This is a genomic window from Chromobacterium vaccinii (genome assembly GCF_001855275.1).
In the GTDB taxonomy this organism is placed as follows: Bacteria; Pseudomonadota; Gammaproteobacteria; order Burkholderiales; family Chromobacteriaceae; genus Chromobacterium; species Chromobacterium vaccinii.
On sequence record NZ_CP017707.1, the window covers coordinates 4,035,285 to 4,148,748 of the forward strand.

102 protein-coding genes and 2 tRNA genes (2 of these 104 only partly in view) are annotated in these 113,464 nt (G+C 64.4%); 54 read left to right on the forward strand and 50 right to left on the reverse strand.

All coding sequences use genetic code 11. The annotated features are described in order from the left end of the window. On the reverse strand, positions 1-73 hold the 5' portion of the coding sequence (locus BKX93_RS24835) for a hypothetical protein (RefSeq protein ID WP_145929337.1). The gene continues 158 nt to the left of window position 1, outside the view; only the first 73 of its 231 coding nucleotides appear in the window; its start codon is at positions 71-73; its stop codon lies beyond the left edge, outside the window. Here BKX93_RS24835 and adhE point away from each other — a divergent pair. Together adhE and BKX93_RS18795 are read left to right on the forward strand one after the other, a co-directional pair. Beyond that, positions 60-2,723 carry a bifunctional acetaldehyde-CoA/alcohol dehydrogenase gene (gene adhE, locus BKX93_RS18790; RefSeq protein ID WP_046166861.1) on the forward strand — a complete coding sequence of 888 codons (2,664 nt, stop codon included), beginning with the start codon at positions 60-62 and terminating at the stop codon, positions 2,721-2,723. The two genes, BKX93_RS24835 and adhE, sit on opposite strands and share 14 nt — an antisense overlap. 336 nt (positions 2,724-3,059) lie before the next feature. After that, positions 3,060-4,451 (forward strand): amino acid permease, encoded by a 1,392-nt coding sequence (locus BKX93_RS18795; RefSeq protein WP_046157552.1) that lies wholly within the window; start codon positions 3,060-3,062, stop codon positions 4,449-4,451. A gap of 44 nt (positions 4,452-4,495) precedes the next feature. Here the strand turns inward: BKX93_RS18795 and BKX93_RS18800 are convergent, their stop codons facing one another. Next, a complete protein-coding gene (locus BKX93_RS18800) occupies positions 4,496-5,401 on the reverse strand; it encodes a LysR family transcriptional regulator (RefSeq protein WP_070980856.1) in 906 nt (301 codons plus the stop codon). Between the two features lie 99 nt (positions 5,402-5,500). On the opposite strand from BKX93_RS18800, the gene BKX93_RS18805 reads away from it, so the two are divergent. Next, positions 5,501-6,490: an aldo/keto reductase gene (locus tag BKX93_RS18805; protein ID WP_046166863.1), complete on the forward strand. Its 990-nt coding sequence runs from the start codon at positions 5,501-5,503 to the stop codon at positions 6,488-6,490. Positions 6,491-6,500: 10 nt separating this feature from the next. Here the strand turns inward: BKX93_RS18805 and BKX93_RS18810 are convergent, their stop codons facing one another. Further along, complete coding sequence (locus BKX93_RS18810; protein WP_046166864.1) at positions 6,501-6,950, reverse strand: hypothetical protein; 450 nt, start codon at positions 6,948-6,950, stop codon at positions 6,501-6,503. A 340-nt stretch (positions 6,951-7,290) separates the two neighbouring features. On the opposite strand from BKX93_RS18810, the gene BKX93_RS18815 reads away from it, so the two are divergent. Next, positions 7,291-8,490 (forward strand): GGDEF domain-containing protein, encoded by a 1,200-nt coding sequence (locus BKX93_RS18815; protein WP_160300412.1) that lies wholly within the window; start codon positions 7,291-7,293, stop codon positions 8,488-8,490. Positions 8,491-8,496: 6 nt separating this feature from the next. Here BKX93_RS18815 and BKX93_RS18820 read toward each other — a convergent pair whose 3' ends face one another. The 3 genes from BKX93_RS18820 to mfd all read right to left on the reverse strand — a co-directional run bounded on the left by BKX93_RS18820 (position 8,497) and on the right by mfd (position 13,722). Then, entirely contained in the window at positions 8,497-9,012 is a 516-nt protein-coding gene (locus BKX93_RS18820; protein WP_070980857.1) for a DinB family protein, read from the reverse strand. A gap of 69 nt (positions 9,013-9,081) precedes the next feature. Continuing rightward, a complete protein-coding gene (locus tag BKX93_RS18825; RefSeq protein WP_070980859.1) occupies positions 9,082-9,702 on the reverse strand; it encodes a Clp protease ClpP in 621 nt (206 codons plus the stop codon). Positions 9,703-10,329: 627 nt separating this feature from the next. Further along, positions 10,330-13,722 (reverse strand): transcription-repair coupling factor, encoded by a 3,393-nt coding sequence (gene mfd, locus BKX93_RS18830; RefSeq protein WP_070980861.1) that lies wholly within the window; start codon positions 13,720-13,722, stop codon positions 10,330-10,332. Positions 13,723-14,004: 282 nt separating this feature from the next. Between mfd and BKX93_RS18835 the strand changes: the two genes are divergently transcribed. Both BKX93_RS18835 and rlmB read left to right on the forward strand, forming a co-directional pair. Next, positions 14,005-17,259 (forward strand): sensor domain-containing protein, encoded by a 3,255-nt coding sequence (locus tag BKX93_RS18835; protein WP_244887197.1) that lies wholly within the window; start codon positions 14,005-14,007, stop codon positions 17,257-17,259. Between the two features lie 78 nt (positions 17,260-17,337). Continuing rightward, a complete protein-coding gene (gene rlmB, locus BKX93_RS18840; RefSeq protein WP_046157559.1) occupies positions 17,338-18,087 on the forward strand; it encodes a 23S rRNA (guanosine(2251)-2'-O)-methyltransferase RlmB in 750 nt (249 codons plus the stop codon). Between the two features lie 35 nt (positions 18,088-18,122). Here rlmB and BKX93_RS18845 read toward each other — a convergent pair whose 3' ends face one another. Further along, positions 18,123-19,013 carry a LysR family transcriptional regulator gene (locus BKX93_RS18845; RefSeq protein WP_046157560.1) on the reverse strand — a complete coding sequence of 297 codons (891 nt, stop codon included), beginning with the start codon at positions 19,011-19,013 and terminating at the stop codon, positions 18,123-18,125. 102 nt (positions 19,014-19,115) lie between these two features. Between BKX93_RS18845 and BKX93_RS18850 the strand changes: the two genes are divergently transcribed. Together BKX93_RS18850 and BKX93_RS18855 are read left to right on the forward strand one after the other, a co-directional pair. Then, positions 19,116-19,556 (forward strand): CidA/LrgA family protein, encoded by a 441-nt coding sequence (locus tag BKX93_RS18850; RefSeq protein ID WP_070980862.1) that lies wholly within the window; start codon positions 19,116-19,118, stop codon positions 19,554-19,556. Continuing rightward, positions 19,546-20,229, forward strand: a complete 684-nt coding sequence (locus BKX93_RS18855; RefSeq protein WP_046157562.1) for an LrgB family protein — start codon at positions 19,546-19,548, stop codon at positions 20,227-20,229. Before BKX93_RS18850 ends, BKX93_RS18855 begins: the two co-directional genes overlap by 11 nt. 73 nt (positions 20,230-20,302) lie before the next feature. Here the strand turns inward: BKX93_RS18855 and BKX93_RS18860 are convergent, their stop codons facing one another. After that, on the reverse strand, positions 20,303-20,809 hold the full coding sequence (locus BKX93_RS18860; RefSeq protein ID WP_046157563.1) for a Cd(II)/Pb(II)-responsive transcriptional regulator: 507 nt from the start codon (positions 20,807-20,809) through the stop codon (positions 20,303-20,305). An 80-nt stretch (positions 20,810-20,889) separates the two neighbouring features. Between BKX93_RS18860 and BKX93_RS18865 the strand changes: the two genes are divergently transcribed. Continuing rightward, positions 20,890-23,283: a heavy metal translocating P-type ATPase gene (locus BKX93_RS18865; RefSeq protein ID WP_244887198.1), complete on the forward strand. Its 2,394-nt coding sequence runs from the start codon at positions 20,890-20,892 to the stop codon at positions 23,281-23,283. A 124-nt stretch (positions 23,284-23,407) separates the two neighbouring features. Here BKX93_RS18865 and BKX93_RS18870 read toward each other — a convergent pair whose 3' ends face one another. After that, positions 23,408-24,121 carry a putative metalloprotease CJM1_0395 family protein gene (locus tag BKX93_RS18870; protein WP_070980864.1) on the reverse strand — a complete coding sequence of 238 codons (714 nt, stop codon included), beginning with the start codon at positions 24,119-24,121 and terminating at the stop codon, positions 23,408-23,410. Positions 24,122-24,217: 96 nt separating this feature from the next. On the opposite strand from BKX93_RS18870, the gene BKX93_RS18875 reads away from it, so the two are divergent. Beyond that, positions 24,218-24,694 (forward strand): acyl-CoA thioesterase, encoded by a 477-nt coding sequence (locus tag BKX93_RS18875; RefSeq protein WP_021478145.1) that lies wholly within the window; start codon positions 24,218-24,220, stop codon positions 24,692-24,694. Positions 24,695-24,721: 27 nt separating this feature from the next. On the opposite strand, the gene BKX93_RS18880 is transcribed toward BKX93_RS18875, so the two are convergent. Then, positions 24,722-25,195, reverse strand: a complete 474-nt coding sequence (locus BKX93_RS18880) for a pilin (RefSeq protein ID WP_160300414.1) — start codon at positions 25,193-25,195, stop codon at positions 24,722-24,724. 199 nt (positions 25,196-25,394) lie between these two features. Between BKX93_RS18880 and BKX93_RS18885 the strand changes: the two genes are divergently transcribed. Further along, positions 25,395-26,069 carry a TIGR01621 family pseudouridine synthase gene (locus tag BKX93_RS18885; RefSeq protein WP_070980866.1) on the forward strand — a complete coding sequence of 225 codons (675 nt, stop codon included), beginning with the start codon at positions 25,395-25,397 and terminating at the stop codon, positions 26,067-26,069. 12 nt (positions 26,070-26,081) lie between these two features. Here the strand turns inward: BKX93_RS18885 and BKX93_RS18890 are convergent, their stop codons facing one another. The 5 genes from BKX93_RS18890 to BKX93_RS18910 form a co-directional block, all read right to left on the reverse strand. Beyond that, the gene (locus tag BKX93_RS18890; RefSeq protein WP_070980868.1) at positions 26,082-26,894 is read right to left on the reverse strand and encodes a ChbG/HpnK family deacetylase; all 813 of its coding nucleotides are present in this window, start codon (positions 26,892-26,894) and stop codon (positions 26,082-26,084) included. A 54-nt stretch (positions 26,895-26,948) separates the two neighbouring features. Next, positions 26,949-27,338, reverse strand: coding sequence for a GtrA family protein (locus tag BKX93_RS18895; protein WP_070980870.1), 390 nt, complete (start codon positions 27,336-27,338; stop codon positions 26,949-26,951). Next, entirely contained in the window at positions 27,335-28,342 is a 1,008-nt protein-coding gene (locus BKX93_RS18900) for a glycosyltransferase family 2 protein (protein ID WP_070981901.1), read from the reverse strand. Before BKX93_RS18900 ends, BKX93_RS18895 begins: the two co-directional genes overlap by 4 nt. Before the next feature lie 14 nt (positions 28,343-28,356). After that, positions 28,357-29,826: an ArnT family glycosyltransferase gene (locus tag BKX93_RS18905; RefSeq protein WP_070980872.1), complete on the reverse strand. Its 1,470-nt coding sequence runs from the start codon at positions 29,824-29,826 to the stop codon at positions 28,357-28,359. Positions 29,827-29,958: 132 nt separating this feature from the next. Then, positions 29,959-31,332, reverse strand: a complete 1,374-nt coding sequence (locus BKX93_RS18910) for a peptide MFS transporter (RefSeq protein WP_083340602.1) — start codon at positions 31,330-31,332, stop codon at positions 29,959-29,961. 582 nt (positions 31,333-31,914) lie between these two features. Between BKX93_RS18910 and BKX93_RS18915 the strand changes: the two genes are divergently transcribed. Next, the gene (locus BKX93_RS18915; protein ID WP_070980875.1) at positions 31,915-33,300 is read left to right on the forward strand and encodes a tryptophanase; all 1,386 of its coding nucleotides are present in this window, start codon (positions 31,915-31,917) and stop codon (positions 33,298-33,300) included. Between the two features lie 51 nt (positions 33,301-33,351). Here BKX93_RS18915 and BKX93_RS18920 read toward each other — a convergent pair whose 3' ends face one another. Both BKX93_RS18920 and BKX93_RS18925 read right to left on the reverse strand, forming a co-directional pair. Further along, positions 33,352-33,972, reverse strand: a complete 621-nt coding sequence (locus tag BKX93_RS18920; protein WP_046157571.1) for a glutathione S-transferase family protein — start codon at positions 33,970-33,972, stop codon at positions 33,352-33,354. A 174-nt stretch (positions 33,973-34,146) separates the two neighbouring features. Then, positions 34,147-34,722, reverse strand: a complete 576-nt coding sequence (locus BKX93_RS18925) for a class I SAM-dependent methyltransferase (RefSeq protein ID WP_070980877.1) — start codon at positions 34,720-34,722, stop codon at positions 34,147-34,149. A gap of 137 nt (positions 34,723-34,859) precedes the next feature. Here BKX93_RS18925 and BKX93_RS18930 point away from each other — a divergent pair, with 137 nt between their 5' ends. Together BKX93_RS18930 and BKX93_RS18935 are read left to right on the forward strand one after the other, a co-directional pair. Then, positions 34,860-35,336 carry a YbaK/prolyl-tRNA synthetase associated domain-containing protein gene (locus tag BKX93_RS18930; protein WP_046157582.1) on the forward strand — a complete coding sequence of 159 codons (477 nt, stop codon included), beginning with the start codon at positions 34,860-34,862 and terminating at the stop codon, positions 35,334-35,336. Then, on the forward strand, positions 35,336-35,680 hold the full coding sequence (locus BKX93_RS18935; RefSeq protein ID WP_070980878.1) for a hypothetical protein: 345 nt from the start codon (positions 35,336-35,338) through the stop codon (positions 35,678-35,680). The genes BKX93_RS18930 and BKX93_RS18935 overlap by 1 nt, the downstream gene beginning before the upstream one ends. Before the next feature lie 91 nt (positions 35,681-35,771). Here BKX93_RS18935 and BKX93_RS18940 read toward each other — a convergent pair whose 3' ends face one another. The 6 genes from BKX93_RS18940 to ccoN all read right to left on the reverse strand — a co-directional run bounded on the left by BKX93_RS18940 (position 35,772) and on the right by ccoN (position 41,037). After that, positions 35,772-36,305: a FixH family protein gene (locus BKX93_RS18940; protein WP_070980880.1), complete on the reverse strand. Its 534-nt coding sequence runs from the start codon at positions 36,303-36,305 to the stop codon at positions 35,772-35,774. 1 nt (position 36,306) lies between these two features. After that, positions 36,307-37,740, reverse strand: a complete 1,434-nt coding sequence (ccoG, locus tag BKX93_RS18945; RefSeq protein WP_070980882.1) for a cytochrome c oxidase accessory protein CcoG — start codon at positions 37,738-37,740, stop codon at positions 36,307-36,309. 121 nt (positions 37,741-37,861) lie between these two features. Then, positions 37,862-38,791 (reverse strand): cytochrome-c oxidase, cbb3-type subunit III, encoded by a 930-nt coding sequence (gene ccoP / locus BKX93_RS18950; RefSeq protein ID WP_021478127.1) that lies wholly within the window; start codon positions 38,789-38,791, stop codon positions 37,862-37,864. Beyond that, the gene (locus BKX93_RS18955; protein WP_046157333.1) at positions 38,788-38,979 is read right to left on the reverse strand and encodes a cbb3-type cytochrome oxidase subunit 3; all 192 of its coding nucleotides are present in this window, start codon (positions 38,977-38,979) and stop codon (positions 38,788-38,790) included. The genes ccoP and BKX93_RS18955 overlap by 4 nt, the downstream gene beginning before the upstream one ends. 3 nt (positions 38,980-38,982) lie before the next feature. Continuing rightward, on the reverse strand, positions 38,983-39,597 hold the full coding sequence (ccoO, locus tag BKX93_RS18960) for a cytochrome-c oxidase, cbb3-type subunit II (protein WP_046157332.1): 615 nt from the start codon (positions 39,595-39,597) through the stop codon (positions 38,983-38,985). Between the two features lie 15 nt (positions 39,598-39,612). Continuing rightward, positions 39,613-41,037, reverse strand: coding sequence for a cytochrome-c oxidase, cbb3-type subunit I (gene ccoN / locus BKX93_RS18965; RefSeq protein ID WP_021478124.1), 1,425 nt, complete (start codon positions 41,035-41,037; stop codon positions 39,613-39,615). 458 nt (positions 41,038-41,495) lie between these two features. Between ccoN and BKX93_RS18970 the strand changes: the two genes are divergently transcribed. Both BKX93_RS18970 and pepN read left to right on the forward strand, forming a co-directional pair. Further along, positions 41,496-43,289 carry a M61 family metallopeptidase gene (locus tag BKX93_RS18970; RefSeq protein WP_070980884.1) on the forward strand — a complete coding sequence of 598 codons (1,794 nt, stop codon included), beginning with the start codon at positions 41,496-41,498 and terminating at the stop codon, positions 43,287-43,289. A 94-nt stretch (positions 43,290-43,383) separates the two neighbouring features. After that, entirely contained in the window at positions 43,384-46,002 is a 2,619-nt protein-coding gene (gene pepN / locus BKX93_RS18975) for an aminopeptidase N (protein ID WP_046157330.1), read from the forward strand. A gap of 72 nt (positions 46,003-46,074) precedes the next feature. Here the strand turns inward: pepN and BKX93_RS18980 are convergent, their stop codons facing one another. Together BKX93_RS18980 and BKX93_RS18985 are read right to left on the reverse strand one after the other, a co-directional pair. Further along, complete coding sequence (locus tag BKX93_RS18980) at positions 46,075-46,500, reverse strand: Hsp20/alpha crystallin family protein (protein WP_046157329.1); 426 nt, start codon at positions 46,498-46,500, stop codon at positions 46,075-46,077. Positions 46,501-46,616: 116 nt separating this feature from the next. Further along, the gene (locus BKX93_RS18985; RefSeq protein WP_070980886.1) at positions 46,617-48,275 is read right to left on the reverse strand and encodes an ABC transporter substrate-binding protein; all 1,659 of its coding nucleotides are present in this window, start codon (positions 48,273-48,275) and stop codon (positions 46,617-46,619) included. A gap of 122 nt (positions 48,276-48,397) precedes the next feature. Here BKX93_RS18985 and BKX93_RS18990 point away from each other — a divergent pair, with 122 nt between their 5' ends. The 4 genes from BKX93_RS18990 (at position 48,398) to BKX93_RS19005 (ending at position 53,359) form a co-directional block, all read left to right on the forward strand. Further along, positions 48,398-49,606, forward strand: a complete 1,209-nt coding sequence (locus tag BKX93_RS18990; RefSeq protein ID WP_046157327.1) for an MFS transporter — start codon at positions 48,398-48,400, stop codon at positions 49,604-49,606. Positions 49,607-49,664: 58 nt separating this feature from the next. After that, entirely contained in the window at positions 49,665-50,585 is a 921-nt protein-coding gene (locus BKX93_RS18995; protein WP_070981903.1) for an alpha/beta fold hydrolase, read from the forward strand. 668 nt (positions 50,586-51,253) lie between these two features. Further along, the gene (locus BKX93_RS19000) at positions 51,254-52,522 is read left to right on the forward strand and encodes a RidA family protein (protein ID WP_070980887.1); all 1,269 of its coding nucleotides are present in this window, start codon (positions 51,254-51,256) and stop codon (positions 52,520-52,522) included. Positions 52,523-52,729: 207 nt separating this feature from the next. After that, positions 52,730-53,359, forward strand: a complete 630-nt coding sequence (locus BKX93_RS19005) for a 2OG-Fe(II) oxygenase (protein ID WP_070980889.1) — start codon at positions 52,730-52,732, stop codon at positions 53,357-53,359. Between the two features lie 355 nt (positions 53,360-53,714). Here BKX93_RS19005 and eutC read toward each other — a convergent pair whose 3' ends face one another. From eutC to eat, 3 genes are read right to left on the reverse strand one after another with little or no spacing between them, the layout of a single operon-like run. Beyond that, positions 53,715-54,515: an ethanolamine ammonia-lyase subunit EutC gene (gene eutC / locus BKX93_RS19010; protein ID WP_070980891.1), complete on the reverse strand. Its 801-nt coding sequence runs from the start codon at positions 54,513-54,515 to the stop codon at positions 53,715-53,717. Then, positions 54,512-55,894, reverse strand: coding sequence for an ethanolamine ammonia-lyase subunit EutB (locus BKX93_RS19015; RefSeq protein WP_070980893.1), 1,383 nt, complete (start codon positions 55,892-55,894; stop codon positions 54,512-54,514). The genes eutC and BKX93_RS19015 overlap by 4 nt, the downstream gene beginning before the upstream one ends. After that, entirely contained in the window at positions 55,891-57,312 is a 1,422-nt protein-coding gene (gene eat / locus BKX93_RS19020) for an ethanolamine permease (RefSeq protein WP_070980895.1), read from the reverse strand. The genes BKX93_RS19015 and eat overlap by 4 nt, the downstream gene beginning before the upstream one ends. A 182-nt stretch (positions 57,313-57,494) precedes the next feature. Between eat and aroC the strand changes: the two genes are divergently transcribed. Both aroC and BKX93_RS19030 read left to right on the forward strand, forming a co-directional pair. Further along, positions 57,495-58,595, forward strand: coding sequence for a chorismate synthase (aroC, locus tag BKX93_RS19025; RefSeq protein ID WP_070980897.1), 1,101 nt, complete (start codon positions 57,495-57,497; stop codon positions 58,593-58,595). 55 nt (positions 58,596-58,650) lie between these two features. Continuing rightward, positions 58,651-60,075, forward strand: coding sequence for an EAL and HDOD domain-containing protein (locus BKX93_RS19030; RefSeq protein ID WP_070981904.1), 1,425 nt, complete (start codon positions 58,651-58,653; stop codon positions 60,073-60,075). A gap of 87 nt (positions 60,076-60,162) precedes the next feature. Here the strand turns inward: BKX93_RS19030 and BKX93_RS19035 are convergent, their stop codons facing one another. Next, positions 60,163-61,182 carry an HD domain-containing phosphohydrolase gene (locus tag BKX93_RS19035; RefSeq protein ID WP_046166886.1) on the reverse strand — a complete coding sequence of 340 codons (1,020 nt, stop codon included), beginning with the start codon at positions 61,180-61,182 and terminating at the stop codon, positions 60,163-60,165. Between the two features lie 3 nt (positions 61,183-61,185). Further along, positions 61,186-65,340 carry a response regulator gene (locus BKX93_RS19040; RefSeq protein WP_186009446.1) on the reverse strand — a complete coding sequence of 1,385 codons (4,155 nt, stop codon included), beginning with the start codon at positions 65,338-65,340 and terminating at the stop codon, positions 61,186-61,188. Positions 65,341-66,203: 863 nt separating this feature from the next. Between BKX93_RS19040 and BKX93_RS19045 the strand changes: the two genes are divergently transcribed. The 6 genes from BKX93_RS19045 to BKX93_RS25810 all read left to right on the forward strand — a co-directional run bounded on the left by BKX93_RS19045 (position 66,204) and on the right by BKX93_RS25810 (position 70,474). Then, entirely contained in the window at positions 66,204-66,920 is a 717-nt protein-coding gene (locus BKX93_RS19045; protein ID WP_070980900.1) for an ABC transporter permease, read from the forward strand. 24 nt (positions 66,921-66,944) lie between these two features. Continuing rightward, positions 66,945-67,874, forward strand: a complete 930-nt coding sequence (locus BKX93_RS19050) for a glycine betaine ABC transporter substrate-binding protein (protein WP_145929339.1) — start codon at positions 66,945-66,947, stop codon at positions 67,872-67,874. An 11-nt stretch (positions 67,875-67,885) separates the two neighbouring features. Beyond that, the gene (locus tag BKX93_RS19055; protein ID WP_046166900.1) at positions 67,886-68,533 is read left to right on the forward strand and encodes an ABC transporter permease; all 648 of its coding nucleotides are present in this window, start codon (positions 67,886-67,888) and stop codon (positions 68,531-68,533) included. After that, complete coding sequence (locus BKX93_RS19060; RefSeq protein ID WP_046157317.1) at positions 68,533-69,678, forward strand: osmoprotectant ABC transporter ATP-binding protein OsmV; 1,146 nt, start codon at positions 68,533-68,535, stop codon at positions 69,676-69,678. Before BKX93_RS19055 ends, BKX93_RS19060 begins: the two co-directional genes overlap by 1 nt. Positions 69,679-70,079: 401 nt before the next feature. Further along, a complete protein-coding gene (locus BKX93_RS25805) occupies positions 70,080-70,271 on the forward strand; it encodes a hypothetical protein (RefSeq protein WP_425304951.1) in 192 nt (63 codons plus the stop codon). An 11-nt stretch (positions 70,272-70,282) separates the two neighbouring features. Further along, complete coding sequence (locus BKX93_RS25810) at positions 70,283-70,474, forward strand: hypothetical protein (RefSeq protein ID WP_070980903.1); 192 nt, start codon at positions 70,283-70,285, stop codon at positions 70,472-70,474. A 52-nt stretch (positions 70,475-70,526) separates the two neighbouring features. Here BKX93_RS25810 and BKX93_RS19070 read toward each other — a convergent pair whose 3' ends face one another. After that, complete coding sequence (locus BKX93_RS19070) at positions 70,527-71,249, reverse strand: Crp/Fnr family transcriptional regulator (protein WP_186009447.1); 723 nt, start codon at positions 71,247-71,249, stop codon at positions 70,527-70,529. 253 nt (positions 71,250-71,502) lie between these two features. On the opposite strand from BKX93_RS19070, the gene BKX93_RS19075 reads away from it, so the two are divergent. Next, positions 71,503-72,414, forward strand: a complete 912-nt coding sequence (locus tag BKX93_RS19075; RefSeq protein ID WP_083340603.1) for a slipin family protein — start codon at positions 71,503-71,505, stop codon at positions 72,412-72,414. 38 nt (positions 72,415-72,452) lie between these two features. Then, positions 72,453-73,616 carry a DesA family fatty acid desaturase gene (locus tag BKX93_RS19080; protein ID WP_070980904.1) on the forward strand — a complete coding sequence of 388 codons (1,164 nt, stop codon included), beginning with the start codon at positions 72,453-72,455 and terminating at the stop codon, positions 73,614-73,616. A 115-nt stretch (positions 73,617-73,731) separates the two neighbouring features. On the opposite strand, the gene BKX93_RS19085 is transcribed toward BKX93_RS19080, so the two are convergent. Next, positions 73,732-74,664 carry an IS5 family transposase gene (locus BKX93_RS19085; RefSeq protein ID WP_070980906.1) on the reverse strand — a complete coding sequence of 311 codons (933 nt, stop codon included), beginning with the start codon at positions 74,662-74,664 and terminating at the stop codon, positions 73,732-73,734. 594 nt (positions 74,665-75,258) lie between these two features. Between BKX93_RS19085 and BKX93_RS24840 the strand changes: the two genes are divergently transcribed. After that, positions 75,259-75,480 (forward strand): hypothetical protein, encoded by a 222-nt coding sequence (locus BKX93_RS24840; protein ID WP_144408787.1) that lies wholly within the window; start codon positions 75,259-75,261, stop codon positions 75,478-75,480. Between the two features lie 278 nt (positions 75,481-75,758). Here BKX93_RS24840 and BKX93_RS19090 read toward each other — a convergent pair. The 7 genes from BKX93_RS19090 to apbC form a co-directional block, all read right to left on the reverse strand. Continuing rightward, positions 75,759-76,858, reverse strand: a protein-coding gene (locus BKX93_RS19090) for an IS3 family transposase (RefSeq protein WP_145929340.1) whose coding sequence is annotated in 2 segments (ribosomal slippage) — positions 75,759-76,597 and positions 76,597-76,858 — 1,101 coding nt in all. Because the reading frame shifts where the segments join, the coding sequence is not laid out codon by codon here. A 244-nt stretch (positions 76,859-77,102) separates the two neighbouring features. Next, a tRNA-Ser gene (locus tag BKX93_RS19100) sits at positions 77,103-77,192 on the reverse strand. Between the two features lie 121 nt (positions 77,193-77,313). Next, positions 77,314-78,549, reverse strand: coding sequence for a dicarboxylate/amino acid:cation symporter (locus BKX93_RS19105; protein WP_070980908.1), 1,236 nt, complete (start codon positions 78,547-78,549; stop codon positions 77,314-77,316). 395 nt (positions 78,550-78,944) lie between these two features. Continuing rightward, complete coding sequence (locus tag BKX93_RS19110) at positions 78,945-79,223, reverse strand: barstar family protein (protein ID WP_046157309.1); 279 nt, start codon at positions 79,221-79,223, stop codon at positions 78,945-78,947. Beyond that, positions 79,214-79,657: a ribonuclease domain-containing protein gene (locus BKX93_RS19115; RefSeq protein WP_070980910.1), complete on the reverse strand. Its 444-nt coding sequence runs from the start codon at positions 79,655-79,657 to the stop codon at positions 79,214-79,216. Before BKX93_RS19115 ends, BKX93_RS19110 begins: the two co-directional genes overlap by 10 nt. Before the next feature lie 64 nt (positions 79,658-79,721). Beyond that, a complete protein-coding gene (murI, locus tag BKX93_RS19120) occupies positions 79,722-80,501 on the reverse strand; it encodes a glutamate racemase (protein ID WP_070980912.1) in 780 nt (259 codons plus the stop codon). Between the two features lie 8 nt (positions 80,502-80,509). Further along, entirely contained in the window at positions 80,510-81,598 is a 1,089-nt protein-coding gene (gene apbC / locus BKX93_RS19125; RefSeq protein WP_070981907.1) for an iron-sulfur cluster carrier protein ApbC, read from the reverse strand. A 335-nt stretch (positions 81,599-81,933) separates the two neighbouring features. Here apbC and BKX93_RS19130 point away from each other — a divergent pair, with 335 nt between their 5' ends. The 7 genes from BKX93_RS19130 to BKX93_RS19160 all read left to right on the forward strand — a co-directional run bounded on the left by BKX93_RS19130 (position 81,934) and on the right by BKX93_RS19160 (position 88,449). Then, the gene (locus BKX93_RS19130; protein ID WP_046157307.1) at positions 81,934-83,193 is read left to right on the forward strand and encodes an MFS transporter; all 1,260 of its coding nucleotides are present in this window, start codon (positions 81,934-81,936) and stop codon (positions 83,191-83,193) included. 154 nt (positions 83,194-83,347) lie between these two features. After that, positions 83,348-85,408: a methionine--tRNA ligase gene (gene metG, locus BKX93_RS19135; RefSeq protein WP_070980914.1), complete on the forward strand. Its 2,061-nt coding sequence runs from the start codon at positions 83,348-83,350 to the stop codon at positions 85,406-85,408. A gap of 433 nt (positions 85,409-85,841) precedes the next feature. After that, positions 85,842-86,027: a hypothetical protein gene (locus tag BKX93_RS19140; protein ID WP_021476952.1), complete on the forward strand. Its 186-nt coding sequence runs from the start codon at positions 85,842-85,844 to the stop codon at positions 86,025-86,027. A 153-nt stretch (positions 86,028-86,180) separates the two neighbouring features. Then, entirely contained in the window at positions 86,181-86,807 is a 627-nt protein-coding gene (locus BKX93_RS19145; protein WP_046167474.1) for a VC0807 family protein, read from the forward strand. 436 nt (positions 86,808-87,243) lie between these two features. Then, positions 87,244-87,320, forward strand: a tRNA-Met gene (locus BKX93_RS19150). A 133-nt stretch (positions 87,321-87,453) separates the two neighbouring features. After that, positions 87,454-87,963, forward strand: coding sequence for a methyl-accepting chemotaxis protein (locus BKX93_RS25910; RefSeq protein WP_483294890.1), 510 nt, complete (start codon positions 87,454-87,456; stop codon positions 87,961-87,963). Between the two features lie 282 nt (positions 87,964-88,245). Continuing rightward, on the forward strand, positions 88,246-88,449 hold the full coding sequence (locus tag BKX93_RS19160; RefSeq protein ID WP_021476955.1) for a cold-shock protein: 204 nt from the start codon (positions 88,246-88,248) through the stop codon (positions 88,447-88,449). A 104-nt stretch (positions 88,450-88,553) separates the two neighbouring features. On the opposite strand, the gene BKX93_RS19165 is transcribed toward BKX93_RS19160, so the two are convergent. Both BKX93_RS19165 and yaaA read right to left on the reverse strand, forming a co-directional pair. Continuing rightward, entirely contained in the window at positions 88,554-89,033 is a 480-nt protein-coding gene (locus tag BKX93_RS19165) for a GNAT family N-acetyltransferase (RefSeq protein ID WP_070980918.1), read from the reverse strand. Positions 89,034-89,090: 57 nt separating this feature from the next. Continuing rightward, on the reverse strand, positions 89,091-89,864 hold the full coding sequence (gene yaaA / locus BKX93_RS19170) for a peroxide stress protein YaaA (protein ID WP_070980920.1): 774 nt from the start codon (positions 89,862-89,864) through the stop codon (positions 89,091-89,093). A 110-nt stretch (positions 89,865-89,974) separates the two neighbouring features. Here yaaA and dtd point away from each other — a divergent pair, with 110 nt between their 5' ends. Next, a complete protein-coding gene (dtd, locus tag BKX93_RS19175) occupies positions 89,975-90,427 on the forward strand; it encodes a D-aminoacyl-tRNA deacylase (RefSeq protein WP_046167470.1) in 453 nt (150 codons plus the stop codon). 4 nt (positions 90,428-90,431) lie between these two features. Beyond that, complete coding sequence (locus BKX93_RS19180; protein ID WP_052729276.1) at positions 90,432-91,493, forward strand: FUSC family protein; 1,062 nt, start codon at positions 90,432-90,434, stop codon at positions 91,491-91,493. 68 nt (positions 91,494-91,561) lie between these two features. On the opposite strand, the gene BKX93_RS19185 is transcribed toward BKX93_RS19180, so the two are convergent. Both BKX93_RS19185 and gloB read right to left on the reverse strand, forming a co-directional pair. Beyond that, positions 91,562-93,391: a lytic transglycosylase gene (locus BKX93_RS19185; protein ID WP_070980921.1), complete on the reverse strand. Its 1,830-nt coding sequence runs from the start codon at positions 93,389-93,391 to the stop codon at positions 91,562-91,564. A 169-nt stretch (positions 93,392-93,560) separates the two neighbouring features. Further along, the gene (gene gloB / locus BKX93_RS19190) at positions 93,561-94,328 is read right to left on the reverse strand and encodes a hydroxyacylglutathione hydrolase (protein ID WP_070980923.1); all 768 of its coding nucleotides are present in this window, start codon (positions 94,326-94,328) and stop codon (positions 93,561-93,563) included. 13 nt (positions 94,329-94,341) lie between these two features. On the opposite strand from gloB, the gene BKX93_RS19195 reads away from it, so the two are divergent. The 11 genes from BKX93_RS19195 (at position 94,342) to BKX93_RS26015 (ending at position 102,405) form a co-directional block, all read left to right on the forward strand. Then, a complete protein-coding gene (locus BKX93_RS19195) occupies positions 94,342-95,106 on the forward strand; it encodes a class I SAM-dependent methyltransferase (RefSeq protein ID WP_021476962.1) in 765 nt (254 codons plus the stop codon). Positions 95,107-95,116: 10 nt separating this feature from the next. Continuing rightward, entirely contained in the window at positions 95,117-95,560 is a 444-nt protein-coding gene (gene rnhA, locus BKX93_RS19200) for a ribonuclease HI (RefSeq protein WP_046157298.1), read from the forward strand. 52 nt (positions 95,561-95,612) lie between these two features. Then, the gene (dnaQ, locus tag BKX93_RS19205; RefSeq protein WP_021476964.1) at positions 95,613-96,329 is read left to right on the forward strand and encodes a DNA polymerase III subunit epsilon; all 717 of its coding nucleotides are present in this window, start codon (positions 95,613-95,615) and stop codon (positions 96,327-96,329) included. A 4-nt stretch (positions 96,330-96,333) separates the two neighbouring features. After that, on the forward strand, positions 96,334-97,020 hold the full coding sequence (ispD, locus tag BKX93_RS19210) for a 2-C-methyl-D-erythritol 4-phosphate cytidylyltransferase (RefSeq protein ID WP_046157297.1): 687 nt from the start codon (positions 96,334-96,336) through the stop codon (positions 97,018-97,020). 15 nt (positions 97,021-97,035) lie between these two features. Continuing rightward, positions 97,036-97,512, forward strand: a complete 477-nt coding sequence (ispF, locus tag BKX93_RS19215) for a 2-C-methyl-D-erythritol 2,4-cyclodiphosphate synthase (RefSeq protein WP_070980925.1) — start codon at positions 97,036-97,038, stop codon at positions 97,510-97,512. Positions 97,513-97,719: 207 nt separating this feature from the next. Further along, the gene (rpiA, locus tag BKX93_RS19220; protein WP_021476967.1) at positions 97,720-98,379 is read left to right on the forward strand and encodes a ribose-5-phosphate isomerase RpiA; all 660 of its coding nucleotides are present in this window, start codon (positions 97,720-97,722) and stop codon (positions 98,377-98,379) included. A 115-nt stretch (positions 98,380-98,494) separates the two neighbouring features. Further along, the gene (phoU, locus tag BKX93_RS19225; protein WP_021476968.1) at positions 98,495-99,199 is read left to right on the forward strand and encodes a phosphate signaling complex protein PhoU; all 705 of its coding nucleotides are present in this window, start codon (positions 98,495-98,497) and stop codon (positions 99,197-99,199) included. Between the two features lie 141 nt (positions 99,200-99,340). Beyond that, positions 99,341-100,834, forward strand: coding sequence for an exopolyphosphatase (ppx, locus tag BKX93_RS19230; protein WP_244887280.1), 1,494 nt, complete (start codon positions 99,341-99,343; stop codon positions 100,832-100,834). A 7-nt stretch (positions 100,835-100,841) separates the two neighbouring features. Then, positions 100,842-101,906, forward strand: coding sequence for a magnesium/cobalt transporter CorA (gene corA / locus BKX93_RS19235; protein WP_070980927.1), 1,065 nt, complete (start codon positions 100,842-100,844; stop codon positions 101,904-101,906). Between the two features lie 78 nt (positions 101,907-101,984). After that, complete coding sequence (locus BKX93_RS19240; RefSeq protein ID WP_070980929.1) at positions 101,985-102,218, forward strand: DUF1902 domain-containing protein; 234 nt, start codon at positions 101,985-101,987, stop codon at positions 102,216-102,218. Further along, positions 102,211-102,405: a type II toxin-antitoxin system HicA family toxin gene (locus BKX93_RS26015; RefSeq protein ID WP_083340606.1), complete on the forward strand. Its 195-nt coding sequence runs from the start codon at positions 102,211-102,213 to the stop codon at positions 102,403-102,405. Before BKX93_RS19240 ends, BKX93_RS26015 begins: the two co-directional genes overlap by 8 nt. Positions 102,406-102,451: 46 nt before the next feature. Here BKX93_RS26015 and pncA read toward each other — a convergent pair whose 3' ends face one another. Further along, entirely contained in the window at positions 102,452-103,084 is a 633-nt protein-coding gene (pncA, locus tag BKX93_RS19245; RefSeq protein WP_046167466.1) for a bifunctional nicotinamidase/pyrazinamidase, read from the reverse strand. Positions 103,085-103,211: 127 nt separating this feature from the next. Between pncA and BKX93_RS19250 the strand changes: the two genes are divergently transcribed. After that, the gene (locus BKX93_RS19250; protein ID WP_046157293.1) at positions 103,212-105,557 is read left to right on the forward strand and encodes a heavy metal translocating P-type ATPase; all 2,346 of its coding nucleotides are present in this window, start codon (positions 103,212-103,214) and stop codon (positions 105,555-105,557) included. A gap of 36 nt (positions 105,558-105,593) precedes the next feature. After that, positions 105,594-105,803, forward strand: a complete 210-nt coding sequence (locus BKX93_RS19255; protein ID WP_046157292.1) for a heavy-metal-associated domain-containing protein — start codon at positions 105,594-105,596, stop codon at positions 105,801-105,803. Between the two features lie 79 nt (positions 105,804-105,882). Here the strand turns inward: BKX93_RS19255 and BKX93_RS19260 are convergent, their stop codons facing one another. Together BKX93_RS19260 and BKX93_RS19265 are read right to left on the reverse strand one after the other, a co-directional pair. Then, complete coding sequence (locus tag BKX93_RS19260) at positions 105,883-106,200, reverse strand: DUF190 domain-containing protein (protein WP_046157291.1); 318 nt, start codon at positions 106,198-106,200, stop codon at positions 105,883-105,885. Positions 106,201-106,311: 111 nt separating this feature from the next. Beyond that, positions 106,312-108,207 carry a M14 family metallopeptidase gene (locus BKX93_RS19265; RefSeq protein WP_070980931.1) on the reverse strand — a complete coding sequence of 632 codons (1,896 nt, stop codon included), beginning with the start codon at positions 108,205-108,207 and terminating at the stop codon, positions 106,312-106,314. Between the two features lie 274 nt (positions 108,208-108,481). On the opposite strand from BKX93_RS19265, the gene BKX93_RS19270 reads away from it, so the two are divergent. Further along, positions 108,482-110,347 (forward strand): S9 family peptidase, encoded by a 1,866-nt coding sequence (locus tag BKX93_RS19270; RefSeq protein ID WP_046167463.1) that lies wholly within the window; start codon positions 108,482-108,484, stop codon positions 110,345-110,347. A 151-nt stretch (positions 110,348-110,498) separates the two neighbouring features. Here BKX93_RS19270 and chrA read toward each other — a convergent pair whose 3' ends face one another. From chrA to BKX93_RS19290, 4 genes are all read right to left on the reverse strand, one after another. Further along, a complete protein-coding gene (gene chrA, locus BKX93_RS19275) occupies positions 110,499-111,692 on the reverse strand; it encodes a chromate efflux transporter (RefSeq protein WP_070980933.1) in 1,194 nt (397 codons plus the stop codon). A gap of 60 nt (positions 111,693-111,752) precedes the next feature. Further along, positions 111,753-112,460 carry an amino acid ABC transporter permease gene (locus BKX93_RS19280; RefSeq protein WP_235429285.1) on the reverse strand — a complete coding sequence of 236 codons (708 nt, stop codon included), beginning with the start codon at positions 112,458-112,460 and terminating at the stop codon, positions 111,753-111,755. After that, on the reverse strand, positions 112,442-113,182 hold the full coding sequence (locus BKX93_RS19285) for an amino acid ABC transporter permease (protein ID WP_046157286.1): 741 nt from the start codon (positions 113,180-113,182) through the stop codon (positions 112,442-112,444). Before BKX93_RS19285 ends, BKX93_RS19280 begins: the two co-directional genes overlap by 19 nt. Before the next feature lie 80 nt (positions 113,183-113,262). Beyond that, a protein-coding gene (locus BKX93_RS19290) for an ABC transporter substrate-binding protein (RefSeq protein WP_046157285.1) crosses the window boundary here: on the reverse strand, positions 113,263-113,464 show its end. Its footprint extends 602 nt past the window's final position; the window shows 202 of its 804 coding nt (coding positions 603-804); the start codon falls outside the window, past its right edge — the gene reads right to left on this strand; the stop codon is at positions 113,263-113,265.

Consider the following 113,464-nt stretch of genomic DNA (forward strand, 5'->3'; position numbering starts at 1 on the left):
TAACAGCGAAAACGAAAATCAAACGCTCGGCAATTTCATTTGGTTCTTGGAGAGACAAAATGGCAGTCAGCAATCAGATCGAACTCGACGCCCTGGTGGCCCGCGTCAAAAAGGCGCAGGCGGCGTTCGCGCAGTTCACGCAGGAGCAGGTGGACCACATCTTCCGCAGCGCGGCGCTGGCCGCCGCCGACGCCCGCATCCCGCTGGCGCGGATGGCCGTTTCCGAAACCGGCATGGGGGTTATGGAAGACAAGGTGATCAAGAACCACTTCGCCTCCGAGTACATCTACAACAAGTACAAGGACGAGAAGACCTGCGGCGTGCTGTCCGAGGACGACACCTTCGGCACCATCACCATCGCCGAGCCCATCGGCGTGCTGTGCGGCATCGTGCCCACCACCAACCCGACCTCCACCGCCATCTTCAAGGCGCTGATCTCGCTGAAAACACGCAACGGCATCATCTTCTCGCCGCACCCGCGCGCGCGCCGCTCCACTTGCGAAGCCGCCCGGCTGGTGTTGGAAGCCGCCGTCGCCGCCGGCGCGCCGCAGGACATCATAGGCTGGATCGACGAGCCGTCGGTCGCGCTGTCCAACCAGCTGATGCACCACCCCGACGTCAACCTGATCCTGGCCACCGGCGGCCCGGGCATGGTCAAGGCCGCTTACTCCTCAGGCAAGCCCGCCATCGGCGTCGGCGCGGGCAACACCCCGGCGGTGATCGACGAAACCGCCGACATCAAGCGCGCGGTCGCCTCGATCCTGATGTCCAAGACTTTCGACAACGGCGTGGTGTGCGCGTCGGAGCAGTCGGTGATCATCGTCGATGAAATCTACGACGCGGTGCGCGATCGCTTCTCCAAGCACGGCGGCTACATTCTGTCCAAGAGCGAAGCCGAAGCCGTGCGCAAGGTGATCTTGCAGGACGGCAGCCTGAACGCTGCCATCGTCGGCCAGAGCGCGGCCAAGATCGCCGCGATGGCCGGCATCGAAGTGCCGCCGACCACCAAGGTGCTGATCGGCGAGGTGACCGAAGTGTCGGAGAAGGAAGCCTTCGCCCACGAAAAACTGTCGCCCACGCTGGCGATGTATCGCGCCAAGAACTTCCTCGACGCCTGCGACAAGGCGGCCGCGCTGGTGGTCATGGGCGGCATCGGGCACACCTCGGCGCTGTATACCGACCAGGATCTGCAGGAAGAACGGGTGCGCTATTTCGGCGACAAGATGAAGACCGCCCGCATCCTGATCAACACCCCGTCGTCGCAAGGCGGCATCGGCGATCTGTACAACTTCAGCCTGGCGCCGTCGCTGACGCTGGGTTGCGGCTCCTGGGGCGGCAACTCCATTTCGGAGAACGTCGGCCCCAAACACTTGATCAACAAGAAAACCGTCGCCAAGAGGGCTGAGAACATGCTGTGGCACAAGCTGCCGAAGTCCATCTACTTCCGCCGCGGCTGCCTGCCGGTGGCGCTGGAAGATCTGGCCGGCAAGAAACGCTGCCTGATCGTCACCGGCCAGTACCTGTTCGAGAACGGCTTCGTCGACGAACCGATCCGCCTGCTGAAGAAGATGGGCCTGGAGGTGGAAACCTTCTTCGAGGTGCCGGCCGATCCGACGCTGGCGGTGGTGCGCAAGGGCACCGACCTGGCCCATGCCTTCAAACCGGACGTGATCATGGCGATAGGCGGCGGCTCGCCGATGGACGCCGCCAAGATCATGTGGGTGATGTACGAGCATCCGGAAGTCCATTTCGCCGATCTGGCGCTGCGCTTCATGGACATCCGCAAGCGCATCTACCAGTTCCCGAAACTGGGCCGGAAAGCGATGATGGTGGCGGTGCCCACCACCTCCGGCACCGGTTCGGAAGTGACGCCGTTCGCCGTGGTCACCGATGAGACGACCGGCGTGAAATACCCGATCGCCGACTACGAGCTGACCCCGAACATGGCCATCGTCGACGCCAATCTGGTGATGAACATGCCCAAGTCGCTGACCGCTTTCGGCGGCATCGACGCGGTGACCCACGCGCTGGAAGCCTATGTCTCGGTGATGGCCAACGAGTATTCCGACCCGCAGGCGCTGCAAGCGCTGAAGCTGCTGAAGGAATACCTGCCGTCGTCCTACCTGAACGGCGCCAAGGACCCGAAGGCGCGCGAACAGGTGCACAACGCCGCCACCATCGCCGGCGTCGCCTTCGCCAACGCCTTCCTCGGCGTCTGCCACTCGATGGCGCACAAGATCGGCGCCGAGTTCGGCCTGGCGCACGGCCTGGCCAACGCGCTGCTGATCAGCAACGTGATCCGCTACAACGCCGCCGACGTGCCGACCAAGCAGACCGCCTTCAGCCAGTATGACCGGCCGAAGAGCGTGGCGCGCTACGCCGAGATCGCCCGCCACCTGGGCCTGGAGGCCAGCCGCGACCACCAGCGCGTCGAGAAGCTGATCGAGTGGGTGGATGAGCTGAAGCAGACGCTGGGCATCCCGGCGTCGATCCAGGCCGCCGGCGTCGCCGAATCGGACTTCCTGGCCAAGCTGGACGAAGTGGCCGAAGCCGCCTTCGACGACCAGTGCACCGGCGCCAACCCGCGCTACCCGCTGATCAGCGAGCTGAGGCAGCTGCTGCTGGACAGCTACTACGGCCGCCCGTACAAGGAAGCCTGGGAGCGGGAGGAGGCTGTGGCCGAGGACAAGCCGGCCAAGGGCAAGTCCAAAGCCAAGGCCTGAAGCGGCTTGTAGCCGGATATTGATCGAAGCCCGGATGAGAGTCCGGGCTTTTTTGCGTCCGCGGCATCGGGCGCGCGTCATTCATCTTGACGCGATGGATGGATTGCTTGGATTTTTGTGTGCTTGAAAATGTTGAATCAAGGTTTTAATGTGCTCGATTATTCATATTGATATGAATATATGTAAAATGGTTTGTCATTGACCGGCAAAAAATAAGCCGCAACAGAACGCCTGAGCGCAGGCTGTGCCCTGGGCGCGGCCAACGCAGGACCAGGCGCTCTGTCCGCGGCGACAAAACGACAGCCGGGACTTCAACGCTTACACAAGGAGCATTGCATGCCAGGAGAACAACAGACCCTGCACCGCGGGCTGGAGGAGAGGCATATCAACCTGATGGCGCTGGGCGCGACGATAGGCGTCGGCCTGTTCCTCGGGTCTGCCACCGCGATCAAGATGGCCGGCCCGGCCATCATGCTGGCCTACGGCCTCGGCGGCCTCGCCATTTTCATGATCATGCGCGCGCTGGGCGAAATGGCCATCCACAACCCGGTGGCCGGCTCGTTCAGCCGCTACGCGCAAGACTACCTCGGCCCCTTGGCCGGCTATCTCACCGGCTGGAACTACTGGTTCCTGTGGCTGGTGACCTGCATGGCGGAAATCACCGCCGTCGGGGTCTACATGGGCATCTGGTTCCCGGATGTGCCATCCTGGTATTGGGCGCTGGCGGCGATGCTGGCGATGGGCGGCGTCAATTTCATCGCGGTGAAGGCCTACGGCGAATTCGAATTCTGGTTCGCGCTGATCAAGATCGTCACCATCGTGCTGATGATCATCGGCGGCTTTGCGATGATCCTGTTCGGCTTCGGCAACCACGGCGTGGCAACCGGCATCTCCAATCTGTGGGCGCACGGCGGCTTCATGCCCAACGGTTTTTCCGGCGTGCTGATGTCGCTGCAGATGGTGATGTTCGCCTACCTGGGCGTGGAAATGCTGGGCCTGACCGCCGGCGAGGCGAAGAATCCGAAGAAGGCGCTGGCGCGCGCGGTGGATTCGGTGTTCTGGCGCATCCTGATTTTCTACGTCGGCGCGCTGTTCGTGATCCTGTCCATCTATCCGTGGAACGAGCTGGGCACCCGCGGCAGCCCCTTCGTGCTGACTTTCGAGAGCATGGGCATTCCGGCCGCCGCCGGCATCATCAACTTCGTGGTGCTGACCGCCGCGCTGTCCTCGTGCAACAGCGGCATCTTCAGCACCGGCCGCATGCTGTTCAATCTGGCCGAGCAGAAGCAGGCGTTGCCCGTGTTCGCCCGCGTTTCCCGAAGCGGCGTGCCGGTGCCGGCGCTGCTGATGTCGGTGGCCGCGCTGCTGCTCGGCGTATTGCTGAACTACCTGGCGCCGAAGGAGGTGTTCACCTGGCTGACGGCGATCTCCACTTTCGGCGCGGTGTGGACCTGGCTGATCATCCTGCTGGCGCAGCTGCGTTTCCGCCGCTCGCTGTCGGCCAAGGAACTGGCATCCATCAGCCACCGCATGCCGTTGTGGCCTTACGGTTCCTACCTGACGCTGGGCTTCCTCGCGCTGGTGATCGCTCTGATGGCTTACTTCCCGGACACCCGCGTCGCGCTGATCGTCGGTCCCGGCTGGCTGGTGTTCCTGGTGGCCGCCTATTATCTGCTGGGCTACCACAAGCAGGACGCCGCCTGGCGTCTGGCGCGGCAGTCGCGCTGAGTTCGCGCCGATCATTTCTTCCCGCCCGCCGTACGGCGGGTTTTTTACGCCTGCGGCAGGCCGGCGCGTTCGCGCAGGAAGGCGATCAGCGCCCTGAGCTTGGCCGTTTGCCGCGGCCGGTGCGGGTAGTACAGGTACAGCGCCTCGGCAGGCGGCATGTGATCGTCCAGCACCACGGCGAGCCTGCCTTCGGCTATCCAGGGCGCGATCAGCGGCTCGGCCAGGTAGGCCAGGCCGGCGCCCTCCAGCGCCGCGTGCAGCAGCGCCATATTGTCGTTGGCGATCAACGGGCCATCGACCGCCAATTGGAGCGTCTGGCCGGCGGCGGCGAACTGCCAGCGGTATTGCCCGCCGCCGCCGAAGCGATAGCCCAGGCAGTCGTGGCCGAGAAGGTCCTGGGGCGCTTTGGGCGCGCCGCGGCGGCGCAGATAGTCCGGCGAAGCGGCGACGACGAAGCGCAGCGGCCGGCTGACCGGCAGCGCCTGCATGCCGGCCTGCAGTGCCTCGCCGAAGCGGACGCCGGCGTCGAAGCGCTGGGCGACGATGTCGACCAGACCGTTGTTGACATCCAGCTCCAGCCGCAGCTTGGGATGGCGGACGGCGAAATCGGCCAGCGCCGGATAGAACAGCAGCTGGGCGGCGGTGTGGGGCAGGGTGACACGCAGTTGGCCGGCCGGCTGGCCGCGGCTCTGCCGGGTTTCCTCCAGCACCGCGGCGATTTCGTCCAGCGCCGGCGACAACCGCGCCAGCAGCGCCTCGCCGGCCTCGGTCGGCGCCACCTGGCGCGTGGTGCGTGTCAGCAGCGGCACGCCCAGCGCCTCCTCCAGTTGGCGCAGGCTCTGGCTCAGCGCGGAGGCGCTGACGCCCAGCTCCGCGCCGGCGCGTGTGAAGCTGCGGTGGCGGGCGATGGCGCGGAAAGCCTGCAGCGTGTCATGCGGAATTCGCGGCATTGTGAAGCCTGGCTAAATAATGTTTGTCATTTTGAGCCATTTATCGGTTTATCGCCATCTTCTATGCTGACGTCACTTTCCACATCAGGAGCGATGGCGATGCAAAAACGCACACTGGGCCGGGGCGGCCCGCAGGTTTCGGAGCTGGGTCTGGGTTGCATGGGCATGAGCGCTTTCTATGGCCCGCACGACGACGCCGAATCGCTGGCGACGCTGGACGCGGCGCTGGATCTCGGCGTCAACTTCCTCGACACCGCCGACATGTACGGCCCGCACACCAACGAGCAGCTGCTGGCCAAGCTGCTGGCCCGCCGCCGCGGCGAGGTGGTGCTGGCCACCAAGTTCGGCATCGTGATGGACTCGGCCGACCCGGCCAAGCGCGGCGTCAACGGCCGCCCGGAATACGTGCGCGCCAGCTGCGAGGGCAGCCTGAAGCGGCTGGGTGTCGATCATATCGACCTCTACTACCAGCACCGCATCGATCCCGACGTGCCCATTGAGGAAACCGTCGGCGCGATGGCCGATCTGGTCAAGGCCGGCAAGGTGCGCTGGCTGGGCTTGTCGGAAGCGTCCGCCGCCACGCTGCGCCGCGCCGCGGCCGTCCATCCCATCCACGCGCTGCAGAGCGAATATTCGCTGTGGACGCGCGATCCGGAAGACGGCGTATTGGCCGCCTGCCGCGAGCTGGGCGTCGGTTTCGTCGCTTACAGTCCGCTGGGGCGCGGCTTTCTGACCGGCGCGATCAAGAGCCCCGACGATTTCGCCGCCGACGACTTCCGCCGCGGCAATCCGCGTTTCCAGGGCGAGAATTTCCAGCGCAATCTGCAGTTGGTGGACAAGGTGAGAGAGCTGGCCGCGGCCAAGGGCCGCAGTCCGGCGCAGCTGGCGCTGGCTTGGCTGCTGGCGCAGGGGGAAGACATCGTCGCCATTCCCGGCGCGCGCAAACAGGCGAACCTGCGCGACAACTTGGGCGCGGCGGAGGTGGCGCTGAGCGCCGGTGATCTGGCCACGCTGGACGCGGCGTTCGCCGGCGGCAAGGTCAGCGGCTTGCGTTACCCCGCCGAGGTGATGTCCATGGTCAATCGCTGAACCGGGCGATTCAGCGCCGCTGATGGGGCGGCAAGGCTGGCAGCATGTGCATCGGTATGGCTTGTTTCCGCCCGGTTTGCGGGTCTATCGTCAGGCCGGGCGTGAACGGCATGCCGTGTTGCCAGCCGCGAGACGGCTGGTAGCCCTGTTGCGGCTGCAGGTGGAGAGGGCTGGTCTGATTGAGCGTATGGCCTATCGAGAAGCTGTCCGGCTGCATCGGATTGCCGCGGGAGCCGGAGAAGGCGGGAGGACGCACCTCGATCAACGGGCTGTCTAGATCGCCGAGGCTCACCCTGGGCTGGATATTCAGCGGCTTGGGTTTCTTGTCCGTCTTGAGCGGTTTGATGCGCGGCGTCGGCGCGATGGCCGGCTTGGACGCGAAATCGTATGAGGGAAGCGTGCTGGCCGCCAGGGACGCGTGGGAAAGCGCCAATGGCAGCAGGAAGGCGTGTAGGCGCATTTTGATTCCTGCCAGAAGGGGCCGCGCGAGGCAGACCCGGTGTTGCGTGGGCTTGATGGCTGGCGCGTCGGCGAAGCCGGACGCGTGGCTGACTGGGACAGAGGCGGCGGGATTGGCCGCTCTGAAAGATAGAGTATTCTATCTAAGTTAGACGGGAAGGGCAAGGAACTAGACTGTCTGTACGTTGCGGGCGCGTCCGGGCAAGTCTAGGATGATGCGAAGGGCATGGGCGATGGCATGGCGCAAGTGAAATTCTGCTATGGTATCGCCAGCTCGCGGCAAGCGGTTCCAATTTGGGTCCGCGCGCGCCGGTTTTTCGTCGACTAGACATTTGTTTTTCATGCCCAGCCCAATCATACCAAGCATTCTGGATTTCAAGACCACCCTGCTCAGCACCACCGGCTACACCGCCATGCTGACCCTGGTGGTGCTGATGTTCTGGCTTTACAACCGGAACGAAAGAGCGTTGCTCACGCTGGGCATCGCGGGATGCATCGCCGCCTGCGGCACCCTGATAGCCTATCTTCCCCTGCCTATTCCAGCCTGGCCCAATCTGGTTCTGGATACCTTTTTGCTGCTGCTGTACCACCCGCTGGCCGTGGTCGCCACCCGCCAGTTGCTGGGCCTGCGCAACGATTGGCGCTTCCACCTGGCCATGCTGATCATCATCATGCTGTGCTTCGTATTCTGGGCCGGGCCCGGCAGTTACACGCGGCGGGTGGAAGTCACCGCGTGCGCGCATATCTTGTACTGGTCGATGATCGTCGCGCAGCTGTATCGCGGGCGGCAGTGGCGCACCATGATGGGTTACCGGCTGGGGCTTGGCCTGGCGGCGCTGACGATAGGGGTAGCGTTGTTTCGGCTGGCCATGTCCTGGCTGGAAAAAGGGAGCAATTTTTCCAGCGCGAATCAACTGCTGGTCATGTTTACCTCGCTCAGCCTGTTCTGGCTGACGTTCTGCTACAGCCTGAGCCTGCTGTTCATCAGCTACGAGCGCCTGTTGCTGCAGGTCCGCCAGCAGGCGCAGCAGGATGGCTTGACGCAGTTGTACAACCATCGGACCTTTCACGAACAGGCCGCCGCCATGTTTTCGCGATCGCGGCAGCGCGGGCAGGCGCTGGCTTTGCTGTTGATCGACCTCGACCACTTCAAGGAGGTCAACGATCGCTACGGCCACCAGGTGGGGGATGAGGTATTGCGCCAGCTGGCCGACTGTCTGCGGGCGGAGTCGCGCCAGGGCGACGTGCTGGGACGCCACGGCGGCGAGGAGTTCGTGGTGATGCTGCCGCTGGCCAGCCGGGTGGAGGCTTGCAATGTGGCGGATCGCCTGCGCCTGGCCATCGCCAATCTGCAGCCCCGCGTGGGAGAGCTGCAATTGTCGATCAGCGCCAGCATAGGCGTGGCCTGCCTGAGGCCGCCGGAGCACGAGAACCTGGCCAGCCTGTTCCTGGAGGCCGACCTGCTGCTGTACCAGGCCAAGCGCAAGGGCAGGAACCGGGTGGAGATAGAACGCGAGCCGGAGCCGGAGGCGCAGCACTAGCGCGCGCTATCGGCCGCCTTGCTCCCGGTGGGCGTCCCGCAGGTAGACCGGCAGATCGGTTGTCGGCGGAGTGGCCGGTACCTGGTACAGCATGTCGGCGACGAATCCGCGGTGGTAGTTCTTGTGGTTGACGATGTGCAGCAGCATGTCGCCGCGCCGCATGCTGCCGCGGCCGCCGTCGACGAAGGCGAAGTCCACTGCCTCCTCGTGCGCGGCCGGATCCAGGCCGTCGGCGTAATCGACATACCAGCGGTCCAGTTCCGCCTGCGCCCGCGCGAGTTCCGCCAGGCTGGGCGTGTCCGCGGTGTTGCGGCCGCTGTAGCCGTGGGGCCGCGCCAGCAGGTGGCCCTGCCAGATGCGGTCCACCACCAGATTGTGGTTCAGCGTGGACAAAATGTTGCGGAAGATGGTGGCGCGGGTTTTCAACAATTCCGTTTCCGGCAGCGCAGCCAGAACGTCGAACAGACGCCGGTTGGCCCAGGCGCTGTAGCGGGTGAGCATGCGGATATCGCGTAATGGCATTTCAGAATTATCCGTATTTTGACAATGTCATCTTATCCGCGCGGCGCTTTGTCGACAACGTCGATTCCGCTAGCCGTTGGATTCCGCAGCGCCGCTCTTCTTGCCCGGCTTGCGCGCCGTCACGGCCGGCGCGCCCTTCTGGATGTTGTTCAGCCGGCGGCGGATGCTGTCGCTATCCAGCCAGATGTCCTCGCCCTTCAGAATGCGGTCCAGTTCCTCGTCGGTGAGGAACGGCCGGCAAACGTGGCGCATCACTTTTTCGAACCACTTGCCGCTGGCCGCCACCTGCGCTTGCTGCTCATTGCCCTTGCCGATCAGCGCCGACGAATAGTTGTGGAACATCAGCTGGCAGGTGTCGTGCACTACCAATTCGTCGCCGGCGAGAAAGATCAGCGCGCCCATCGAATACGCCCGCGCCTCCAGGATGGTGACCACGTGGGCCTGGCTGGCGGTGATGTTGTTGATGATCTGCAGGCCGGCGTCGAAGTTGCCGCCGGGGGTGTTCAGATGCAAATAGACGATGTCGGTGCTGCTGGCGGTGCGCAGCGTGTACAAGAGGTCGGTGTAGTGGATGGCGGCGCCGATCTCGTCGGACAGATAAAACGATATCTGCCGCACCGTGCCTTGGGTTTCGTACTGGCGGTACAGCGGGACGGGTTTGTCGTCGTCATCGGGATCGGTGCGTGGCATGGCGGTTCCTCCTTGCGCTGGTCTTTCCAATTTAGCCCCGGAGCGGGGGGCTTGCCTTGCATTGGCGCAAGTTGAGGGGGGTAAGGAATCCGCTGCGCGGATGATGTTTGGATGCCGGTTCCGCCCGGCGGACGGGTGAGGGGCTGTGCTGCCAGCCCCCTCACGACCCCAGGCCGCCCCTCCGCCCGCGAAACCCCGACAAAAAACGCCGGACGAGGCGCCGCCGGAACTAGCCGCGCGCTCGCGTCGCGCGGCGTCGAACAGCCGGCGTCTTAAAACCTCGTCCGGTGTTTTTTGCCGGCGCGCGCAGAAGGGGATAGGGACTAATCGGATTTGATCTACATCTTGCCGACACGCGGTGCAGATAATTTCAATGAACGAGGGAGTTGAACGTATTCGATGCGCCATCGTCCCTATCAGCGCAAGCCGGGGTTTCGCCGCGCTGTTGGGGTCGCCTAGGGGGGGGCGGGGAGCTGGCGAGACAGCTCCCCGACCTGTCCGGCGGGCAGCCCCGCCATCGAAATCATTATCCGCGAAGCGGACTCATCAAAAAAGAACATAGATGTGAAAACGGCCAACTGGATGAGCTGACCGTTCATTCTAGGCACTGATGGAAATCAAGCCAGCCTACGCGCCCAACTCCTTCAACACCTCTTTCACCTTCACGATCCGCTGCGCCACTTCCGGCAGCGCCTGCTCCACCCGCAGCTTGTCCTGCCCCGCCAAGCGGTAGTTCTTCTTGCTCTGGATCAGCATGATGATCTTCACCGGGTCGATCGGCGGGTTCTTGATGAAGGTGATCTGCACCGCCACCTCGCTGGCGTCCAGCTTCTGCACGCCCAACTCCTTGGCGACCAGGCGCAGGCGGTGGCTTTCGATCAGCGTCTTCACGCTCTGCGGCGGCAGGCCGAAGCGGTCGATCAACTCTTCGTGGATGTCGTCGATCTCGGCTTCGGTCTCGCAGCTGGCCAGCCGTTTGTAGATCAGCAGCCGCTCGTGCACGTCAGGGCAGTAAGCGTCGGGCAGCAAGGCCGGGCTGTGCAGATTGATCTCGGTGGTGACGCCCAAGGGCGCGTCGAGGTCGGGCGCGCGCCCCTTTTTCAGATCGCGCACCGCCTGCTTCAGCATCTCGGTGAATAGCGAGAAGCCCACTTCCTGCATCTCGCCGGACTGGCCTTCGCCCAGCACCTCGCCGGCGCCGCGGATCTCCAGGTCGTGCATCGCCAGGTAAAAGCCCGCGCCCAGCTCGCCGGACAACTGGATCGCCTCCAGCCGCTTCTGCGCGTCGCGGGTCATGCCGTCCGGCGTCAGCAGGTAGGCGTAGGCCTGGTGATGGCTGCGGCCGACGCGGCCGCGCAGCTGGTGCAGCTGCGCCAGGCCGAACTTGTCGGCGCGGTTGATCAGGATGGTGTTGGCGTTGGGGATGTCGATGCCGGTTTCGATGATGGTGGAGCACAGCAGCAGATTGAAGCGCTGCTGCAGGAAGTCGCGCATCACCTGTTCCAGCTCGCGCTCGCGCAATTGGCCGTGGGCGACGCCGATGCGCGCCTCCGGGATCAGTTCGGCCAGCTTCTCGCGCATGTTTTCGATGGTGTCGACTTCGTTGTGCAGGAAGAACACCTGACCGCCGCGCTTGAGCTCGCGCAGCACCGCTTCGCGGATCACGCCGTTGGAGAGGGGGCTGACGAAGGTTTTCACCGCCAGCCGGCGCGACGGCGCGGTGGTGATGGCGGAGAAGTCGCGCAGGCCTTCCAACGCCATCGACAGCGTGCGCGGAATCGGCGTCGCCGTCAGCGTCAGCACGTCCACATTGGCGCGCAGCCGTTTCAGCTGTTCCTTTTGCCGCACGCCGAAGCGATGCTCCTCGTCGATGATGACCAGGCCCAGATTCTTGAACTGGATATCAGGCTGCACCAGCTTGTGGGTGCCGATGACGATGTCGACGCTGCCGTCGGCGAGGCCCTGCAAGGCTTGCTTGGTTTCCTTGCCGCTACGGAAGCGCGACAGTTCGGCGATGCGCACCGGCCAGTCGGCGAAGCGGTCGGAGAAGTTCTGGAAATGCTGCTCGGCCAACAGGGTGGTGGGCACCAGCACCGCCACCTGCTTGCCGCCCATCACCGCAACGAAGGCGGCGCGTAGCGCCACCTCGGTCTTGCCGAAGCCGACGTCGCCGCAGACCAGCCGGTCCATCGGCTTGCCGGAGCACATGTCCTGGATCACCGCCTCGATGGCGGTGGCCTGGTCCGGCGTTTCCTCGAAGCCGAAGCCGGCGGCGAAGGCGCTGTAGTCTGCAGGGGACAGCTCGAAGCTGTGGCCCTCGCGCGCCGCGCGCTGCGCGTACAGGTTCAGCAGCTCGGCCGCGGTGTCGCGCGCCTTCTCGGCGGCCCGCTTCTTGGCCTTTTCCCAGGCCGGGTTGCCCAGCTTGTGCAGCTGGATGTCGTCGGTGGCGCCGCCGGCGTAGCGCGAGATCAACTGCAGCTGCGACACCGGCACGTACAGCGTGGCGCCGTCGGCGTACTCCAGCTGCATCAGCTCGGTCTCGCCCTCGCCCAGGTCCATCGTCACCAGGCCGATGTAGCGGCCGATGCCGTGCGCCTCGTGCACCACCGGGTCGCCGGCCTTGACCTCGGCCAGGTCGCGCAGCATCGCGTCGGAGCCGGCGCGGCTGGCTTTGCGGCGGGTGTGGCTGCGGGCGACGTGCTGGTACAGCTCGCTTTCGGTCACCACGGCGATGGCCGGATCGGCCAGCGCGAAGCCGGAGTAGAGCGGCGCGACGCCCAGCGCCAGCGCGGCCTTGCCGCCGGCGAAATCGGCCCAGCTGTCTATCGGCGTCGGTTTGATGCCGTTTTCGGCCAGGAAGGCCAGCATGGTTTCGCGCCGGCCCAGGCTTTCCGCCGCCAGCAGGATGCGCTTGCCGCCGGCGGCGATGAAGGCTTGCAGCTTGTGCAGCGGCGCGTCGGCGCGGCGGTCCACCGCCAGCTCCGGCAACGCGGCGCCGGTTTCGCCGTCGCCGGAGAATTCGATGCGGGCGTAGGGCTTGAGCCTCGCCATCAGCTCGTCCGGGCGCAGGAAGATGTCGGCCGGCGCCAGCACCGGACGGTCGACGTCGCCGCGCGCCATCTCGTAGCGGCCCTGCGCGTCGCGCCAGAAGGTTTCCGCCGCCGCCTGCACGTCGTGGTGCTGCACCACCAGCGCGTCGTCGCCGACGTAGTCGAACAGTGTCGCGGTTTCGTCGAAGAACAGCGGCAGATAGTATTCGATGCCCGCCGGCCACAGACCCTGCGACACGTCCTTGTAGACGCGGCTTTTGCTTGGATCGCCTTCGATCCTTTCGCGGTAGCGCTGGCGGAAGGCGGTGACGCCGCTCTCGTCGGCCGGGTATTCGCGCGCCGGCAGCAGCCGTACCTCCGGCACTGGGTACAGCGTGCGCTGGGTATCGGGGTCGAAAGTCTTCAGGCTGTCGATCTCGGCGTCGAACAGGTCGATCCGGTACGGCAGCGGCGAGCCCATCGGGTAGAGGTCGATCAGGCTGCCGCGGACGGAGAATTCGCCCGGGGCCATCACCTGGGTGACGTGCTGGTAGCCGCCGGACACCATATCGGCGCGCAGCTTCTCCACATCGAGTTGTTGGCCGGTCTTCAGGAAAAACGTCCGGCCGAGCAGGTAGCTCACCGGCGCCAGCCGCCCCAGCGCGGTGCCGACCGGGGCGATCACCACCTGGCATTCGCGCTGGCGGATCTGCCACAGCGTGGCCAGGCGTTCGCTGACTAGGTCGCCGTGCGGCGAGAAATGGTCGTAGGGCAGCGTTTCCCAATCCGGGAACAGCGCGATGGAAAGGTCGGGCGCGAAGAACGGCAGCTCGGCTTTCAGCCGCTGGGCGGCCTGGGCGTCGGCGGCGAGGACGAGCAGCGGGCGGCGCTGCTTGGCCAGCGCGGCGATGGCGTGGCTGTCCAGGCCGTCCGGCAGGCGGCCGCAGCGGGTTTTCTGGCCGGCGGGCGGCAGGGTCGGGAGCGTATCCAACTTGATCTGGCTTCTGTGCGGGGTTGTGCTTGTCGCGATTATAACAGTGCGCCGGGCGGCCTTACGGCTTTGCCTGCGGCCGACTCTAGCCGGCGTCTGGATTCCCGGCTATCGTATGCGTTTGTTTCAAGCCAGTTTTAATTTTGCATGAAGAAAATTAGCTTTTAATGCTAATCAGATATCAGAAAAAATAATAGTCATGTCTCTGAAACCGCCCAGGGTTGCAGAGCCGGGATGGAGCAAGATCCGGTCAACCGGACGACAGTGGAGAAGGATGGGAGCGTGAGAACCACACCTAGGGTGGAGGAGTTGCTGGTATTCCTGGGCTTTGTCGCCAGCGTGGCCTTGTGGCCGCGCGGTCCGCATGCGGCATTGTCCCTGGCGAGTTTCGCGCCGCACGGTTTGCTGTGCTGGCAGTTGCTGGCGCGCGAGCCGCGCCGCGCGTGGTGGTGGCCGCTGGCGGCGGGCATGGCGGCGGCGGCGTGGATGCCGCCGCCATGGGCCCTGCTGATGGCGGCGTCGCTGTGCCTGATCCGGCCAGGCCTGCGCCTGGGCGGCCTGCTGGGCGGCTTGGAGCGCCCGCGCACGCCGCAGCAACTGCGCCACCTGCTGCTGGCGTTGTTTTATCCGGCGCTGGCGGGGACCCTGTTGCTGGGCGGCTATGCCTGGGCGGCCGGCGGGCTGGCCGGCCATCCGTGGTCGTGGGCCTGGCAATGCTGGGCGGCGCTGGCGTCGGCGCTGTTCCTGTGCGCGCCGCTGGCCCGTCCGCCGCTGCGTCCGCTGCCGGTGCCGCTGCGGCTGGAGCTGGCGTTGATCCTGCTGCTGTCGGCCGGCGGCGTGGGCCTGTTGCTGGCCGCCGGCGAGCCGCCGGGCGTGCCCAGCCAGCTGCTGTTCTTCCCGCTGATTCTGTGGGCGGCCTGCCGCACCGGCCCCGGCGGCGCGGCGCTGACGTCCGGCATGGCGTCGCTGCTGCTGTCGCTGGCGGCGCTGCCGCCGGCCGGCCTGGTGCGCGTGGGCATGGGCGACGCTGCCACCGATCTCTTGCTGGCGCTGGCCTTGAACGTGTCCGGCTTGCTGGTGGGCATCCTGATGGATGGCCACCGCGCCGATGGCGAGACGCTGCGCGCGTTCCGCGTCCGCATCGAATCGCTGGTCAACCACAGTCCGACGATGATGTCGCTGAAGGACATGGACGGACGCTACCTGCTGGTGAACGCCGCTTACGCGCGCCGGGTGGGCATGTCGGCGGATTCGCTGCTGGGGAAGCGGCCGGAGGATGTGTTCGATCTTGAGGACGCGCGGCAGATACGCGAGCAGGACCAGCAGGTGCTGAACCTGCTGTCGCCGCGGCAGTTCGACGAGCATTTCGCGCTCAACGGCGTGGAAACCTATCTGTTGGCGTCCAAGTTTCCCCTGTTCGACGCCGACGGCCGGCCGGCCGGCGTCGGCAGCGTGGACACCGACATCACCCAGTCCCGGCGCGAGCAAAAGGCCAAGCGCGAGGCCGAGGACCGGTATCTGGCGCTGGTCGAGCAGTCGCTGGTCGGCATTTACATCATGCAGGACGAGAAGCTGGCCTACGTGAATCCCAAGCTGGCCGAGATCATGGGTTATCAGCCGGAAGAGATGGCCGGCATGACCATGGGCCAGATTCTGGTGCCCGGCGAGGCAGAGCGGCTGCGGCAACAGCTGCTGCGCCGCTTCCGCGACAATATCGCGGTGATGCATTACTCCACCCGCGGGCTGCGCAAGGACGGCGTGCTGGTGGACATGGAGGTGCACAGCCGCTTGTTCGAGCTGAACGGGCGCAAGGCGGTGATCGGCGTGGTGATGGACATCTCCGAGCGCCTGCTGGCCGACACCAATCTCAGGCTGGCCGCCAAGGTATTCGAGAACTCGGCCGAGGGCATCCTGATCCTGGACGCCGGCGCGCGCATCATCGCCGTCAACGACGCGTTCTCCCGCATCACCGGCTACGCCGAGGAAGAGGCGCTGGGCAAGGCCTCGCGCATTTTCAGCATCGAGCAGCAGGCGCGCGCGGCGATGCAGCAGGCGCTGGCCGATTGCGGCCACTGGCAGGGCGAGATGCTGGACCGGCGCAGGGGCGGCCAGTGGTATCCGGCCGAGCTGTCGATCTCGGCGCTGCGCGACGAGGACGGCGTGCTGTGCAACTACGTCGCGGTGTTCTCCGACATCACCCAGCGCAAGGAGGCCGAGGAGCGGCTGCAGTTCCTGGCCAACCACGATCCGCTGACCCGGCTGCCCAACCGCAGCAGCCTCACCGCCAGCCTGGACGAGGCGCTGACGCGGATGGACGGCGAGGACGGCCGGCTGGCGGTGATGTTCATCGACCTGGACCGCTTCAAGCTGATCAACGACTCTTTCGGGCACCAGGTGGGCGACCAGCTGCTGTGCGAGATCGCGATCCGCCTGTCGCGCGTGGTGGGCGAGCGCGGCCTGCTGGCGCGGCTGGGCGGCGACGAGTTCACGCTGCTGATGAGCGGTTTCGACAGCCACCACCAGCTGGCGGACATGGCGTCTGCCATCCTGGCGGCGCTGGGCAAGCCGCTGTGCCTGGAGGCGCACGAGGTGTTCATCACCGGCAGCATAGGCATCAGCGTGTTCCCGCACGACGGCCGCGACGCGCGCACGCTGCTGAAGAACGCCGACGTGGCGATGTACCGCGCCAAGGAGGCGGGCAAGAACACCTACCAGTTCTTCGATGTCGGCATGAATACCCAGACTTTCGAGCGACTGCTGCTGGAGAACGGCCTGCGCATGGCGCTGGAGCGCCACGAGTTCGAGCTGCACTACCAGCCGCAGCTGAGCGCGGGCAGCCGGGCGCTGGCCGGGGCCGAAGCGCTGCTGCGCTGGCGCCATCCGCAGCTGGGCCTGGTGCCGCCGGCACGCTTTATCGCGCTGGCCGAGGAAACCGGGCTGATCAAGCCGATAGGCGACTGGGTGCTGCGCGAAGCCTGCCGCCAGCTGGCGGCCTGGGATGCGCAGGGGCTGCGGGTGCCGCGGCTGGCGGTGAACCTGTCGCCGCGCCAGTTCGGCCAGCCGTCGCTGCCGGCCAAGGTGGCGGGCGCGCTGCAGGCCGCCGGCCTCGCCGCCGGGAGGCTGGAACTGGAAATCACCGAGAGCATGATCATGCAAAGCCCGACCGAGGCGGTGAGCTTGCTGTCCGAGCTGAAGTCGCTGGGCGTGTGGCTGTCCATCGACGACTTCGGCACCGGCTATTCGTCGCTGTCGCACCTGAAGCGCTTCCCGCTGGATACGCTGAAGATAGACCAGTCCTTCGTCGAGGGGCTCCCGGACGACGACGACAACGCCGCCATCGCCGAGGCCATCCTGGCGATGGCCAAGAAGCTGAAGTTCCAGGTGGTGGCCGAAGGGGTGGAGAACGAAGCGCAGGCGGTGTTCCTGGAAGGCAAGGGCTGCCATGTGCTGCAGGGCTACCATTTCGGCCGCCCGCTGCCGGCGGGCGAGTTCGCGAAGCTCGCCGCCGGCTGGCGGCGCGAGGCCGAGCCGGCCTAGCCGACGCGCGCCAAGGCTGGGCCGGTGGGCGGCTTGCGGCTACAATGGCGGGAATTGAGAATTCGAGACCTCCCCGCCATGAGCAACAAACGCCTGATCCACGGCTTCCACGCCATCAACGCCCGCCTGTGGCAGAACCCGAAAAGCCTGCTGGAAATCTGGCTGGCCGGCGGCCGCCACGACGCCCGCGCCAAGGCGGTGCTGGACAAGGCCGGCGCGGAGAACGTCAAGCTGCACATCGTCGACAAGGAACGCCTGGACAGCATGAGCGGCAACGCGCGCCACCAGGGCGTGGTGGCGATGATAGACGCCAGCATGAATTACGTGGATCTGGACGACGTGCTGGAAAACCTGTCTGAGCCGCCGCTGCTGCTGATCCTGGACGGCGTCACCGATCCGCACAACCTGGGCGCCTGCCTGCGCGTCGCCGACGCGATGGGCGCGCACGCCGTCATCGCTCCCAAGGACCGCTCCGCCACGCTGAACGCCACCGTGTCCAAGGTGGCTTGCGGCGCGGCCGAGGTCGTTCCGTATATCACCGTGACCAATCTGGCGCGCACGCTGCGCGACCTGAAGGACGCCGGGGTGTGGATCGCCGGCACCACGATGGAGGCCGACACCGACCTTTACCACTTCGACGCCTCTGGCCCGCTGGCCTGGGTGATGGGCGCCGAGGGCGAGGGCATGCGCCGTCTGACGCGCGAGCATTGCGACGTGCTGGTGTCCATCCCGATGTTCGGCAGCGTGGAGAGCCTGAACGTGTCGGTGTCGTCCGGCATGGTGCTGTCGGAAAGCCGCCGCCAGCGGGTGTTGAAGACGCAGGGCTGATCGCCCCCGCAAAAAGGCCGCGCCAGCGGCCTTTTTCAATCCTGCCCGCCCAGCGTCTCCCGCGTCAGCGCCAGCCAGGCGCGGGCGGCGTGGGACAGATAGCCGCCGCGCTGCCAGATCAGCGCCAGGTGCCAGTACAGCTTGTTGTCGTACAGCGGCACCACGTCGAACAGCTGGCGGTCCAGCCGCTCGACGATGCTGCGCGGCAGCAGGGTGACGCCCAGGTTGGCCGCCACCAGCTCGACGATGAAGTCCCAGTGCGCGCTGCGGCCGACGATGTTGGGCGTCTTGCCCAGCTCGCGGAAGGCGTCGCCGACGCGGCGGCTGAGGGTGAAATCGTCCGGATACAGTACCAGCGGCTGGTCTGCGATGTCAGCCAGACGCACCAGCGACTTGTCGCGCCAGCGCGAGCCGGCGGGCGCCACCAGGCACAGCGGGTCGCGCACCACCGAGTAGTGGTCGAACAGCTGGCTGTCCACCGGCAGCACCGCCACGCCTATCTCCAGCTCGCCGCTCTTGATGCGGTTTTCGATCGCCAGCGCGCCGTCTTCCACCATCTTTAGCTCGATCTGCGGATAGCGGCGGCGGTAACGGCTGACCACCGGCGCGAAGAAGGCGACCCCCACCATGGGCGGCAGGCCGACCACCAGCTCGCCGTGGCTGAGCGAGGCCAGGTCGGCCAGCTCGTGCTTGAGCTTGTTCATCGCCGACAGCACGTCCAGGCCGCGCTCGTAGGTGACGCGGCCGGCGTCGGTCAGGCGGAAGCTGCGCCCCTCGCGCAGGATAAGCGGCATGTCCAGCTCTTCCTCCAGCTGCTTCACCATCTTGCTGATCGTCGGCTGGGTGACGAACAGCGCGTCGGCGGCGCGGGTGAAGCTCTGGCATTTCACCAGCTCCACGAAATAGCGTAGCGCGCGTATGTCCATTTGCATTCCTAAGTGGAATCGTCTTGATAATTTTAATTCATTTTTAGAATGAATGCCGGCTGGTTATACTTTGCTCAACTCCTAAGTTGATGGAAGCCGAGCATGGCCTGCCTGTTTCACCGCCTGTCGCAACCGCTGCAAACCTTTTCCCAGGTTCTGCTGCTGAGCCTGGTGTGGATGGCGGCCAACCAGCTGAGCCACCGTTTTCTGCCGGCGATGCCGGCCGGCGTGCTGGGCATGCTGCTGGTGCTGGCCGGGTTGTGGTCCGGCCTGCTGCCGGTGGACTGGCTTCGCCAGGGCGCGCGTTGGCTGTTGGCCGAGATGCTGCTGTTCTTCATCCCGGCCGTGGTGGCGGTGGTGCAGTACCCGGACGTGATTCTGTCCGCCGGCGTCCGCCTGCTGCTGGTGATCGTCGCCTCCACCGCGCTGGTGATGGCGGTGACCGCGCTGGTCGTAGACCGCTGCTACCGGTTGGAAATCCGGCTGCGCCGCCGCGACAGCAACCGCAAGGCGCAGATAAGGGCTGAAGTCCATGGAGCATGAGATTGCGTTGATCTCCTTCGTACTCACCGTGGTGTTGTACTGGGTGGTCAAGAAGTATTACCTGAAGACGCGCAGCTGGTGGAGCACGCCTATTTTGGCGGTGCCGTTGCTGATCATCGGCCTGGTGGTGTTGGCGCGGGTGCCGTACCAGACCTACTTCGCCGATACGCGTTGGCTGACCTGGCTGTTGGGGCCGGCGACGGTGGCGTTCGCGGTGCCGATCTACGAGTACCGGGCGCTGATCCGCAAGCATTGGCTGTCATTGGGTTGCGGCGTACTGGCCGCGATTCCGGTGGCGGTGGCCAGCTCGGTGATGATGGCGCGCTGGCTGGATTTGCCGGACTTGATGCAGAAAAGCCTGGCGCCCCGATCGATCAGCACGCCGTTCGCGCTGGCCGCGGCGCAGACGCTGGGCGGCTCGGCCGACCTGACCGCGCTGTTCGTGGTGGTGACCGGCGTATGCGGGATGATGCTGGGCCAGTTGATGCTGGCGCTGCTGCCGATCCGCTCCAAGCTGGCGCGCGGCGCGCTGTTCGGCGCGGCGGCCCATGCGGCCGGCACCGCGAAGGCGAGCGAGATAGGCGCCGAAGAAGGCGTGGTGGCCAGCCTGACCATGATGCTGGCCGGGGTGGCGACGGTGTTCGCCGCGCCCTTGATCAGCCACTGGCTGTAACGATTTTGTTGTGACCTGGCTGCCGTGGGGTGGTGGTCAGTGGGTTTCTCCTCTTCCCCAAACGAGCGTTGATTTAGGGCCGATCCTTGTTGGATCGGCCATTTTTTTTGGCCGCGTGGTCGTAATCCTGGCTGTGGCCATGGTTGTCCTGGCCGAAAGGCGTGTGGCAGACGCAGGGCGCGCCCTCGGACGCCTCCACCAGCGTCTGCAGAATGCCGCAATCGGCCGCCGCGCGGCTGTCGTGGCATTTGTCGCGCAATGCCAGCAACTGCTGCTCCAGCAGCCGCAGCGCTTCCACCTGCTGGTGCACCTTGGCGATCTGCTGGTCTATCAGCTGGTTGATGTCTTCGCAGTCGTGCTGGTGGTCGGCCTTGAACGCCGCCAGGTTGCGGATGTCGGCCAGCGACATGCCCAGCGAGCGGCAGTGCAGGATAAAGTTCAGCTCGCCCAGCTGTTCCGCGGTATAGCGGCGGTAGCCGGAGGCCGAGCGTTGCGGCGCGGACAGCAGGCCTTCGCGCTCGTAATAGCGGATGGTTTCCACTTCGCAGCCGGTCTGGCGGGCCAGTTCTCCGATCAACATGACGCTCTCCTGAAAGAAACGCTTGACCCTGTAGTGACTACAGGGTGTGCAATGTGCCCAGACTACCAATGGAGGCGCATATGTCAAGCGTGACGCGTTACCGCAAGGCCGTACCGCCGCATCAAGGCCATCAACACGCCCGCGGCGGCGATTGCTGCTCGGCCAAGGCCGGAGCCGCGCTGGCGCTGAAGGGCGCGGACCGGCATCAGCATGCCCATGGCGGCTGCGGCCACGAACACAAGCCGGGCGACAGGCACGGCCACGACCACCATCAGCACGATCACCAGCATGAGCGCCGGCACGGCGCGGGCTGCGGCCACGCGCATGGCCACGAGCATGCCGGGCCGTCCCGCGTGCAACTGGGAGAAGGCAAGGGCGCGAAGCAGTCGCGGCTGCAGATCCAGGCGATGGATTGCCCGACCGAGGCCAGGTTGATCGAAAAGGCGCTAGGCGGGATGAGCGGCGTGGTGGCGCTGGAATTCAATTTCATCGACCGGGTGTTGCTGCTGCGCCACGACCTGCCGCATCTGGACGGCGTGAAAAGCGCCATCGCCAAGGTGGGCATGCAGGGAGTGGAACTGGATGCCGGCGCCCAGGCGCAGGCGCTACAGGGACATGGCCGCCGCGCCAATCTGCTGCTGGCGGCGTCCGGTCTGGCCGCCGCCGCGTCCGAGGGCATCGCCTGGAGCCTGGGCGACGGCCGGCTGGAAGTGGCGGCGCTGGCGCTGGCCTCCATCCTGCTGGGCGGCATTCCCACGCTGAAGAAGGGCTGGATCGCGCTGTCCACCCGTACGCTGAACATCCATTTCCTGATGTCGGTCGCCGTGATCGGCGCGATGCTGATCGGCCAGTGGCCGGAGGCGGCTATGGTGCTGTTCCTGTTCGCCATCGCCGAGCGGTTGGAGGCGATGTCGCTGGCCAGGGCCGGCGAGGCGGTGCGCGCGCTGATGGCGCTGGCGCCGGAAACCGCCTGGGTGGCCGACGGCGCCGGCTGGCGCGAGGCGCAGGCCGCCGAGGTGGCAGTGGGCAGCCGGGTGCGGGTGCGTCCCGGCGAGCGCGTGCCGCTGGACGGCCGCATCGCCGATGGCCACAGCAGCTTCAACGAGGCCAGCATCACCGGCGAGAGCCTGCCGGTGGACAAGGGGCCGCAGGACGCAGTGTTCGCCGGCAGCATCAACGGCAGCGGCGTGGTGGAGATCGAGACCACGGCGCCGGCGTCCGGCTCGGTGCTGGCGCGCATCATCGCCACCGTGCGCGACGCGCAGGCGTCCAAGGCGCCGACGCAGCGCTTCATCGACCGCTTCGCTTCGGTCTACACCCCGGTGGTGCTGGTTCTGGCCCTGGCCTTCGCCGTCGCCGCGCCACTGCTGGGCCTGATGCCGTGGAACCAGGCCATCTACAGCGCGCTGGTGATGCTGGTGATCGCCTGCCCGTGCGCGCTGGTGATCGCCACGCCAGTGACGGTGGTCAGCGCGCTGGCTTCGGCCGCGCGCCACGGCCTGCTGGTCAAGGGCGGCGCGCCGCTGGAGATGGCGGCCCGCATCGACACCGTCTGCCTGGACAAGACCGGCACGCTGACGCTGGGCGAGCCGCGGGTCACTCGCGTGGCGGCGCTGGACAGCGGCGACGAATCAACCGTGCTGGCGCTGGCGGCAGCGCTGGATAGCCATTCCACCCATCCGCTGGCCAAGGCGGTGCTGGACGAGGCCGCGCGGCGAGGCATCGCGGTCCCGGCGGCAGAGCAGGTCAGCGAATTGGTGGGCCGCGGCGTGCGCGGCCGGGTGGATGGCCGCGCGCTGCAGCTGGGCAGCCGCCGGCTGGCGGAAGAACAGGGCGCGCTGACGCCGGCGCTGGCCGCCGAGCTGAGCCGGATGGCGGAGGCGGGCGAGGGAGCGCTGGTGCTGCTGGACGGCGAGCGGGCGCTGGGGGTGCTGGCCGTCGCCGACCAGGTGCGTCCGGAAGCCGCGGCCACCATCGCCCGGCTGGGCGAGATGGGCGTGCGCGCGGTGATGCTCAGCGGCGACAGCCCGCAGGTGGCGGCCGCGGTGGCGGCGCAGACCGGCGTCTCCGCCGCCCACGGCGGCCTGCTGCCGCAGGATAAGCTGCGTTTCATCGAGCAGTTGCAGACTGGCGGCAAGGTGGCGATGGTGGGCGACGGCGTCAACGATGCGCCGGCGCTGGCGCGCGCCGACCTGGGCGTTGCGATGGGCGCCGCCGGATCGGACAGCGCCTTGGAAACCGCCGGCGTGGCGCTGATGGACGACAAGCTGTCGCGGCTGGCCGATCTGATCGCCCACGCCCGCCGCACCGCGGCGGTGCTCAAGGTGAACATCGCGATCGCGCTGGGCATCAAGCTGGTGTTTTTCGGCTTGGCGTTGGCCGGCGTGGCCAGCTTGTGGATGGCGGTGTTCGCCGACGTCGGCACCAGCCTGATCGTGATCGCCAACGGCTTGCGGCTGGCGCGGCGGGTTTAAGGCCTGATCAAGCTTTTGATCAGCATCGGGCGTAGGCCTTGGCGTGACCCAAGCCTACGCCTTTCGATTTGCATTCAGTCTGTTGGACGGCGTTGCGCGGTTCGGCAAAAGACGTGAGCAGGCCCTAGGCGTAGGTGTCGATATTGCCGCCCTTGGCCTGGGCGCTGCCGGACGGGGCGGCGGCCTGCTGCATTTTCTGCAGCGGGCTGAGATTCTGATTGCCGTGCTGTTGCTGAAACTGCTGCGCTCGCGCCTGTTGCTCCATCTGCGAGGCTTCGGCCGCCACCGCGCGGTCCTGGCCGGACGGGTCGGACGGGGCCAGAGCGGCGGCGCGCACCGTCTGGGCGTTCTGTATGGTTTCCTGCGGCGTGCTGCCTTGGCTCAGTCGGATCGGCACTTCGCCGCCAATCGCGTACTGCTTGCCGTCCGGCCCTTGTTGATAGGTGAAGCTGGCCGCGCCGGCCAGCGCGCCGCCGGCAGCCTGGTGCGCGGCCTCGTGGCGGCGAACGTCGACGTCGCGCGATCTCAGATCTTCCACTTCCTTCTGCTGCGCGTCGTTCAAGGGCTTGCCGTCCGGCCCCTTGGGCGCGGCCGCATTGGTTTGCTGAGAGGTGTGCGCATTGCCGGAGCCATTCTGGCTGGAGGCATCGTTGCCGGTTTGGTCCCCGGCCGACGCGGGAGGCGCGGCGTTGGCGGTTTGCGGTGGAGAGGAGGAAGAGGAGCTGGAAACGGGCGCGGCCTGCGAGCGCAAGGCTTGGCAGGCGGGGCACTGGCAATTGGCGCCATGCATGCTGAATCCGTAGCTGGAAGAGCCGCCGGCTACACTGGAAATGGACATGAAACGCGTTCCTCTGTCCATTCAGTATAGAAGCGCCTGTCCGCTATTCCAATCAGCGTGGCAGAATGTCCGCTTGTACACATGCGGGAGCAGACGATGAGCGAAGAGGCCCAGGGGCAAAGAGAGTTGGTGATGTCGGTGCTGATGACGCCGGACATGGCCAATTTTTCCGGCAATGTGCATGGCGGCGTGCTGCTGAAGTTGCTGGACCAGGTGGCCTATGCCTGCGCCAGCCGCTATGCCGGCTGTTACGTGGTGACGCTGTCGGTGGACCAGGTGCTGTTCAAGCAGCCGATACACGTCGGCGAGCTGGTGACCTTTCTGGCCAGCGTCAACCATGTCGGCCGCACCTCGATGGAGGTGGGCATCAAGGTGGTGGCGGAAAACATCCAGCAGCGCAGCCAGCGCCACACCAACAGCTGCTATTTCACCATGGTGGCCTATCAGGACGGCAAGCCGATGGCGGTGCCGACCCTGGTGCTGGAGACCGAAGAGCAGCGGCAGCGCTTCCGCGCCGCCGAAATGCGCAAGCAGTTGCGGATAGAGATGGACGCCAAGAAAAAGTCGCAGTGACGGCATCCATGATGGTTTGGGGGCTTGTTAGATTTCGTCCGGCGATTTGCAGCCGGCCGGGCGCAGCTCTGCCTCGCTGATATTGGTTTTGCATTGCCAGTCGGCTTTTTCGCCGCGGACCAGCCGCACAAAGGGCTTCACCTCTTGCGCCAGGTTCTTTTTCAAGGCGGCCGGCGCATGGACAATGTCGCACTGGATGCCGGCGGTGGCCAGAGAGTCGCCCAGCGTGCTCATGTCGCAGTGATTGCTAGGCTCGTCGCGCAGGCCAATCGGGCTGAGTATCGCGTCGGTCGAGCCGGCGCTCAGGATGGTTTTCCCGTCGTTGAGATGAATCTCGTAAGCGGTGCGAGCGGGCGATAGCTCGGCCAGCGCGGCGACCGCCTTGGTGCGCGCGGTGTAATTCTGGTACTGGGGAATGGCGATGGCGGCGAGAATGCCGAGCACGACGACGACTATCATCAATTCGATCAGCGTAAATCCCTGCTGTGCGGCGTGTTTCACGGAAAAGTCCTTTCTGTTTTGGCGAAGGCGCGCGGTCGGTTTCGGCAGCATGCCGCGTCGCGGGAAAGGCTATCAATTTGACCTTGCTATGCTCAAGGCATAATTTGCATTTTGTTGTCATTTGTCATGTTTAGCCCGCCGCTGTCGCCGGCGCGGCGGCTGCTCTACAATCGGCGGCTGATTCGCAGCCGGAACCGCCATGTACACCCTGATTCATCAAGATCCCCGCTTCTATCTCGTCGACAAGCATCCCGGCGTCGGTTTCCACCGCGAAGACGACCAGCCCGGACTGATGGACGCCCTGAGAGACGGCTTGGGAGACGCCGCCTTGTGGCCGGTGCACCGTCTGGACCGCATCACGTCCGGCCTGATTCTGGTGGCGCGCTCGGCGGAGGCCGCGCGCGCGCTGGGCGAGGCGTTGGCCGGGCGGGAGATGGAGAAGTATTACCTGGCTTTATCGGACCGAAAGCCGCTGAAAAAGCAGGGCCGGGTGGCGGGTGACATGGCCAAGGGACGCGGCGGCGCCTGGCGCTTGACGGAGGGCAGGGAGAATCCGGCCGTCACGCAGTTTTTCAGTTTTTCGCTGGAGCCGGGGCTGAGGCTGTTTCTGTTGCGGCCGCGCACCGGCAAGACGCATCAGCTGCGGGTGGCGATGAAGTCGCAGGGCGCGCCGATACTGGGCGACGCGCTGTACGGCGGCAGCGCGGCCGACCGCGGCTACCTGCATGCCTACGCGCTGCGTTTCGAGCTGGACGGCGAACGTTTCGCCTTCGTCTGCCCGCCGACTGCGGGCGAGAAATTCACCGGGGAGTCTTGCCGCTCCAGGCTGGCGGAGTTGGGCGAGCCCTGGCGCCAATCCTGGCCGGGCGCCTGAGCGTTCAGCCCCTTAAGCGGCGACGGCGGGCTCGGGCTGGAAGCGGGCGATGCTGACCCGGTGCTTCAGGCACAGTTCGGCGAAGGCGCCGCCGGCCAGGTAGTCGAATTCGCGGCCGCGGCTGGCGGCGATGGGGTCGGAGGCGTCGGCCGCGGGTAGGCCCGGGTGGCACATGATCAGCGCCCGGTCCGGGAGCTTGGCCAGCCAGGCCTGCATCAGGCCGGGGAAGTCGGCCTGCGGGCTCAGCGAATACATGCCGCCGAACCAGGGGGAGGTGGCGAAGCCGCGCTCGCGCGCTTGTTCGTCGAAATTGGTGCACACGCTGCGCAGCACCAGCGCCTTCAGCCGGTTGTCGCCCGGGTGGCCAAGGCGGTCCGGCGAGCGCAGGTAGGGCAGCGGATTCTGCTGCCAGCGCCGCAGGATGGCGTCGAACAGCGCGTCGCGTATCACCGGCAGCGCATGCACGTGCTGGTGGCCGTCGACGAAGTCCGGCAGCCGGCCGAAGTGGTCGGCGAAGCGGTCGATCTGCGTCAGCGCCTCGTCGCGCAGCGTTGCCAGCGAGAGCTGGCGCAGCTGGCTCTTCATCAGCCAGTGCGACAGCGGCTTGACCGGCGCGTCGAACGGATGGGTGAGGTTGAAATGCAGGCCGACATCGACCCGCTCCGCCCGAGCCTTCAGTTCGCCGGCCAGCTCCGGCCAGTGCGGAGACTGGCTGAGTACGCTGGTGGCGGATAGGCGGCCGGCATCGATCAACTGCAGGATGCCGGCGCTGATGCTGCCGGACTGGGCGAAGTCATCGGCGCAGAGTGTCAATCGTTTCGTCATGCGCGGTAGGACTGTCGTCGATTCCAAAAGTTTTCCGTCGTCATCGCGACAGCGTTAATTTGTTTGCGGAGCGGAGGCGAACGCCCACAGCTTGCCCAGCAGGAAGGTGAGCGCCGCCACCGCGAACAGCACGACGGCCAGCGAGACCCGATAGTCCAGCGGAGTGAGGCGCAACAGCGCGAAATACATGGCCTCGTTGACGCAGAAGCTCAGGCAGGAGACGCCGAAGAAGCGCGGCAGCGCCTGGCGGTGTGGCACGTGGCCGGCCGCGAAGGTGAAGCGGCGGTGGCCCCAGTAGCTGAGCTGGAAAGCGCCGAGGAAACCCAGCGCGTTGGCGACGAGCGGCGGCACGCCCAGCGGCACCAGAACCAGGGTTACCAGCGCGAAGTGCAGCAACATCGCCGACACGCCGACGACGCCGAACCAGAACAGCTGCTTCTTCATGCGTCCTGCCCGTCCTTGCGTTTGGAGATGCGGCTGATCAAATAGGTGGGCCGGCCCTTGACCTCGTTGAAGATGCGGCCGACGTATTCGCCGAGTATGCCGATCGACAGCAGCTGCACGCCGCCGAGGAAGGTGACGGCGACGGCCAGCGTCGGCCAGCCGCTGACCGGGTTGCCGAACAGCAGCGTGTGCACCAGCTCCCAGATCGCGTAGCCGATCGACAGCATCGAGATCACGCAGCCGACCAGCGTCCAGATCCGCAGCGGCATATTGGAGAAGGCGGTGAGGCCGGTCAGGCCCAGATTGAACAGGCTGCGGAAATTGAAGCTGCTTTTGCCGGCGCGGCGTTCTTGCGTCTGCGTCTCCATCGCCAGCTGGGTGAAGCCCACCCAGTTGTACAGGCCTTTCATGAAGCGGTTGCGCTCCGGCATCCGCCGCAGCGCCTCCAGAATGCTCTTGTCCAGCACGCGGAAATCCTGGGTGTTTTCCGGGATCTTCAACGGCGCGCCGCTGTTCAGCAGCGCGTAAAACACGCGGGTGAACGCGCGCTTGGCCAGGGTCTCGCCGTCGCGGTTGGCGCGCACGCTGTAGACCATGTCGTAGCCTTCGCGCCATTTTTCCAGGAATACCGGCACCATCTCCGGCGGGTGCTGGAAGTCGCCGTCTATCAGCACGGCGACGTCGCCGCCGATGTTGTCGATGCCGGCGGTCAGCGCGATTTCCTTGCCGAAGTTGCGCGACAGCTGGATCACCGTCACCGGCAGGCGCTTGGCGGCTTCCAGCGCCTTGGGCACGGTGTCGTCGCGGCTGCCGTCGTCCACCACCACCAGTTCATGGCGGTAGCCGTGCTCGGACAGCAGCCGGTGCAGCGTTTCCAGCATCGGCGCGATGTTTTCCGACTCGTTGTAGGCCGGAATCAGGCAGCTGACCAGCGGGTCGGCCGGGCGCTCGGCGGCGTGCAGCTCCAGCAGATAGGGCGGAACGAAGTTGCGTGCGTCGGTCATGGCGGTTTGCGCTTTCACTGGGCCGCGGCCGGTTTCAGCAGCAGCATTCTGTCCTTCATCACCGGGAACTCCCCGGCCTTGACGTAGCCCGCGGCGATGGCCGGCGGCAGGCTGGCGAGGTCGCGCTGCTCGGTGACGATCCAGCTGCCCGGATGCGCGGCAAGCTGCGGAGCCAGCGCATGGGCGTCGGCGATGGTGCGCACCTTGCCCTGGCTGTAGAACTCGGCGGAGAACTCGCGGCGGCTGTCCCAGTAGAACAGCCGGGCCTGTTGCGCCGGCTGCTGCTGGAGCCAGGCGGCGATCACCGGCTTCTGGGTGCGGAAGTAACGGGCGCCGTCATGCCATTGCAGGCCGATCGCGATCAGCACCAGCAAGCCGGAGGACAGCGCCAGCCACGGCAGCGCGCGGCCGGAGCGCTCATGCCGGCCGCGATGCCACAGCTCGGCCATCAGCAGCGCCGCGCCGGGCAGCATCGGCAGCGAATACGGGAAGATGATGTTGCCGGACATCGTGAAGAACAGTAGCGTCATCACCGCCCACAGCGAAACGTAGAGCAGCCAGCCGTCGTTTTCGCCGGCGCGGACGATGGCCGGCAGCCGGCGCGCGCGGCAGGCCAGCCAGGCCAGCATGGCGATGGACCACGGGAACAGAGCGCCCAAGGCGTACGGCCAGATCATGCCGCGCGGCGTCGCGTGGGCGAAGCCGTACTTGTCGCCCTTCCAGCCGGAGTCGAGGAAGCGGCTGACGTGCTCGCCCATGATGAAGTAGTTGAGGAAGCCCGGCGTGCGGATTTCCGCCCAGGCGTACCAGGGCAGGGCGATGGCGGCGGCCAAGAGCGTGCCGGAGATCCACGGCAGCTCGCGCCACAGCGCCTTCCATTGATTGCGGATCAGCACCCAGAAGAAGATCGGCATGCCCACCAGCACCACGGCCAGCGGACCCTTGGCCAACAGGCCCAGGCCCAGGCCGGCGAAAAAGGCGTAGCGCCAGATCCGGCCGCCGCCGTTCATCGCGTGCCAGAAAGCCACCTGGCTCAGCGTCACGCAGAACATCAGCGACGGGTCGGTCATCACGGTGCCGGCCGCGCCGTAGAACAGCAGGCCGCCGGTCAGCATCAGCGCGGCTGCCGTCGCCGCGTCGCGTCCGGCGCGGCGGCGCATCAGGTCGGCCGTCAGCCACAGCGCGCCCAGCGCCAGTAGCAGCGCAGGCAGGCGGGCGGCGAATTCATTGACGCCGAACAGGCCCATGCTGGCCGCGGACAGCCAGGTGGACAGCGGCGGTTTGGCCCAGAACGGCACGCCGTAGTCGTGCAGCGGCGTCACCCAGTTGCCGGTTTCCAGCATCTTGCGGGCGATCTCGGCGTAGCGCGCCTCGGTGGTGTCGGTGAGCGGGATCGCCCACATCGCCAGCAGGCGGATGGCCAGCAGCGCTAGCAAGGCGTAGCCGGCCGCCTTCCGCCAGGAAGAAGTTGCAGCGGTATTCATCCGTAAACTTGTTTTCAAAACGGGGTAGAGGATCGGCGCAAGGCTATCACAGACCGGGATCGGCGTCTGCCCGTTCAGGCAGCGAAAACGCCGCCCGGAGGCGGCGTTGGCTTGAATGCGGCAAGCGGCGGGTCAGCGGCCGTGCATCATCTTTTTCAGCACGGAGGACAGCGCGAACAGCACCAGCGAGCTGGCGCCGGCCATCATCACGAACAGCATGAAGAAGTCGTGCAGATTGGTGACCGCGTAGCCGAGGAAGTGCGGCACCGGCTTGGCCGGGTCCGGGTACAGCTCCGACAGCGTGCCGGCGAACTTGTTGGCGGCGGCGTTGGACAGGAACCAGATGCCCATCATCAGGCCGGTGAAGCGGGCCGGGGACAGCTTCACCACCAGCGACAGGCCGATCGGCGACAGGCTCAGTTCGCCGAAGGTGTGCAGCACGTACAGGCTGACCAGCCACAGCATGCTGACCTTGACGCCCGGCGCCAGGCCGTCGACGCCGAAGGCGATCACCAGGTAGCCAAGCGCGAGGAAGAACAGGCCCAGCGCCATTTTGGCCGGCGACGACGGCTCCATGCCCTTGCTGCCCAGCTTGGTCCAGATCCAGGCGAAGATCGGCGCGAAGATCACGACCGAAACCGGGTTCAGCGACTGGAAGTAGGACGCCGGCACGGTGAAGCCCAGAAGGTTGCGGTTGGTCTGCTCTTCGGCGAAGAAGGTCAGCGAAGCGCCGGCCTGCTCGAAGGCGGACCAGAAGAAGATCACGAAGGCGGACACGATCAGGATCACAGCCAGACGCTGCTTCTCGATGCGGGTCAGCGGCTCGTGCACCACTTTTTCGCCGCTGTCGTGATGGCGCTTGGGCGCCAGGCCGATAGGCTTGCCTTCCGGCGTCACCAGATATTTGTTCTTGAACAGGGTGAACACGACCAGCGACAGCAGCATGCCGAAGCCGGCGGCCATGAAGCCCCATTTGAAGTCGGACGGATTGCCGGTGTCGCCCAGGGTGCCGCACACCAGCGGCGCGATCAGCGAGCCGGTGTTGATGCCCATGTAGAAGATGGTGAAGGCGGAATCCACGCGCTTGTCGCCCGGGGCGTACAGCTGGCCCACCATCGACGAGATGTTCGGTTTGAACAGGCCGTTGCCGGCGATCAGGAAACCCAGGCCGCCGTACAGCAGCCAGGAGGCGGCGGCGACGTTGGTCTCATGCAGCGAGCCGGAGAAGAACAGCATGAATTGGCCGATGGCCATCAGCACGCCGCCGGCCAGGATGGAGCGGCGGTTGCCCCAGTAGCGGTCGGCGATGTAGCCGCCGACCAGCGGAGTGAGATACACCAGGCCGGTGTAGGTGCCGTAGATATCCGAGGCATGGGCCTTGTCGAACAGCAGCGCCTTGATCATGTAAAGCGTGAAGATGGCGCGCATGCCGTAGTAGCTGAAGCGCTCCCACATCTCCGTCACAAAGAGCAGATAGAGCCCTTTGGGATGCGATTGTGTAGACATAAGGGTTTCCTTCGAGTGACTTGAGATATCACCAGCAACGAGCGGTGTTTTTGTTTTTTATGCATGCCTTGGATTTTGTAGGCAGCGCAAGATCATATCGATTAAATGTTGAGATGTGAAAATTTTTTTTAAGCCATATCAATTACATTGTAATAAATGGAGCAAATACTTTTCTTTAGCGATGATTTTTTGCTAGTTAATACTCTAGGCGTGATGAGTTTATTGCATAGTGGTTATTGTTGACTGTATACAAATCAATGGCGAGATGGTTTTTGTTAGTTCTTGATTGTTGCGCAGTCAGACAATCCTGCTCTATCTTGAAGGCATGCCCGCGTCCGGGCGACCATGCAACTGCCTCAAGGTGTGGCGATGAATATCGAACCCCATGCTGGCCAGGCGCTGACTCATCTCAATGGCCTGCGCCCCAATTGGTACACCGTCGACATCATTCTGACGTTCGACTTCCCGCGCGCCTGATCTCCTCCGGCAATCGTTTCCCTATTTGTTTCGACCGCATGACGGCCCGCCGCCGCTTCGCCTGCGCTTGTCCGGGCGGCGCGCGGCCGCGCCGAGGAGAAGACCATGGCACGACGCATTCCCGAACCTTTCCGCATCAAGATGGTGGAGCCCATCCGGCAAACCACGCCGTCAGACCGTCGCCGGGCGCTGGCCGACGCCGGCTGGAATCCCTTCCTGTTGAAAGCCGAGGATGTCTACATCGACCTGCTGACCGACAGCGGCACAGGCGCGATGTCCGATCGCCAATGGGCCGGCTTGATGATGGGCGACGAGGCCTATGCCGGCAGCCGCAATTTCCTGCGGCTGGCCGACACGGTGCGGGAGCTGTTCGGCTACGCGCATACCATCCCCACCCACCAGGGGCGCGGCGCGGAGCAGATATTGTTTCCGGAGCTGGTGAAGCGCTGCCGGGGCGAGCGACCAGTGTTCCTGTCCAACTACCATTTCGACACCACCAAGGCCCATGTCGAACTGGCGGGCGCCCGCGCGGTCAACGTGCTGACGCCGCAGGCGCTGGACACCTGCACGGCGTACGACTGGAAGGGGGACTTCGACCTGGCGCGGCTGGAGGAGATCATCGCGGCCGAGGGCGACAACGTCGCCGCCGTCATCATCACGATCACCTGCAACAGCGCCGGCGGCCAGCCGGTGTCGATGGCCAATATCCGCGCGGCCAGCGCGCTGGCGCGCTCGCGCGGCATTCCGGTGGTGATCGACGCCGCCCGCTTCGCCGAGAACGCCTGGTTCATCCGCGCGCGCGATCCGGCCTATGCCGGCGCTTCCATGCCGGCCATCGCGCGCGAAATGTTCGGCCACGGCGACATGTTCACGATGTCGGCCAAGAAGGATGCGCTGGTCAATATCGGCGGCCTGTGCTGCTTCAAGGACGACGAGGCGCTGTTCCGCGAGGTGCAGGTGCGCTGCGTGCCGATGGAGGGCTTCGTCACCTATGGCGGTTTGGCCGGTCGCGACATGGAGGCGCTGGCGATAGGGTTGAGGGAAGGGCTGGACGACGCTTTCCTGGACTACCGCATCGGCCAGGTCGCCTACCTGGGCGAGCGGCTGCGCGAGGGCGGGGTGCCTATCCAGTATCCAACCGGCGGCCACGCCGTTTTCGTCGACGCCGCGCGCCTGCTGCCGCACATTCCGGCCGAGCGGTTTCCCGCGCACGCGCTGGCCTGCGAGCTGTATCTGGAAGGCGGCGTCCGGGCGGTGGAGATCGGTTCGCTGCTGCTGGGCCGCAATCCGCAGACCGGCCAGCAGGAGCCGTCGCCGTTCGAACTGATGCGTCTGACGATACCGCGCCGGGTGTATACCAATGATCACATGGACTACATCGCCGACTGTCTGATCGAGGTGAAACAGCGCGCGGCGGAGGTGAAGGGGCTGGCCTTCGACTACGAGCCGCCGATACTGCGGCACTTCACCGCGCGGCTGAGGCCGGCGTAGCGCTTGCGGGCGGGAGGAGGCTGCGAGTCCGCCTCCCCGCGTGGCTGGCGTCTACGCCTTGCTTGCCTGCCACTGGGCGGCCTGCTCGGCGGCGCGCAGCAGGGCCGGCCGGTTTTTCAGGCCATCCCAGTAAGCGACCAGTTCGGGCCAGCCGCGCATGCTGCCGAACTCGATGCCATAGCCTATCGTGCGGCCGACATACACGTCGGCCGCGCTGAAGCGGTCTCCGGCGAGGTAGCGGCGGCCGGCGACGGCTTTGGCCAGGGTGTTCAGCGTCGCTTCGTAGGAACCGTAGCCGAACATCCGCTGTTGCTCCTGGGTGGGCGTGAAGCCCGCGGCCTGATTGGTCCAGGCGTGCTCCACACAGCTGGCGGCGAAAAACAGCCAGCGATAATAATCGCCGCGTTCGGCTGGCGCGGGGGCGAGCCCGGCCTCGGGAAAGGCGTCGGCCAGATAGGCGCAGATGGCCGCGCCTTCGGTGACGACCTGATCGCCATGGCGGATGGCCGGCACCTTGCCCATCGGATTGATGGCCAGATACTCCGGCGCCTTCATCGACGCGCCGTATTCCAGCAGCACCGGACGGTAGGGCGCGCCCACTTCTTCCAGCATCCAGTGCACGATATTGCCCCGCGATTGCGGGTTGGTATAGAAGACAAGCTCTTTCGACATGATCTTCAGCCTTTCTGTACGGTGGTTGCGGCTAGGAGGCGGATGGCGGAGCGCCAGTTTCCGCTGCCGTCCGGCTATGCATGATGCATGCCTGGCGGATGGCGGGCAAGAGGGTTGCGCGGCTGGGCGGCGATGCGCCCGGGCAGCTCCCGGATCGGGATGCGTGAGCGAGCCTCAGCCGGCGAAAGCCGGTTTGCGGATGCGCATCACGAAAGTGCAGTCGCCGATCACGTTGTAGAAGTTCTGCACCGCCAACGCGATGTCGTCCTCGGTGAGCTGGCCGCCGTTGAAGCGGCTGGCCCAGGGCTCCAGGATCTTCACATCCGACGATTCCAGCGCCCAGTCGACATTCAGATAAATACCCAGCGGGGTGCCGGAGCCGCCTTCCTGGATGCTTTGGCGGTTCAGCTCCTGGTTGAACATTTGCAGGCCCATCGCCGTGATCGGCCGCACATGGGTGGGATCGGCCAGGTAGTTGTCGCTGCGCGGATGCGGCACGGTGATGGTGACGCGGGCATCCGGCGCGCACACCCGGTACAACTCCTTGATGATGCCCAGATAGGTGTCGATAGCGGCGCCCAGATGCTCCAGCACGTGGCTCATCACGATCTCGTCCACCGATCCGTCGGCCCAGGGCCAGGGGAATCGCTCCAGATCGACCACCTGATCTGGCTGGCAAGCAGCCTGAGAGTCGACATTAATGAAGCCAGTCCGCTTGTCGTGGCCGCAGCCGAGGTTGAGTTTGAGCATGGGAGGCATGGATGGGAACGAGGCTTGCAGTGTAGAGGTTGGTCGGGTTGGGCAACAAGCGGCATTCGGGGCTTGTCCATCCGCTTTCCGGCCGCATGTTGTTTAGAATGATCCAGTATTTGCGGGAGGCGCTGACCGTGTTTGAACGTTTGCGGAACATATTGGAAGAGGGCCAGGCCCGTTTCCGGGTGATAGAGCATCCAGCCGAGGGCAATTCGCACAAGGTGGCGGAGATACGCGGCACCGAGGTGGGGCAGGGGGCCAAGGCGATGCTGTGCAAGGTGGCGGACGCGCCGGGCCGGTTCGTGCTGGCGGTGCTGCCCGGCGACGAGCGGGTGGATTTCGCCAAGGTGGCCGCCGCCGTCGGCGCGCGCAAGGTGAAGCTGGCCGACGCGGCCGACGCCGAGGCCGCCACCGGCTGCGTGATCGGCTCCATCCCGCCGTTCAGCTTCGATCCGTCCATCCGGCTGGTGGTCGACCCGCAGCTGTTGGCGCGCTACCGGGAGGTCGCATTCAACGCCGGCCGGCTGGACGCGTCCATCGTGCTGGACGGCGACGATTACCGCCGTCTGGCGCAACCGCTGCTGGCCGATATCCGCAAGGAGAGCGCTTGATGGCCGAAGCGAGCGAGCCGCTGGCCGGCTATGCGCGGGCGATCATGGGCGGCGCCGGCGCGGAGCGCATCGTCGGCCGCGAGGATAGGCAGGACAACTGGCGCGAGGCCGATTGCGAGGTGACGCTGCGAGAGCGCGTGTACCGTTTCGACAACGGCGTGGCGATCCGCCGCAGCATCGAGGTGGACGACTACCCCAGCGAGCTGGCCTGCGCCGAGAGCTGGATCACCTATGAAGTGCTGGAGCTGGGCGGCTCGCCGGGCATAGCGCCGATGCGCAAAAGCTTCGATAACGGCTGCCGCGAGGCCTTTTGGCTGCGTTATCACTCGGACGCCGCCATCTGATCGGGCCGCCGCTACGCCGTTGTCTGGCTGGCGGTGGCATCAAAAAAACGGCCCGCTTGCGGGCCGTTTCGATAGGGGGCGAGTCTGGCGCTCAGTGCTCAGCCGGCTCCAGATGCGGCTGGCCCAGCATCGCCATCTGCCCGGAGCCCGGCTTCCATTCGCCCTGGATCCGCCATTTCTTGTCATGGTCTTCCAGCTGCACGTACCAGTGATTGGCGTTGACGGGGATCTTGGGCAGGATGCCCTGGTACAGCTTGGGGCCGGCCATGGTCATCACGGCGGACAGGTCGTAATCGTCCTGAGCCGGGTGGATCATGCTCAGCGACAGGGTGTCGGGCAGCTTGACCTTGCTGCTTGTGACCAGGCGCAGGCTGCGGCCGTCGCTGCCGAACATCAGTTGGGCGGACAGGCCCATTTGCGCCGCGGCCTTGTCGCGCCGCAGCTCCATATTGATCGCCTTGCCCTTCTTGTAATAGTCGTCGGTGACTAGGCCGTCGTCGGACTTGATCGCCGCCATCAGAAAGAAGATGCCGACGACGACGGACACCGCCGGCAGGCCGAACAGTATCCAGGGCCAGGGTTCCTTGTACCAGGGGCGGGACGGGTGGTGGGCGGTGTGCTGCATGTCATTCTCCGATGAAGCTGGATTTTTCTTCTACCCGCAACGAGGGATCGCCGGCGGATTCTACGATGAAGCGGATCGGGTGGCTGCCCTTGGTCGCGTACTGCGGATCGGCCTCCACGTGCACGGTGGCGCTGTCGGTGGCGGCGGCGGGAATGGCCACCAGCGGCGTTTCGGTCTTGACCTTGATGTCGGGCAGGCCTTCGGCTGTGATCCGGAATTGCTGCGGACGTTCCGTGGTGTTGATGATCTTGATGATGTAGGTATTTTCCAGCCAGCCTTCGTCGGTCTCGCGCACCAGCGACGCGCGGTCGCGCAGGATGTCCACCTTGAACGGCTTGCGCATCGCCAGCGAGGTGACGGCGGCGATGATCACCGCGCTCAGCACCAGGATGTACAGCACCACGCGGGGACGTTTCAGCCGCGACGCGATTTCCTTTTCCGGATACTTGCCTTCCAGCGCGTTTTCGGTAGTGTAGCGGATCAGGCCGCGCGGATAGCCCATCTTGTCCATCACTTCGTCGCAGGCGTCGATGCAGGCGGCGCAGCCTATGCATTCGTATTGCAGGCCGTTGCGGATGTCGATGCCCACCGGGCACACCTGCACGCAGATGCTGCAGTTGATGCAGGAGCCCAGGCCCTGTTCTTTCGGGTCGGATCCCTTCTTGCGGGCGCCGCGCGGCTCGCCGCGGGCCTCGTCGTAGGAGATGATCAGCGTGTCGGCGTCGAACATCACGCTCTGGAAGCGGGCGTACGGGCACATGTATTTGCACACCTGCTCGCGCATGAAGCCGGCGAACAGATAGGTGAAGCCGCCGTAGAAGAACATCCAGAACGTCTCCCACGGACCGTAGCCGAAGGTGGGCAGCGCCGCGACCAGGCTGCGCATCGGCGTGAAATAGCCTACCAGCGTGAAGCCGGTCCACAGCGAGAAGGCGATCATGATGAAGTGTTTGGCGGTTTTCAGCCTGAGCTTGCGCAAGCTCATCGGCGCGGCGTCCAGCTTGATGCGCTTGTTGCGGTCTCCCTCCACCCATTGCTCTATCCACAGCATGATCTCAGTGTACACCGTCTGCGGACAGGAATAGCCGCACCACAGCCGGCCGGCGATGGTGGTCCAGGTGAACAGGCCGAAGGCGCAGCACATCAACAGCGCGGCGAGGTAGACGAAGTCCTGCGGCCAGACGGTGAGGCCGAACAGGTAGAACTTGCGGTCGGCCAGATCGAACAGCACCGCCTGGCGGCCGTTCCATTGCAGCCAGGGCAGGCCCAGGTAGACCAGCTGGGTGCCGAGCACGAACAGGATGCGGAGGTTGTTGAACATGCCTTTGGCGGCACGGACGTAGATTTTCTGGTGGGATTCGTACAGCGAGACGGTTTCGTTGTCCTGGCCGGCGCCTTCAACCTTGATCGGGATTTTCTTCAGCGATTCGGACATGTCGTTTTCCTGAAGAGGGTTTGGTGAAACTCACCGGTCGATGCGCTCTACCAAAGCCTCTGGGTGGGGAGAGGCGAAGCGCGCCGCCCGCGCGGGGCGGACGGCGCGCCGTGCAAGGCGCTTACTGCTGCGCCTTGGGGTTGTTGGACAGGCTCCAGACGTAGGCGGCCAGCAGGTGGACCTTGCCTTCGCCGAGAAAATCCTTCCAGGCCGGCATCTGGCCGCTGCGGCCGTTGGTGATGGTCTCGATGATGGCCTTCTCGGTGCCGCCGTACAGCCAGCTGCCCGACGGATGGGTCAGGTTGGGCGCGCCCAGTTGCTGGTTGCCCTTGCCGTCCGGACCGTGGCAAGTGGCGCATACCGCGGCGAAGGTTTCCTTGCCTCGGGCCGCGCGTTCCGCGTCGAACTTCTTCTTGTGCTCGGACAGCGACATCACGTAGTTGGCCACATCCTTGACCTTCTCTTCGCCGAAGGCGGCGCCCCAGGCCGGCATCTGGCCGTGGCGGCCATTCAGGATGGTGGTCTTGATGGTGTCCGGCTCGCCGCCGTAGATCCAGTCATGGCTCACCAGGTTGGGGAAGCCCTTGGCGCCGCGGGCATCCGCGCCGTGGCACTGCACACAGTAGGTCTGGAACAGGCGACGGCCCATTTCCTGGGCTTTGGGGTCGGCGGCGACCGACTTCATATCCTGCTTCAGGTACTTGTCGTACAGCGGCTGGTATTTTTGCTCGGCGGCCTTGCTCTCGGCCTTGTACTGGTCGATCTGGGTCCAGCCGAAAGCGCCCTTGTAGTCGCCCAGGCCCGGGTACAGCACCAGGTAGACCACGCCGAAGATCAGCGTGATGTAGAACATCAGCATCCACCAGCGCGGCAACGGGTTGTTGTACTCGGCCAGGTCGCCATCCCAGATGTGGCCGGTGATGTCGACTTCTTCGCCCTTTTTGACCGTGGTCTTGGATTGGGTGAACACCAGCAGCGTCAAGCCGATGATGCCGCCCAGCACGATCACGATAATCCAGATATTCCAGAAACCGCTTGTGAATTGACTCATTTTCTCGCTCCGTGGGAAGCCTCGTCATGCGGGGCTTCCTCTACCTTGTCGTCGTCCATGAAGGGCAGGTTGGCCGCCTCCTCGTACCGGTTCTTGGAGCGTTTGCTGTAGGCCATGATCAACACCATGATGAAGAACGCGAAGCAGACCACGGTGAACAGCGAACGCCCGAAAGTGACCCAGTCCATGGCTTAGCGCCTGTTCTTCACGGCAAGGCCCAGGCCCTGCAGGTAGGCGACGACGGCGTCCTGCTCGGATTTGCCTTCCACCTGGGACTTCGCCTCGGCGATGTCCTTGTCGGTGTAGGGCACGCCGACCAGGCGCAGGGCTTCCATCTTCTTCGGCACCACGTCGGCGTCGGCCAGGTTCTTGGACAGCCACGGGAAGGCCGGCATGTTCGACTCCGGCACCACGTCGCGCGGGTTGTTCAAGTGCACGCGGTGCCATTCGTCGGAATAGCGGCCGCCGACGCGGGCGAGGTCGGGGCCGGTGCGCTTGGAGCCCCACAGGAACGGGTGGTCGTAGACGGATTCGCCGGCCACGGAGTAGTGGCCGTAACGTTCGGTTTCGGCGCGGAACGGGCGGATCATCTGGGTGTGGCAGGTGGTGCAGCCTTCGCGGATGTAGATGTCGCGGCCAGCCAGTTGCAGGGCGGTGAACGGCTTGACGCCGGCCACCGGTTCGGTCACGGATTTCTGGAACGCGAGCGGCAGGATTTCCACCAGGCCGGCCACGCTGACCACCAGCAGGGTCAGCACGATCAGCCAGCCTACATGCTCTTCAATCAGTTTCTGGATTCTGTCCATGATTATTCTCGCCTGTTAATGTGCTTCTGCGGTGATGGCCGGGATCTTGGCATCGACGGCGCGGCCTGCGACGACGGTGCGGTAGGTGTTGTAAGCCATCAACAGCATGCCGGAGAGGTACAGGAAGCCGCCCAGCAGACGCACCGTGTGGTACGGGTAGGTGGCTTTCACCGCCTCGACGAAGGCGTAGGTCAGGGTGCCGTCCGGGTTCAGCGCGCGCCACATCAGGCCTTGCATCACGCCGGAGATCCACAGCGCGGCGATGTAGAGCACCACGCCGACGGTGGCCAGCCAGAAGTGGGCCTCGATCAGCTTGACGCTATGCATGGTTTCGCGGCCGAACAGGCGCGGGATCAGGTAGTACATCGAGCCGATGGTGATGAAGCCCACCCAGCCCAGCGCGCCGGAGTGCACGTGGCCGATGGTCCAGTCGGTGTAGTGGGACAAGGCATTGACGGTCTTGATAGACATCATCGGGCCTTCGAAGGTGGACATGCCGTAGAACGACAGCGACACCACCAGGAACTTCAGCACCGGGTCGGTGCGCAGCTTATGCCAGGCGCCGGACAGGGTCATGATGCCGTTGATCATGCCGCCCCAGGACGGCGCAAGCAGGATCAGGGAAAACACCATGCCGACGGACTGGGTCCAGTCGGGCAGCGCGGTGTAGTGCAGGTGGTGCGGACCGGCCCACATATAGGTGAAGATCAGCGCCCAGAAGTGCACCACCGACAGGCGGTAGGAATACACCGGACGGCCGGCCTGCTTGGGAACGAAGTAGTACATCATGCCGAGGAAGGCCGCGGTCAGGAAGAAGCCCACCGCGTTGTGGCCGTACCACCATTGCACCATCGCGTCGACGGCGCCGGAGTACACCGAATAGGATTTCCACATGGTCACCGGCACGAAGGCGGAGTTGACGATGTGCAGCAGCGCCACGGCCAGGATGAAGGCGCCGTAGAACCAGTTGGCCACGTAGATGTGCTTGACCTTGCGGATGGCGATGGTGCCGAAGAACACGATGGCGTAAATCACCCAGATCACGGCGATCAGCAGCTTGATCGGCCATTCCAGCTCTGCGTATTCCTTGGAGGTGGTGAAGCCGAGCGGCAGCGTGATGGCCGCCAGCACGATCACCAGCTGCCAGCCCCAGAAGGTGACGGCGGCCAGCTTGTCGGAAATCAGTCTGACGTTACAGGTACGTTGCACCACGTAGTAGGAGGTGGCGAACAGACCGCAGCCGCCGAAGGCGAAGATGACGGCGTTGGTGTGCAAGGGGCGCAGGCGGCCAAAGTGGAACCAGGGCCCGAAATTGAGCTCCGGCCACACCAGCTGGGCCGCAATGATGACGCCCACCAACATGCCGACGATGCCCCAAACTACGGTCATGATGGCAAATTGGCGCACCACCTTATAGTTATAAGTGGGTTGCGTTTCCATTTAAGGTTTTCTCCAAGGTTGCTAACTCAGAACATGACAAACCGAGGCGGCTTGAACTTTTCAACCTCATCCCAATCTGGAAATTGGAAAGCAAGCCGCGGGGAACCGTGTAGTGAAAGTCGAATCAGGTGCTTGACCTGTACCGATAGGCTTTGATGTCTGTATTAGCAGTTTGCCGGCCTTTTCGATAGCACCAAATTCCCACGTATCCAATGCCGTTATTCTAAATCAAATGCCTTATGCGAGCCAGTTGCATAGTCGGCTTGGATCGGTTCTTGTCTGTCCCAATTCTCGCGGTATTACGAGGGTAGCGATACGAATAGTGCATGTTGCTACGCATGCAATTGTATTGGCGTATTGGTATGACTTCTTGACATGGATCAATACGCCATGAGGGCAACCGCCAAAATCGCGGAAATGCTAGAATCATCAAGTTTTGCAACGCTTGCAGGCTGATCATGACCCAACCCGTCCCAGTACAATACACGCTGCGCCCGGTGTCGCCGGAAGCGCACCTGTTCGAGGCAACCGTCATCGTTACGCACCCGGCCAAGGATGGCCAGGTGTTTTTTTTGCCGGCGTGGATTCCCGGCAGTTATATGATCCGTGAATTTTCCAAGCACATCGTCGAGATGGAGGCCCGCGCCGGCGGCAAGCCGGTGGCGCTGCGGCAGTTGGGAAAGAACCGCTGGCAGGCGGCGCCGGCCAAGGGCGCGCTGACGCTGCGCTATCTGGTCTACGCCTTCGACCTGTCGGTGCGCGGCGCCTATCTGGACGGCGAGCGCGGTTTTTTCAACGGCACCAGCGTGTTCCTGGCGGCTGAGGGTTATGAAAACGAGCCCTGCGCCGTGGAGATCCACGCGCCGGAAGGCAAGGCCTACGCCGATTGGAAAGTAGCCACCAGCCTGCCCGCCGTCGACATCAAGAAAAAGAGCGGCTTCGGCGGCTACCAGGCATCCAGCTACGATGAGCTGATCGACCACCCGGTGGAAATGGGCGAGTTCCAAAAGGTCAGCTTCAAGGCTTGCGGCGTGCCGCACGAGTTCGTTGTCTCCGGCCATTTCCAGAGCGATCTGAAGCGACTGGCCGAAGACACCAAAAAGATTTGCGAATACCAGATCAAGCTGTTCGGCGAGCCGGCCCCGTTCGATCGCTACGTGTTCATGCTGTTCGTCGGCAAGGACATCTACGGCGGCCTGGAGCACCGCGCGTCCACCGCGCTGGTGGCCAACCGCGACGACTTGCCCGCGCCTGGCGCGACCGACATCGGCGACGGCTATCTGAAGCTGCTGGGCCTGATCAGCCACGAATACTTCCACAGCTGGAACGTCAAGCGGATGAAGCCGGCGGCGTTCACGCCATATGACCTGAATCGCGAAGGCATGACCCGCCTGCTGTGGGCATTCGAAGGCATCACCTCCTATTACGACGACCTGACCCTGGTCCGCTGCGGGCTGATCGACGAGAAGCGCTACTTGGGCCTGGTGGCGGAAACCATCACCGGCGTGCAACGCGGCGCGGGCCGCCTCAAGCAGACGCTGGAGCAATCCAGCTTCGAGGCCTGGACCAAGTACTACCGCCAGGACGAGAACAGCCCCAACAGCATCGTCAGCTACTACACCAAGGGCTCGCTGGCCGCGCTGGCGCTGGATCTCGCCATCCGCCGCGACAGCAAGGGCAAGCAGTCGCTGGACGACGTGATGCGCGCGCTGTGGAGCAAGTGGCTGGCTGACGGCAAGGGCCTGGAAGAGGACGAGTGGGAAAAGATCGCGATCGAAACCACCGGCCTCAAGCTCAAGCCCTTCTTCGATCTGGCGCTGCGCAGCACCCAGGACCTGCCGCTGGCGGAGTTGTTGAAGAGCCAGGGCGTGGAACTGAAATTCGAGGCCGCGCAGGGCGCGTCCGACCGCGGCGGCGTGGTGGATGCCTTCGCCGGCAAGCCGGCGCCGCTGACGCTGGGCATCAAGACCGCGGCCGATGCCGCCGGGGTCAAGTTGACTCAGGTGCTGGACGGCGGCGCCGCGCAACAGGCCGGCCTGTCCGGCGGCGACGTGGTGGTGGCGGTGGACAAGCTCCGCGCCTACGATTTGGACAAACAACTTGCCCGTCTGGCGGCGGGGGACAAGATCAAGCTGCACGCCTTCCGCCGCGACGAACTGATGACTTTCGACGTGGCGCCGCAGGCCGCGCCCGAGGATACCTGCCGCCTCAAGCTGGAAGCCGGCGGCGGCAAATGGATTGCAGGCCGCTGACAGAGCGGTCGATTTCGACCAAGAGCGGCGCCGATCAGGCGCCGCGCCGTCTATGAAAGAGACCGGCCACGAGCCGGACCATAAGGAGACACGCATGGCCCAACAGCCAGAAGTCAAGTATCGCAAGGATTATCGGGCTCCGGCCTTCCTGATCGACCGCGTCGATCTGGTGTTCGACATCGAGGACGAGGCCACCCGCGTGCAGTCGCGGCTGGTGGTCACCCGCAACGGCGATTCCGCCGAGCGCGACCTGACGCTGGACGGCAGCGCCAAGCTGCTGGCCGTGCTGCTGGACGGCGAAAAGCTGGACGAGACCCGCTACGGCCTGGCCGACGACGTGCTGACCGTGCGGCAGGTGCCGGACAGCTTCATCCTGGAAGTGGAAACCGAACTCGATCCGGCGGCCAATACCAGCCTGATGGGCCTGTACGCGTCCAGCGGCAACCTGTTCACCCAGTGCGAGCCGGAAGGCTTCCGCAAGATCACCTACTACCTGGACCGTCCGGATGTGATGGCCAAGTTCACCACCACCATCAAGGCCGACAAGCAGAAGTACCCGGTGCTGTTGTCCAACGGCAACAAGGTGGGCGAGGGCATGGTGGACAAGAAGCGGCACTGGGTCAAATGGGTCGACCCCTACCGCAAGCCGTCCTATCTGTTCGCGCTGGTGGCCGGCAAGCTGGTGGCGCTGAAGGACAAGTTCGTCACCATGCGCGGCCGCGAAGTGGCGCTGGAGATCTGGACCGAGCCCGCCGACCAGGACAAGACCGCGCACGCGATGGAGTCGGTCAAGCACTCGATGAAGTGGGACGAGGAGCGCTTCGGCCTGGAGTACGACCTGGACATCTACATGATCGTCGCGGTCGGCGACTTCAACATGGGCGCGATGGAGAACAAGGGCCTCAACATCTTCAACACCAAGTACGTGCTGGCGCGCCAGGACACCGCCACCGACGCCGACTTCGAAGGCATCGAGGCGGTGATCGGCCACGAATACTTCCACAACTGGACCGGCAACCGCGTCACCTGCCGCGACTGGTTCCAGCTGAGCCTGAAGGAAGGCCTGACCGTCTACCGCGACCAGGAATTCAGCGCCGACATCTACAGCCGCGCGGTGAAGCGCATCGAGGACGTCAAGGGCCTGCGCATGGCGCAGTTCCCGGAGGACGCCGGCCCGACCGCGCATCCGATCCGTCCGGACAGCTATATCGAGATGAACAACTTCTACACCATGACCGTGTACGAGAAGGGCGCGGAAGTGGTGCGGATGTACGAGACGCTGCTGGGGCGAGACGGCTTCCGCAAGGGCATGGACCTGTACTTCAAGCGCCATGATGGCCACGCCGTCACCTGCGACGATTTCCGAGCCGCGATGGCCGACGCCAACGACGTCGATCTGTCGCAGTTCGCGCTGTGGTACAGCCAGGCCGGCACGCCGCGCCTGGCCGTTTCCTCCAGCTACAACCCCGGCGAGCGAAGCTACACGCTGACCGTCAAGCAGAGCTGCCCGGCCACGCCGGGCCAGCAGGCCAAGCTGCCGTTCCACATCCCGCTGGCGCTGGGCCTGGTGGGCGCGGACGGCCAGGACCTGCCGCTGCGCCTCGCCGGCGAAGCCGAGGCTGTTGGCGCGTCGCGCGTGCTGGACGTCAAGGCCGCCGAACAGAGCTTCACCTTCGTCGACATCCCGGCCGAGCCGGTGCCGTCGCTTCTGCGCGGCTTCTCCGCGCCGGTGAAGCTGGAATACGACTGGCGCGACGACCAGCTGGTGTTCCTGATGGCCAGCGACAGCGACAGCTTCTGCCGTTGGGAAGCCGGCCAGATCTTCGCCGAGCGCCTGTTCAAGCAGCTGCTGGACGACGCGGCCGCGGGCCGCGAGCTCAAGCTGTCGGAAACCTTCATCGGCGCCTTCCGCGCGGTGTTGAAGGACCATAGCCTGGATCCGGCGTTCAAGGCGCTGATGCTGAATCTGCCGAGCGAAGGCGAAATCCTGGAAATGGTGGACGTGGCCGATCCGGCGGCGATCCACCTGGTGCGCGAATTCGTGCTGGACCAGCTGGCGCAGGCGCTGCGGGGCGAATGGCGCGAGGCGTACGAACTCAATCTCACCCGCGAGTACAAGCCGCAGGACTCCGGCAAGCGCAGCCTGAAGAACCGAGCGCTATGGATGTTGAACCGCCTGGACGACGCCTGGCCGGCAGAGATCGCCGCCAAGCAGTTCCGCGACGCCGACAACATGACCGACCAGATGGGCGCGTTGCTGGCGCTGCGCGACCGCGACGGCCAGGAGCGCGACGACTGCTTCACCGACTTCGCCTCGCGCTGGCAGAACGAGGCGCTGGTGATGGACAAGTTCTTCACCTTGATCGGCGGCAGCCAGCTGGACGGCACGCTGCAGCGGGTGGAGGCGGCGCTGCATCACCCGGCGTTCAGCATCCGCAACCCCAACAAGGTGCGTTCGCTGCTGGGCGCTTTCGGCGCCAACCTGCACCACTTCCACGCCGGCGACGGCAGCGGCTACCGTTTCCTGGCCGACCGCATCCTGGAGCTGGACGCCATCAATCCGCAGGGGGCCAGCGGCCTGACCCGCGCCTTCCGCCGGATGCAGAAGCTGGAGCCGGGCCGGCAGGCGCTGATGCGGGCCGAGCTGGAGCGCATGGCACGGGCCGAGCTGTCCAAGGACGTGTACGAGATCGTATCCAAGATCCTGGCCTGATTCGCGTCATCGCCAGCGAAAACGCGCCGGGAGACCGGCGCGTTTTTTATTGCCGCGGGGCCGAGGCTGAGCTTACTCGATCCGCAGCCGCTGGCCGGCGCCGCTGTTGCGGCGCTTGGGCAGGGTCAGGCTCAGAACGCCGTTCTCATACTTGGCGCTGGCGGTTTCGCGGTCGATGTCCTGCGGCAGCTGGAAGCTGCGCGACACCAGGCCGTAATACCGCTCGCTGCGCAGCGGGCGTTCATCCTTGTCCTGTTGGTCGAACTGCTTGATCTCGGCCTTGATCGTCACCAGCGCGCCGTCGATGTCGACGTGGATGTCTTCCTTGCCGACGCCCGGCAATTCGGCTTCCACCTGATAGGCGTCGCCGGTTTCCTTCACATCCATCTTGATCTGCGCTGGCAGCGCGTCGCCGTGCAGCGGTTTGACGAGGAAACCCGGGGTGAAATCGCGGAAAAACTCGTCAAACAGGCTATGGCGGGCAGGCAGCATGCTCATTTGCTTCTCCTTTCAGTTCATGGGCTTACGGCGGGATTTTCGTCCTGTTATCGAAGATGAGGCGCATGTGAGCGGTTTCAAGAGGCGGGGCGCGTCCGGAGTTGACGCGCGTCAACTCAGCCGCGCAGCCACAGGCCGGCGAAGTCGGTCCAGCCGTTGCCGCCCAGCTGCAAGCCGGCCAGCTGCGGGCTGGCGACGTGGCCCAGCGTCTCGTGCGACAGCGGCAGCATCCAGCCTTCGGCCACCAGCCAGTCGCCGGCGCGGCGGTAGCCTTCCTGGCGCGCGGCGAATTCCGGTTCCGCCTGCAGGCTGCGCATGTACCGGGCCAACCGGGCGGCGGCGTCGGGCGCCAGTCCCAATTGCAGAGTGCTGCAGCCGCTCAGCCATTCGAACATGCCGTAGTCGCGGTCGTCGTGCAGCAGTTCGCTGCACAGGATCAGGTCGGCGCGGTCGCGCCAGGCGGCGCTGTCGAAGAATTCGCGCCGCGACAGGCCATGGATGTCTAGCGCGACGCCCTGTTGCGCAAGCCGCTGCGCCAGCGCGGCGGCCAGCGGCGGGAAGCAGGGCAGATCGTAATGGAACAGCGTCAGCCGCGCGCCATCCAGCCGCGGCGGCGGAGCCGGCGCCGGGCGCGGATGGCGCCAGCCCGGCTGCAGCCCCAGCGCCGGCGCGCGTTCGTCGCAATCGGCCACCGGATGAGGCTCGGCCAGGAAGCGCATCAGCGGCAGCCGTTGTCCGGCCGCGACGCGGGCACTGCGCGGCGACAGCAGCAGATAGGTGCAAGCCGATTGCAGCATGGTGGCGCCGCGCTGATTGCCGTATTCCAGCCGCAGGTGGAAGTCCTGCTCGGCCGGGGACGGGATGATCCACAGTTCGATGGCGTCCAGCAGCGCGCGCTCGCGGTAGTGCTGATCGAACGCGGCCAGTTTCAGCCGCTGCGGGCTGTGCAGTTCGACGCGGAATGGCCCGCTGCCCACCGGCATGCGCTCGAAATCCGCGCCGCGCCGCATCGGCACGATGGACGAATTGGCGGTCGCCAGCCGCTGCGGCCACAGCTGGTCGGCTTCGGACAGCCGGCAGCTGAACGACTGCGCGTCATGGACGTCAATCTGCCGCAGATGGCCGTACAGTGCGTGGTAGGGATTGTCCGGCTGTTTGAGCCTGAGCAGGCTGGCGGCCGCGGTTTCGGCGTCCAGCGCTCCGCCGTCGTGAAAGCGCAGGCCGGGACGCAGCCAGAAACGCCAATTTCTGCCTTCCGGATCGGCTTCCCAGTGGTGGGCCAGCGCCGGCCGCAGTTCCTGGTCCAGGCGGTCGTGGCGGCACAGCCGGTCGAAGATCTGCCGCACCAGGTGCGATTCCAGCCGGGAGTTGACGTGCTGCGGGTCCAGTGTCAGCGGTGGGTGCGGAATGGGAATGCGCAGGCTGCGTCCGCTGTCGCCGGCGCCCAGGTGCTGTGGCAGGGCGGCCAGCAACCGTTGCTGCCTGGACGGCTCCAGCCGGGAGAAGGCCTGCTCCAGCTGGCCGCGCGCCAGCATGCCTTGCAACTGCTGCCATTCAAGCTCGTCCGGCCGCTGCAGCAGCCTGAGCGTGGAGCGGTGGCCGCGTCCGCGGCCGGCCCGCCATTCCAGCCAGCCCAGTTCGCGCATCCTGGCCAGCTGCAGCCGCGCGTTGCGCTCGCCGCATCGCCATAACTCGGCCAGCTGCGGCAGGCCGGGCTGGGCCGGCGCGTCGCCATAGGCCAGATAGAGCTGCTGGTATTGCTGCTGCAGGCGCATCGGGACTCCTGTTGGGATGGGCAGGATAAAAGCGGAAGTATTTATTCGGGATTGTATCCATTTTTACATTCCGCTTTATCGGCAATACTGCAGCGGTTCCCTTTGCTTTACAAGGTGTTGTCGTGGATCTGCGTTCTTCCGTGGTGCGGCGCGTGCTGCTGTCTTCCTTCTTGTTGTCCCTGTCGCGGGCGGTGATCTCGCCGCTCTTGGTGCTGGCGCTGGGCAAGCAATTGCAGTTGTCGGTGCAGGCTACCGGCACGCTGCTGGCGGTGGTGCTGCTGGGGTCCGCCTTGTTTGGACTGTACGGCGGCTACTGGCTGGACCGGCTGCCCAGGGGGCCGGCCCTGAGAGGCGCGGCGGTGCTGATGGGCGCGGGCAGCGTGTTGCTGCCTTACGGCCACAGCTACGCGACGGTGGTGACGGCGCTGGCGGCGGGCGAGCTTGCGATGGTGGTATACAGCATCGCGGTGAAGGCGATACTCAGCGACGTGGTGGCCGAGCAGTGGCGCAGCAAGGCGTTTTCTATGCGCTACACGCTGGCCAACGTGGCCTGGGCGCTGGGGCCCATGCTGTGCGCCGGCATGCTGTTCTGGCACGAGACGGCGCCTTATTGGCTGGGCGGCCTGCTTGCGTTGGCCGGCCTCGCGGCGCAGCCCCGGCTGCCGGAGCGGCGGCATGATCCCGCGGCGCTGCCCGACGGTTTCGCCGCCACGCTGCGCACGCTGGCCGGCGACCGGGTGCTGGTGTGGTTCACCCTCAGCAGCCTGCTGGCCTATGTGGTGTACGGCCGTTTTTCCGGCTATCTGCCGCTGTTCCTGCTGACGCGGATGGACGAGGCCGAGGCGATGCGCTGGATGTCGGCGCTGATCAGTTGCAACGCCGTGGTGGTAGTGCTGTTGCAATACCCGCTGGGCCGGCTGCTGAAGCCGAACCGGCTGATGCGGGCCATCGTCGGCGGCTTTCTGCTGATCGGCGCCGGCATGCTGTGGCTGGGCAGCGTGGACAGCCTGCCGCTGATGTGCGCGGCGATCGCGCTGTTCACTCTGGGCGAGATCGTGCTGGTGCCGGCCGAATACCTGTACATCGACGCCATCGCGCCGGACGCGCTGAAGGGCAGCTATTACGGCGCGCAGAATCTGGCTTCGCTGGGCGGCGCGCTGGGGCCGGCGATGGTGGGGGTGCTGCTGTCGCATGGGCCGTCCTGGGTGGTGTTCGCCATATTGGCGCTGCTGTGCGTGGCCGGCGCGGGGCTGGCGCTCTACAGCGAGCGGCTGCGTTTGCGGCAGGACGGCGCGCGAACGGCTTTTCCTTTGCCGGGTTCTTTGTCATGATCAAGCGTTTGCTTGAATTGCCGCGCAGACGGCGATGGCATCGGCCAGCGAGGAGAATATGGAGAAACTGCAGCAGGACTTATGGGTGCCGGTCGGCGATGGCGAGCGCTTGCATCTGAAGCGCATCTGCGGCCGCGAAGGCGGCGCGCCGGTGCTGATGGCGCATGGCGTGATGGCCAACGGCCGCACCTTTTATACCGAATCCGGCAAGGGCCTGGCCCACTTCCTGGCCGACGCCGGCTACGATGTGTACGCAGCCGACCTGCGCGGCCGGGGCCGCAGCACGCCCAAGATCGGTCCGCATTCCCGCCACGGCCAGACCGAGACCATTTGCGAAGACCTGCCGGCGCTGCATGACTTCGTCCGCAGGAAAAGCGGCGGCCAGCAGGTGCACTGGATCGCCCACTCCTGGGGCGGCGTGCACATGACCAGCTGCCTGGTCCGTTTCCCGGAAATCGCCGCCGAGGTGGCGAGCGTGGTGTATTTCGGCTCCAAACGCAGCGTGAGGGTGCGCAATCTGAACAAGCTGATCGAGGTGGATTTCATGTGGTGCACCGCTGCGCGCTGGCTGATCAAGGCCTGCGGCTATCTGCCGGCGCGGCGCATCCGGCTGGGTGTCGACGACGAGAGCGACAAGAGCCATCTGCAGAGCAAGCTGTGGGCCCAGCCCAGGCCGTGGGTGGACAGCGACGACGGCTTCGATTATGCCGCGGCGGCGGAGGCCGGCCATCTGCCGCCGGTGCTGTATTTCGCCGCCGCCAACGATCCTTGCCGCGGCCATCCGGAAGACGTGCGCCGCTTCCGCGACGAATCCGGCCCGCATCTGTCGCGCCTGCATTTGCTTGGGCGGCGGGCCGGCCATCTGTACGACTACAACCACGTGTCGCTGCTGACCCACCCTGATGCGCCGCGCGACCACTTCCCGTTGGCGCTGGACTGGCTGGCGGGACGCTACGACGCGGTGGCGGAGAATTATTGAGCCGGCTTGGATGGGTGGCTGGGACTTGGATTTCACGCCCATTCTGCATTCTTTTTGCGTAAGAGAGGCCGCATGGATGCCATGCGGCCTCTCGCGTATCTTTATCTGCGCCACCGCGGCGCTCGGGGGCGGCTTTGTCCAACTGGTGAGTCATGGGCTGCGCGCTAATTTATAGTTCGGCCTCTCATTTAAAACGTGATAAACAACAAATCATTTGGCGCCGCATATTGTCGATGTTGATCATTGTCAAATCCCACTTCTGAGGAATATGTTTGATCTTGCAGTTTTAAAGAACAGGTGTGAAGAAAATGGCAGTGTGAAGTATTAGCATTAAAGAGCAGTTTTAGTTGAATATGCGACATGATGGATGGCTATGTCCTGTGGCGGCGGCCTTTTACTCAATTCGAATTGATTCCTTGCGCTTTGTTTTATTGTCGAGTCGTATTGACAGCCCTAGGCGATGAACCGATAAAATCCGGAATCTTGATTGCATTGCTTCCATTCCCCGCGATTTCGGCCTTGATTGGTTTTTCGGTTTTGCCAAGGCTTTATCTTGCCGTGGAATGGATTGAATAATGGTAATGCCAATGGAGCGGCGGTTGTTGATGGCGAAGCGACATATATTCGGCCATGCTGCGGATTAATTCGAACGAAACAGGTATACCATCATGAGTAGCTTCAACGCGGTACTGGCAAGGAATTCGGAAAAGGCGCCAAATGGAATGGGGAGGTATTCCCAAACGGTAGCCTTCTCGCACTACAACAATCTGTCGGCTCAGTTGCCGGTGGATCCCGCGACGGGGCGCTTGGTGGCTGGCGGCGTGAAAGAACAGGCCGAAAGATGCTTCAAGAATATCCAGGAAATTATAAAAAGCATCGGCCATGAGATGAGCGATGTGGTGAGGATCACCATTTTCCTGCAAGATATCTCCGACATGCATGCGGTCAACGCGGTGTATTCCGCCTTCTTCCCGGATTATGTCCCTACCTTGACGACTGTCGCGGTCGCGGCTTTGCCGATGGGCGCCTTGTTGCAGGTGGAGGCCCTGCTTTCCAATGGCGAGGGCACCATTCCCAATGCGCCGCAGGCTGGCGATCTGGTCAAGATCGCAAGCGATAGCCGCAATGCGCCGACCAGCCATTTGTCTACCCAATCGGTGGCCTTTTCCCATTACAACAATATCTCGGCGCAGTTGCCGATCGATCCTGAATCCGGGAAGCTGGTCGTGGGCGGCGCAAGAGAGCAGGCGGTTCAGTGCTTGAAGAATATCCGGGCGATTCTGGAAAATATCGCAGTGCCGTTTGACGATATTGTCAAAGTCAATATTTTCCTTAAAAACCTGTCGGATATCGAATCGGTAAACGAAGCTTATCGCGCGTTCTTCCCCGACTCGGCCATCGCCCGGGCGGTGGCCTATGTTCCGGCGCGCACGGTAGTGGAAGCCACGCTGCCTATGGATGCCCTGGTGCAAATTGAAGCGGTGGTGTCGCATGGGGATGGCACGCCGCCGCAAGCCGTTGAAGACAGGCACGGCATTGTGATCAAGGCGCATAATACTGAAAACGCTCCCCGGTGCCCGCTTTCTACGCAAACGGTGGCGTTCTCCCATTACAACCACCTTTCCGCTCAATTGCCTTTGCATCCGGAGACCAATGAAATGGTGGCCGGCGGCGTGAAAGAGCAGGCCGCGCAGTGCTTGAACAACATCAAGACCATCGTGGAAAGCATAGGCCACGCGATGGGCGATGTGGTCAAGGTCAATGTTTTCCTTAAAAACATCGCGGATATGGATGCGGTGGACGAGGTTTACGCCACCTTCTTCCCCGGCGGCGTTCCCGCGCGGCGGGTGGTGGGCGTTGGCGCCTTGCCTCGCGGCGCGATGATACAAATCGATGCCGTGGTGGCCAATGCCGAGGGCACGCCTCCGAAAGCATAAGCAGTCGTTTTTTTGAAAAGGGAGCGGAATCATTTTCCGCTCCCTTTTTTGATGGCGCTGCCCGCGGCTGGCCGTCTGTGTGAGCGGGTTGCGGAGGCGGCGCCGTCGCGGCTGGCCGGATAAGCTTGCAAGGATTGATATTCGACATTCGCCAGCGGATGCGGCATGTGGTAGAAAGCGTCAGCCCGTTTTCTGGACAACACCGACATGACCGCGCTGCAATTCGAACTCGACGCCGTACTCGACACCCTGGCCGACCGGGGCTGGATCGTCATCCCCCGCGCCTTGCCGGCGGAATTGGTCGCCAATCTGCGCGAGGCCTGCCTGCACGTGTGGGACGACGGCCGCTTCCACGAGGCCGCCACCGGCCGCGCCGATGGCCAGGCGCGCCGCGCCGAGATCCGCTCCGACTCGGTGCTGTGGCTGGATCAGGTGGGCGAGTTGCCGGCGGTGCGCGCCTACAATGCCGCGATGGACGAGATCATGCAGGCGGTGAATCGCGGCCTGTACCTGGGCCTGGCCGAGCTGGAGTCGCATTTCGCCGTCTACCCGGAGGGCGCCTTCTACAAAAAGCACCTGGACCGTTTCCGCGACGACGACGCCCGCGTGTTGACCACGGTGTTCTACCTGAATGAAAACTGGCCGGCCGACGGTGGCGGGCAGATCCGCCTGTATCTGGACGATGCCTGCAAAGAATTCATCGATGTGGAGCCGGAAGCCGGCACGCTGGTGCTGTTCCTGGCCGATCGCTTCTGGCACGAGGTGCTGCCGGCCAAGCGGCAGCGTTTGTCCGTCACCGGCTGGTATCGCCGCCAGGGCGGCAGTTTGCCGTGGTGAGGGGGGATGGTTTAGCGTGAGTGCCGGCCCTTATTTTATGAATCCGCTGCGCGGATGATGATTTCGATGCCGGTTCCGCCCGGCGAACGGGAAGGGAGATTTGTTCGGCCAAATCTCCCTTCACCCTCAAGGCCGCCCTGCAAACCTGGCCTGCGGCTTCCTGCCGGTTCCCGCCAGATCCGAGGCGCGGCTGAACTCGCGATTTGCTACCGTCAAATCGCTCAGACAAACAGCCGCTTAAGACCTCGGATCTGTCACCCGGCAGCAGGTTTGAAGGGAGTCGGGGCGCGTCGGATATGTGGTGTTCTTCGTTCCGCTCAATCGAAGCGTCAAGCATAAGATATTGAGCAGGCTTTTAGCTCTTGATCAAGCCAGCCTGCCTCGCCAACAGCGCCGCCCAGCGCGGGTCTGCCGCGCTGCCGTCTTTCAGTCCCACCCCGGTGGGCTGGCGCAGCGCGGCGTCTATCAGCCAGGCCAGCTTGAAGGCCGCCAGCGGATAGGGCAGGCCGTCCGGCCGCACATTGGAAATGCAGTTGCGCTCGGCGTCGCTGCGGCCGGCGCGCGGCGCGGCGGTCAGGTACAGGCCCAGGCTGTCCGGCGAGCTCAAGCCGGGTCGTTCTCCTATCAGCATCGCCGTCATTCTTGCGCCCATGATTTCCCCGGCTTCGTCGCCCAGCGCCACCCGCGCCTCGCGCGCGATCAGCAGCGGGCCGACGCTCAAGCCCATCTCCCGCACCCGCGGCAGCAGCTCGCGCAGCAGCGGCACCGCGTGCAGGGCGGGCGCGCGCGAGGACAGGCCGTCGGCGATGAGGATCAGCAGGTCGCAGCCCTTGTCCGCTTCCGCCAGCAGCCGCGCGCGGCTGGCGTCGTCCAGCCTGCGGCCCAGGTCCGGCCGCTGCAGGTATTCGGCGCGGCTCCCGGCGGCGCTGCGGACGTCGATGACGCGGTGGCCGTCTGCCGCCAGTTCGCCGGCCAGCGCGGCGGAATCCAGCGGCGTATGCACCGCGTCGCGCGCTTGGGCGTGGGCCAGCGCGAAGCGCAGCGTTTCGCGGCAGGGCAGACTGCTGCCGGCGCGGCCAAGCGCGATGCGGGCGGCGGTGAGGCGGGACAGCTCGCCCCAGCCGTCTTCGGTGACGGGATTTTGTTTTTCTTTCACGCCACGCCCTCCATCATCGTCAGCAGCCGTTGTCGCCTATCCTGCGGCAGCAGCCTGCCGCCGCGGGTGATTTCCATCGTTTCCAGCCAGTCCTCGAACTCCGGCGCGCGCTTCAGCCCCAGCGTATTGCGCAGGTAGAGCGCGTCGTGGAAGGAGGTGCTCTGGTAGCCCAGCATGATGTCGTCGGCGCCGGGCACGCCGATGATGAAGTGCACGCCGGCCGCGCCCAGCAGCGTCAACAGCGCGTCCATGTCGTCCTGGTCGGCCTCGGCGTGGTTGGTATAGCAGATGTCGCAGCCCATCGGCAGGCCCATGAGCTTGCCGCAGAAATGGTCTTCCAGCCCGGCGCGGATGATTTGCTTGCCGTTGTACAGATACTCTGGGCCGATGAAGCCGACCACGGTGTTGACCAGCAGCGGCGAGTAGCGGCGCGCCACCGCGTAGGCGCGCGCCTCGCAGGTCTGCTGGTCCACGCCCCAGTGGGCGTTGGCCGACAGCGCGCTGCCCTGGCCGGTCTCGAAATACATCAGGTTGCCGCCCACCGTGCCGCGCTTCAGCTCCCGCGCCGCCTGATGCGCCTCGTCCAGCACGGCGAGGCTGACGCCGAAGCCGGCGTTGGCTTTCTCGGTGCCGGCTATCGACTGGAATACCAGGTCCACCGGCGCGCCCTGGCGGATCAGGTCCAGCGTGCTGGTGACGTGGGTCAGCACGCAGTTTTGGGTGGGGATGGCGTAGCGCTGGCGCACCTCGTCCAGCAGCGTCAGCAAGCTCCGGATATCGTCCGGGCTGTCGCCGGCCGGATTGATGCCGATCACCGCGTCGCCGGCGCCGTAGAGCAGGCCGTCCAGGGTGGCGGCGGCGATGGCGCGCGCGTCGTCTGCCGGATGGTTGGGCTGCAGCCGCACGCCCATCCGTCCCGGCAGGCCTTGGGTATTGCGGAAGGCGGTCACGACGCGGCATTTCCTCGCCGCCAGCACCAGATCCTGGTTGCGCATCAGCTTGGACACCGCCGCCGCCATTTCCGGCGTGAGGCCGGGAGCCAGCGCCGCCAGCGTTTCCGCGGTGGCGGCGTCGGACAGCAGCCAGTCGCGCAGGCCGCCGACGGTCAGGTGGGCGACGGCGGCGAAGGCGGCCGCGTCGTGGCTATCCAGGATCAGCCGGGTGACTTCGTCTTCCTCGTACGGGATCAGCGCCTGGTTGAGAAAGACGGTCAGCGGCAGGTCGGCCAGGCACATTTGCGCCGCCACCCGCTCCTCGGCGCTGGCGGCGGCGACGCCGGCCAGCTGGTCGCCGGAGCGCAGCGGGCTGGCGCGCGCCATCAGCGTCTTCAAGTCGTCGAAACGATAGCGGCGCGGGCCTATGGCGATGGCGTGGCTCATGTCTGGCTCCGGATGGTGGGAGAGGCCTGGGCGGCAATCTCGGCCGAACCTTGCAGCTGAGCGTCGATGCCGGCTTCGGCGCGCTGGCGGGCGGTGGCGAGGAAGTACAGGTAGCCGGCGGCCAGCATCGCGGCGAAGATGCCGGCCAGCAGCCGGTTGTAATAGACCATGGCGACCAGGCAGATCAGCGAACAGCCCAGCGCCAGCGCCGGCAGCCACGGATAAGCGGGCGCGGAGAACGGCCGGGGCAGGGCCGGCTCGCGGCCGCGCAGCCGGAACAGCGCCAGCATCGACACGATGTACATGACGATGGCGCCGAACACCGACAGCGTGACGATGTTGGCGGTCAGCGGCTGGCCGGCGATCTGCACCAGGTCGTCGCTGAAGATGGCGGCGATGCCGACGACGCCGCCGGCCAGTATGGCGCGGTGCGGCGTCTTGAAGCGCGGATGGACGGCGGCCAGCGCGCGCGGCAGGTAGCCGGCCCGCGCCAGGGCGAAGATCTGCCGCGAATAGCCCATGATGATGCCGTGGAACGACGCCACCAGGCCGAACAGGCCCAGCCACACCAGCATGTGCAGCCAGCCGCTGTGCTCGCCCACGATCAGCTTCATCGCCTGCGGCAGCGGGTCGTTGATATTGGCCAGCCGGCTCCAGTCGCCGGCGCCGCCGGCCATCACCATCACGCCGAAGGCCAGCGCCACCAGGGTGAGGATGCCGGCGATGTAGGCGCGCGGGATGGTGCGGGCCGGGTCCTTGGCTTCTTCGGCCGCCATCGCCGCGCCCTCTATCGCCAGGAAGAACCAGATCGCGAACGGCAGCGCGGCGAACATGCCGCCGACGGCGCCCCAATGGAAGGCGTCCTGCCCGGCCCAGCCGTGGCGCATGAAGTTGTCCCAGCTGAAGCCGGGCGCCACCACGCCCATGAACACCAGCAGCTCGAAGATGGCCAGCAGCGTGACCGCCAGCTCGAACATCGCGGCGATGCCGACCCCGGCGATGTTCAGCGCCATGAAGGCCAGATAGGCGCCGCAGGCGGTCCATTTGGGCGCCAGCGATGGGAATTGGACATTGAGGTAGGCGCCGATGGCCAGCGCGATGGCCGGCGGCGCGAACACGAATTCGCACAGGGTGGCGAAACCGGCGATGAAGCCGCCCAGCGGACCGAAGGCGCGGCGGGCGTAGGCGAAGGGCCCGCCGGCGTGCGGGATGGCGGTGGTCAGTTCTGTGAAACTGAAGATGAAGGCTGCGTACATCAGCGCGACGAACAGCGTGGCGCACAGAAAGCCCAGCGTGCCGGCCTGCGCCCAGCCGTAGCTCCAGCCGAAGTATTCGCCGGAAATCACAAGCCCCACGGCGATGCCCCATAGTTGCCAGCCGCCGAGCTTGCGCGCGAGGCCGGGTGTCGATGCGTTCATGGCAGACTCCTGTCCGATTGGATGGCCTTCCCGTCGGGAAGGGCGGGCATTCCCGCATCGCCCGTTTACGCAAAAAGAATGCCAGCGCCGGCGCCGGGATTCAATCCCCCATCGTAGCCTGCCGCTGGCGGATGCCATGCTAGAATCGATGACGATACGCAATCAGCGGCAGGGGAAAGCAGATGTCAGGCAGCAGCATGGGACGATTGTTTACGGTGACTTCCTTCGGCGAGAGCCACGGGCCGGGCATAGGCTGCGTGGTGGACGGTTGTCCGCCGGGACTGGCCTTGACCGAGGCGGACATCCAGACGGAGCTGGACCGCCGCAAGCCCGGCACCAGCCGCCACGTGACCCAGCGCCGCGAGCCGGACACCGTCGAAATCCTGTCCGGCGTCTACGAGGGCAAGACCACCGGCACGCCGATCGCGCTGCTGATCCGCAACACCGACCAGCGCAGCAAGGATTACGGCAATATCGCCGAGACTTTCCGCCCCGGCCACGCCGATTACTGCTACTGGCATAAATACGGCACCCGGGATCCGCGCGGCGGCGGCCGCTCCTCGGCGCGCGAGACCGCGGTGCGCGTCGCGGCCGGCGCCATCGCCAAGAAGTGGCTGAGCGAAAAATACGGCATCGTCATTCGCGGCCACATGACCCAGATCGGCGAAGTGCAGATGCCGTTCAAGGGCTGGGAGCATGTGGGCGGCAATCCTTTCTTCAGCGCCGATCCGGACATCGTGCCGCGGCTGGAGGAATATATGGACTCCATCCGCAAGAGCCTGGATTCCATCGGCGCGCGGCTGCGCGTGGTGGCGGACAATGTGCCGGTGGGCTGGGGCGAGCCGGTGTTCGACCGCCTGGATGCCGACATCGCTTACGCGATGATGAGCATCAACGCGGTCAAGGGCGTGGAGATCGGCGCCGGCTTCGGCTGCGTGACCCAGCGCGGCAGCGAGCATGGCGACGAGCTGACGCCGCAAGGCTTCGCCAGCAACCACGCCGGCGGCGTGCTGGGCGGCATCTCCACCGGCCAGCAGATCGATGTATCGATCGCGATCAAACCGACGTCGTCCATCGCCCAGCCGCGCCGCTCGATCAACAAGCAAGGCGAGGCGATAACGATGGAAACCCACGGCCGCCACGATCCCTGCGTCGGCATCCGCGCCACGCCGATCGCCGAGGCGATGCTGGCCTTGGTGCTGATCGACCATGCCTTGCGCCACCGCGCGCAATGCGGCGATGTGCGGGTGGAAACGCCGAGAATTGCGGGTCATATCGGCTAGAATGCACATATACCGGCCGGGCGGCTCGAGGCCAGTTCAACCCTGGGATGACACCATGCTGAAAAATCTGATAGATGGATTGGCCGGACGTCTGAAGAAGAACGCGCATGAGGAAGAGGCCCCGCATCAGGACGCGAGGCCGGAGCCGCCCGATATCATCATCCCCCTGCCGGAGGAGGAAGAGCCGGCCGATCTGCCCGCCACGCTCGGCTTTGTGTCCCACCAGCCGGTGATGGATCGCCAGCAGCGCGTGGTCGCCTATGATTTCTTCGTCCGCCAGGGCAAGCGCAACATCGAGGCCGGCAAACAGCAGGAGTTCGACCGGCTGCTGCTGGCCACGCTGCACAATATGGACATCTTCCGGCTGCTGGCCTACCGCCGCGCCTTCGTCCACATCGCGATGACCTCGCTCGACGACCCGCAGCTGCGCGGCATGCCGGCGGGCAGCGTGATCTTCGTGCTGGAGCCGCTGCCGGGCATGGAGGTGGCGGAGCACATGCTGCGCCAGCTGGACGAGCTGCAGAAGCTTGGCCTGCGCTTCGCGCTGGAGCCCGCCGCCTACGACCAGAACATGCTGAGTCCGGGATTGCAGGCCGATCTGTTCAGCCGGGTAGACTTCATGGTGCTGGATTTCGCCGGTCCGTCCACCCGGGTGCTGGCGCCCATCCTGGATCAGTTGCCCAAACGCTATCCGGGGGCGCGCTGGATGGCGCGCAACGTCGGCACCGCAGAGGACATGGACGTTTGCCTGCGCGGGCCGGGCAACAACCGGTTCGCCTTGTTCCACGGCCCCTTCGTCACCACCGCCCATGCGCTGGAGGGCGGCAAGGTGGACACCAACCAGACCCGCGTGCTGCAGATCATGCGCCTGCTGCGCACCAGCGCCGATCCCAAGGAAGTGGAAGCCCAATTCAAGCTGGATTCGGTGCTGCTGTTCAAGCTGCTGCGCTTCATCAATTCGCCGATACACGGCTTGTCGCGCAAGGTGCAGACAATAGAGGAAACTCTGCTGCTGCTGGGGCGGGAGACGCTGTTCAAATGGCTGTCCATGCTGCTGTTCACCTCGCGCAAGGAGGACGGCACCGCGATCTCGCTGATGGAGAAGTCGTTGATCCGCGCCCGCTTCATGGAGAAGCTGGGCGGCTATCGCGGCAACAAGCTGGAGGCCGAGCACCTGTTCTTGACCGGGATGTTCTCGCTGCTGGACGTGCTGCTCAACCAACCCTTTCCTGATGTGCTGGACCCGCTGGAGCTGCCGCTGACGGTGAGGGAGGCGGTGGTGGAGGGCAAGGGCATCTTCTCGCCGCACCTGTCGCTGGCGATGGCTTGCGAACAGGGCGACAACGCGCAGATCGAGGCGCTGGCCAGGGTGCTGGACTTCGATCTGGACCTGGCCAACCAGTATTACCTGGATTCGGTGGTGTGGGCTCAGGTGGTGCTGCGCGATAGCGAGGTGCACAACAACGTCGAGGCGGTTTAGCGCCGCCGGCCGCGCTTCGAGAGCGTTCGGACCGCTGGGCGCGGCAAGGCCAGGGGCTTCCTTCCTGGCATCGCGCGGCGGCTCTCGTCAGAACAGCATCAGCACGTCGTGCTCCGCCTGTTGGGAGAGATTTCCCCATATTTCCTTGATTTCCAGCAGCTTGGGCAGAGCGGCGTCGAAGACTTCAACCAGCCTGGGCTCGAAATGGACGCCGCTGCCCTGGCGCAGCGTGGCCAGCGCTTTTTCCATCGGCCAGGCATCCTTGTAGGGACGGCGCATCGTCAGCGCGTCGAACACGTCGGCCAGCGAAATGATGCGCGCCGATTCGGGAATGGCCTCTCCGGCCAGTCCGTCAGGATAGCCGCTGCCGTCCCATTTCTCATGGTGGTGCAACGCGATTTCCGCCGCCAGCCTGAATACCGGGGCTTCGCTGCGGATCAGGATGTCGTGGCCGATCCGGGTATGGGTTTTCATGACTTCCCACTCTTCCGGCGTCAACGGCCCGGGCTTGCGCAGAATGGCGTCCGGTATGCCCAGCTTGCCGGTGTCGTGCATGGGCGCTGCCAGTTCCAGCAGATGGCAGGAGGGCGCGTCCCAGCCGCCGGTCGAGGCCAGCATCGCGGAATACGCCGCCATCCGCCAGATGTGGACGCCGGTGTCGGTATCGTTGAAGTGGCCGGCCTGGCCCAGCATGTAGATCGCGTCGCGGTGGCTTTTCTCCAGCTGGGTGGCTTGAACCAGCGATAGATGGGTGCGAACCCGCGCCTGCACGATGGATGGCGAAACCGGCTTGACCAGATAGTCCACCGCGCCGGCGTCGAAACCGGCCGCCTCGTTGCCGATTTCCGCCAGCGAGGTGACGAATATCACCGGGGTGGCGGAGGATTGCGGATCTTTCTTGAGGCGGCGGCAGACCTCGTAGCCGTCCATGTCCGGCATCTGGATGTCCAGCAGAACCAGCGAGGGCCGATGCTTGGCTGCGGCGGCCAGCGCTTCGGCGCCGTTGCGGGCGAAAACCAGGGGATATTGCGGCGCCAGCACCTGGCGCATCGCCGCCAGATTCTGCGGTTCGTCGTCGACAACGAGCAAGGGAGGGGAGGGCTGCATGTGTCACCGTTCCTGGGAAAGGCCCAGCGTTTCCGCCAGGGCTTGGGTGGCGGCCTCGCCGCCGCGGAAATCGAAGTTCTCCGCCGCGTCGCGCAGCGGCGCCACCTGCTTGTCCGGCAGCAAGGCGGCCAACTGGTCCAGCACCGGCTCCACCGCGGCGGGATCGTCGCGGTTGAAGGCCTGCAGCGTTTGGAGAAGCAGCGGCTTCAACTGTTCGGCGTCGGCGGCGGGGGCGCTTGCGGTCTCGCCGGCCTGCGTCGCCGGCGCGTAGCGCGAAATGGAGTCCAGCGCCCGCGCCAGCGCGATGCGCAAGGCGTCCAGCGCCGGGCCGGGGTCGCTGCCGGCCAGCAGCCGGTTTTCCACGTCGGCGGCGCGCGCCGACACCTCGTCCAGCGCCAGGTTGCCGGCGGCGCCTTTCAGTTTGTGGGCCAGCGCCTGCGCGACAACCTTGCCGGCCAGGCGCATGGTTACGGCGCTGTCGCCGTAGTCGCGAGCGAACTTGCGCAGGTATTGCCGGTACACGTCGGCGTCGCGCCAGATCTGCAACCCGCGCGAGATCGCCAGCCCGGGCAGGTCCGATTGCAGCGTCGCCTGGCTGGCTGAGGACTCGCCCGTCGGTGCGGTGGTTTGGCGGCCGACCAGCCGGCGCAACTGGCCGATGGCGATTTCGACATCGAAGGGTTTGGCGATGTAGTCGCTCATGCCCGCTTCGCGCGCGGCGTCCTGCTGCGCCTGGAAGGCGCCGGCGGTCAGCGCCACCACCGGAATATGGGTCAGCGCCGGAGTGGCGCGTATCTGCCGCGTGGCTTCATAGCCGTCCATCACCGGCATCTGCACGTCCATCAGCACGATGTCCACCTCGTCGCCGTGCAGCAGCAGCCAGTCCAGCGCTTCCCGTCCATTGTTGGCCAGCGAGACCGTGGCGCCTTCGTCCTCGAAGATGCGCTGCGCCACTTCGCGGTTGATGTCGCTGTCGTCCACCACCAGCAGCCTCAAGCCATGCAGTCGGCCGGCATGCTGCGCCGGCGGCGGGATTTTCGGCGCGGCCTGCTGCGGCCGCAGCGCGCGGGCGACGGCGTTGTACAACCCTGACGGCGTTACCGGCTTGTTCAGCACCTCGGTCACCGTGTCGGCGGCGGGTTCGGCCTGCAGGATCTCGCGAGAATAGGCGGTGGCCATCAGGATGATGGGCATGTGTTTGCCGCGGCAGGCCAGGCGGATGGCCTGGGCTGCCTCCAGGCCGTCCATGCCCGGCATTTTCCAGTCAAGGATCACCACGTCGACCGCCTGGTTCCTGCCCAGCGCGGCGATCACCTGGTCCACCGCCAGCCGGCCGGAGTCGACGGCGAGCGTTTTCCAGCCGAGTTCATTGGCGGTGACGCCCAGCGTCTCGCGCGCGATGGGGTTGTCGTCGGCGATCAACACATTGAGATTGGCCATTTCCGGCGAGGAGAGCCTGACGCCCTGCTCGCGGGGAAGGCGCAGCGTGAACCAGAAAGTGCTGCCGCGGCCAGGCTCGCTGTCCAGGCCGATCTCGCCGCCCATCAGTGCCACCAGCCGCTGGCTGATGGCCAGCCCCAGGCCGGTGCCGCCGAAGCGGCGGGTAGTGGAGGCGTCGGCCTGGGTGAAGGGCCGGAACAGTTCGCGCTGTTTGGACTGGGCAATGCCGATGCCGGTGTCTTCCACCGCGAAGCGCAACCGTACTTGCTTCGGCCGTACCTCCAGCGGCTGGATGGTGACTTTGACGTGGCCCTGCTCAGTGAACTTGATCGCGTTGCTGGTCAGGTTGATCAGCACTTGCTCCAGCCTGAGCGCGTCGCCGCGAAGATAGTCGATGTCAGACGGAGGCGGCGCGATGATCAGTTCGACATCGCGGTTGCCGACATTGGTGCTCATGATGGTGGACAGGTTGTCCAGCACGTCGGCGAGACGGAACGGGGCCCGCTCGATCTCCAGATTGCCGGCCTCGATCTTGGAGAAGTCCAGGATGTCGTTGATGATGGCCTGCAGCGAGCGGCCGGCGACGCGGATCTTGTGCACCAGATCCAGCGCCTCGGCCGGCAGGCCGTGTTTCTCCAGCAGATAGGCGAGGCCGAGCACGGCATTCATCGGCGTGCGGATCTCGTGGCTCATATTGGACAGGAAGTTGGCTTTGGCCCGGCTGCCGGCCTCGGCGGTTTCCTTGGCCTCGCGCAGCGTGGTTTCGACATTGTGCTGGATGGTGATGTCGCGATTGATGCCGGTGACGCGATACGGCCGATTGTCGTCGTCGAACTCGACCAGCGCGCCGGCCTGGATGTGCCGGATCTGCCCGTCCGGCAACACGATGCGGAAGGCCGGGGCGTATGTGCCGCGGCCGGCGATAGCCTCCCGCAGCTGGTATTCGACGTCGTCGACGTCGTCGGGGTGGAGTCGGCTGCGCCAATGCAGGTAAGTCAGGCCGCCATGCCGCAACTCTGGCGGAAAGCTGTACATGTCGAACATCCGCGGATTCAACTCCAGCGAATCGTCCGCCAGCCACCAGGTCCAGATGCCGAGTTCGGCGACTTCGGCAGCCTTGCCCAACTGGTCGCGGGCGCTCATCAATTCGCGTTGGTACTGCTGCTGGGCGGAGATGTCCGCCGCCATGCCGAGAAAACCCTGCAGCTCGCCGTCGTCGTCGCGCAGCTCCGTCATCGCGATCGACACCGGTATGCGGCGGCCGTCGCTGGCGGTAACGGTCCATTCCTGCTGGCTGGACCGGCCGCCGCGGGAGCCGGATACCAGCGTTTCGAAAACGCTTGCGGGCAGGGCGTGGCTTTGCTCGGCCTGCTGCCGGGAATGCCGTTCCAGCTCCGATGCGTCCAGCCAGTCGATGAGGCGGCGGCGCCCGACGACTTCGCTGGAGCTTTCGGCCAGCAGCGTCTCCGCCGCCGGATTGAACAGCGTGACCAGGCCGGACTGGTCGGTGGCGACGATGGCGTAACTGGCGTCATTGAAGATGGCCCGCTGCAATGCGGCGTAACGGCGGATTTCCTGCGTCCGCTGCTGCACCTCGGTTTCCAGCGAGGCGTTCATCTCGCGGATCTGCATGTGCAAGCGGTTGCGCTGGCGCTGGTACGCCCAGGCGAGCGCCGCCACCAGCAGGCCACCCAGCCACATCGCCAGCAAGGTGTCGCGGCGCGCGGTGGCAACGGCGTCTGCGATGATGGATTCGGGCAGCGCCTCGGTGATGACCAGATAACGTCCGTCGCGCTTCTGGGGCGTCAGCGCCAGCCGGCGCGTCACTGCGTAGACTTCCCCATGGGATGACTGCAGGTGTTGCAGGCCGTCGTGGCTGTCTGGAACATCAAGGGGCTGGAATTCGTCCTGCCAGCGCCAGCGTTTGCCTCGATCCTGGCCGAAGGTCTTGTCCGGATCCGGATGGTCGAGGAAGTCGCCATTCTGATTGGTGATGTAGACGCGGACATGTCTTTCGCCGCTGCCCACCCGCAGATAGGACATCAGATGGCGGGCGTCGACATTGATGGACAGCACGGCGAATGGCTTGCCGCCGGCGTTGTAGATAGGGGTCGCCAGCCTTAGCACCGGCAGCGGGGGGGCTTTTTCGTTCCGGCTGCGGTCCCGGCTGAGACGGATGTCGGACAGATAGACTTCGCCGGCGGACAGGCGGATGGCCTGCTTGAAGTAGTCGGCGTCGTTCTTGTGCTGCATTTCCGACGCCGGCAGGCTGACCGGGCCATCGCGGTGATTGAGCACGTGCACCAGTTCGCGGGCGTTGTCCGCCAGGCCGATCAGTCTCAGCTGCAGCGTTTCCGGGGTGGTCGCGGCATAGGCCCGGAAGATGGCCGCCAGCTGCCGCCGCCACAACTCGCCGGAACTTTGCTCTTCGGCGTCGAAGTCGTGATTCAGGCTGGCGCGGGCCAGGCCCGTCACCGGCGGCGTGTCGGCCAGGAAGCGCACGCTTTGGCTGTAGCGTTCCAGGCTCTGGCTCAGGATTTCCAGCCTCAGCTGGGCGAGCGAGGCCAGCCGGTTGTGCATCGAGGTCAGCGCGCGCTCGCGCTCGTGCTCGCCGGCGATCCAGGTGACGGCCGCGGCCAGCAGGCCCCACAGCAGCAGACCGAGCAGCGCGATCCGCCTGTCGAAACCGAACAGTCTTTTTGACTGTGATTCTGTCATCACGGACTCCATTTCGGGTCCGCCCTCGAGGCGCGGACCGTCTCATCCATTCAAGTTAGTTCATCGCATTGCCTTTTGGCATGAGCGATGGCTCGAATTGAATGGCGTTTGGCCTTCAATCAAGACAAGTGGATGATTTCTAGTAGAAATACGGATGTGGTTTCAGTCCGCCGGTCAAGACTTCAGGACGAAAGGTTTGTCTTTGGGTTGCATATTCCTTCCGTCATTTCCTCATGGTTTGCGGGCCGGAAGGCGCTGGCCGCGTCCTTCGTCTAGGTACTCCGGGCGAGGGGCGGGCCGTGTCTGGGCCAGGCCTGGGAGCGTCTGGTCCATCCTGGGAAATAAAATAGAAATCGGAAGCCATGAAATTTTATTTTTAATGACAATGGATATTTTGCGCAGCTTGAGCGGAGGGCTGGGGGGAAGGAAGGGATCTGCTGCCCAGTCTTTGATGGCGAAGGCGGATTCCGTTTGTTTTTCAAGAGATCCGGCGGATTTTCCATGATGTGGACGGCCAGTTCGGTTGCGAAGAAATGGCTCTTTATGGCTGTAAATTCATCAGCACGTTTGGGTCAAATGTAAGGTTTATCATTATATTTTTTTTGCAATATCAAGATTATTATGGTTTTTTTGAATATTAGATTGTTTGCATGTTGATTTGCGTGATGTTATAGTATTTGAAAAGTTCTTTGGCGCGCAAGGCGCCACTCAATCTTCGGGCTTGTCCCGTTCCCGCGTTTCACGCACCTCGTATTCGGCTCGACCGGATGTCTTGAAAATCTACTGGCAGCTCTCTGGTTGTCGCGATCATTACAGCGGATCGCCGACGGTTTTGTCGTCGCTATCCGCCAAGGAGGACGCAGATGCACAAAAGAGCGTTTGGCAAGCGCAGCATGATCTGGCTGATCCTGGCCGCCCTGGCGGCGGCGGGACTGTATTACGGCCTTGGCCCGGCCGTGTGGGCGGAATACCGCGAAGACCTGGTCTATCTGGGCGGGCGGCATCTTTATCTGGTCGGCGCGTCGATGGCGGTGGCGCTGGCGGTGGGCTTGCCCAGCGGCATCCTGCTGAGCCGGCCGCGCCTGCGGCGCAGCGCCGAATCCTGGATGCAGATCTTCAATATAGGCAACACCCTGCCGCCGATGGCGGTGCTGGCGCTGGCCATGGTGGTGGTGGGCATCGGCGACGCGCCGGCCATCGCCGCCTTGTTCCTGGCATCCCTGCTGCCCATCGTGCGCAATGTCTACGCCGGCCTGGCCGGCCTGCCGCCGGCCTTGCTGGAGGCGGCCGACGCGCTGGGGATGACCCCGCGGCAGCGGTTGTGGCGCGTGGAACTGCCCAATGCCTTGCCGGTGATTCTCTCCGGCGTGCGGATCGCGCTGGCGCTGAACGTCGGCACCGCGCCGCTGGCCTTCCTGATCGGCGCCAGCAGCTACGGCGAGCTGATCTTCCCCGGTATCTATCTCAACAACCACACGGCTTTGCTGCTGGGCGCCGGCGGCACCGCGCTGATGGCGTTGGCGCTGGACCAGTCGGTGGCGCTGGTCGGCCGCCTGGCCGCCGCGCGCGGCGTGGCCTGAGCGGGCCAGCAGGAAGGATTACCTATGAAAATGATTGCGTGTTTTCGACGCTGGCTGGCCTCTGCCTGTCTGGCGGGAGCGGCGATGGCGCTGTTGCCCGCGGCGGCCGCGGCCGCCGGCCTGACCCTGGGCAGCAAGAATTTCACCGAACAGCACCTGCTGTCCGAGTTGACCGCGCAGTATCTGAGCGGCAAGGGCTATGAGGTGGCCCAGAAGCCGGATCTCGCCACCGTGATCCTGCGCAACGCGATGGAGCACGGCCAGATCGACCTGGCGTGGGATTACACCGGCACCGGCCTGATCATCCACCATGGCATCCAGCAGAAAATGAGCAACGAGGAGGCTTACGCCACCGTCAAGCGCCTGGACGAGCCCAGGGGCCTGATCTGGCTGAACCCATCGGCGCTCAACAACACCTACGCGCTGGCGATGAAGCGCGATCGCGCCGAGGCGGAGGGCGTGCGCACGCTGTCGGACCTGGCGCGGGCGGTGAACCGGAACAATGGCGGTGACAAGCGCTGGCAGCTGGGCTTCGACATGGAATTCGCCGGCCGCCCGGACGGCCTCAAGCCGCTGCAGCAGCTGTATGGCATGGGGTTGAGCCGGCCGCAGATCCGGCAGATGGATTCCGGCTTGGTGTACAACGCCATCCGCGACGGCTTTGTCGATGCCGGCCTGGCCTACACCACCGACGGCAGGATCAAGGGCTTCGAATTGCTGGTGTTGCAGGATGACCTGAATTTCTTCCCGGCCTATGCGGCGACGCCGGTGGTGCGCAAGGAGGTTTTGGACCGCAATCCCGGCCTGGCCGACGAGCTGAACCGTCTGTCCGCCTTGCTGGACAACGATGCGATGTCGACGATGAACGCCGAGGTGGATATCCGGCATCGCCCGGTCCGAGAGGTGGCGGCCGAGTTCCTGCGCAGCCATGGCCTGGCGAAGGAGGGCGCGTGATGGAGACCCTGCTGGAAACCGGCCGCTACATGCTGGCCAACCTGCCCTATATCGGCGCGCTGGCCGGGCAGCATTTGACGCTGGTCGGCATCGCCGTCAGCCTCGCGGTGTTGCTGGGCGTGCCGCTGGGCGTTGCCATCGTGCGCTTCCCCGCCATCGCCAACGTGGTGCTGAGCCTGGCCACCGTGCTGCTGACCATTCCGGCGATCGCGCTGTTCGGCCTGATGATTCCGCTGTTTTCGCTGATCGGCCACGGCATCGGCGCGGTGCCCGCCGTCACCGCCGCTTTTCTTTATTCGCTGCTGCCCATCGTGCGCAACGCCCACACGGCGCTGACGCAGCTGGAGCCCGGCGTGCGCGAGGCGGGCCGCGGCATCGGCCTGACCTTCTGGCAGCGGCTGCGCTGGGTGGAACTGCCGCTGGCGGTGCCGGTGATCTTCGGCGGCATTCGCACCGCGGTGGTGCTGAACATCGGCGTGATGGCGATCGCCGCCATCGTCGGCGCCGGCGGCCTGGGCACGCTGATCCTGCACGGCATCAGCCAGAGCGATATCCGCAAGCTGATCGCCGGCGCCCTCGCCGTAAGCCTGCTCGCCGTGGCCATGGACTGGCTGCTGCTGCGCGCCCAGCGCGCGCTGACACCGAAAGGAATCCGCTGATGATAGAACTGCAAAATCTCTGCAAGCAATTCACCCAAAAGAACGGCCAGGTGTTCAAGGCTGTGGACGATGTCAGCCTGAAAGTGGCCGAGGGCGAGATCTGCGTGCTGCTCGGCCCGTCCGGTTGCGGCAAGACCACTACGATGAAGATGATCAATCGCCTGATCGAGCCCACTTCCGGCAAAGTGCTGATAGGCGGCGAAGACACCGCCGGCATCGACACCGTGACGCTGCGCCGGCACATCGGCTATGTGATCCAGCAGATCGGACTGTTCCCCAATATGACCATCGAGGAAAACATCACCGTGGTGCCGCGCATGCTGGGCTGGGACAAGAAGCGCTGCCGCGAGCGCGCCCGCGAGCTGATGCATATGGTGGCGCTGGATCCGGCCCGCTTCCTGCAGCGCTATCCGCGCGAGATGTCGGGCGGCCAGCAGCAGCGCATCGGCGTGATCCGCGCGCTGGCGGCCGACGCGCCGGTATTGCTGATGGATGAGCCGTTCGGCGCGGTGGATCCGATCAACCGCGAGCAGATCCAGAACGAATTCCTGCAGATGCAGCGCCAGCTGGGCAAGACGGTGATGCTGGTCAGCCACGACATCGACGAGGCGATCAAGCTGGGCGACCGCATCGCGGTGTTCCGCCAGGGGCGGATGGTGCAGTGCGCCGGTGCGGACGAAGTGCTGGCGCGCCCGGCCGATGATTTCGTCGCCAGCTTCGTCGGCCACGACCGCACGCTGAAGCGGCTGCTGCTGGTGAAGGCCGGCGAGGTGGCCGAGCAGCGGGAGACGCTGACCGCCCGGCTTGATACCCCGCTGTCCGCGGCCTACGGCATGATGGACGACGCCGATCTGCTGCATCTGACCGTGGTGGACGCGTCCGGCGAGCCGCTGGGCTTCGTCAAGCGCCGCGACGCCAAGTCCGGCGGCGATGGCCGCTGCCGCGACAAGATCAATAGAATAGAAGTGACGGCTGGCGTCGGCGAGAACCTGCGCATCGTGCTGTCGCGCTTGTACGAGCACAACCTCACCTGGATGCCGGTGGTGGACGAGGTTGGCCGCTATTGCGGCGAGGTGTCGCAGGACTACATCGCCGATTACCTGCACTCGGGCCGCACTCGAAGAAAGGGCGTCGCGCTGGCGTGACGTTGTCGGGGATTGATCAAAAAGGCGCGTATTCGCGCCTTTTTTGTTGCGCTGAGTCTGGGGTGGGGGCGTGTGGGTCTGGCGATTTGGGAGGGTAAGGGCATCCGGATGGCGGCAATCCGGAGCGGATCGTCGCGCATTTTTCGAAGGAAACAAAAAAGCCCTTGATTGCGCTCTACTGGCGGAGAGGGAGTCCGCCAGCCTGTTGTCTGATAATGTCGACGGCATGCTGACTGCCTGCTCAAGCAACTGCATGTTTTCTCCGCCGGCCAAAGCCCCTCCGCGGAGGCAATGCAAGCCATTATTCATGGACTTAATGGGGATGACTTGAACAACCTGGCAGTCTATCTGCAAAGCTTGTAGCGAACTGATGGACTATTTCCCCTGCGCCACATCACTATCTGAAGGTACCCACGCCAACACTGATCTTCGCTGGCGAGGAGCACGGCACTGGCTCCAGCCGTGACTGGGCAGCCAAAGGCACTGGACTACTGGGAGTGAAAGCGGTCATTGTCCGCAGCTTCGTGCGCATCCACCGCTCCAAGCTGGTGGGCATGGAGGTGTTGCCGGTCCCGACAGCGCGGCCGGCTTGAAAGGCGATGAAGTGTTCGATTTGAGCGGGCTGGAGCAGGGCATCCAGCCGCGGCAAGCGGTGACGTTGACGGCGCGGAGTCCGGATGAGCGGACCCGGCAACTGCCGTTGCTGCTGCGCATCGACACCCCGGTGGAGATGGAGTATTACCGCCATGGTGGCATTCTGCCCAAATGTGTTGCGGCAGCTGCTGGGGGGCAGTGAGCGTGTCTGCCTTGTCGCGGCATCGCGCCGCCCGCTGCTCGATGCCGCGCACTCAACGCCGCGACAGCGGCACGGCCAACAAGCGTTGATACTCTTTTCTCACGACGTCGTAGCATTCGCAAGTGCGCTTTTCCAGTCCGCCTCGATACACAATGGTGATATGGCCGCGCGCATAGTGGATCAGCTCAGGCTTCTGCAACTTGAGCGCGGCCTCGGTGACGCCCTCGCGGCGCACGCCCAGCATATTGGCGATCAGCTCCTGCGTCATGACCAACTCATTGCCTTGCAGCCGATCCAGGCTCCGCCATAGCCAGCGGCATAACTGTTGATCCAGCGAATGATGTCGATTGCATGCCGCTGTTTGCCCCATCTGGGTGATTAATGTCTGGGTGTAGCGCAGCAGCAGATGCATCATCGAGCCCGCGCGTTTGAATTCATCCTTTAAAATTTTGGCCCTCAGCCGGTAGTCCTGGCCGGCGCTTTGCACCACCGCGCGGCTCGGCGTCGTTTCCCTGCCCATGAACAAGGCAATGCCGACAACCCCTTCAAAGCCGACAACGGCGATTTCCGCAGAGGCGCCATCCTCCATCACGTAGAGCAGCGAAACAATGGCCGTGGTCGGAAAGTAGATGTGGCTTAGCGTGCAGCCGGGTTCATAAAGCACCTTACCCAATGGCATTTCCACCGGTTCCAGCTGCGGGGCCAGTCTTCGCCACTCAAGTTCCGGCAGGTCGGCGAGCAAGCCATTGCGCCTGGGGGCATCATTGCTGCTCATGTCTTTTCCAGTCTTCAAGCCATTTGAAAACAAACCGCATTGCTGAAAGCGAGTCACAGGCGCGAGGGGTGGTGCGGGACGTTATCGCCCCAGTCTATTGCGTTCTGCGCCCAGGAGCGGCGATGTGCTTGAAATGACACAAGGCCTCGATATTCATCCCTATGTATGACAGCGTACAGATGGCACGCGGCAAACGAGCCGATGCTAAAGCATAGCCAGCCCGGCGCTCAAATCCTCGGCAAGGAGTCCCGCCATGAACCCCATCACCTCGTTCATTGTCGCTGTTTTCTTTTTATCTGGCCTGCTTGCCTACGCGTCCAGCTATCTGCTGCTGGCCATTTTGCTTTGGGTATGCGCCGCGATCGTGGCGCAAGCCTTGCGCATGGCCAACACCTGGCAGAAATGCGTGGTGCTGCGCGCTGGCAAGCTGCGCGGCGTCAACGGACCCGGGCTGTTCCTGATCATCCCGGTCGTGGACCGCGTGGTGGCCACCATAGACGAAAGAATCCAGACCACCGCCTTCAATGCCGAGCAGGCGCTGACCCGCGACACGGTGCCAGTGAATGTGGATGCGATCATCTTCTGGCATGTGCATGACGCGAAAAAAGCGGCCTTGGCCATCACCGACTATAGCCAGGCGATTGATCGAGTCGCGCAGACTTCGCTACGCGAAATGATAGGTTCCTCGATGTTGGCGATACTGCTCAGCGACCGTCAAAGCATGGTGCAGGACCTGTGCGGCAAGATCGCTGAGAAAACCGCGGAATGGGGCATTACCGTGCGCTCGGTGGAAATCCGCGATGTCGCCATTCCGGAGGCGCTGCAGGACGCCATGTCTCGCCAGGCGCAGGCCGAGCGCGAAAAACAGGCCCGGATTATTCTGGGTTCCGCCGAAGCGGAAATAGCCAGCAAGTTTGTCGAGGCGGCGAATATCTACGCGGAACATCCGGCAGCGCTGCAATTGCGGGCGATGAACATTATCTATGAAACCACCAAGGAGCGCGGCACTACGATTCTGATCCCCAGCGCGATGGTGGATAGTTTGAATCCGCAGGCCACTGCGTTGAAAAAGCCTGCATCCGGCCGAAGCGCCGCGTCGACCGCGGCCGTCAATCATGCGGGCTCTGCGGAAGCCGACTTGCGCACCGCAAGCGGCGCCGGTTAAGCGACAAGCGGCGGCTCGCTACTTGCCAAGGAGGTTGCATGCAACTGAGCCTACTTGATCTGCCCTGGTGGGGGCTTGTCCTGGCGACGCTGGGGCTCACCCACGTCACCATTGCCTCTGTCACCATCTTTCTTCACCGGCATCAGGCGCATCAGGCTTTGCAGCTGCATCCGCTGGCTAGCCATTTTTTTCGGTTCTGGCTGTGGCTGACCACTGGGATGGTGACCCGTGAATGGATCGCCATTCACCGCAAGCATCATGCAATGACCGATACCCCGGGCGATCCGCACAGTCCGCTGCGTTTCGGGCTCACGACGGTTTTGCTGCAAGGCAGCGAGCTGTACCGCCGCGCGGCCGGTGACCAAGCGATGCTGGAGCATTATGGCGGCAACACCCCGGATGATTGGCTCGAGCGACGGCTTTACACCAACCACTCCGCTCTGGGGGTGGGCTTGATGCTGCTGATCGACCTATTGTTGTTCGGCCCTGTCGGATTGACTGTTTGGGCGGTACAGATGCTGTGGATTCCCATTTTTGCCGCGGGCGTTATCAATGGCATCGGCCATTACTGGGGCTATCGCTTGTTTGCGACCAACGACTCTTCGCGCAACATCGTGCCGTGGGGAGTGCTGATCGGGGGCGAGGAGCTGCATAACAATCACCACGCTTATGTTACCTCTCCCAAACTGTCGGCCCGGTGGTGGGAATTCGATATCGGTTGGGCGTACATCCGCTTGCTCGCCTGCTTGCATTTGGCCATGGTGCGCCAGCCAGTGCCCCCCCTGCGCCAGAATCCGCTCAAGCTGCATTGCGATGAGAAGACCATGAATGCAGTCATTGCCCATCGTTATCTGGTATTGGAGCGGTTCGATCACGCCCTGCGCCGGGCTGCGTCTGTGGAGTTGCGCCGGCTGGAAGGTCTGTATGTGGCTGCGGGGCTGGAGGCGGTTCGTTGCTGGTTGCGGCATGCCGCGCGGGAACCGCTGCCGGATGGCGAGCTTTTAGAACGGGTGCTGCCGCTCAGTATGGCGCTGAATACCATTTACACGATGAGGCGCGAGCTTGCCTCGCTGTGGGAGCGTTCCGCCTGTTCCACCGCGCTGTTGTCCAGCCAATTGGAGGATTGGTGCCGGCGGGCTGAAAGCAGCGGTATTGACGGTTTGCCGGAATTTTCGCGGCAATTAAGGCAGTACGATTGCTAGAGCGCGCGCTTCAATGTGCCAAGGAGGCAAGGTGGATGATCGTTTTCATGTACCAGCGTGGGGCTCTGTTGCACAAATCCCAGGTAGGACGAGTTTCCCCTTTCCCAAAACCGATTTACGCCATCGCCACAGTGTACGGCCGGCCCAGCATGCTGAAGCGGTTCAAGATGGCAGCACGCACTTGCAGCTCTGCCACTTGACCATCGAAACGCCGGGCCGTCACCCTTTCACCCAGCCGTTTGAAGCCATGCATCTTGGTTTCCACCAGGCTGCGGCGATGGTAGCCGGTCCATCGTTTCCAGATCGCCCTGCCTAATGGCTTGGTGGCCCGCAGAATCTCGTTCCGAGCCAGCACGCCCAGCGAACCTCCCCTCCATGGCCGCGCATTCTTGCGCGTGGGAATGCACGCAATTGCGCCGCACGCAGCTATCGCCTCATGACACGCCTTGGTATCGAAAGCGCCGTCGCCGCTCACGCAGGCTATAGGCTCATCTGAGGAGATTTGCGCCAAGAGCGAAGGCAGTATTTGCGCATCGCCCTTGCGATTATCCGTGACTTCAATGGCGCGGATTTGCAGGGTTTCCGCATCGATACCCAGATGCACCTTACGCCATTGCCGGCGATATTCCGCGCCATGCTTCTTGGTTTTCCACTCGCCTTCGCCCAGCATCTTGATGCCTGTGCTATCCACCAGCAGATGCAGTGCGCCTGAGCTTTTCTGGTAGGGAATCCTGACCTGCAGGGTCTGCTGCCGTCTGGATAACGTACAGTAGTCGGGGACGCTCCAGTCCAGGCCTGCCATCTTGAACAGGCTTTGAATAAAACCGATGGTCTGCCGCAACGCTAGTCCAAATAGGTTCTTGATGGTCAGGCAGAATTGAATGGCGGGGTCACTATGGGTCTGCATCCGGCCGCGTTTGCCCCTTGGCGTCGCCCGCCATGACATGCTCGTGTCCAACCAGACGGACAGAGAACCGCGTTGGATCAGGGCTTGGTTGTAGGCGTTCCAGTTGGTCGTTCGGTAGCGCTTTGGAGCAGGCTTGGTCATGCCACTATCTTACCAAGCTGCGGTGGGGGAGGATTTGTGCAACAGCGCCATGATAAATTGTATTGACTAAGTATAAATAGCTCTGTGCGTTAACGCACAGAGCTTGCCCAGAAAATGATTTAGAGTGGCTAACAAAAATCAGTTTTACGGCTGAGGCAAGGCGCGCCGACGCAGACAGCACAAGCAGTACGGCAAGTCGGTGCAACGCAGCATCAGGGGTTTTGTTAGCCGCTCTTAACCTGCTGCTATAAACTGTCCTGGCGAGTCCAAAAACTTACCAGACAATATCTGGAAGTCTATGATTTTCGATCTGGCGAATTTTTGAGAACGACTTGATCAGACCATTCCTAATGGTATGATTTATGTCTCAGTTTTATGTAAAAAGCGATTAATGCAGCAGTTCTTATTCAATTTTTAAGTGTGATGGCTATTTTTGATATTGGATTAGGTGGTGGAAGTTATTTGTCATTTTTGTAATAAGGAAATCTTGGCAAAATTCCATTGTCTTTTGTGGCGCAAGTGGTAATAGTCAGTCTCAACTGTGCTATACCATCTACAAACTTGTATGCCTGCTGAAAAGAGAAGGAGTTTTTTATGTCAAGATACCACATTGAAATAGAACGTAACTCCGCTGGCGATTTTGTCGGCTGGTCAATACACAATGCAAGGGATCTTCTGCCTTCTCATATTTACCCCCTTTATGAAATGGCAGAGTACAAGGCTAGGCTCTTGGCTCAGGAGAATAACTGGTCTGAAGAGCCTGCTCCCGAGTATGCTCCGATTGCTGAAGCTTTATTGCGGAATAAGCATGAATGAGAGAAATGCTATGTCGAATTTACAGTTATCATCCTCCGTGGTTAAATCTAGTAATGGGCTGTCTCGACAACAAATAGTGGTCTTGAAAACTGTGCTTATGCGGTATCGATATATATCACTCCAAACTCTACACGAAACCCAAGATCATCTGCAGGCGTTCCTCGAAATTTCTGACTCGGAGGAGCGATTCCTGCAGAGAGAGGAATACCGAGTTGACTTAACAGTTTGACCTCCTCCCGCAAAAATTGACCTCCACCCGACTAACCGAGCGGTCTAGTCTAGAGATTTCCGGCTTCAAGGTGAGCAAGTCTGAACTCGCTCGGGGTCTGGTCGCCCAGCGAACTGTGCGGCCTGAATTCGTTGTAATCCTGCCGCCAACGCTCGATCTTTTCACGTGCGTCATCCAGCGATAAAAACCAATGCACATTCAGGCACTCATCCCGCAGACTGCCGTTAAATGACTCGATAAAGGCATTATCCGTGGGTTTCCCTGGTCGTGAGAAGTCCAGCGTGACGCCTTGCTCATAGGCCCACTGGTCCAGCGCCAGGGAAATAAACTCGCTGCCGTTGTCGACCTGAATCCGTTGCGGCGTCCCGCGCAAGGCTTGCACATGCTGCATCGTAGCAACCACGTCTGCGGCTTTCAGCGCGAAATCCACCGTGATCGCCAAGCTCTCCCGACTAAAATTATCCACCACAGTCAAGACCCGGATTTTCTGGCCGTTGAACAACTGATCGGCGACGAAATCCATGCTCCAGCAGGCATTCAAACTGGAGACCGCCGGCCGAGCTTGCCGGTGCGCGGCCGCCACTCGCCGCTTGGGCCGTTTGCGCCGGAGGTTCAACCCCTCCTCGCAGTAGATCCGGTAGGTCTTCTTGTGATTGATCTGCCAGCCCTCACGCCGCAGCAGAACATGGATGCGGCGCGCGCCATAACGAATGCGGGTGGCGGCGATCTCGCGGATTCGCTGCCGCTCCGCACGATCGTCTCGAGGGTGAGGGCGATAAAAATAGGTAGCTTGCCGCAGTTGAATGACCGCGGTGGCGCGATGGATGCTGACGCGGTAGGCGTCGATCAGGAAGTTCGCCAGCTCGCGTTTGCGAGCCGGCCTCACAGCTTTTTTTGGATGACTTCCTGCAGCATCTGCTTGTCCAGGCTCAGGTCGGCGACCATGCGCTTGAGGCGGGCGTTCTCTTCTTCCAGTTGTTTCAGGCGGCGCAATTCGCTGACACCCAGGCCGCCGTATTTCTTCTTCCAGTTGTAGAAGGTGGCTTCGGAGACGCCCATCTTGCGGCAGACCTCGGCGACGGTGGTACCGGACTCCGCCTGGCGCAAGGCGAAGGCAATCTGTTCTTCGGTGAACTTCGATTTTTTCATGACAAATCTCCTGCCCGGATGGGCTTAAATTTGCCAGAAATCTCTACTTTTCGCCGCTACGTTTTTGCGGGAGGAGGTCAGGGTTTGAAGAGTTAACATAGACGCAGAGACGTATAAAATAAAACGCCCCATGCTCAATGAGCAGGGGGCTAATCATCATCTCTAATCCACGAGCGCAGCACAATTTTTTGTGGGCTTTTATGTGGAATAAAATCAATTAAAGCTATTGATTTTAAAGTGTCGCTGGCGGAGAGGGAGGGATTCGAACCCTCGGTACGCTCGCACGTACGCCTGATTTCGAGTCAGGTACATTCGACCACTCTGCCACCTCTCCGGCGTCAGTCGAGGAGCGCATTATGTCCGTGCGAGCCTGAACTGTCAATAGTTTCTTGCAGCTTTCCGTCCATGAAAAACGCCACCGCGAAGGGTGGCGTTGACGCGGGGGCGACAGCGGCTCAGTGGCGCTTCAGTTCGCCTTCCCACTTGGCGACCACGGCGGTGGCGACGGAGTTGCCCACCACATTGGTGGCGGAGCGGCCCATGTCCAGGAAGTGGTCGATGCCCAAGAGCAGCAGCAGGCCGGCTTCCGGAATGTTGAACTGCGCCAGGGTGGCGGCGATCACCACCAGCGACGCGCGCGGCACGCCGGCCATGCCCTTGGAGGTCAGCATCAGGATCAACAGCATGGAGATTTCCTGGGCCAGCGTCAGATCGATGCCGTAAGCCTGGGCGATGAAGATCACCGCGAAGGTGCAGTACATCATCGAGCCGTCCAGGTTGAACGAATAGCCCATCGGCAGCACGAAGCTGGCGATCTTGTTGGATACGCCGAAGCGTTCCAGCTGTTCCAAGGTCTTCGGATAGGCGGCTTCCGAGCTGGCGGTGGTGAACGACAGCAGCAGCGGCTCCTTGATCATGCCCATCAGGTGCAACAGGCGCGGGCCGACGATCAGCACGCCGACGGCGATCAGCAGCAGCCACAGGATGCCGATGGACAGATAGAACTGGGCCATGAACTTGCCGTAGGTGCCGAGAATGGACAGGCCTTCCTTGGCCACGGTGGCGGCGATGGCGCCGAACACCGCCAGCGGGGCGAAGTTCATCACGTAGCTGGTGACCTTCAGCATCACGTGGGCGACGACGTCGATCACGTCGATCAGCGCCTTGGAGCGCTCGCCCAGAGCGGCCATCGCGCTGCCGAAGAATACCGAGAAGATCACGATCTGCAGGATTTCGTTGTTGGCCATCGCCTCGAACACGCTCTTGGGAATGGCGTGGGTGACGAAGTCCTTCAGCGAAATGGCGCCGGCCTTGATGCCGGAGTCGGCGTGCATGTCGGGCAGCGGCAGGTTCAGCGCCACGCCCGGCTTCAGGATGTTGACCATGATCAGGCCAAGGGTCAGCGACGCCAGCGAGGCGCAGATGAACCAGCCCATGGTCTTGCCGCCGATGCGGCCCACCGATTTGGCGTCGCCCATCTTGGCGATGCCGACCACCAGCGTGGAGATCACCAGCGGGGCGATGATCATCTTGATCAGCCGCAGGAAGATGTCGGTGAGGATGGACATGCCGTCGACGAAGGATTTGATCGCGGCGGCGTCATCGCCGGCGTGTTGGCGGAAGAGGTAGCCTACGAGGATGCCCAGCAGCATCCCGACCAGAATCAAGGCCGTGAGTTTTTTAGACTTCATTCAGTTGTTCCTGCCTGTTCTTGAGACGTTTTCAAACGAGCGTCGCATTTTCATGACATGACATGCGGCTTAATGGAGGGAGTCATGTGTGCGTGCCGTGTGTCCGGCATGTTTCGCCATGTAGCGGCCGGGCTACTTTGTTGTTTTTAGCCCGTTTTCAGGGACTTGTACCTGTTGTTGTCCGACAGGAGCAGCCGGCTGAAGGTTAGCGATTATAGAGTGTTAGTACGAGGTTGTCTTGACGGGATTTCGACAATTGCTGTTCGAATTCGAATATTTCGCAATGATCTTAAAGACTTAAGAATTCCATGATGCGCTAAAGAAGCGCATCGCATGGCGAGGGCTGCCGCGTTGATGCCGTTCGTGTAGCGCGGCGACAACGCGGCGGGCGGGGATCAGTGGTGGATGTCTAGGGTGACGTCGCCGCGCTCTTCGGCGACGGTTTGCAGAATTTCCAGCACGGTGGCGTAAACGTCGGCGCCCAGCCCGCGGCGGGCTTCCTCGGTATCGCGCCAAAGCAACTCGAACGGGCCGGCCACATCGTTGGCCAGGCTGTCGTACAGCGCGTCCAGGTTGCGGCCGAAATGGGCGGGCAGCGACAGCTGGCGCTCCAGCTCGTCGTAGAACTGCTCCAGGCTGCGGATATGGCGCAGCTCGCATATTTTTACTTGCATGGCGCGACCTCGATGAAGCTGTTGTAGTGGTCCACAGTGACAAAGCGCTGGCCCTGGCGGCTGAACAGCAGGCGCTTGGCGCCGCGCTTGCCGCCGGTGTAGCCCAGGTCGGCTTCTTGCCATTGGCCGGCGGGCAGACGTTTTTCGTAATTGCCGAAGCGGTCGCCACCCATGGATTTGCCCTGCAGGCCGGGCGCAGTCCACAGGCTGCGGCCCGGCTTCCAGCCGGCGGCCTGGGCCTGGCGCTTGGTGACGAACTTGTCCGGCAGCCGGCCATCGCGGCCCAGGCTTTGCAGCATGTCGCCCAGCTCGGCCACGTCCAGCTGGCGGGAAGCCTGCAGATTGACCTTGGCGGCGACGTCGCGACAGGAGGGCGCGGCCAGCGCGGGGAGGCTCAGCGCCGACAGCAGCAGTAACAGCAATCTTGTTTTCATGATAAAACCTGAGGCAAAGGGTTGCCGCGCCATTCTAGCGTCGCGGTGGCGGGGGGAGAAGCGCTCAATCCAGCGCTTGCGACTCCACCGGGTAGGGATGGCCGATGAGCTGCGGCAGCCGCAGCGCCATTTCGCCGGCGTCGGCCGAGGTGGTGATGAAGCGGTAGTAGCGGTCGCCCTGGCTATCGCAGCCGTGCTGGCGCAGCAGGTCGCCGACGCGGCGGGCGATGGCCTCGGCCGGGTCGTACAGCTGGATCCCGTTGCCGGTGACCTCGCGGATCAGCGGCTCGAGAAACGGGTAGTGGGTGCAGCCCAGCGCGATGTGGTCGATGTTTTCGCCCATCAGCGGCTCCACCACGCTGCGCACCAGCGCGCGGGTGCGTTCGCTGGATAGTTCTCCGGCTTCCACCTGCTCCACCCAGCCGTGGCCGGCGCGGCGCAGCACGTCCACGCCGTCGGCGTGGTCGTCCAGCAGCGTTTTGACGCGCGCGCTGGCCAGTGTGTATTCGGTGGCCAGCACGGCGATGCGGCCGGTGCGGCTCATCGCGGCGGCGGGCTTGATCGCCGGTTCGATGCCGACGATGGGGAGCGACAGCTCGGCGCGCAGCGCGGCGATGGCGGCGGTGGTGGCGGTGTTGCAGGCCACCACCAGAATGGTCGCGCCCTGGCTGACCAGGTAATGCCCCACCTTCAGCGCCCGGGCGATGATCTCGTCGCGGCCGCGCGGGCCGTACGGGCAGTAGGCCTGGTCGGCCAGATAGGTGATCGGCCAGTCGGGCAGGGCGGCGCGCACCGCGCGCCACACCGACAGCCCGCCCAGGCCGGAATCGTACATCGCTATCATGTTGCCGCTCAGTTGTTCTGGATCACGATCTTGGGGAACTTGCCGGAGAAGTCCTGAGCCTTTTCGCCCACCTTCACCGCCACGCGGCGGGCGATGGCGCGGTACAGCTCGGCCGGCTTGCCGGACGGATCGGCCGCCACGCTGGGCTTGCCTTCGTCCACCGCCAGGCGGATGGCCAGATCCAGCGGCAGCGATCCCAGCAGGTCCACGCCGAAGTCCTGCGCCATCTTGGCGGCGCCGCCTTCGCCGAAGATGTGTTCGGCGTGGCCGCAGTTGGAGCAGATGTGGATCGCCATGTTTTCCACCAGGCCCAGGATGGGCACGCCCACCTTCTGGAACATGGTGACGCCCTTGCGCGCGTCCAGCAGGGCGATGTCCTGCGGGGTGGTGACGATCAGCGCGCCGGTGACCGGCACCTTTTGCGACAGCGTCAGCTGCACGTCGCCGGTGCCCGGCGGCATGTCGATCACCAGATAGTCCAGATCGTCCCAGCGGGTGTCGTTCAACAGTTGCTGCAAGGCCTGGCTGACCATCGGGCCGCGCCATACCATCGCCTGATCGGCGTCCACCAGGTAGCCGATGGACATGGTCTGCACGCCGTGATTGGACAGCGGCGTCAGCTTGCCCTCGACCGATTCCGGACGCAGGCCCTGCAAGCCCATCATCAGCGGTTGCGACGGGCCGTAGATGTCCGCGTCCAGAAGGCCGACTCGCGCGCCTTCGTCCGCCAGCGCCAGCGCCAGGTTGGCGGCGGTGGTGGACTTGCCGACGCCGCCCTTGCCGGAGGCGACGGCGATGACGTTCTTCACGCCGGGCAGCAAGGGCACGCCGCGCTGGGCGGAGTGGCTGGCGATCTGGCTGCTCACCGCCACCTTGACGGCGCGGCCTTCCGCCAATGGCGCCAGCGCCGCCTCGAACTGCTGGCGGACGGCGTCGAACTGGCTCTTGGCCGGGTAGGCCAGCACCACGTCCAGGCTGATCTCGGCGTCGCCGCACTTGAGATTCTTGACGTTTTTGGCCGCTATGTAGCTTTTGCCGGTATTGGCGTCGATCAGCGGCTTCAGGATTTCGAGGATCTGGTTTTCGAGCTGTGCCATGGTTTCGTTCTGGGTGGCCCGGTCGGCTTGGCCGCCGAACAGGCGGGTGAGTTTGGAGAACATGCGAGGTTCCGGATGGATATTTCCGACAATTTTAATCGGATTTTGTCTCGGGCGCATCGCGCTTGGCGATGTCCGCATCTTACTCCTGCGGGCTTCCGTCGGTCAGGGAATTTATTGTGTATCAGGGCTTGGTTTATAAGTTTTTTTTGATAAAAGTCTTTGAAAAGCGTAGTATTACCGGTTCTTTACGCAATGCGCGACGCTTGCGTTCCAAGGCTCGGCCCCGTCAGGCCGCGGGCCCTGCTCTTTGATCGAAAGGCTTTCTCCGCTTTATGCAGTCCAAACACGCCAAGCTTACCTGGGCCAATCTGCTGTTCCCGCTGGCCCTGGTCCTGTTCGAATTCGCCGTCTACATCTGCAACGACATGGTGCAGCCCGCCATGCTGGCGGTGACCCGCGAGTTTCTGGTCGACGCCTCCTGGGCGCCGACGTCGATGACCGCCTTCCTGATCGGCGGCGCGCTGCTGCCGTGGCTGACCGGCCCGCTGTCCGACCGCATCGGCCGCCGTCCGGTGCTGCTGTTCGGCGTCGCTTACTTCACCATCGCCTGCCTGGCCACCTATCTGGTGAGTTCGATCGAAGCCTTCATCGCGCTGCGCCTGCTGCAGGGCGTGGGCCTGTGCTTCATCAACGCGGTGGGCTACGCCTCGCTGCAGGAGTCGTTTGAAGAAAGCGCCGCGGTGCGCGTGACCGCGCTGATGGCCAATGTCGCGCTGATCGCGCCGTTGGTCGGCCCGCTCGCCGGCGCGGCGCTGCTGGAGCTGGCGCCGTGGCGCAGCGGTTTTCTGTTCATCGCCGGCCTGTCCTTCCTGGCGCTGATCGGCCTGTACCTGCGGATGCCGGAAACGGTCGAGCCCAGCCATGAGAAGCTGCCGCTGTCCAGCATGGGCCGCGACTACCTGAAGGTGTTCGGCCACAGCCGCTTCGTGCTGGCCGCGCTGTGCATCCCGCTGCTGGCGCTGCCGCTGATGGGCTGGATCGCGCTGTCGCCGGTGCTGCTGGTGCGCGACCTGCACATGAGCACCGTCGAGTACGGCCTGATGCAGCTCCCGGTGTTCGGCGGCCTGATCGCCGGCAACCTGGCGCTGGCCGTGATCGCCGACCGCTGGCCGCTGGGCCGCTCCGCGCTGGTGGGCATGTGGCCTATCGTCGGCGGCCTGGCCGTGATGGTGGGCGGCGTGCTGTTCTCGTCCGTGCCGCAATATTGGATGGTGGCCGGCATGAGCCTGATGGCTTTCGGCGAAGGCCTGGCTTTCGGCGTGCTGTACCGATTCGCGCTGATGTCCTGCGACCTGGCCGGCCGCGGCACCATTTCCGCCAGCATGAGCATGATCTCGATGGCCGGCTACGCGGCGGGCATCGAGCTGTTCCGCCAGGTGTACCAGACCAGCGGGCTTGTCGGCTTCGCGGTGCTGTCGCTGTGCTTCTCGCTGGCCTATGTGCTGCTGGGCCGCAAGATGGTGGGCATCGCGATGGCCGAGCGTGCCGCGCCGGCGGAACAACAGGGCGAATTGGCTGGCCAGAGCGCCTGATCCGTCCGTTTAGACCATCACAAGCCCGGCCGCCGCGCGTCCCGGGCTTGTGTTTTTTGTGCGCGGCAATATGGGCGGCGCGGCGCGATGGCCGCCCGTCCGTTCTGTCTCTATAATCGATCGCTTGAGATTGCCTGACTGGGAAATGATCCGAATGACCAAACGCAAGATTCTGGTGACCAGCGCGCTGCCTTACGCCAACGCGGGGCTGCACCTGGGCCACATGCTGGAACAGATCCAGACCGATATCTGGGTGCGCTTCCAGAAGATGCGCGGCCACGAATGCTATTACGTGTGCGCCGACGACACCCACGGCGCGCCCATCATGCTGGCCGCCGAGAAGCGCGGCATCACGCCCGAGCAGCTGGTGAATGAAGTGCGCGAGCTGCACGTCGCCGATTCGCAGGGTTTCCTGATCGGCCACGACAACTACTACAGCACCAACAGCCCGGAAAACAAGGCGCTGGCGGAGCAGGTTTACCTGGCCCTGAAGGCCGACGACAAGATCGCCTGCCGCACCATCGAGCAGCTGTTCGACCCGGAAAAGCAGATGTTCCTGCCGGACCGCTTCGTCAAGGGCGAATGCCCGAAGTGTTCCTCCAAGGACCAGTACGGCGACAACTGCGAAGTCTGCGGCGCCACCTACGCGCCGACCGAGCTGAAGAACCCGTACTCGGCGGTGTCCGGCGCCAAGCCGGTGCTGAAAACCTCCGAGCACTACTTCTTCCGCCTGGGCGAATGCGCGGACTTCCTGAAGGCCTGGACCAGCGGCTCCAGCCGCCGCGCCGACGGCGCCGTGCAGCAGCACTTGCAGCCGGAATCGCTGAACAAGATGAACGAGTGGATCGGCGGCGGCCTGCAGGATTGGGACATCAGCCGCGACGCGCCGTACTTCGGCTTCGAGATTCCGGGCGCGCCGGGCAAGTACTTCTATGTGTGGCTGGACGCGCCGATCGGCTACATGGCCAGCTTCAAGAATCTGTGCGAGCGCCTGAGCCTGAACTTCGACGAGTGGTTCGCCAAGGACAGCCAGACCGAGATGTACCACTTCATCGGCAAGGACATTCTGTACTTCCACGCGCTGTTCTGGCCGGCGATGCTGAATTACTCCGGCCTGCGCTCTCCGACCGGCGTGTTCGCCCACGGCTTCCTGACCGTGGACGGGCAGAAGATGTCCAAGTCGCGCGGCACCTTCATCCAGGCCAAGAGCTATCTGGATTGCGGCCTGAATCCAGAGTGGATGCGCTACTACATCGCCGCCAAACTGAACGGCCGCATCGAGGACATCGATCTCAACCTGAACGACTTCGTCGCGCGGGTGAACTCCGACCTGGTCGGCAAGTTCGTCAACATCGCCAGCCGCTCCGCCGGCTTCATCGCCAAGCGCTTCGACGGCATGCTGGCCGCCCAGGTATCCGACGGCGAGATCCTGGCCAAGCTGCAGGCCGCGGCTGAAGAGCTAGCCGCAGCCTACGAGGCGCGCGAATACGCGAAGGCGCTGCGCGACGTGATGGCGCTGGCCGACATCGTCAACGGCTATGTGGACGCCAACAAGCCGTGGGAGCTGGCCAAGCAGGAAGGCCAGGACGCGCGCCTGCAGGACGTGTGCACCGTGCTGGTCAACGCCTTCCGCCTGCTGGCCATCTACCTGAAGCCGGTGCTGCCAAAGCTGGCCGAGGGCGTGGAAGCCTTTCTGGATGTGTCGCCGCTGTCCTGGAGCGACGCGGAAACCCTGCTGCTGGGCAAAAAGATCAATGCCTACCAGCACCTGATGCAGCGCATCGACCCGGCGCTGATCGACAAATTGATAGAAGCGAACAAGCAGAATATGCAAGCTACCCAAGACGCGCCGGCCGCCGCCACGCACGAGCCGCTGGCCGAAACCATCAAGATCGACGACTTCGCCAAGGTGGACCTGCGCGTAGGCAAGGTGCTGGAGTGCAATTTCGTCGAAGGCTCGGACAAGCTGCTGCAGTTCAAGGTGGATCTGGGCTTCGAGACCCGCAACATCTTCTCCGGCATCCGCAAGGCCTATCAGGAGCCGGAAAAGCTGGTCGGCCGCCACGTGATCGTGGTCGCGAACCTGGCCGAGCGCAAGATGCGCTTCGGCGTGTCGCAGGGCATGATCGTCTGCGCGTCCGGCGTGGACGACAGCGAAGGCCTGTTCCTGCTGGACGTGGACGCAGGCGTCAAGCCGGGCATGCGCGTCGGCTGATTTCCGCCGTCCGCCATTGACCTAGGTCATGGCGGATAAGTAGTATCACCAGGTATTTTGATGATGCTTGGTTATCCTGGCCCCGGTTGCCATATTGGTAGCTGGGGTCTTGTTTTACCCTTATGGAAAGTTGCTAGGCGGCGGGGACTGTTTTCTTGTCCGACCGCCGCCACGGTCTTTTGTCATCGCCGTGTGGCGAACACTGACAAAAGTCCAGCTGCGGCGAACCGTCGGCTTGCTATAGCATGGTGGATTGCGCGGTAATGGGCGCTTGCGGATGATGGACTTCGTCACGGGCTTGTCATCCACGCCTGCTAGATTGCAGGCAGGCAACAGATTGACTGTGCGCCTGGTTGGAACTTTTTCCGGCGAACACTGACAAACAACGAATATCTATCTGTTTTTTATCGAAAAAAAGAATAAGGATTGAATTATGAAAATCTCGCAACTGAAGCCGGGCTACAAAGTTTTCGAACATAAGGAGTGCGGCGACGTGGTTCACTATGAAGTGATCAGCGTGCGCCAGGTCGGCAAGATGTTTGAAGTGACTTTCAAGTCCGCGCTAGGATTGGCCAGCGCGATGTATCCGGCCAATGGATTCATTCAGGCCGCGGCCTGAGTCTTCCCAATTCCGAATCGTCGGCCGGCGCGCCGGCGCGCCAAGCCCCGCCTAGAGCGGGGCTTGGTTTTTTGCGCGGCGACGAGGATGGCTCCGCATTGACAATTGCATGATGGGTCTGCACTGTAACGATTTTATTTTGGAGTCCGCGCCATGCCGCGACGCGCCTTGCTGCTGCTCGAACTGGTCGTCAATTTTCTGCTGCCCTGGCTTTGTTACCATTGGGCCAAGCCGCATTGGGGCGAAATGGGCGGCTTGCTGCTGTCGGCTGTGCCGCCGATAGCCTGGAGCTTGTGGGAGCTGTGGCGGACGCGACGGGTGGATGCGCTCGGCATGATGGTGCTGCTGGGGATCGCGCTGTCGCTGCTGGCGATGTTGCTGGGCGGCGGAGAGAAAATGCTGCTGTTGCGCGAATCCCTGCTGACGGGTTTGTTCGGCGCGGCATTCCTGTTGTCCTTGTTGTTGCCGCGTCCGTTGGTCTTCTATCTGGCGAGGGCGACGATAGAGCGCAAGGAAGAGGGAGGTCGGGAGCGCTGCGAGCGGCTGTGGCAGCAGGCGGCTTTCCGTGGTGGTATGCGGACGATGACTGTGATGTGGGGCGTGGGCTTGGTGGCGGAAATGGCGCTGCGCAGCTGGCTGGCCTGGCATTGGCCGGTAGAGCGTTCGGTGCTGCTGTTGCCTTGGATCAGTTATGGCGTGATGGGTGCGCTGACCGCGGCGACCTTGCTGATGCGCAAGCGAATGGGGGCTGGGCTGCCGCGAGCGATTGCCAGCAGCTGAGCAACTGGTATTTTATTGGCATTTTGTATCTATTTGGTATACAATCAGCCGGTTGGACAAAAAAAGAGGGCCGCGCGAGGCGGCCCGAAGTTCCGTGATGAACACTTAGGAGAACAGGCATCGCCTGGGCTGTACGCGCTGGCAGTCGCATGCAGCTTGCAACACCTGTCAAAATGCACAAGAGGCCGGTTGGCTCTCCATCAGGTTGGCAGACCCGGATGGCAAGCTGGTCGTCTTTGCTTTCGCATCAACGCCGACCACGATGTCAATGTAGCGGCTTTTTGTTGACCGCTTATGTTTTTGCCGCCGGCATCTGTTAAAGATTATGAAGTCGAAGTGCGATGGGTTTTAAAGAAAGTTTCATGTAGCTGTTGACAGTAAATACACTGTTCGGTATAGTTCACTTCTCTGCACGAAACGCAGAACAGAATTCAGACGCGGGGTGGAGCAGTCTGGTAGCTCGTCGGGCTCATAACCCGAAGGTCGTAGGTTCGAATCCTGCCCCCGCAACCAAACAAGTAAAGCATTTGGCCAACTTTTCGAAGTTGGCCTTTTTGCTTTTCCGGATCCGGTAACCGCTGTGTAAGCGGATTCGATCCATCTCGGCCGCTGTGAGTCCGCGCGGCCAGAAGGCGGCATCTGCGTGATGCGCTTCCAAGCATCCCCCTCGCCAGGCTACCTGTTGTTTTCTGCCTCCAGCCGGTCATCGCGGACCAGACGAATCTGCTGGTGCAGATGCTGTCTTGAGGCCGTTCGCGTGGGTGTTCAAGGCCGCGGCTTTGCCATGGCGGCGGGCGAGGTGCGCAAGCTGGCAGAACGCACGGCTCAGGCCATGGCCGAAATCACCGCAAACTCAGGGCATGTCGCAGCAGGCGCGGAGCGCCGTGGATCAGGGCGTGGGCCTGGCTCGGAGCTCGGCAAGCGAGATCGAGGGCATCGATGGGCTAATGCCGCGGGCAGTGGAGGCTTTCGCGCAAATTATCTACATCACCTGGGGCAATCCACTGCAGTCGGCAACGTTGTCGACACCACCGAGCGCATCGAGGGCATGACTCGTTCCGCGTCGGAGGTCTCGCAGAGTGCTAGCTCGACCTTGGATGAATTAAACCACCAAGCTACTAAGCTCAGGGGCGTGGTAGAGAGGTTCCATATTTAGCCAAGCTGGGCGCGCCCGGCAGGAGTAATGCAGCGCAAGCCAGATCGGTTCGGGCTCCGGTTGCGCTGCGCCTGTCGCGGTGCCGGTCTGAGCCCTTTTCTTAAAAATATTGTTGACAACTGAAAAGTAATCTGTGCAAAATTAAAGGAGCAGGATCTTCAAGCGTCATATCTATCGACACCTCGTTGCCCACCCCGTTGGTCTTCTTTGTTTCCTTATCTATTCCTTGATTATCATGCTTTTGGCGATTTTATTGCCGCTAACCGACACAAGGAGTACATTATGGAAACGGGTACCGTTAAGTTTTTCAACGACGCAAAAGGTTTTGGTTTTATCACCCCGGACAATGGCGGTGATGATCTGTTCGCTCATTTTTCTGAAATTCGTGCCGATGGGTTCAAGTCCCTGCATGAAGGCCAAAAGGTAAGCTACACCCGAGCTATGGGCCAAAAGGGCCCGGCAGCATCCGGCATTCAGCCTCTCTAATTATTGCTGCTATGAAAAAAAAGCCCCTAGCGGGCTTTTTTTGTCTATGTCTTTCAAGTGAAAAACCGAGGCTTAGCCTCGGTTTTTTGCATTCCGGTGTTCGATCATGCCGCAAAGGCTTTCAAGGCCTCGCCAGCGAAGCGGTAGTAAATCTTGTCAGCCACGATGCCGGCGCCGATGCTTCGATAGAACGCCATCGCGTCCGCATTGCCTCGCTCCGCCGTCCAATCCAGCCGTTTGCAGCCGTGTTCCATGGCATGGCGGGCCAGCGCCTTCATCAAGGCCTTGCCTATGCCGCCGCCGCGCGCTTCAGGGACGGCGAACAAATCCTTCATGAACAATTGGCCGCCATATTCCGGCGCGGGGTATAGCAGCGAGAAGCTTGCGAGGCCGATGGCGGTGTTTTCGCGCTCCGCCAGCATGACTTGCACGCCGCAATGCGCTTGGAACAAGTTGCCGGCCACGTAGCGGGCGGAGGCCTCGCGGCTTGCCCGATCGGGACCGAAGTAGTGCAAGTCGATCCGGTAGAACAATTCGGCCAGAGCCGAGGAGTCGGCCGGCGTCGCAAGGCGGGTGGCGATCATGCCTCGTCCTGTCAGGTAAAGGCATAATATTAATGACGATGGTCTGAGCTGGCCAGCTTATTCGCGGTCGCGGCGGAATACCCAGCTCAGTTCGTTCGAAGCCGCCGCATCGAAGGCGTAGCCCTCGCTGTCGAAGCCGCGCAGCTGCTCCGGATCGACGACGCCGCGCTCGGCGGCCCAGCGCGCCATCAGGCCGCGCGCGCGCTTGGCGTAGAAGCTGATGATCTTGTACTGGCCGTTCTTTTTGTCCTGGAACACCGGCGTGACGATGGCCGCGTTGAGCGCCCGGGGCTTCACCGATTTGAAATACTCGTCTGACGCCAGGTTCACCAGCGTGCGCTGGCCCAGCGCTTCCAATTGCGCGTTGAGCCTCGCGGTAACCGTTTCTCCCCAGAACTCGTACAGATTCTTGCCGCGTCCGTTGGCCAGGCGGGTGCCCATTTCCAGCCGGTACGCCTGCATCAGGTCGAGCGGGCGCAGCACGCCGTACAGGCCGGACAGGATGCGCAGATGGTTCTGCAGGTAGCCGACGGCGGGTTGAGCCAGCGTGGCGGCGTCTAGGCCTTCATAGACATCGCCCATGAAGGCGTAGATTGCCTGCTTGGCGTTGCCGGGAGTGAACGGGCGCTGCCAGTCGGCGTAGCGGCCGACATTGAGATTGGCCAAGGCGTCGCTGATGCTCATCAGTTTGGCGACGTCCAGCGGGCTTTTTTGGCGCAGGACGCCGATCAGCTCGGCGCTGTGGTCCAGCAGATCGGGCTGGCTGTATTGGTCGACGGCGGGCGGGTTTTGGTAATCCAGCGTCTTGGCCGGCGAGATGACCATCAACATGCGGCGTTTCCTTTTCTTGAGTTGGCGCTATTGTACCGAAGCGCGGCGGCTCGCGTCCGCCGCGAAGGAATGGGTAGAATGAAACGAGAGCCACGACGAGGAATGTTCGAATGCGGGTGCTGGTGCAAAGGGTAAGTCAGGCGGCGGTGACAGTGGAGGAGCGAACGGTGGGCGAGATAGGCGCAGGCGCCTTGCTGCTGGTCGGCGTGGAGGAGGCGGATGGATCGGAAGACATCGTCTGGCTGGCGCGCAAGATCAGCCAGCTGCGCATCTTCAACGACGAGGCCGGGGTGATGAACCGCAGCCTGCTGGATTGCGGCGGCGACGCGCTGGCGGTCAGCCAGTTCACGCTCCATGCCAGCGTGAAGAAGGGCAATCGGCCCTCGTACTCGCGCGCGGCGCGCGGCGAGATCTCGCAACCGCTGTTCGACCGTTTCGTCGCCGAGCTGGCCGCCGCGCTGGGCAAGCCGGTGCCAACCGGCGTATTCGGCGCGGACATGCAAGTCAGCCTGATCAATGACGGCCCGGTCACGATCTGGCTGGACAGCCGGAATCCGGAGTAGGGCCATGGGCGGGAGATGGCAGCATCCGTGGCGGGTCCTGGTGGTGCCTTACTACCTTAACCGCTACGCGCGTCAGGCGCATGTGTTGCGGGTGGCGCTGGCTTTTGTGGCCGGCCTGGCGCTGGTGCTGGGAACCGGCATCCCCCATGGCGGCTGGATGCTGGTGACGATCCTGATCGTGTTGGGCGGGGTGCCGCACTGGGGCGGCGTCAGGCGCAAGGCGCTGGAACGGATGGGCGGTTCGTTGCTTGGGGCGCTGGCTGGCTTGGCCGCCATCCTGCTGCACGGCGCATCGCCGTATCTCTGCTACGCCTGGATGCTGGTGGTGGTAGCGCTCAGTTGCTGGCACGCGCAGGGCAAGGGAGGCTATCTGGCGCTGCTGACCGGCATCACGCTGGTGATTGTCGGCGGGCTGGGCGATGAGCCGATCAACGAGGCGCTGTGGCGCAGCTGCAATGTGCTGATCGGTTCGCTGATCGGCATGGCCGCCGCCGCCACGCTGCCGCTGCGGGCGCTGGACAGCTGGCGTTTCCTGCTGGCGGACAATCTGCGCGAGGCCGCGCTGCTGTACAACCGCATCGCGCGCCGGCTGCCGGTGGAGGGCGACGCGGCGCTGGACCAGTTCAACAGCCGGCTGATCCGCTTGCGCGGCCTGCTGTCCGCGGTGACGCAGGAGTCGGCGCTGTCGCACCGCCAGCTGGATCAGGTCCAGCGTTGCCAACGCAGCATCTGGACCTTGCTGGACCGGATGGGCGAAGTGTCGGCATCGACTCCGGCCTTGGCGGAAGAGCGTTCGCCGCGGCGGGCCATCGTCCGCACCTTGCTGCGGGCGGCGCACGCCTTGCGCTTCAACCAGCCGCAGCTGCTGGCTGACCTCTTGCCTGCGGCCGACAATCCCGCGCGGATGCGCGAGCCCACGCATTGCCATTGGCTGGTGGCCGAGTTGTCGTTGACGGTGGAGGAGCTGCGCGGACAATTGCAGGATATCCTGCCGCAATTGATCGCCGCGCCGCCGCCGGCGCGAAGTTTGGTGAGGAGAATGCGCGGCGCGCCCGGAAAGTCCTGATGATCTAATGAAAATCGGCCCGGTATTTCCGGGCCGATTTCATGCGGGCATCGCCGTTTTCCGGCTGATTACAGGCCGACGATCTTGACCTTCTGGCCCGGCTGCAGATGGTTGGGGTGCCGGCTGCCGTTGATGCGCTGGATGTCGTTGTGGGTGACGCCGAAGCGGCGGGCTATGCTGAACAGCGTGTCGCCGCGCTGAACCACGTATTCCTTGCTGCGGTGGGCATGGCTTGTGTTGGCGGCCGGGCGGCGCTCGGCTACCTTGACCAAGGCCGGATCCGCGCCGTCGTCGTCGCGGTTGGCGACGAGATTATCGGTTGCGCTGTCGGCTTTCAGCTTCAGTTTCTGGCCAACCTGAACCAGATTGCCGTCGAGTTGATTCAGTGTTTTCAGGTCGTCGATGTCGAGGTTGCTGCGGCGGGCGATGCTGTACAGCGTGTCGCCGCTGGCGACGGTGTAGCTGCCGAGATCGCGGGTGGCCAACGAGCGGGCGGCAGCGCTGTCTTCGGCGGTATTGGCCGAACTGGCCAGCAGCACGGCTTGGCGCGCGGCGAGGCCGGTGTCTGTTGCTGGCTGCGGCGCGATTTGCGGCTGGGTGGAGGCGACGGCAACGGCTGCCGGCGCCCCGGCTTGCGGCGTTGCTGCCAGCGCAACCTGCGTCACCGCAGGCTGGGTCGCGGGTGCCGGTTCGGCTTGCGCGATCAGCGTCGCGCCGGCACTGACCGGCGCATCGCCGATCGGGGTATCCACCGATTCGAACGACTGGCCGTCGTTCAGCGGCTTGTTCATCGCCACCAGCACCGGTTGGCCGGCTTTCAGCGTGCCGCCGCTGATGCGGTTGGCCGCGATCAACTGGCCGCTGCTCATACCGTGGTCGCCGGCGACGGCGTTGATGTTCTCGTCGCTCTTGGGAACGTAGACTTCCCAGGTCAGAAGCGGCTTGCTCCACTTGTCCAGATTGGCCTGGAACTTGTCGACCTTGGCGGCGGGCAGCAGCATCTGGCGGCCGGCCTTGTAGGCGAACACCGGCAGGTTGAACGCCGGGTTCAGCTCCTTGAACTCCGCCACCGAGATGCCGGCCAGTTTGGCGGCGATGTCGATGTTCATGTGCTTGCCGGTGGAGACGGCGACGAAGTAGGGCTTGTTGGGGAACTTGTCCAGGTGGACGCCGTACTTTTCCGGGCTGAGCAGAATGTTACGCACCGCCAGCAGCTTGGGCACGTAGTTGCGCGTCTCGTTCGGCAGGCGGATGTTTTCGTAGGTGGGGTCTATGCCGCTGGCCTGGGCCTTGGCGATCGCGCGGGCCAGATTGCCTTCGCCCCAGTTGTACGCAGCCAGCGCCAGGTTCCAGTCGCCGAACTGGGCGTACAGGTTCTGCAGGTAGTCGAGCGCGGCGCGGGTGGCATCGGTCACATCGCGGCGGCCGTCATACCACCAGGTCTGCTCCAGCCCGTAATGGCGCCCGGTGGCCGGCATGAACTGCCACAAGCCGGCGGCGCCGACTCGGGAATTGGCGGTGGGCACGAAAGCGCTTTCCACCATCGGCAGCAGCGCGATTTCGGTCGGCATGCCGCGGCGCTCCACCTCGTTCATGATGTGGAACAGGTATTTGCGGCTGCGGTCCAGCGTGCGTTTGAAGTATTCGGGACGGCTGGCGTAGAAACGCTCCTGGCGGCGGACGGTGTCGGCATTGACCTCGTCCAGCTGAAAGCCTTCGCGCACGCGCTTCCAGACGTCGTCGCCGTTGCGCAGCAGGCTGGAGTTCAGCAGCATCATGTCGAGGCCGGCGGCCATCGCCTCGTCCACGCCGGAAGACGGCGCAGGGCCGGCCAGGGCTTGCGATGCGAATGGCAATGCGAGCGACACGGCGAGTGCCAATGGAGTGAAGCGTTTCATTCAGACGAGCCCGTATTTCTGATTCCGGCCGATGCTAAACATGCGCCAGGGGGGTGTCAATTGAAAAAGGCAAATCATTTCATGCGCTTTCATTGCTTATAGCCCATTTCGCGAGCAAGTGAAGGGCTTCGCGGATGGACTGCGAAAAGTTACGTATCCGGCATGCCTGTCAGCGAAAATCGTTCTTCCATTCCCGCAGCATGGCGAAGCAGGTTTCCTCGCTGTCGCCGGGATGTCCGCCGCGCTGCCGCAGCGTTTCGCGCAGCGCCGGTTCGCCGCTGCGGAGGAAGGGGTTGCTGGCGGTTTCCAGCGCGATGGTGCTGGGCAGGGTAGGCAATCCGCGTTCGCGCAGCGCGCTGTCGCGGCTGCGGCGCATCGCGAGTATCGGATTATGCTGATCGGCAGCCAGCGCGAAGCGCAGATTGGACAGCGTGTATTCGTGGGCGGGGTAAACCTTGGTTTGCGGCGGCAATCGGGCCAGTTTTTTCAGCGAAGCCAGCATCTGTTCCGGCGTGCCTTCGAATACCCTGCCGCAGCCTGCGGCGAACAGGGTGTCGCCGCAAAACAGAGCGTCTTCCAGCAGGTATGCCAGGTGGTCCAGGGTGTGGCCGGGCACTTCCAGCACCTTGGCCTGTCCCATGTCCAGCTCAACGGCGTCGCCCTCCCTCACCGGATGGCTGACGCCGGGAATGCCGGCCGGGCCGTAGACAGGAATGCCCGGACAGGCGCGCAGCAGCTCCGGCAGGCCGCCGCAGTGGTCGGCATGGTGGTGGGTGATCAGCACGGCTTGCAACCGCAGCTTTTCCTGCTCCAGGTGGCGCAGCAGCGGCGCGGCTTCGCCCGGGTCTACGGCGACGGCGCGCGCGCCCTCGCGCAAAACCCAGATATAATTGTCAGTGAATGCCCCTACCGGGGCGATGCTAAACGTGGCTGCCATAAGGCTTTTCCCCATGAAAAATTCGTTTGGCGCCTGGTTGACCGGCACCGAGCTCGGGCGTTACCTGCTGCAGCGCGAGCAGGAATATTTCGAGCGGGCGGTGGCCGACGCCTTCGGCTACCATGCGGTGCAGGTCGGGTTGCCGGAAATGGACTGCTTGAGCGGCAACCGCATTCCCTGGCAGTGCCGGGTGGCCGATTATGGCGACGTAGACGTGCGCTGCGATCCCGCCTTCCTGCCGTTCGAAACCCGCAGCCTGGATCTGCTGGTGATGCCCCATGTGCTGGATTTTACCACCCAGCCGCACCAGGTACTGCGCGAAGCGGACCGCGTATTGATGCCGGAGGGGCGGCTGATCCTGACCGGCTTCAATCCCTTGTCGCTGTGGGGCGTGCGCAGGCTGATCCAGGGCAGGGAATCGGCGCCCTGGAACGGCAATTTTTTCACCCAGCCCCGAATCAAGGACTGGCTGGCGCTGCTGGAGCTGGAGTTGGAGGAAGGCGCCTTCATGGCGTACGCGCCGCCGTTTTCGCGCCAGGACTGGCTGGGCCGCTGCGGCTTCATGGAAGACGCGGGCGAGCGCTGGTGGCCTTTGGCGGCCGGGGTATATGGAATCGAGGCGGTCAAGCGCCAGCGCGGCATGCGGCTGATCACGCCCAACTGGAAGCAGCAGGCAAAGAAGAAGGGCGCGCTGGGCGTGGTGGCGGGCAACGAGCGCCAGCACACGCACAAGCGGCCGGAAACAACCGAGCGGGACGGCGTATCGTCCTGCCAATGAACGAGACAGCATGACGACAGAAGACAGAGTCGAGATTTACACCGACGGCGCCTGCAAGGGCAATCCCGGCCCCGGCGGCTGGGGCGCGTTGATGCGTTACAAGGGCAAGGAAAAGGAATTGTTCGGCGGCGAGCGCGGCACCACCAACAATAGAATGGAAATCATGGCCGTGATCCGGGCCCTGGCGGCGTTGAACCGGCCGTGCAAGGTGGTGGTCTATACCGACTCCCAGTATGTGCAGAAGGGCATTTCCGAATGGATACACGGCTGGAAGGCGCGAGGCTGGAAAACCGCGGCCAAGGAGCCGGTGAAGAACGCCGACCTGTGGCAGGAGCTGGACGCCGAGCGCAACCGCCATCTGGATGTGGAATGGCGCTGGGTGAAGGGCCACTCCGGCCACGAGTTCAACGAGAGAGCCGATCAACTCGCCAACAAGGGCGTGGAGTCGGTCTGACCAGTAGACACGCCGCGGCGCCGTCGATACGGCTTCGCAGGCAGGACGCAGCATGAGACAGATTATTCTCGATACCGAAACCACCGGTCTCGATCCGCAGCAAGGCCACCGCATCATTGAGTTCGCCGGCCTGGAAATGGTCGGCCGCAAGCTGACCGGCAAGCACCTGCATCTTTACATCCATCCGCAGCGGGAGATCGATCCCGATGCCCAGCGCGTGCACGGCATCTCGCTGGAGTTCCTGGATGGCAAGCCGGTGTTCTCCAAGGTTGGGCAGGAAATCGCCGATTTTCTGCGCGGCGCAGAGCTGATCATCCACAACGCGCCCTTCGACATCGGCTTCCTCAACGCCGAGTTCGCCAAGATCGGCATCGAGCCGATCGACAAGCTTTGCGCCAGCGTGATCGACACGCTGCGCGAAGCGCGGGACATGTTCCCCGGCAAGCGCAACAGCCTGGACGCCTTGTGCGACCGCTTCGAGATCGACCGCTCCAACCGGACCCTGCACGGCGCGCTGGTGGACTGCGAGCTGTTGTCCGAAGTCTATCTATGGATGACGCGCGGCCAGGAAAGCCTGGCGATGGACATCGAGGTGGAACTGCCGGGGGACGCCGGCGCCATCCAGTTCGAGCGCAAGCCGCTGAAAGTGCTGGCCGCCAGCGAGGCCGAAGAGGCCGAGCATCAGGCTTATCTGGATGTGTTGGACAAGACGGTGAAGGGAGCCTGCGTCTGGCGCGGCCTGGAGCAGCCGGCGCAGGCGGGGGATTGAGGCGATGGCCAGAATGATCGCGCTGGTGCCGGCGGCGGGCTCCGGCAGCCGATTCGGCGCGCCCAGCCCCAAGCAATATCTGCAATTGAACGGCAAGCCATTGATGTGGCACACCCTGGCCACGCTGGCGGCGGTGCCGGGAGTGGACGAAGTGGCGGTGGTGGTGTCGCCGCAGGACGAATGGTTCGACGGTTTCGACTGGGATCTGCCCAAGCTGTCGGTGCGCCGAGTCGGCGGCGCCAGCCGCGCCGAAAGCGTGGCCAATGGATTGGCCGCGCTCGCCTGCGCCGGGGACGACTGGGTGCTGGTGCACGACGCGGCGCGCTGCTGCCTGTCGGTGGCTGCCGTGGAGCGCCTGATCGCCGCCTTGTCCGGCCATGCGGTGGGCGGCCTGCTGGCGCTGCCGGTGCCCGACACCGTCAAACGCGCCGACGCCGACGGCCATGTCGCCGCCACCGTGCCGCGCAAAGGCCTGTGGCTGGCGCAGACGCCGCAGATGTTCCGCGCCGGCGTGCTGGAGAACGCGCTGCGCGGCGTGGCGGCCGAGGACATCACCGACGAGGCGGCCGCCGTCGAGCGCCTGGGATTGAAGCCGCTGCTGGTGGAGGGCGACGCGCAGAACTTCAAGGTCACCTATCCGCGCGATCTGGCGCTGGCCCGCGCCATCCTGGCCGCGCGCGAAGACTACTGAACAGCAAGGAAGAACATGTTTCGCATCGGACAAGGCTACGACGTGCACCAATTGGTGGAAGGCCGCCCGCTGATCCTGGGCGGAGTGGACGTCCCGCACGACAAGGGCCTGCTCGGCCACTCGGACGCCGACGCGCTGCTGCACGCGATCACCGACGCGCTGCTGGGCGCCGCCGCGCTTGGCGACATCGGCCGCCATTTCCCGGACACCGCCGCCGAGTTCAAGGGCGCGGACAGCCGCGCGCTGCTGCGCGAAGCGGCGGAGCGGGTGCGGGCCGCCGGCTGGCGGCCGGCCAATGTGGACTGCACGCTGATCGCGCAAAAACCGAAGCTCGCGCCGCACATCGACGCGATGCGCGCCAATATCGCGGCGGATCTGGGGCTGGATGTCGGCGCGGTCAATGTCAAGGGCAAGACTAACGAGAAGCTGGGTTATCTGGGCCGCTGCGAGGCGATAGAGGCGCAGGCGGTCTGCCTGCTGATGCCGGCCTAAGCGCCGCGGCCAAAACCGCTGATCCAGAGCCGAGCCTCTGCGCCGCGTGGCTTGAATGGCCCGCCTTGGCGAGCCTCGGGCAACTTGCTCCGCAAGATTTTGAACAAGCGGCCAGGCGTCATGCCGGCGCAGTCCGCTTATGGGATAATCGCGCATCATCGCTCATGCCGGGCATGGGCGGCACAACACCAACCAGGAGGCCCCATCATGCTGACCCAGGATCAACTGAAACTCGCCGTCGCCAAAAAGGCGCTGGAATTCGTGCCGGAAGACGCCATCATCGGCGTGGGCACCGGCAGCACCGTCAATCTGTTCATCGAGGAATTGGCCGGCATCAAGGGGCGCATCAAGGGCGCGGTATCCAGCTCCGAGGCCTCCACCGCGCGGCTGAAGGCGCACCACATCCCGGTGTTCGACCTGAACGAAGTGGAAAAGCTGCCGGTGTATATCGACGGCGCCGACGAGATCAACCACCACCTGCACATGATCAAGGGCGGCGGCGCGGCGCTGACGCGCGAGAAGATCGTCGCCGGCGTGGCCGACGAGTTCATCTGCATCGCCGACGAGCAGAAGTACGTGGCGATGCTGGGCGCCTTCCCGCTGCCGATCGAGGTGATTCCGATGGCGCGCAGCTACGTCGCGCGCGAGCTGGTGCGTCTGGGCGGCCACCCGGAGCTGCGCCAGGGCGTGACCACCGACAACGGCAACGTGATCCTGGACGTGCACGGGCTGCAGATCATGAAGCCGGTGGAGCTGGAGGAAATCATCAACCACATCGCCGGCGTCGTCACCTGCGGCCTGTTCGCCCGCCGCCGCGCCGACGTGCTGGTGCTGGGCAAGCAGAGCGGCGTGGAAGTGCTGCGCTGAGGCGAATCCTGTCCGTCCCGGCCGGCTGGACGCGGCCGGGCGAAGATGGCATGTCACGCGGCTGTCATCTGCTTGTCTTACAATTTACCATTTTCGCGAGATTTCCGAGGCAAACATGGCAGAACACATTTCCAAGCAGTTCGATCTGGAGCTGGAAACCATCCGTACCCGTGTGCTGCAGATGGGCGGCCTGGTGGAGCAGCAGATCCTGTCCGCCGTCGATGCCCTGATGGCCGGCGACGTGCCGCGCCTGGACAAGGTGATGGCCGAGGACGCGCTGGTCAACGCGATGGAAGTCGGCATCGACGACGACTGCCTGCACATCATCGCGCGCCGCCAGCCGGCCGCCAGCGATCTGCGCATCGTCTTCACCGTGATCAAGATCATCACCGATCTGGAGCGCATCGGCGACGAGGCGGCCAAGATCGCGCGGATGGGCAAGACCATCCACCAGTCCGAGCGTTTCCAGATGCCGCGCTTCCGCGAAATCGAAAAGATGGCCGACGTGGCGCTGGCGATGCTGCGCCGCGCGCTGGACGCCTTCGCCCGGCTGGACACCAGCGCCGCGCTGGAGCTGGCCGAGGAAGATCAGCGGCTGGACGAGAATTTCGCGTCCGAGCTGCGCCAGCTGATCACCTTCATGATGGAAGATCCGCGCACCATCAGCATGTCGATCGACACGCTGTTCATCTCCAAGGCCATCGAGCGCATCGGCGACCACGCCAAGAACATCTCCGAATACGTGGTCTATCTGGTCAAGGGCAAGGACATCCGCCACACCACGCTGGAAGACATCAAGCGCGAAACCATGGGGCGCTGAGCGGCGCGGTCCGGACATGACGCTGAGCGCAAAATGGCGGTAACATCTCGCGGTTACCGCCATTTTGCTTGCCGGGCGCGCAGGGCATTGTTCGCTCCGCTGCGGCCCCGCGGGCGCAACCGAACAAGAAAAGGGGTGTCCTTGACACACGCCACGCCCCCGCACACCGTGCTGGCCACCATCGATCTGGGTTCCAACAGCTTCCGGCTGCAAGTGTCCCGCGTGGTGGACGACCAGCTGTACGCCCTGGACGTGATGAAAGAAACCGTGCGCCTGGGCGCCGGCCTCACCGCAGACAAACACCTGAACGACGACACCCAGGAGCGCGCGCTGGCCTGCCTGGCCCGTTTCGGCGAGCGGCTGCGCGGCTTTGTGCCGGCCCAGGTCCGCGTGGTCGGCACCAACACGCTGCGCGTGGCCAGGAACGCGCCGGCCTTCATCTCCGAGGCCGAGGAGCGGCTGGGCTTCCCGATCGAAGTGATCGCCGGGCGCGAAGAGGCGCGGCTGATCTACCTGGGCGCCGCCCACTCGCTGCCGGACACCAAGGAGCGCCGGATGGTGGTGGACATCGGCGGCGGCTCCACCGAATTCATCATCGGCAGCCATTACAAGGCGCTGGTCACCGAAAGCCTGCCGCTGGGCTGCGTCAGCTACACGATGCGCTTTTTCCCGGACGGCAAGCTGACCCGCGGCAATTTCCGCGACGCCACGCTGGCCGCTCGCAACGAGATCCAGCGCATCCGCCACGAATACCGCCCCAGCGAGTGGCAGCTCGCCGTCGGCACCTCCGGCACCGCGCGCTCGCTGCGCGACGTGCTGGAGATCAACGACTGGAGCCGCGCCGACATCACCCTGGCCGGCATGGAGCTGCTGCGAGAAGTCTTGATCAAGCAGGGCAGCATAGACGCGGTCAAGGTAAACGGCCTGAAGGCCGACCGCGCGCCGGTGCTGGCCGGCGGCCTCGCCATCATGATCGCGGTGTTCGAGGAGCTGGAAGTCGAGAAGATGATCGTCACCGAGGGCGCGCTGCGCGACGGCGTGCTCTACGATCTCTTGGGCCGCCAGCGCGAGAAGGACATGCGCGACAGCACGGTGGCGCTGTTCAAGCGCCGCTACCACGCCGACACGCAGCAGGCCGAGCGCGTCAACCAGCTGGCCGAGCGCCTGTACCGGATGCTGGCCGGAGAGGACGTCGACCAGGACATGCTCAAGCGCCTGTCGTGGGCGGCCAAGCTGCATGAGATCGGCCTGACCATCGCCCACACCGCCTACCACAAGCATTCGGCCTATATCCTGCAGAACGCCGACATGCCGGGCTTCTCCAAGCGCGAGCAGGCCACGCTGGCCGCCATCGTGCTGGGCCACCGCGGCGATATGGGCAAGATGGCGCAATACATCAGCCAGCCAGCCTTGTGGCAGGCGGTGGTGGCGCTGCGCGTGGCGGTGCTGTTCTATCGCAGCCGCATCAACGCCGCGCTGCCGGCCGAGCTGGACCTGCGGCAGCATGCGCGCGGCTTCACGCTGTCGCTGAGCGGAGACTGGCTGGAGGCCAACCCGCTGTCGGCCAGCAGCTTCCAGCAGGAAGTGAACCAGTGGAAGAATGTCGGCTTCCAGCTCGACATCGTGCAGAAATAGGCCGGCCATGCGCCATCCGGAACTGAAGGAGAGGCTGCCGACGCTGGGCGAACAGGCGGGAACGCTGCTGCCGGTGGGCGAGGCCAAGCACGCGGGCACCAAGTTGTCGCTGTTCGATTTCTGCGCCGACGAGGCGATCGAGCTCGCCGACCTGCCGCTGGCCAATCTGGCGAGCTACCGCCGCCGCGGCGAGGTGCTGTGGCTCAACGTCTACGGTCTCAGCGACGCCGCCGCCATCCAGGCGATAGGCGAGCGCTTCGGTCTGCACCCGCTGGTGCAGGAGGACATTCTCAACGCCCGCCAGCGGCCCAAGCTGGAAGACTACGAACACTATCTGTTCCTCGCCTGCCGCGTGTTCGATTACCAGCAGGGCGGGCGGCTGCAATCCGACCAGATGTATCTGGTGCTGGGCGACGGCTTCGTGCTGTCGTTCCAGGAAAAGCCCACCGGCGTGTTCGAGCAGGTGCGCGAGCGGCTGCGCAAGGGCCGAGGCGCGTTGCGCCGGCGCGGCGCCGACTACCTGGCCTATTCGCTGCTGGACGCCATCATCGACGACTACTTCGGCGTGCTCGGCCAGTTCAACGACAAGGTGGAGCGCACCGACGGCCAGTTGCTGGCCGGGCGCGACAACGGCGTGCTGCGCCAGATCCAGCGGCTGAAGCGCGATTGCCTGAAGCTCAGGCGCGCGCTGCTGCCGCTGCGCGAGGTGCTGCTGTCGCTGAACCGCGGCGACGAGGAGCGCTTCGGCGAGGATACCCGCGTCTATCTGCGCGACGCCTACGACCACGTGGTCCACGTGCTGGAATCGCTGGAAATGAACCGCGAGATGGTCGGCGACATGATGGACCTCTACCTGTCCACCCAGTCGCACCGGCTCAATCTGCAGATGCGGGTGCTGACGGTGATCACGATGATCTTCATGCCGCTGACGCTGATCGCCGGCATCTACGGCATGAACTTCGAGAACATGCCGGAGCTGAAGTGGCGTTACGGCTACTACGTGGTGCTGCTGGCGATGGGCGGGATTTCCGCCGGCATGGGCTGGTGGTTCTGGAAGCGGCGGTGGATTTGACGCTCCATCTTCACGGTGCCATCATGAATCGAATCTTCAATAGACTATTGATTCTATTGAGAATTTCGGGAGAGAGCCATGAAACCGTTTTCGGTTCATGCAATCTGGGATGATGAGGCTAGTGTTTGGGTGGCCAGCAGTAAAGATGTACGAGGGCTGGTTGCAGAGGCGGCTACGCGTGAGGAACTGGTAGCCATGCTTAAGGCTCGCATTCCGGAGTTGCTGGAGCTGAATGATCAGCCATTGCCCGAGGGGGAGATTCGTTTTCGCCTGAAATCGGAACAGGTCTCAACCGAGGTAATTTGTGACTGACTTTACCGCTGCGGTAAAGAAAAAGTTGAAGGAACATGGCTGCAGCTTTGATCGCCAAGGGAAAGGCGACCACGAAATCTGGTATAGCCCCGTCACAAATACGAAATTACCGGTGGATAGCAGCATTCGGTCCAGGCATACCGCCGATGAGATCATGAAGCAGGCGGGCACCCACCACCATTTCTGATAGCGAATCATGTCAATCAGCCGGCAATGCACCGGCTGATTCTGTTTTACACCTCGTCGGATCGCAGCCGCTTGACGCCGGCCTGGCGCATTTCCATCCAGGCTTCGGCCAGCGAACCGTCCATGTCGATCGCTCGGCAGGCATCCTCCACCACGAAAGTCTCGAAACCCGCGGCGCGGGCGTCGATGGCGCTCCAGGCGACGCAGAAATCGGTGGCGAGGCCCGCCAGCCATACCTTTTTGACGCCCAGCGCGTTCAAGTAGGCGGCCAGGCCGGTAGTGGTGGCGCGGTCGGCCTCGACGAAGGCGGAATAGCTGTCCACCTGGGCGTGGACGCCCTTGCGAACGATCAGCCGGGCATGCTCGGTCTCCAGTTCGGGGTGGAAATCGGCGCCATGGCTGCCGGCGACGCAGTGGTCCGGCCACAGCGTCTGCGGGCCGTAGGGCAGGTCCAGGTTCTGGAAGGGCTGCATGCCGGGATGGCGGGAGGCGAACGACACGTGCCCGGCCGGATGCCAGTCCTGGGTCAGCACCACGTTTTCGAACAGCAGCGACAGGTGGTTGATCAAGGGCACCACTTCGTCTCCGCCCGGCACGGCCAGTTCGCCGCCGGGACAGAAACTGTTCTGCACATCCACCACCAGCAATGCGCAGTCGGCACCATAACGTTTCAGGGGCATGGGACTACCTTGTTGTTGTCGTCTTCCATCTTGTTAACACGGGCAGGCCCGCCGGTAAAGGGGCGACGGGGCTTTTCGCGCTTGCGTTTAATACCCCACTGGGGTATAACGAGGGCAGGAGGATGCGATGACACAATCCCTGTTGACGCTGCCGGTCGCCGGCATGAGCTGCGCCGCCTGCGCGGCCCGCATCGAGAAGCAGCTGAACCGCATGGACGGCGTGGAAGCGGCGGTCAGCTTCGCCAACGAAAGCGCCCAGCTGCGCTACGACCCGGACCAAACCAACCCGCGGCAACTGGTGGACGCCATCGTCCGCTGCGGTTTCGACGTGCCGCGCCAGACGCTGGAGCTGGGCATCGGCGGCATGAGTTGCGCCGCCTGCGCGGCCCGGCTGGAAAAGGCGCTGGGCCGATTGCCGGGCGTGGAGGCCAGCGTCAATTTCGCCGCCGAGTCGGCGCGGATCGATTACCTGCCGGGACTGACGGAGCGAGACCGGGTGCTGGAGGCGGTGCGCAAGGCCGGCTTCGAGCCCTCGCCGCGCGAGGACGGTGGCGGCGAGGCCGAGGCGGCCGCCCGCTACCGCCGCGAGCTGGCGTGGTTCGCCGCATCCGCGCTGCTGACGCTGCCTTTTCTGATTGAAATGGCGGCGATGTTCGCCGGCGGCCATCACGGCTGGCTGCCCAGGATGTGGCAGCTGGCGCTGGCGACCCCGGTGCAGTTCATTGTCGGCTGGCGCTTTTACCGCGGCGCCTGGCAGGCGCTGCGCGGCGGCGTCGCCAATATGGACGTGCTGGTGGCGCTGGGCACCAGCATGGCCTGGCTGTTGTCGGCCGCGGTGACCTTGCTGGGGCTGGAGGACCAGCACGTGTATTTCGAGGCCAGCGCGGCGGTGATCACGCTGGTGTTGCTGGGCAAGCTGCTGGAGGCGAGGGCCAAGGGCAAGACCTCGGCGGCGATCGCCGCGTTGGTGAAGCTGGCGCCCCGCACCGCCCGCGTCGAGCGCGGCGGCGAGCTGGTCGAGGTGGCGGTGGACAAGCTGCAGCGCGGCGACGTGGTGGTGGTGCGCCACGGCGACAGCCTGCCGGTGGACGGCGAGGTGGTGGACGGCCAGGCCTGGCTGGACGAGAGCATGCTGACCGGCGAGAGCCGGCCGGTGGCCAAGCAGGCCGGCGACAAGGTCTACGCCGCCACCCGCAACCAGGACGGCATGCTCAAGGTGCGCGCCACCGGCGTCGGCGGCGATACCCAATTGGCCGAGATCGTGCGCATGGTGGCGGCGGCCCAGGGCAGCAAGGCGCCGATCCAGCGTCTGGCCGACAGCATCTCGGCGGTATTCGTGCCGGCGGTCAGCGCGGTGGCGTTGCTGACCTTTGCATTGACCGGCTGGCTGGAAGGCGATTGGGCGCAGGCCCTGATCCACGCGGTGGCGGTGCTGGTGATCGCCTGCCCCTGCGCGTTGGGCCTGGCCACGCCGACCGCGGTGATGGTGGGAGTGGGCAATGGCGCGCGCCGCGGCATATTGTTCCGCAATGCCGCGGCGCTGGAGCAGGCCGGCAAGGTGGACGTGCTGCTGGTGGACAAGACCGGCACGCTGACCGAGGGCCGGCCGACGCTGCGCCACGCGCTGGCGTTCGACGGCGACGAAAACCGGCTGATCCAGCTGGCCGCCAGCGCCGAAGCCGGCTCCGAGCATCCGCTGGCCCACGCCTTGCTGCAGCGGGTGAAAGAGCTGGAGCTGCCCTTGCTGGCCTGCGAGCGTTTCCGCGCCGACGTCGGCAACGGCGTCGAGGCCGCGCTGCCGGGCGTGGGCGCGGTCAAGGCGGGCGTGCCGTCCTGGATCGGCCTGGACCTGCCGGCCGAAGCGTCCGCCTGGCCGCTGGAAGGATGCACGGTGGTGGCGGTCAGCCTGGACGACAAGCCGCTGGGCCTGCTGGCGCTGGCCGATCCGCTGCGGGGCAGTTCCAAGGCGGCGGTGGAAGCGCTGCGCAGGCTGGGCGTCAAGGTGGTGATGCTGACCGGCGACCACGAAAGCACCGCGCGCAGCATCGCCGCCGAAGCCGGCATCACAGAGTGGCGCGCCGGCATGAAGCCGCAGGACAAGGCCGGCGTGGTCAAGGATTGGCAACAGCAGGGCTGCAAGGTGGCGATGCTGGGCGACGGCGTCAACGATGCGCCGGCGCTGGCTGCGGCCGACGTCAGCCTGGCGATGGGCGCGGGCTCCGACGTGGCCATCGCCGCCGCGGACATCACGCTGATGCATGGCGATCTGGCGCACGCGGTGGACGCCATCCGCCTGTCGCGCGCCAGCCTGGCCAAGATCCGCCAGAACCTGGCCTTCGCCTTCGTTTACAACGTGCTGGGCATTCCGCTGGCGGCCGCCGGCATGCTGAATCCGGTGATCGCAGGCGCGGCGATGGCGGCGAGTTCGGTGTCGGTGGTGTCCAACTCTTTGCTGCTGCGCCGCTGGCGCTGAGGCTTGCAATCAACCCTTACCACGATGGAGATGAACATGGCAGAACTGATTTTGAACATAGACGGCATGACCTGCGGCGGCTGCGTGAAGAGCGTGACCGGTTTGCTGAGCGGCATGGCCGGCGTCAGCGACGCCCAGGTAAGCCTGGAGGACAAGCAGGCGCGCGTGGCTTACGACGCCGCGACGGTGTCACCGGAGGAGTTGGCGGCGGCGGTGGCCGATGCCGGCTTCGATGTGACGTTCTGATTTTCCGCGTCGAGACCGCTCCGCCAGGCCTGGGGGGCGGTCTTCGCCATTCTCGGCCGCCCTGAGCCGAATGTCGGTCTTACTTCTCTCCCAGCATGCCGTATTCCACCGGCGTCTTCACGTAGAACACCTTGACGCCCTCGCCGCGCAGCCGGTCCAGCAATTGCTCGGCCTCCTGCGCGCTGAGCGCCATCGTCACTTCCTCAGGCTGGTCGGCCAATTCGAAGAAGCGGGCGGCGTGGATGCGGCGGTCGCCGCCGAAGCCCTCGCTGGCGGCGAACAGCGTGGCGCCGCCTATGCCCAGCCTGCGGGCTTCCTGCAAGATCCATTCCGCTAGCGGCACGCCGTGATGGCGGTGTCCCTGCTGGGTGAAGAACGACAGTTGGTAGCCTTGCATCGCGGGGCCTCCTGGAGACGGATCACGGTTGAGTCGCGCCGTCGGCGGGCATGCCGTTCGCCGACACCTGCATTGTAGACCCGGTCGCCGTGGCGGGCGGCCGGAGCGTGCTCAGCGGATGATGCCCACCGGGTAGAGGTAGCGGTTGCTGTCGGCGAACGGCGTGCGCTCGTAGAACCAGTTGAGCCGGGCGTTGCGGTCCTTGGCGAATTTGGGGTCGGCCTTGAGCCTGGCGGCGAAGGCTTGGCGCAGCGCGGGGCTTTCGGCCAGCATGCGGCGCGCCATCGGCTCCATCACATAGGCTTCCGGCGCTTCCGCCGAGGTCAGGTTGGCGTTGAAGAAGCCCCAGCTCAGGAAGGAGTCTGGACTGGATGGCTCCAGCAGCACCATGGCCAGCGCGCCTAGCGGCTGATCGGGATCGATGACGACAGAGCCAGCCGGATAAGTGACCTTGCGCGGCATCGCCACCGGCTTGCCGCTGATCAGCAGCCGGCCTTCGTAGCCGGGAATCTTGTCGGCCGACTCGCGGTCCGGTTCGAACGGCGTGCCCAGCTTGACCTCGTCCAGCCGGTAGGCGGTGACGTCGAGCGCGGTCGGCTGCTCCAGCGTGCTCATCGCGATGCCATGCGTCTTCAGCCGCTCTATCACTTCCCGCCATTGCGCCGGCACCACGTAGGCCTTGGGCCGCGCGACGACCAGGTCGGGCTCGGACTGCGGCGTGATCGGGATCTTGTAGTTCTGCGGCTGGTTGCTCCAGCGCACGATCTTGTCGCCGGTGACCGGCGATTGCGCCTTGTCGAATTTCACGCCCTTGAAGTCCACCATCTGCGGCTGGCCATCGGCCGCTTTCCAGGTCAGCGTCACGTTCTTGGGGCGCGCCGCGCGGTCCTGGGCGATGGCGGCGCGCAGGCTGTCCTTGTTGGCGGCCACGCTTTCCAGGATGGCTTTGTACAGCGCGTAATTGCCCAGCACCTGCTGCCGGTACGGCTTGAGCGCGTGCAGTTCCACCAGGATGGCGGGGATGCCGCGCACGTCGGCGTACTGGTTGGAGAAGCGCGCCAGATCGCTGTAGTAGGGGTAGTAGCCCTTGCTGATGTCCTCGTTGTCGTTCATCGAGATACAGACATTGGGCTCGTGGCCGTAGGCGCGCAGCTCGCGGTAGACATAGGGCGTCATCACCTGGTCCATCCAGCGGCTGGATGCCGGCGACCAGCCCTGGCCGTTGTTGCAGTAAGTGACGTCGTACCGGTAGTTGACGCCGTCGGTGCTGTGGGTGTCGATGAAGAAGTCCGGCTGGTATTGGCCGAGCGCGCGCGCCACGTTGCGGATTTCCGGGCTGTCCAGCTTGGCGAAGTCGCGGTTCAGGTTGAGGTTGCGGCTGTTGACGCGCCAGCCGGTCTCGTCGGGGCCGTTCTGGTTGATGCGGCCGTATTTGCCGTAGCGCACGTCGCCGTCGATGTTGACGGTGGGAACGAACAGGATGTTCACCTTGTCCAGCAAGGCGCGCTGGGCGCCGCCCACGGTCAGGTCGCGCAGCAGCATCAGGCCGGCATCCTTGCCGTTGGCCTCGCCTGGGTGGATGCCGGCCTCGATGTAGACCGTCGGCTTGCCGGAAGCCTTAAGCCCGGCGGCCGACTTGTCGGCGCTGCTGGAGACCACCGCCATCATGAATGGCCGGCCTTCGCCGGTTTTTTCCTCCAGCGCGGTCAACTGGATCAGGTCCGGTTTCGCCGCCGCCAGCCTTTGCAGATAGGCCAGCGTCTCCGGGTAGGGGGGCGTGTGGGCGAAGCCGGACGCTTCCAGCGGCGTGGCCCACGGATCGTCCTTGGCGACGGCGAACCGCTGGCTCTTGCCGCTCCAGGGGATGTCCGGCGGCAGCACGCGCTGGCCGGCGGACTGGAGAAACTGGCCGGGATCGACGTAGTCCGGCGCGGCGGGCGAGGCGGCTGCGGGCAGGCTGGCCAGCGCGGCGGCGAGAAATGTCAGCGAAGGGAGGAGGCGGCTCATCGTATGCTCCGGGAGTGAGGATCGCGCCAGCTTACGCCTTGTGCCGCTGCTTTCTGGTTGCCTGATTCATCCTGCTTGATGGCTGTCAAACACGGGGTTTTTCCTGCTTTTTATCTGTGGTTTTTGTTGTGAAAGTTTTAGTTAATATAAATTCAATTCGCATATTGATGCCGAGATGGCCTGGCGGTAACATCATTTTCCGCGCGCATGCCGCGCTTGGCACCGGGCCGCAGCGCTGGCCGGATTCCACGTCCTCACCAAGAAAGAAACCGCGTTGAAAACGAAAACTCTGACTGTGCTGCTGGCGTCGCTATTGTCCGGCTCCGCGCTGGCGGCGGACATCCCGCTGCGCGACTTTTTCCGCAATCCCGAGCAAAGCAACTTCACGGTATCGCCGGACGGCAAGAGCGTGGCCTTCCTGTCGCCGTGGGAGTCGCGCCGCAACATCGTGGTGCGTCGGCCAGGCCAGCCTGACAAGCGCGTCACCGCGATCAAGGACCGCGACCTGTCCGGCTATTTCTGGAAGGGCAACGACAGGCTGGTCTACGTCAAGGACAATGCCGGCGACGAGAATTTCCACCTGTACAGCGTGGACCTGAAAAGCGGCAAGACCCGCGATCTGACGCCGTTTCCCGGCGTGCGCGCCGAGATCGTCGACGGCCTGGTCGACAACGACAGGCAGCTGCTGATCAGCTTGAACAAGCGCAACCCGGAAATCTTCGACGTCTATCGCATCGATCTGCAAACCGGCAAGCTGACGCTGGAGGCGGAAAACCCGGGCAAGGTCACCAGTTGGGAAAGCGATCACAAGGGCAATATCCGCATCGCCATCGAGACCGACGGCGTCAACAATACCGTGCTGTACCGCGACCAGCCGGGCGGCAAGTTCCGCAAGCTGCTTTCCACCACCTTCCGCGAGAGCTTCTCGCCGCTGTTCTTCACCTTCGACAACCAGCGTTTCTACGCCGCCAGCAACCTGGGCCGCGACAAGACCGCCATCGTCGAGTACGACCCGAAGACCAATAAGGAGATCAAGGAAATCTACGCTCGCAATGATGTGGACGTGGACGGCCTCAACTACTCGCACAAGCGCAAGGTCATCACCTGCGCCGGTTTCGAAACCGACAAGCCGGGCCGCGAGTGCTTCGATCCGCAATCGCGCGAGCTGTACGCCAAGCTGCAGTCCCACTTCCCGGGCTATCAGGTCGACATCACCTCCGGCAACCGCAACGAAGACCGCTTCGTGGTGGCGGCCTGGAACGACAAGACCCAGGGCAAGCGCTATCTGTACGACAAGAAGAGCGACAGGCTGACGTTGCTGGCCGAGATCACGCCATGGCTGCCGGCCGACAAGATGGCCGCCATGAAACCCATCCAGTACCAGAGCCGCGACGGCCTGACCATCAACGGCTACCTGACGCTGCCAAAGGGCAAGGAAGACGCCAAGGGCCTGCCGGTGATCGTCAATCCGCATGGCGGCCCATGGGCTCGAGACAGCTGGCGCTTCAATCCGGAAGTGCAGTTCTTTGCCAACCGCGGCTGGGCGGTGCTGCAGATGAACTTCCGCGGCTCCACCGGCTATGGCCGCCAGTTCTGGGAAGCCTCGTTCAAGGAGTGGGGCGGCAAGATGCAGGACGACGTCACCGACGGCGTAGACTGGCTGGTCAAGCAAGGCGTGGCCGATCCGAAGAAGGTGTGCATCTACGGCGGCAGCTACGGCGGCTACGCCACCTTGTCCGGCATCACCAAGACGCCGGAACTGTACCGCTGCGCGGTGGATTACGTCGGCGTGTCCAACCTGTTCACCTTCATGACCACCATTCCGCCGTACTGGAAGCCGTTCCTGGATTCGATGTACGAGATGGTGGGCAATCCGGAGAAGGACAAGGAACTGCTGCGGGAGCGCTCGCCGGTGTTCCACGTCGACCGCATCCAGTCGCCGCTCTTGGTGCTGCAGGGCGCCAAAGACCCGCGCGTCAACATCAACGAGTCCAACCAGATCGTCGACGCGTTGAAGAAGCGCGGCGTGGACGTCGAGTACATCGTCAAGGACAACGAAGGCCACGGCTTCCACAACGAGGAAAACCGCTTCGCCGCCTATGGCGCGATGGAGCAGTTCTTCAAGAAATATCTGGACTGATCGGCTACCACGCCAGTCATCTCAGCCCGCCTTCAGGCGGGCTTTTCCATTTAGACCCGCTAACAAAACTTCTGATCCTGAGCTGCGCCTCCTTGTCGTATGACCGACACTGCCTGTGTTCAGGTTCTCTGCGAAGTTTGGTTCGCGGCGCTTACAGCATCAGCCATCCGGTCGCCGCGCACAGGCCCACCACCAGCCAGGGAGGAAGCTTCCATGCGGCCAGCGCCAGCAGAGCCAGCAGAGCGGCGGCGAAATCGGCCGGCGCGCGCACCGCGCTGCTCCAGGCCGGGTGGTACAGCGCGGCCAGCAGCAGGCCCACCACCGCCGCGTTGACGCCGGCCAGCGCAGATTGGGCGGCGGGCGCGGCGCGCAGCCGGCGCCAGAACGGCAGCGCGCCCGCCAGCAGCAGGAAGCCGGGCAGGAAGATGGCGACCAGCGCCAGCGCGCCGCTTTGCCAGCTGCCGTCGCCGGCGGCGCCGAGAAACGCGGCGAAGGCGAACAAGGGGCCGGGCAGCGCCTGCGCCGCACCGTAGCCGGCCAGGAAGGCGTCCCTAGGCACCCAGCCGCTGGCGACGGACGCGGTTTCCAGCAGCGGCAGCACCACGTGGCCGCCGCCGAACACCAGCGCGCCGCTGCGGTAGAAGGCGTCGAACAAGGCCAGCCGGTAGCCGGGCCAGGCCGCGGCCAGCAGCGGCAGGCCTGCCAGCAGCGCGAAGAACAGCGCCAGCCAGATCGCGCCGCGGCGGCGGCTGGGCGTCGTAGCGTCGTCGGCAATGGAAACGCCCGGGGCGGGAGCGGCCAGCCACAGGCGTCCGGCCGCGCCGGCCAGCGCGATGACGGCCAGCGGCAGCCAGGGCGCGGCGATCAGCAAGGCCAGGCAGCAGGCGATGGCCATCAGTGTCAGCCGCGGCGGGTCCGGGCACAATTGGCGAGCCATGCTCCATACCGCCTGCGCCACCACCGCCACCGCGGCCAGCTTCAGTCCATGCAAGACGCCGGGCGGAACGGCCTGCGCGTGATGCGACAGGCCCAGCGCCAGCAGCAGCATCAGCAGCGCCGACGGCAGCGTGAAGCCCAGCCAGGCGGCCAGCGCGCCGGCCAGGCCGCCGCGCGACAGGCCCAGCGCCATGCCGACCTGGCTGCTGGCCGGTCCCGGCAGAAACTGGCACAGCGCCACCAGGTCGGCGTAGTCGCGCTCCGGCAGCCAGCGGCGGCGCTCGACGAATTCGGCGCGGAAATAACCGAGATGGGCGATCGGGCCGCCGAACGAAGTCAGGCCCAGCTTCAGGAAAACCAGCAGGATGCGCCAGAAGCCGCGGTCATTCGCCGCATGTGGTGGATGCATGGCATGAAAGGGGTGGGGAAACAGCGCCACCTTAGCGGAAAACGCCGCCGCCTTGAAGCGCTACGGCTGCGCCAGCGGCTGCCGCCAGCGCCGCGCGCCCCAATGCCCCAGCAACTGCAGCAGGCCGCACAACAGCAGGTAACCGACGGCGATGGCGCTGAATATCTCCAGCGGATAAACCTGCTCGCGGTTGTTGACCTGGGTGGCGACGAAGGTGAACTCGGCGACGCCGACGATGTAGGCCAGCGAGCTGTCCTTCAGCAGCGACACCCACTGGTTGACGAAGGAGGGCAGCATGATGCGCAGCGCCTGCGGCAGGATCAGCCAGCGCAGCGTCTGCCAGCGGGAGAAGCCTAGCGCCAGTCCGGCGTGCCATTGGCCGCGGCCCACCGCCGTCAGGCCGGCCAGCACCGCCTGGCCCAGATAGGCCGAGTGGATCAGCGCCAGCGCCAGGATCACCGTCAGCAGGCCGGGAACGTCTATGCCGAACAGCAGCGGCAGCAGGAAATAGCACCAGAAGATCAGCATCAGCACCGGGATGGCGCGCAGCACCGCGGTGGCGGCGGCCAGCGCGCGGCGCAGCGCCGGCCCGCCCATCAGCTGCGCGATGCCCAGCATCAGCCCCAGCCCGCTGGCCAGCAATGCCGCGGCCAGGCTCAGCGCCGCAGTCAGCAGCAGGCCGCCCGGCTCGCCGCCGGACAGGTTGCCCCACAGCAGGTAGTCGAGATTGTCCTGTATCACCGGCGGGATCATCGCAGTGTTCTCCATTCAGGCTCCGGCCGCTGGGCCAGCAATTGGGTGATCAGCACCAGGATCAGATACAGCGCGGTGGCGGCGGCGAAGGACTGGAAGGCCAGCAGGGTTTCGGTCTCCACCTGGCGCGAGGCGTAAGAGAGCTCGGCCAGGCCGATGGCCATCGTCAACGAGGTGTTCTTGACGATGGCGGTGTACTGGCCGACCAAGGGCCGCTTCACCAGCTGCCAGGCTTGCGGCAGCACCACCAGGCCCAGCGCCTGCCAGCCGCTCATGCCCAGCGCGCGCGCCGCCAGCCGCTGGCCCTTGGGCACCGCGTTGAGCCCGGCCTGCAATTCGCCGCTGATGAAGGCGGCGCTGTACAGCGTCAGCGCGGTGAAGGCGGCCAGGAATTCGAACGACGGCCACGGCAGGGCCAGACCGAAGGGCAGCGCCAACGCGCGCGGCGTGTTCAGCCAGATTTTCGCCTCGTCCGGCAGCAGGCCGGACACGCCGAAATACCACAGCAGCAGCTGCACCATCAGCGGCGTGTTGCGATGCAGCTCCAGGAACAGCCGCGTCGCCAGCCGCAGCGGCCGCGGGCCGCCGTCCTGCAGCGCGGTCAGCGCGACGCCGAGCAGGCTGGCGGCGGCGATGACCAGCAGCGACAGCCAGCCGGTCAGCAGCGCGCCCTTGCCCAGCCAGACGAGATAGTGCGGCTCCAGCCAGTTGTGGCCGAGCCAGGCGGGTGGGGTCATGCGTGTGTCTTTCTACCGAACGTCGAAACGGCAAAACCGCCGGCGGGAACCGGCGGTTGCGAGGCGGGACGAGCCTGGGATCAGGCCGCGTCGCCGATCTTGAAGTCGCGCGGCAGCGGCGCCTTGGTCTTGGGGCCGAACCAATGGTCGTAGATCTTGGCCGCGTCGCCGCTCTTTTCCAGTTCGCGCAGCGTCTCGTTGACCACCTTGGTCAGCCGCGCCTCGCCCTTGGGCAGGCCGATGGCCTGGAATTCGCGGGTCAGCGTGAACGGCGCCAGTTCG

Bases quoted from the DNA above. Each gene is read 5' to 3' on its own strand.
- ispF (WP_070980925.1), top strand. From the start codon at position 97,036: ATGTTTCGCATCGGACAAGGCTACGACGTGCACCAATTGGTGGAAGGC.
- BKX93_RS18850 (WP_070980862.1), top strand. From the start codon at position 19,116: ATGGCCTGCCTGTTTCACCGCCTGTCGCAACCGCTGCAAACCTTTTCC.
- BKX93_RS19115 (WP_070980910.1), bottom strand. From the start codon at position 79,657: ATGAAAACAAGATTGCTGTTACTGCTGCTGTCGGCGCTGAGCCTCCCC.
- BKX93_RS19250 (WP_046157293.1), top strand. From the start codon at position 103,212: ATGACACAATCCCTGTTGACGCTGCCGGTCGCCGGCATGAGCTGCGCC.
- BKX93_RS19000 (WP_070980887.1), top strand. From the start codon at position 51,254: ATGAGTAGCTTCAACGCGGTACTGGCAAGGAATTCGGAAAAGGCGCCA.
- BKX93_RS19105 (WP_070980908.1), bottom strand. From the start codon at position 78,549: ATGAAGTCTAAAAAACTCACGGCCTTGATTCTGGTCGGGATGCTGCTG.
- rpiA (WP_021476967.1), top strand. From the start codon at position 97,720: ATGCTGACCCAGGATCAACTGAAACTCGCCGTCGCCAAAAAGGCGCTG.
- BKX93_RS18865 (WP_244887198.1), top strand. From the start codon at position 20,890: ATGTCAAGCGTGACGCGTTACCGCAAGGCCGTACCGCCGCATCAAGGC.
- BKX93_RS18935 (WP_070980878.1), top strand. From the start codon at position 35,336: ATGGCCGAAGCGAGCGAGCCGCTGGCCGGCTATGCGCGGGCGATCATG.
- BKX93_RS18980 (WP_046157329.1), bottom strand. From the start codon at position 46,500: ATGAGCATGCTGCCTGCCCGCCATAGCCTGTTTGACGAGTTTTTCCGC.
- BKX93_RS18870 (WP_070980864.1), bottom strand. From the start codon at position 24,121: ATGTCCATTTCCAGTGTAGCCGGCGGCTCTTCCAGCTACGGATTCAGC.
- adhE (WP_046166861.1), top strand. From the start codon at position 60: ATGGCAGTCAGCAATCAGATCGAACTCGACGCCCTGGTGGCCCGCGTC.
- phoU (WP_021476968.1), top strand. From the start codon at position 98,495: ATGGCAGAACACATTTCCAAGCAGTTCGATCTGGAGCTGGAAACCATC.
- BKX93_RS18825 (WP_070980859.1), bottom strand. From the start codon at position 9,702: ATGCCACGCACCGATCCCGATGACGACGACAAACCCGTCCCGCTGTAC.
- ispD (WP_046157297.1), top strand. From the start codon at position 96,334: ATGGCCAGAATGATCGCGCTGGTGCCGGCGGCGGGCTCCGGCAGCCGA.
- BKX93_RS18860 (WP_046157563.1), bottom strand. From the start codon at position 20,809: ATGTTGATCGGAGAACTGGCCCGCCAGACCGGCTGCGAAGTGGAAACC.
- BKX93_RS19040 (WP_186009446.1), bottom strand. From the start codon at position 65,340: ATGACAGAATCACAGTCAAAAAGACTGTTCGGTTTCGACAGGCGGATC.
- rnhA (WP_046157298.1), top strand. From the start codon at position 95,117: ATGACGACAGAAGACAGAGTCGAGATTTACACCGACGGCGCCTGCAAG.
- ccoG (WP_070980882.1), bottom strand. From the start codon at position 37,740: ATGTCCGAATCGCTGAAGAAAATCCCGATCAAGGTTGAAGGCGCCGGC.
- BKX93_RS18820 (WP_070980857.1), bottom strand. From the start codon at position 9,012: ATGCCATTACGCGATATCCGCATGCTCACCCGCTACAGCGCCTGGGCC.
- BKX93_RS19280 (WP_235429285.1), bottom strand. From the start codon at position 112,460: ATGGAGAACACTGCGATGATCCCGCCGGTGATACAGGACAATCTCGAC.
- BKX93_RS18885 (WP_070980866.1), top strand. From the start codon at position 25,395: ATGTACACCCTGATTCATCAAGATCCCCGCTTCTATCTCGTCGACAAG.
- BKX93_RS18800 (WP_070980856.1), bottom strand. From the start codon at position 5,401: ATGCCGCGAATTCCGCATGACACGCTGCAGGCTTTCCGCGCCATCGCC.
- BKX93_RS19075 (WP_083340603.1), top strand. From the start codon at position 71,503: ATGAACCCCATCACCTCGTTCATTGTCGCTGTTTTCTTTTTATCTGGC.
- BKX93_RS19015 (WP_070980893.1), bottom strand. From the start codon at position 55,894: ATGAGCCACGCCATCGCCATAGGCCCGCGCCGCTATCGTTTCGACGAC.
- BKX93_RS18875 (WP_021478145.1), top strand. From the start codon at position 24,218: ATGAGCGAAGAGGCCCAGGGGCAAAGAGAGTTGGTGATGTCGGTGCTG.
- BKX93_RS18985 (WP_070980886.1), bottom strand. From the start codon at position 48,275: ATGCGCCTGCAGCAGCAATACCAGCAGCTCTATCTGGCCTATGGCGAC.
- BKX93_RS19050 (WP_145929339.1), top strand. From the start codon at position 66,945: ATGAAAATGATTGCGTGTTTTCGACGCTGGCTGGCCTCTGCCTGTCTG.
- apbC (WP_070981907.1), bottom strand. From the start codon at position 81,598: ATGGCACAGCTCGAAAACCAGATCCTCGAAATCCTGAAGCCGCTGATC.
- BKX93_RS18815 (WP_160300412.1), top strand. From the start codon at position 7,291: ATGCCCAGCCCAATCATACCAAGCATTCTGGATTTCAAGACCACCCTG.
- BKX93_RS19265 (WP_070980931.1), bottom strand. From the start codon at position 108,207: ATGAGCCGCCTCCTCCCTTCGCTGACATTTCTCGCCGCCGCGCTGGCC.
- BKX93_RS19140 (WP_021476952.1), top strand. From the start codon at position 85,842: ATGAAAATCTCGCAACTGAAGCCGGGCTACAAAGTTTTCGAACATAAG.
- BKX93_RS18955 (WP_046157333.1), bottom strand. From the start codon at position 38,979: ATGGACTGGGTCACTTTCGGGCGTTCGCTGTTCACCGTGGTCTGCTTC.
- BKX93_RS18855 (WP_046157562.1), top strand. From the start codon at position 19,546: ATGGAGCATGAGATTGCGTTGATCTCCTTCGTACTCACCGTGGTGTTG.
- BKX93_RS19180 (WP_052729276.1), top strand. From the start codon at position 90,432: ATGGGCGGGAGATGGCAGCATCCGTGGCGGGTCCTGGTGGTGCCTTAC.
- eat (WP_070980895.1), bottom strand. From the start codon at position 57,312: ATGAACGCATCGACACCCGGCCTCGCGCGCAAGCTCGGCGGCTGGCAA.
- BKX93_RS19195 (WP_021476962.1), top strand. From the start codon at position 94,342: ATGAAAAATTCGTTTGGCGCCTGGTTGACCGGCACCGAGCTCGGGCGT.
- BKX93_RS18905 (WP_070980872.1), bottom strand. From the start codon at position 29,826: ATGAATACCGCTGCAACTTCTTCCTGGCGGAAGGCGGCCGGCTACGCC.
- BKX93_RS19060 (WP_046157317.1), top strand. From the start codon at position 68,533: ATGATAGAACTGCAAAATCTCTGCAAGCAATTCACCCAAAAGAACGGC.
- metG (WP_070980914.1), top strand. From the start codon at position 83,348: ATGACCAAACGCAAGATTCTGGTGACCAGCGCGCTGCCTTACGCCAAC.
- BKX93_RS18920 (WP_046157571.1), bottom strand. From the start codon at position 33,972: ATGTCGAAAGAGCTTGTCTTCTATACCAACCCGCAATCGCGGGGCAAT.
- BKX93_RS19255 (WP_046157292.1), top strand. From the start codon at position 105,594: ATGGCAGAACTGATTTTGAACATAGACGGCATGACCTGCGGCGGCTGC.
- corA (WP_070980927.1), top strand. From the start codon at position 100,842: ATGCGCCATCCGGAACTGAAGGAGAGGCTGCCGACGCTGGGCGAACAG.
- BKX93_RS18795 (WP_046157552.1), top strand. From the start codon at position 3,060: ATGCCAGGAGAACAACAGACCCTGCACCGCGGGCTGGAGGAGAGGCAT.
- ccoN (WP_021478124.1), bottom strand. From the start codon at position 41,037: ATGGAAACGCAACCCACTTATAACTATAAGGTGGTGCGCCAATTTGCC.
- aroC (WP_070980897.1), top strand. From the start codon at position 57,495: ATGTCAGGCAGCAGCATGGGACGATTGTTTACGGTGACTTCCTTCGGC.
- pepN (WP_046157330.1), top strand. From the start codon at position 43,384: ATGGCCCAACAGCCAGAAGTCAAGTATCGCAAGGATTATCGGGCTCCG.
- BKX93_RS19070 (WP_186009447.1), bottom strand. From the start codon at position 71,249: ATGAGCAGCAATGATGCCCCCAGGCGCAATGGCTTGCTCGCCGACCTG.
- BKX93_RS19145 (WP_046167474.1), top strand. From the start codon at position 86,181: ATGCCGCGACGCGCCTTGCTGCTGCTCGAACTGGTCGTCAATTTTCTG.
- BKX93_RS19240 (WP_070980929.1), top strand. From the start codon at position 101,985: ATGAAACCGTTTTCGGTTCATGCAATCTGGGATGATGAGGCTAGTGTT.
- BKX93_RS18810 (WP_046166864.1), bottom strand. From the start codon at position 6,950: ATGCGCCTACACGCCTTCCTGCTGCCATTGGCGCTTTCCCACGCGTCC.
- BKX93_RS18910 (WP_083340602.1), bottom strand. From the start codon at position 31,332: ATGTCTACACAATCGCATCCCAAAGGGCTCTATCTGCTCTTTGTGACG.
- BKX93_RS19080 (WP_070980904.1), top strand. From the start codon at position 72,453: ATGCAACTGAGCCTACTTGATCTGCCCTGGTGGGGGCTTGTCCTGGCG.
- yaaA (WP_070980920.1), bottom strand. From the start codon at position 89,864: ATGTTGATGGTCATCTCGCCGGCCAAGACGCTGGATTACCAAAACCCG.
- BKX93_RS18970 (WP_070980884.1), top strand. From the start codon at position 41,496: ATGACCCAACCCGTCCCAGTACAATACACGCTGCGCCCGGTGTCGCCG.
- BKX93_RS19045 (WP_070980900.1), top strand. From the start codon at position 66,204: ATGCACAAAAGAGCGTTTGGCAAGCGCAGCATGATCTGGCTGATCCTG.
- BKX93_RS19260 (WP_046157291.1), bottom strand. From the start codon at position 106,200: ATGCAAGGCTACCAACTGTCGTTCTTCACCCAGCAGGGACACCGCCAT.
- ccoP (WP_021478127.1), bottom strand. From the start codon at position 38,791: ATGAGTCAATTCACAAGCGGTTTCTGGAATATCTGGATTATCGTGATC.
- BKX93_RS18940 (WP_070980880.1), bottom strand. From the start codon at position 36,305: ATGCAGCACACCGCCCACCACCCGTCCCGCCCCTGGTACAAGGAACCC.
- BKX93_RS19285 (WP_046157286.1), bottom strand. From the start codon at position 113,182: ATGACCCCACCCGCCTGGCTCGGCCACAACTGGCTGGAGCCGCACTAT.
- BKX93_RS24840 (WP_144408787.1), top strand. From the start codon at position 75,259: ATGTCAAGATACCACATTGAAATAGAACGTAACTCCGCTGGCGATTTT.
- BKX93_RS19110 (WP_046157309.1), bottom strand. From the start codon at position 79,223: ATGCAAGTAAAAATATGCGAGCTGCGCCATATCCGCAGCCTGGAGCAG.
- BKX93_RS18805 (WP_046166863.1), top strand. From the start codon at position 5,501: ATGCAAAAACGCACACTGGGCCGGGGCGGCCCGCAGGTTTCGGAGCTG.
- BKX93_RS18845 (WP_046157560.1), bottom strand. From the start codon at position 19,013: ATGGACATACGCGCGCTACGCTATTTCGTGGAGCTGGTGAAATGCCAG.
- BKX93_RS19005 (WP_070980889.1), top strand. From the start codon at position 52,730: ATGACCGCGCTGCAATTCGAACTCGACGCCGTACTCGACACCCTGGCC.
- ccoO (WP_046157332.1), bottom strand. From the start codon at position 39,597: ATGGACAGAATCCAGAAACTGATTGAAGAGCATGTAGGCTGGCTGATC.
- chrA (WP_070980933.1), bottom strand. From the start codon at position 111,692: ATGCATCCACCACATGCGGCGAATGACCGCGGCTTCTGGCGCATCCTG.
- pncA (WP_046167466.1), bottom strand. From the start codon at position 103,084: ATGCCCCTGAAACGTTATGGTGCCGACTGCGCATTGCTGGTGGTGGAT.
- dtd (WP_046167470.1), top strand. From the start codon at position 89,975: ATGCGGGTGCTGGTGCAAAGGGTAAGTCAGGCGGCGGTGACAGTGGAG.
- BKX93_RS25910 (WP_483294890.1), top strand. From the start codon at position 87,454: ATGCGCTTCCAAGCATCCCCCTCGCCAGGCTACCTGTTGTTTTCTGCC.
- BKX93_RS18925 (WP_070980877.1), bottom strand. From the start codon at position 34,722: ATGCTCAAACTCAACCTCGGCTGCGGCCACGACAAGCGGACTGGCTTC.
- BKX93_RS18895 (WP_070980870.1), bottom strand. From the start codon at position 27,338: ATGAAGAAGCAGCTGTTCTGGTTCGGCGTCGTCGGCGTGTCGGCGATG.
- BKX93_RS19085 (WP_070980906.1), bottom strand. From the start codon at position 74,664: ATGACCAAGCCTGCTCCAAAGCGCTACCGAACGACCAACTGGAACGCC.
- BKX93_RS19165 (WP_070980918.1), bottom strand. From the start codon at position 89,033: ATGATCGCCACCCGCCTTGCGACGCCGGCCGACTCCTCGGCTCTGGCC.
- BKX93_RS18900 (WP_070981901.1), bottom strand. From the start codon at position 28,342: ATGACCGACGCACGCAACTTCGTTCCGCCCTATCTGCTGGAGCTGCAC.
- BKX93_RS19030 (WP_070981904.1), top strand. From the start codon at position 58,651: ATGCTGAAAAATCTGATAGATGGATTGGCCGGACGTCTGAAGAAGAAC.
- BKX93_RS19160 (WP_021476955.1), top strand. From the start codon at position 88,246: ATGGAAACGGGTACCGTTAAGTTTTTCAACGACGCAAAAGGTTTTGGT.
- gloB (WP_070980923.1), bottom strand. From the start codon at position 94,328: ATGGCAGCCACGTTTAGCATCGCCCCGGTAGGGGCATTCACTGACAAT.
- BKX93_RS18995 (WP_070981903.1), top strand. From the start codon at position 49,665: ATGGAGAAACTGCAGCAGGACTTATGGGTGCCGGTCGGCGATGGCGAG.
- BKX93_RS18915 (WP_070980875.1), top strand. From the start codon at position 31,915: ATGGCACGACGCATTCCCGAACCTTTCCGCATCAAGATGGTGGAGCCC.
- BKX93_RS18890 (WP_070980868.1), bottom strand. From the start codon at position 26,894: ATGACGAAACGATTGACACTCTGCGCCGATGACTTCGCCCAGTCCGGC.
- BKX93_RS19185 (WP_070980921.1), bottom strand. From the start codon at position 93,391: ATGAAACGCTTCACTCCATTGGCACTCGCCGTGTCGCTCGCATTGCCA.
- BKX93_RS19035 (WP_046166886.1), bottom strand. From the start codon at position 61,182: ATGCAGCCCTCCCCTCCCTTGCTCGTTGTCGACGACGAACCGCAGAAT.
- BKX93_RS19130 (WP_046157307.1), top strand. From the start codon at position 81,934: ATGCAGTCCAAACACGCCAAGCTTACCTGGGCCAATCTGCTGTTCCCG.
- murI (WP_070980912.1), bottom strand. From the start codon at position 80,501: ATGATAGCGATGTACGATTCCGGCCTGGGCGGGCTGTCGGTGTGGCGC.
- dnaQ (WP_021476964.1), top strand. From the start codon at position 95,613: ATGAGACAGATTATTCTCGATACCGAAACCACCGGTCTCGATCCGCAG.
- rlmB (WP_046157559.1), top strand. From the start codon at position 17,338: ATGAGCAACAAACGCCTGATCCACGGCTTCCACGCCATCAACGCCCGC.